The sequence below is a fragment of the Leptolyngbya sp. FACHB-8 genome, from assembly GCF_014695575.1.
Classification (GTDB): Bacteria; Cyanobacteriota; Cyanobacteriia; order Elainellales; family Elainellaceae; genus Vacuolonema.
Genome location: NZ_JACJOO010000006.1, coordinates 115,343 through 230,685, shown reverse-complemented (window position 1 = coordinate 230,685; position 115,343 = coordinate 115,343). Strand labels below are relative to the sequence as shown.

Here is a 115,343-nt window from a genome sequence, read left to right as displayed (position 1 = left end):
AACTCAGCCAGACACCTACTTAACCCAATCAATTCCCTTCTCTATAAATAGACGTTATTCAATGAAGCGGTCTGTCCTGTTCCGTACATAAGAGCGCTCAAGCGATGCGTGAAACCGCCTTTCCGAAAAGCTTTGAGGTAATTCTGAGTGGAGTTAGGGTAGGGGATGTAGAACTGCAGTTCTACATCCCCTACCCTAACTCCACTCAGAAACGGGGCTTTGAAAGTACACCCTAGACTTGAGTAACTTTATGACTTGTGTATGAGACCCTTTTACGTATTATCCGGTAGACTGCGGCCATAGCTTGCAATCCGTGCTATGGCTCCCCAGAATGACTTGCTTAATGCCTTTCCTCCAAACCTGTCTGAAAAGCTCAGGCCAGCCCTGAAACGGATTTCCTTGGAGCGCGGCGAGCGTCTGCACAATCCAGGGGATGAGATTGAAAACCTTTATTTTCCGCTCGATTGTGTTCTGTCAATCACCATTACGATGCGAGATGGCACAACAGCTGAAACAGGGCTAGTGGGTAAACAAGAAGTCATTGGTGTGAATGCCTTTATGGGGGGCAGGGAAACCACCCAAACGACCTACATTGTGCAAATTCCAGGTAGCGCTATGAAGATCGATGCTCAGATCCTGCGGGAAGAGTTCGATCATAATAAGGAACTACGCGCTGTAATGCTGCGCTACACCCAGGCCCTGCTGGCTCAAATTTCACAAACCACGGCCTGCAATAGTCTCCATAAGATAGATCAGCGGTTAGCTCGCTGGCTGTTGGAGGTGCATAGTCGGGTTGAGACAGACGAACTGGAACTGACGCAAGAGTTTATGGCTGACATGCTAGGGGTACGCCGTGCTGGAGTCACTCAAACAGCTCAAAAGCTTCAGGAGAGGAAGTTAATTCACTACAATCGGGGCCACATCCATATTTTGGATCAACCTGGGTTAGAAGCCTTTGCCTGTGAGTGTTTTCATACCGTTAAAGATGAATATAAGCGTTTGCTGGGAGCCCCGGATAAGAAAGTATCCTAAACGTGCTTAAGCTTTAGCTGAAAAGACTGTTTTTCGTGCGTGACACAGGACAAACAATCTTTTTAATGCCCTTTAGAAGAGAATGAAACGGGAAATGATCGAGGATGCGCTAATACAACCCACTATTCTGCTGGTGGAGCCAGATGACAAAGTGCGTCCCTCTCTCATGGATAACCTTCACAGTTGGGGGTACACCTTAATTGTGGCACTGAGTGAAACGGACGCCATGCAACGTGTCCAGGGAAAAGGCGAACCGTTTGATCTTCTGCTCATGAATCAAGTTGGACACTCCGTTGCAGAACTTGTAGCCATAGGACGGGATATCTGTCAGCATGCAGGGTTGCCACCTTCCATCCCGGTTGTCGTGATGGCAGAGTGCTATGGAGACGACTTGGAAGGACAGGATGTTCAGATGGGAGACTACGAGTATGTCGCCTACCTGGAGGATGGGCAACAGCTGAAGGAGCTACTATACCTGCTCTGTCCGGTCCCATAGGGTATTCACCTCAATCTGAAATAAGCCAAAAGGGGCTTTTTCGAGGGGCATGCAATGCATGCCCCTCGAAAAAGCCCCTAACCCGACCTCAGGTGGTGTTACTGTTGAAAGGGAGTTTGTAGTCTTCCACCCAACATCTCTTCATCAAACTTCCCGCATCAATCGTTGTCCGGCAAAGCCGCGCATTGATTCATGCAGAAGAAGTTTGGCAATAGATGCAGCTATATTTTGTGTCCAAGGTACGTAACCGTACCGACCTCAGTCTTAAGACCGACTTATGGTGAAAAGGTCAGAATGGATCGTCTGTCCTTAAATGTGCAGGAACGTAGATCTTTATCTACCTCCATTGTGTTGTCTTCGTATGGAGGGCTTTTCCTGATATGTACAATTCAACCTCATTGAGGAAAGGTCTGCGGGTGCTTGTGGTAGACGGTAACGCTGATTCCAGCGAGTTACTGACAGTTCTGCTTGAAGGGTATGGAGTTGAGGCGATCGCAGCAACTTGCGCCAGCGACTGCCTTGAAATTATGCAAAAAAGCTGCCCTGATCTTCTCATCAGTGAGCTTGTCTTACCCGGCGAAGATGGATATTCCCTCATGAGCAAGGTGAAAGCTCTTGAAACCGAACGTGGTACTCCGATCCCGGCGATCGCCCTGACGGTATGTGCCAACAAGAGCGAGCGTGACCAGGCCCTCGCTGCTGGGTTTTGTCGTCACTTGTCTAAACCCTTCAATATTGACGAATTACTTGAAACAGTCGCTTGCCTGACCAGGCAGACTCAAGAATTGGCGATGAGCCCTTATTAGTAAACGTATTCTTACTTCTTATTAGACTTGGGGCCGTGAGATGTGTTCTACGAAGAGCCTCTCTAGTTATTTTTCTGAGGCTCGTATGACTGCTGAAAATCAAATACTGGCTAGCCTGTCTCCTGCTGTACTCCAGAGACTTGAGCCTCACCTTGTTCATGTCAACCTGGAACAAGGCCTCGTTCTCCACCGACCGGGAGAGCCGTTAGTCTATGTTTATTTTCCGATTAACTGCCTCATCTCGATCACCCTGACCATGCAAGACGGGTCAACCGCGGAAGTTGGCATGGTCGGCAACCGGGAAGTGCTGGGGATCAATGCCATCCTAGGTGGTAGTGCAACGACCCAAACCGAATACGTCGTCCAGGTTGCAGGCAGAGCAATGAAAATTGATGCCCGGATCGTGCGGCAGGAGTTTGAGCGTCATGGTGAATTACATGATGTAATGTTACGATATACGCAGGCATTCTTGGCACAAGTTACTCAAACGGCAGCTTGCAACTCCCTCCACACGCTAGAACAACGTCTGCCACACTGGTTACTAGAAACTCAAGAGCGGGTTCATTCTAATCATTTGGCTCTAACCCAGGAATTTATCGCAACCATGCTGGGGGTGCGGCGGGCAGGCGTCACGCAAGCGGCTCAAAAGCTACAAGAACGAAAACTGATCCAGTATCGTCGGGGAAATGTCCAGATTCTCAACCAGGCTGGGTTAGAAGCGTCAGCCTGTGAATGCTTTAAACGAATCAAAGCAGAATATGACCGCTTACTGGGAAACGACACTTAACTCATTTTGAGATTTGTTCTATGGAGGGCCTCTCTCAAAAACGTGGAAGCTCTTATGATGCCCGGCAATCGAATATTGGCTGCGCTCTCTCAGGAATCGCGCGATCGCCTTGCTCCCCATCTTACTCTGCTTGATTTTAAGCAGGGTGCGATTCTCCATAGCCCTGGTGATGCTCTGGTTTACCTCTATTTCCCAATCGATTGCCTTTTTTCTGTCACCCTGACCATGCAAGATGGTGCCACAGCCGAGGTGGGAATGGTGGGCAACCGGGAACTGCTGGGGATTACAGCTATCCTGGGCAACCATGTCATGGACCAAACAGAGCACTCTGTCCAGGCTGCAGGCAGAGCTATGAGAATTGATGCCCAGATCATGCGGCAGGAGTTCCGGAGCAATGAGGAGCTGCATGATGTGTTGTTACGCTACACGCAAGCGTTTCTGGCGCAAGTCTCTCAAATAGCCGCATGCAACTCGCTTCACACACTAGAGCAACGTCTGCCACGCTGGCTGCTTGAAGCGCAAGACCGACTTCAATCGGATCATCTGCCTCTAACTCAGGAGTTTATGTCCACCATGCTGGGGGTGCGGCGAGCCGGGGTGACACAAACGGCCCAGAAGTTGCAGGAGCGTAAACTGATTCAATATTGTCGGGGAGACATCAAGATTCTCAATCAGGCAGGACTAGAAGCTTCAGCCTGTGAATGCTTTCATCGAATCCGAGCAGAGTATGATCGCTTGCTTGGAAATAACAAAGGGTAACCCATTGTGTCTTACAGTAGTGGTCTAAGCTTGTGGTCGGTTGTTATGAAGGGGGTCTGCGCCCTCTCCATAACAACCGACCGTCGAAGTGAAACGCACCCTGCCTGACAATACACTGCGCTGCTGACCTGAAACTATGAACTCGCCACGTATACCATCATCTCGTATTTTCGTCGTTGAACCGGATGACGACACGCGCCCGCTGCTGAAGGATAACCTGCAACGTTGGGGCTATCAAGTCATCGTTGCTATCGACGAAACGGATGCCATACAACGCCTACGAGGAGGACAAGAACGTTTTAACTTGATTTTGCTGAATCAAACAGAGCAATCGCTTGATGAAGTGATGGCGATCGGTCGAAACATTCGTCAGTACACGGATCTAGACGGCCTCACGCCCATTTTGATCATCGCTGAGCAGTACGGTGCAGATCTTGAAGGACAGGATGTTCACCTGGGTGATCATGCGTATGTGTCTTATCTGGAGGATGGACAACAGTTGAAACTGATGATTCAAAAGCTTTGCCGAGTCTAATACCGTTTTATAGCAATGTGCAAGTGTATTCAGTATGGTGGTGTGGGGCACTTCGTGCCCCACACCACCATACTGAATCAATGTGCAAAGCTCTGTAAGACCTACGCATTCAAGAATCCTTGTAGGGGAGGTTGCATGTGATACATGCAACCTCCCCTACAAAGGTTTGAGCTTACTATTTTTGCATACGCCAAGCGCACAAAAAAATAGGCACTCAGCAATTCTCATTTTGAAATCAGGCCCGAAGACCGCGCGCTTTTGGCGCGCGGTCTTCGGGCATCAAAGCCAAGAGTTCACGCCCGTAGGGCGTGAACTCTTGGCTTTGATGCCCATACTGAAAATTGCTGATAGGCATTTCAGTTTGCAGCAAGCTGAGATTATGGAAATTGGTTTGGCTTAACCAGAGCAACAACCGTCTCAACGAATACTTCCGGGCTAACAGGTTTGGCAAGATGCCGCTGAAACCCTGCCGTGATCGCCTGTTGACGGTTATTCTCCCCCGCATAAGCGGTGAGGGCGATCGCCGGAACCTGTCCTCCCTGTTCGGGCGGGAGCGATCGCACCTGCTGTATCAGCATATAGCCATCCTGATCGGGCATCCCAATATCACTCACCAGCACATTGGGTTGAGTTTGGGCAAATAACTCCAACGCTTCAGTCGCAGACGTCGCTGAGATGACAGTTGCTCCTGCTTGCTCCAGCACAAACGCCGAATACTCCAAGGCATCTAGCTCGTTATCAATCAATAAGATGCGAATGCCTTGTAAATTGAATGGCTCTCCTGAACCCTGGACGTCTTGCTGCCAGCTTTCTTGACCCAGCGTTAGCGGCAACCTGACCGTAAACGTTGCTCCCTGGCCCTCGCCGGGGCTTTCTGCCCATACCGTTCCACCATGAGCTTCCACCAATTGACGTACAATCGCCAACCCTAATCCCAGGCCCCCAAAGCGGCGTGTGGTAGCACTGTCCGATTGCCGGAAGTAATCGAACACATGCGGTAAAAAGTTGGAGGAAATACCAATACCGGTGTCACTCACCGTAATCTGGACCTGGCTAGCCATTTGCTCCAGCCGGATCTCGACTCGTCCTCGTTCCGGCGTAAACTTGATCGCATTGGAGAGGAGATTCCAAACCACTTGCTGTAATCGCGTCGTATCTCCCAAAACCAAGCCGACATGGGCATCGAGCATTGACTCTATCACAATAGATTTGGCCTGAGCCGCCAACTGTACTGTTTCAATTGCGGCATGAACGGTTGCTGCCAAATTCACCTGCTCCACATTCAGCTTGAGTTTGCCTCGTAAAATGCGGGAGATATCGAGCAGATCTTCAATCAGTTGGGCTTGTAGCCTGGCATTGCGCTCAATGGTTGCCCAGGCTTTGGCAGTTTTCTCGGCATTCAGCGTCCCTTTCTGAATCAGCTGAATCCAGCCCAGAATCGGGTTGAGGGGCGATCGCAACTCATGGGAGAGCACCGCCATAAATTCATCCTTCATCCGATTGGCTTCCTGCGCTTGCTGGTACAGCCGAGCGTTATCCAGGGCAAGCGCAGCGCGGTGCCCCAACTCTTCTACCAGATCCAGCTCCGTTGTCGTGTAGTAGCGATTGGAATCTGCGGTTAAGCAAACAGTTAACGCTCCAAGGGTTCGCCCGTGGGCAATGAGCGGCACGGTGATGAGCGATCGCACCTGACACTCCTGGATCAATTGCAGATGCTCGGCATTCAGCGTAACGGTTTGCTTCCATTCCTCAGTAACAAGAGGAACAAGGTTAGCCTTGCCTGTAGCCAGAACATGGGTAATGGGATGGCTCCCCTGGTCTGCGGGAGGGGTATAGCGCTGCAATTCCTCAAACCAGTCCCGCTTTGCCGGATCCCCGTGATGCCAGGCTACTCGTTCAATTTGCTGATAATTGTTGAGGATATCAAAGAAACAAAAGTCGGCCAGAAATGGCACAGCCAGTTGTGCAATGTTAAACAACGTGTTTTTGTAATCCAGGGTTCCAGCTAATACGGCACTTGCCTGAGACAAAAACTGCTCTCGCTCAGCAGCCTGATGGGTCTCGGTTATATCGCGTAGAATCTTCACTAACCCCTGAAGGTTGCCGGCTTCATCGTGCAGTTGCATCATATAACCGCTGGCAAAAAAGCGGCTACCATCTTTGCGCAGGTGCCAGCGGTCATCTTCAGCCCGTCCCTGGGTCAGCGCAATTTCTAACTCTTTCTTGTCCTGGCCATTTTTTCTGTCTTCGGGGGTAAAAATGGTGTAGCCGGGCTGACCGATGATTTCTGCCTCTTTGTAACCCAATAAGCGTTCAGCTCCAGGGTTCCAGCTGGTGATTACGCCGTCGAGATCGAGGGTAAAGATGGCATAATCTTTCGCACTTTCAACAATCAAACGAAAGCGAGATTCGCTCTCGTACAAAGCAGCTTCTACTTGCTGACGCTTGGCTTTGTCGCGTTTGCGCTCTGTGATGTCTCGAAAATAAATGCTGCATCCCACCTTACAGGGATAAGCATGAATCTCTAACCATCGTTTGGAGGGTTGATCAAACCCTTCAAAACGGATCGCTCCTGATTCTGCGGTAATGCGACGATGGGTTTCCTCAATGACGGTGGCGATCGCCCAGGGTCCCATTTCCTGCTGAGTTTTCCCAATCAGTTCCTCGGCTTGCAGGTCGTTCAGTTGAGCAGCTTCATGATTGATGTAGGTAACTCGCCACTCATGATCCACACAGACAAAGGCATCCGTAATACTTTCCAGAATCTCGATGGCCCGTTGTGCCGATTCGTTAAATGCCTGACGGTTGGCCTCCGCTTCCTGACGAGCTGCTTGCTCTCGCTGCAACGCAACCTCAGCTGTTTGACGCAGGTGAATACTTTGCAGAGCCGCTGCGGTAAAATCAGCGAGACTGGTCATGATCCGCACATCTTCTGGATCAAACTGCCGTGTTTCATCGTGGGATACGACCCAAATGGTGCCCAGGGGCTGAGCCGTACCCATCAGCGGAATGACCAGACCTTCAACAATAGCGGGTTTCGCGTTCTGAAGGTAGGTGAAGTACCGCTCAGGGTACGAATAAAGCTGAGGTGCCTGGCGGTCTAAACAGGTACCACAGGGGCTAAAGTTCTTCGGCGTGGACGCTCCCACATGGTCAGCTAAGGCTCCGGCGATCGCATTCCAGCGAAAGATTTCCTTCCCGTCGGGAGTCACTTCTAGCAGGCTAACTCCGGCAGTTCCGGCTTGGCATAGGTCTTTTGCTACAGTCACCAGCGTGTTAAGCAGGGCTTGGGACTGTTCGGCCAGTTGCCGAGCTACTAGATGAAGGGCTTGGGTCTCAGCTTGTAGATTTGGGGTGCGGGGCAACCTTTGATGTAATACCTCCGTAATCAAAACATCGTTTAGGCTTATACGAGACGACTTTTCAGACATCCCGTTCTCCCTCCAGGGAGTCCTGCGTCAACCAGGATTTTTTCGATCCCTCCGTTGATTCCAACAACTCTTCAATTAATTTCATGGCCATGGGTGAGGGTACACTACGCCCGTTCTCCCAGCGATTCACCGTTTTAAAGGAGACACCTAACTTCGCCGCAAATTTTTCCTGAGATAAGTTAAAGTGCTGTCGAAGCTGGTGAATGACATCTGAGATGGGTAAGGTTTTTAGGGAAGACATAGTGATTGCGAACGCTTGAATCACATTAGGACATAAGGGATAACCCCACCTCCCCCCCTAAGGAAGATTTTGTTGCTTGCCAAAGAGAAATCTTGCTTTTTATACAAGCCCCATCTAAGACGAAACGCTGGCCTGCTCGCTTTGCCAGAGCCCAGCATCAGAACCAGGACATTTAGTTTTTGAAAAGCCGCACGGCGCGAGGTTTTTCAAAAACTAAACTGTTCTAAGCAGAGAACGTAAGGCCATAAAGTCGCAGTCACTTAACGACCTCTTTAGAGCCGAAAGGCAGACAATTCATATCGCATTAGTTCGGACAGTTTTTCTGAAACCCTTGATTTTGCGTGCGCGAAGCGCACGCAAAATCAAGGGTTTCAGAAAAACTGTCTAGAGTATTGATATCGAAAAGATCCGCAATTCATACTGAAAAGATAGGAGTCTTTAATGATTGCCTACTACATCCAAAATCCAAGCGAGATGAAGCATTACAAAGGATTGAGGCACTACCAATAATTTTGTACCTCCACTTGATATGCCTCAAAAGTTAGAGGAAAAGATGAGCCTGGACTTTTAGGCTAAGGGCGTGAGTCATCACTGGTAGGGTGGGTCTCCAAAGTTCTTGGCACTTGTGATCGCTGAGAAATAGTGAAACTCGTACCAGGAATGTAAATCTCATCAAGCAGCCTTTTGTGTGTTACCCAACATTGGAGAAGCTATGGAAGAACCTGAACATTTTGAATCATTAGTTGAGGAGCGGGCTAGATTACTACGCCAGATCAAGGTATTGCTACAGAGCATGAAAACACAGATAGCTTCTCTTAAGAACGCATTGCAAAAAGATCAAATGTGCATGAGTTCTAGCTGTTGCCGTAATCTTGACGATACTAGTAATGACTCTTAAAAACCAGTTCTATCCTGAACCTGTAGATGATTGTGGAAAGAGTAGTTTGCACTTTCAGAATAACCATCTACAGGCCTATAGGGCCGTGCGTGCTGATTAAGTAGGGTAGTGTGGGGCATTTCGTACCCCACACTACCGTTGCTGTACTTAACGCACTTGCACATTGCGATAAAACAGGTCTAATGATTCATCTCAAAGCCATAAATAAATTGGTATTTTCGCATCTACTATAATTCTGCTATTTCTCCGCTCTAAAGTGAGAAATATAAGTAAAAGTAATTTTTCTTGTAGGGCATTACTATACAGTTAAATCTAACTTTTTTGTGAATCACACTATCGTTTGTACTCGTAGGGGCGATCGCACTACTCCTTCAACCCGTAATGGATTTCTATTCGTCACGGTAGTGCCGAATTCTGTTTATATCTGTTCAATATGAGTTGCATACAGTGTTTCTTTTGTGCACATTTCCGTGTATGTTTCAGTAAAATTTTTTATAAATCAAGTTCTAAATAACCTGAGTTCGGGTTAAGGGTGTTTTCGAGTGCCGCGCAATGCGCGGCACTCGAAAACACTCATTTTGGCGTGCGCAAAGTGCACGCCAAAATGAGCACCTCAGCTTATCCCGAACTGAAGTTAAATAACGTTAACGATCTCTCCCCTCTCCCATAGGGAGCCTGCAATTAATAAAAGGGTGCCACGCTTTGCACGACACCCTTTCAATCTAAAGGTTGATTGGCACTGACGTAAAAGATTCAGAGCCCCGGTTTTTCTAAAGAACCGGGGCTCTGGGTACTCAGATTTCGCTTATTTCAGTGCCATTCACCTTTAGTTTGCTTTATTGGGATGGGCTGCTGGTGGAAGAACAACTTTTTGAGCTAAACCCAGATTTTTGAGGGCGAGAATTACCCACCAGGTCATATCAATCTCCCACCATTTCCAACCAGCTTGTGCCACATTGGGATAGGCATGATGATTGTTGTGCCATCCCTCGCCATAAGTCAGCAGTGCGGCCCACCAGAGGTTAGCGGAGTTGTCATCCGAATGATGGGTGCGGTAGCCCATGATGTGGGTTGCCGAGTTAATAAGCCAGGTGCTATGCCAGACAAGAACCGCTTTTACAAAGATTCCGTAGACCACAAACGACCATCCCCCCAGTAGATACAGCACAATTCCTAAGGGAATTTGGAGGAGTAGGAAATAGCGGCCTAACCAACGATAGAATGGATCCCGTGCTAAATCCGGTGCAAATTGTCGGTAGTGCTCATATTCAAAGAACTCTGGCCGTTTGTAAAACAGCCAGGCCATGTGGCTCCACCAGAAACCACGCTTTGCTGAGTAGGGATCTTTATCAATATCTTCAGCATATAAGTGGTGCCTGCGATGTCCTGCGACCCAGAAGATCGGGCCACCTTCCAGGGCAAGGGCACCTATAATGGCGATCGCATATTCCAAGCCTTTAGGTACCTGAAAACTGCGATGGGTCAGTAAGCGATGATAGCCCAAACAAATACCAATACTGCCAAGTAACCAGTGAAGGAAGAGGGCTACTCCCAAAGCTGACCAAGAGAAGAACCAGGGCGCTAATAGAGCAAGGACATGAATGGCGGCAAAAAACGTGACGCTCGTCCAATTTAATACGAGCGATTGCCTCTCTTTAAGGTCAGCTTGAAGCATATTAGAAGTCATGAAATTCCTATCGAACACATTTTTAGTTTACCGGAGTATTCTTCAGGAGTGTGTTTTTCCCCTGAAACCGTACTCGATAATGTCTTAGCAGTGCAATCTTTACAAAGGATGAATCAGCTTCTAACATTAGTTAGATGTGACACCAATCCTATTTGAATTTGCACAAGATCGACTTTGTAGAGTGAACATCCTGCCTGCACATGTCTTAGGCAAAACACTCACTCCACGAAAATCAATTCTTTGAACGGATTTTATTACGGATGCTCTTTATTCTGTGCCGTATTACAAAGAACTGGTATAGGTGTGTAAGTAACTCAATTCATTCTTAAATTCAAAATAATTCAAAATATTATGCCGCCCACTGTGTAGGCGGCACAATATTCTATTCTTTAGTAATTTTGCCTACCTACGTAGATAAATTTCAATAACTATCAACTTTTGGGCTGCCTTTTGAAGGAACCTTGCAGATTAGCTTCAGCTAAGTTTGTATCGGTGAGATTAGCATCTGTCAAATTAGCTTTAGCCAAATTTGTCTCATTCAAAATTGCACCTGTCAAAACTGCACCTGTCAAATTTGCGTGGCTCAAATTTGTTCGTGTAAGATTCGCCTTGGTTAAATTAGCACCACTGAAGTTGACACCAACCAGGTTTAAGTTTCTCAGATTGGCTGCCATCAGATTCAGATTCCTAAAGTCCCGTTGCCCAGCTGCATAGCGGCTACAGAGTTCGTTGGTATTCATTGCTATTAAGAGCATTTGGAGAACCGTATAGGTGATAGGACAAACTTCAGAATACAAATAACAGGCAAGCGTTAAATGGCTTAGACAAAAGGCCTCTTTAATGCTGATTCCATGTCTTGCAAGAGGTTCAGAGTGGGAGATGCGATCGCACCTCAACATTTAGCACTCAATAATGAAACTTTCTTCTACTTTTACGTTGCTTATGTTTAGCTAACGCCTTACGCTTCTGCTTTTGAAGCGGTGTTTCGAAGTGGCGATTTTTTCGCATGTCTGGGAAGATGCCTGCGTTGGAAACAACTCGCTTGAATCGACGCAATGCTGACTCAATTCCTTCGTTCTCACCCGGAATGATTTGAGCCATCTAGTCTCCTTGAAATTAGATAATTAGAGTGAGATAAAAAGGGCTACAACTACCGCGCAGCAGCCCTTTAACAACCTTTAGAGGTAGAAATGAAATCATTTACATAGCTAATCTGAAGCTAACAAAATAAACGTTTCAAAAAACCTCAGAATCTCAGGAGTGACAATCTGATTAATGCCAGGATGAAGTTTTCTTGTTCGACCAGTTACCACCGGAAGGACTTCTTTCCTCACGAGGTTTTGCTTTGTTGACCTTAAGGTCACGCCCCATCCACTCAGCACCATCCAGTGCTTCAATGGCGACGGTTTCTTCAGCATCGGTTCCCATTTCAACAAACGCAAAGCCGCGCATCTTTCCGGTTTCGCGATCCATGGGCAGTTGAACACGCTTGACGGTTCCATACTCGGCAAACGCCTGCGTCAAATCATCTTGTGTAACTTGGTAGGATAAGTTCCCAACGTAGACTGACATCCGTTTTCTCCAAAACTAGGTGTAGAGAATTAGATTCGGAGAAACGCTTGTGAGACGAATTACACGGCCGAAAGTAAGACTTGCCTATACCCTAACATAAATTAGATATATTGCAATCTTATATAGGTTATGAAGTTAAGGCAGAAACAGCCAGGCTCAACGCCCACAGCCGATTCCATAAATCATTCATAAATCATTAAGGAACACTATAATCAGATAATTAGAAGAAATAAGCCAGAATAGGCATATGGATATAACTGAATTCCAAATGCTGTTAGCAGCAGGGAAACGTGATTTTTGTAATATCGACCTTTGCTCAGCACACCTTAGTTGCGTTGACCTGAAGGGGGCAAATTTTTTAAGAGCCAATTTACGCCATGCAAACTTACGTTGGGCAGACCTACGTGAGGCAAACTTAGACTGGGCAGATTTAAGGGGAGCGGACTTAAGTTGGGCAAATTTGGAGGGAGTCGATTTAAGCTCTGCTAACTTAAAGGGGGCAAAGATGCCCGATGGAACAATTCACGATTGAGTGGAATAACGATTCAGGTGCTGAATAGGGGGATGAAATGGAGCGCCAACCGCTACTTTGGCATTTCATTTCATCCCCCTATTCAATAAGCTACGATTTGATACCAATTCCCCTGTGTCAGCATTATTTCAAGAGTTCTTGCTTTTTGCTAAAGAAATTTAAAAGGTAAATCTCCTATGGTTTAGTGGGTCATGTTTCCAGCACATGGATGGGGTGTGGTGAAAGAGGCAATTCATGCCTCTTTCACCACACCCCATCCATGTATTTAGAACACTATTGTTAGGTTTTATACACAAAACTCACGGGAAATTAGTTCTCTAAAGTATGAGTACTGCAATCAGATTTTCAGTAACAATATATAGAAAAACTTTGTATAAAAGTTTAGTCTTTAAAAGAGATGTAACTGATCATAAACATCTACATCTAAAACTGTTGCTCTTCTCAAAAAAAGGATAGCTTCCTCAAGGATTGCTTCAAGTTGGACCCAACTACACATCAAACTTCTTGTTAATACCTAAGATAAATATGAGGTCGAGTATTGCTCGTCCACCCATAGGACAAGCACAGGAAAGCAAATGAGTACTATGATCGCTGGCTACACTTTGCTTGAAGTTCTTTATGAAGGGCCTGCCACCTGTATTTACCGAGCTAAGGCATCGAAAGATAGCCTGAAACCAACATCGGTCATTATTAAAACGCTGAAAGCTGAATATCCAACCGTTGAGCAACTGGCTGGTCTTAGACACGAATATGAAATTCTGCAGGGCTTGGCAATCGAAGAAGTTGTTAAACCGATTGCTCTAGAAAGCGATCTGAACGGGTTAGCTCTTATTCTCTCTGGCTTTGATGGAGTATCACTGGCTGAGGCGATCGCAGCACAACAATTTAACCTAAACAATTTTTTACAAATTGCGATCCGCCTATCTTCTGTTCTAGTGCAACTTCATCAGCAAGATATTATTCATAAAGATATTAAAACATATACCATTCTCGTTAATAAAACAGGTGAAATCAGGTTGATTGATTTTGGTATCTCGGCCTATCTATCAAGAGAAGATTCACCTGCTAGTACTATCAATATTTTTGAAGGCACGCTCTCCTATATCTCTCCAGAACAGACTGGGAGAATGAACCGCTCAATTGACTCCCGCACAGACCTCTATTCCCTTGGCGTAGTATTTTATGAGATGTTAACTGGGCAGTTGCCATTCCAAGCAACGGATGCCCTGGAAATTATTCATTGCCACATTGCTAAGACGCCTATCCCACCTGATCTGGTTCGGCCAGACATTCCAGAGGCGGTGTCTGCAATTGTTATGAAATTACTCGCTAAGACAGCTGAAGACCGTTATCAAAGTGCACTAGGGCTGAAGGCTGACTTAGAAATTTGTCTAGAGATGCTGCAATCCTCAAGTACAATTTCACACTTCAGTATTGGAGAGCTTGATTCATTTAGCCAGTTTTCGATTCCGGACAAGTTGTATGGGCGCGATCGACAAGCTCGTTTACTCATGACAACATTCGATCATGTCAGAACTGGTAGACGGGAAGTTCTGATAGTCAAAGGCTACTCTGGTATTGGGAAATCATCTTTAGTTCATGAAATCCGCCAGCCTATTATTGAAGCGAAAGGATACTTCATTTCTGGCAAATTTGACCAATTTCAACGCAATGTTCCTTATTCAGCAATTATCACAGCATTTCAATCATTAATAAAACAATGGTTGACTGAAAGTGAGGTGCAGTTAGCCCAGTGGCGAACCAAACTTCTAACGGTTCTAGGACATAATGCCCAGGTCATCATTGATGTTGTTCCTGATGTGGAAAAAATTATTGGCAAACAGCCCGCCGCTTTAGAACTGGCACCTACAGAAGCACAAAACCGATTTAACCTTGTTTTTCAAAATTTCATTCGCATTTGCTGCTCACCAGAGCATCCTCTAGTTCTTTTTCTAGATGATTTGCAATGGGTTGATTTTGCTACCCTCAAATTGCTCGATGTTATCATGACCGATGTAGAGATAGGACACCTATTTCTAGTTGGAGCCTATCGGGATAATGAGATTAGTTCGAGCCACCCCTTAATGATGGTTCTTGATTCTTTACGTTCTCAAGCTGTTACCATTCACGAAATTACTTTAGCTCCTTTAACTCTTTTAGATATTAGCCATCTAATTGCTGACACGCTGCACAGTGATGAAATATCGGTTCAAGCATTAGCTGAATTGGTTCTTCGTAAGACCTCCGGTAATCCTTTTTTTGTCACGCAGTTTCTTAAAACCTTATATCAGGAACAGTTGTTGAGATTGAATACCTCGTCGGTTATTAGAGGAGCGTTTTGGGAATGGGATATTACGCAAATTAAAGCGATTGGCATTACAGACAATGTTGTTGAGTTGATGATTCAGAAGCTACGAAAGTTACCCAAAGCTACCCAACATGTCATACAGTTGGCAGCCTGTGTAGGTAATATGTTTGATTTGCAAACTCTTTCAACTATTTATAACCACTTCCAGTCTAATGAGATACGAGGGATAGACGTGGAACAAAGTCTCACATCTATCTCTCATACCTCATCGGATTGGATTCTGTATAAGCAATTATTAGCAAATACTTATCGCGATCTTGTGCCAGCCCTTGAAGAAGGCTTAGTATTACCGGCTTCTGAATTAATATGGGATCTACCCAGCTTGCTTGATACAAATCCAGAGGCTATAGAGTTTAGATTTCTCCACGACCGGGTACAACAAGCCGCCTACGCGTTGATTGATGATAGCGCTAAGCAATCTACGCATTTGCAAATTGGCCGGTTGCTTCGTCAGAGTTTGGAACCGGAAGCGCTTACAGAAAGGATTTTTGATATTGTTGACCACTTCAATGTTGGTAGTGAGCTCATCACAAGAGAGATGGAAAGAACTGATATTGCTCACCTTAATTTGATGGCAGGGCAGAAAGCTATAACAGCAACGGCTTATAAAGCTGCAAGTGAGTATTTGCAAGCCGGTTTAAGGCTATTAACCGAAGATAGTTGGAATGGTCAATATGATCTAACGTTAGCACTGTATCAGGCAGCAGCAACAGCAGCATTTCTGGGTGGCAGTTTTGAGAAAATGCAGCAATTTACAGCAATTGTTTTACAGCATGCTCAATCCCTACTTGATCAGGTAAAATCTTATGAAATCCGGATTAAATCCTACGAAGTGCAACACAAGCAACTGGAAGCTGTGAAACTTGGTTTACAAGTCCTCAGCATGCTAGGAGTTGAAATTCCCGAATCACCAACAGCATTAGATATTGAAAAGGCAACGGCAGAAATAACAACGAATTTAGCAGGAACCAAACTAGAAGACTTAATTCATCTGCCATTGATGACTGATGCTACTAAAGTAGCTGCTCTACGGATTATTTCTAGTTTAATTCCTGCTATTTATCAGGCAGCACCTGCTCTATTTGTCTTTACTGTATGCCAGCAAGTTAATCTTTCGATTAAATATGGCAATTCTCGGTTTTCGCCGAGTGGTTTTGCTGACTATGGAATCGTATTAACTGGTATCTTTCAAGATATTGAAACAGGTTACCAGTTTGGACAGTTAGGATTAGACCTCTTTGAGCGGTTAGATGCTCGTGAGGTAAAAAGCCAAACCCTATTTAAAGTTGGAACATTTATCACTGCCTGGAAGTATCATGTCAAAGACACGTTAGCTTTACTACAACGTTCCTACTCCCATGGATTGGAGAATGGGGATACGGCTCATGCAGGTTATGCCGCAGCACTTAGGTGTCAGCACTCTTACTGGTGTGGAGTTGACCTGGAAAGTCTGAAGCAAGAAATGATGAATTATGGCAAATCAATTGTCCAAATTCACCAAGAAACTGTTTTAGGATGGCATCAAGTTTTTCATCAAGCCACTCTAAACCTATTAGGGTTGGCTGAAAATCCCCAATATTTAATTGGTAGCGTTTACAACGAAGAACAATCACTACCACTTCACATCCAATCTAATGAGCGAACAACAACACACTATGCTTTTCTCAATAAGTTAATTCTGTGTTATCTGTTCGGTAGCTTTTCTCAAGCAGCAGAGAATGCCAAACAGGCTGAACACTATTTAGACGGTGTAGGGGGTTGTTTAGCGGCGGCTATGTTTTATTTCTATGACTCGCTAGCTCACCTGGCTATTTATCCATCTATTACAGCTTCCCAGCAAGAATTCTTACTCAATAGGGTCGAGCAAAACCAGGCAAAGATGCAGAATTGGGCAAGCCATGCCCCTATGAACTTCCAGCATAAATATGAACTTGTTGAGGCAGAGTTAGCCCGAATATCAGGAAGCATTGCAAATGCAATGGAATGGTATGACCGGGCGATCGCTGGGGCCAAAGAGCATGGTTACCTTCAAGAAGAAGCATTGGCTAATGAACGAGCAGCAGATTTCTACTTTTCCCTTGGTAGAAGTAAGTTTGCTAAAGAATATTTGAAGGAAGCTTATTACGGTTATGTCCGTTGGGGTGCGATCGCCAAAGTTAGACAGCTTGAAGCCGTGCACCCCAGTATTCTGGGGCAAGGGCAACCATCAGAAAGTACCAATCGTGAGGCGCAACAAATTCATAGTCCCACTCACAGAAATTATGCTCAAACGCTAGATCTTGCGACGGTAATCAAAGCATCACAAGTGCTTTCTAGCGAAATCGTATTGGACAAACTGCTAACTAAACTGATGCAAATTGTGCTCGAAAATGCTGGAGCAGAAACAGGTGCATTAATTTTAGAAAAAGCTAAAAAGCTCTTTATCGAGGCAACTGGACAAGTTAACCAGAATGAAATCCTTGTTCAACAATCCATTCCCCTAGAAGCGAGTAAACACTTACCTCTATCCGTTATTAACTACGTACGGCAAACTCAGGAAAGTGTGGTTTTGAATGATGCAGTTCATGAAGGAATTTTTGTAACAGATCATTATATTCTTGAATGCCAGCCAAAATCTATTTTGTGTACGCCTATTGTTCATCAAGGTAAGCTAATTGGCATTCTTTATCTAGAAAATAACTTAGCAACAGATGCCTTCACTACAGAGCGGGTAGAAATTCTACAGCTTCTATCCTCTCAGGCTGCTATTTCGCTGGAAAATGCACGTCTCTATCAGGATCTAGCTATTGCTAACGCTGGTCTAAAGCAATCCCATGATCAGTTAGAGGATTATAGTAGAACGCTTGAAGCAAAGGTAGAAGAGCGAACTACCCAATTACGGCAGGAGGTGTGCGATCGCCAACGGGCAGAAGAACTGGCTCAGTCCGCCAACCGAGCGAAAAGTGAATTTTTGGCGAATATGAGCCATGAACTTCGCACGCCCCTAAATGGAATCCTGGGATATACTCAGATTTTTCAGAAAGACCCGAATTTATCGGAGCAGCAAAAGAGCCGCATTGCGATTATTCATCATTGCGGGGAACATTTGCTAACGCTCATTAATGACGTTTTGGATCTTTCTAAAATTGAAGCCCGCAAGATGGAGCTATGCCCCAATGAGTTTTCGTTGGCTGAATTCTTACAGAGCATCGTAGAAATCCTCAGAATCAGAGCCGAACAAAAGGGAATATTGTTAACGTATCAAGCGCTATCCCCTCTGCCCAAGATAGTTCATGCCGATGAGAAACGCTTACGCCAAGTCTTGTTGAATCTGCTTGGCAATGCTGTCAAATTTACAGAAACGGGTGCGATCGTCTTTAAGGTAGGCTATCACGAGCAGAAAATCCGTTTCCAAGTAGAAGATTCCGGTGTTGGCATTGCTTCTGACCAGCTTGATGAAATTTTTAAACCGTTTCAGCAGTCGGGAGAGAGTAGTCGTAAGACAGAAGGAACAGGACTAGGGTTAGCCATTAGCGGTCATTTGATTGAACTGATGGGTGGCAAGCTCCAGGTTGAGAGTACGCTGGGGGTCGGCAGCAACTTCTGGTTCGATTTAGACTTACTAGAAATCCCTTCAGCAGCGGTTTGTGCGGATACGCTCAAGCTCAGCGTCATTGGAGTCAAAGGCGAAAAGCGGAAAATTTTAGTCGTGGATGACAAACCAACCAATCGTTCTGTCCTCATCCATCTTCTAGAACCACTTGGGTTTAACGTGTCAGAAGCCGTGGATGGTCAAGACGGACTGAACAGGGCACACGAGCTACAGCCTGACATCATCCTGATTGATCTGGTAATGCCAAACCTGGACGGATTTGAAGCAACCCGCCGTCTCCGGTTAATGCCGTCCTTGAAAGATGTTATCGTGATCGCAATCTCAGCAAGTGTTTTTGAATTTGACCAACAACAAAGTATAGAGGTTGGGTGCAATGATTTTCTATCGAAACCCATCCGAAGAGACGACCTCCTCCAAAAACTACAGGAACACTTGAAACTGGAGTGGCTTTATGAGAGTGAGAAGCTGGAAGAACCCCTTAAGGAAGGGGCTAAGTTAGAAGGTATTTTAATTAGCCCTTCTTCAGGTTTCCCGACCTTTGCGGTTCCCCCCATAGAAGAGATTGCAATTTTCTTAGATTTAGCGATGCGCGGGGATCTGCGAGCGATCGCCAAACGAGCAACACATTTAGAGGAGACAAACCCGCGATGGAGCCCTTTTTCCAACTACTTACGGCAGCTTGCTAAGGAATTTAAGGGACGACAAATTTTAGATTTTTTGAAGCAAGTTTAGGAGATCTTTATGGATGCAGGAACTGTTGAAAAAGGCGTCATTTTAATTGTGGATGACACACCCACTAATTTGGATGTGCTGCTTGACGTCCTGGAGGCTGATAGATTTAAGGTTGTGATTGCTGAAGATGGAGAGAGAGCAATCAGCCTGGCAGAGTACGCTCCACCTGATTTGATTCTATTAGATGTCCTGATGCCTGGAATAGACGGGTTTGAGACGTGCCGTCGCCTGAAATCAAACCCACTGACGCAGGAAATCCCTATCATTTTTCTGACGGCTGTTAGCGACAATGTTGACAAGGTCAAAGGCCTAAACCTTGGGGCAGTCGACTACATTACAAAGCCCTTAAATCATGAAGAAGTTTTAGCGCGAGTCAATACTCACGTACGGTTACAGAGTTTAACAAGGAGATTGACTGAGCAGAATGAGCGTTTAGAACAGGAAATTCAACAACGTAAACAGCTAGAAGAAGAACGTGAGCAGGCATTTAGGGCTTTACAACGTAGTGAAGCCCGGTTTAGACGTTTAATTGAAGCTAACGTAATTGGTGTTATTTTTAGCAAGATTGATGGCAGTATCATAGATACCAATGATGCTTTCCTTCAGATTGTTGGATACGATCGCGCTGATCTACAAGCTGGAAATATCAATTGGCAGGCTATGACACCTGCCGAATATACCCACCTTAATCAAGCAGCTATAGCAGAATTAAACAAAACCGGAGCATTCAGTGCTTTTGAGAAGGAGTACTTCCGGAAAGATGGTTCCCGCATTCCTGTCATGATTGGTGGCGCTTTGTTGGATGAATCTCAACAGGCGCTCGTCGGCTTTGTTCTTGACTTAACACAGCACAAGCAAGCACAAGAAAAGATTCGTGAACAGGCGGCTCTACTGGATATAACGACAGACACGATTCTAGTACAGGATTTAGAGAATAAGATTCAGTACTGGAATAAAGGAGCAGAACATCTTTACGGATGGAAGTTAGAAGAAATAATAGGTCAAGATATAAACCATCTTTTATATCGGGAAGATGCCTTTGAACAGCTTGAAACTGCTCAAAAGAGTTTAGCAAAGAACAGTGTATGGCAAGGCGAGTTACATCAGATCAATAAACAAGGAAAGGAAATCATTGTTGCCAGTCGCTGGACACTGATGCAAGATGCTCAGGGACAGCCTCAATCAGTCCTAATAGTTAACACAGATATCACTGAGAAGAAACAGCTCGAAAGTCAATTCCTGCGAACTCAGCGGCTTGAAAGTTTGGGGACTCTTGCAGGGGGTATCGCTCATGATTTAAACAACATCCTGACTCCGGTGCTCGCTACCGCACAGCTGCTACAGCTAAAGTTTCCTGATGCCGATGTCCAGAGCCAAAATTTGTTCGAAATTTTGGAAACGAACACTAAGCGTGGCGCTGCCCTTGTCAAGCAGGTTCTGCAATTTGCTCGTGGTGTAGAAGGTAAGCGGGCAAATGTGCAAGTAAAACATTTGATCCGTGAAGTTAGACAGGTTGCTGAAAAAACCTTCCCTAAATCTATAAAATTTGTGATTGATGTAGAGTCAGAGCTTTGGTTAGTGTCTGGAGATGCTACTCATCTACATCAAGTACTGATGAACCTCGTTGTTAATGCTCGTGATGCAATGTTGGATGGTGGAACACTCACCATATCTGCAAAGAATCTGGTTATTGATGAACATTACGCCCGCATGAATCTTGAGGCATCTGTTGGTGCTTATATTGAATTAACCGTCAAAGACACGGGAATCGGAATGTCAGCTGAAGTGACAGATAGAATTTTTGAGCCCTTCTTCACAACAAAGGAAATTGGTCAAGGAACGGGATTAGGACTCTCTACTGTTCGGGGTATCGTTAAAAGCCATAAAGGATTCATCCAGGTGTCGAGTAAAGTTCGTGAAGGAAGTGAGTTCAAGGTATTTCTGCCAGCGGTAGAAGTGTCTCTTCCTGCGCAAGCAGAACCTTCTGACTCACTGCATGGGGATGGAGAATGGGTTCTTGTGGTGGATGATGAAACAGAGATTTTAGAGACTACTAGAATGTCTCTAGAAGCCTACAACTATCGCGTATTTACAGCAAATGATGGCATTGAAGCAATTGCACTGTGTGCTCAGCACAAACATAAGGTTGCGGTAGCACTTGTCGATATGATGATGCCATCTATGGATGGATTAACAACAATTCAGACTCTCCAAAAAATTGATCCTCAGATTAAGGCGATCGCAATTAGCGGCTTTGTGCCAAATGACAAGGTAAAAGAGGCTCATGAAATTGCAAGCTTCATTGCTAAACCTTATACGATTCAAGAGCTGCTGCAAGCATTACAGACCGTCTTAAGACAGTCGATGGAAACCTCTATTTCATAGTGCTCAATGACTTAAGTTTGCTCACCTTTATGTTTTTTCGCGCACAACACCACGAAAAAACAACTCCCAAAGCAACCTCTAGTCTAAGGATTAGCCATTATAACCAATTGCCCAACAGTACAAATGCGGCCCAATAATAAGCCCGTTGTCCATAGACTGGATTCTGTAGAATAGCCACTTGAGCACGGCGTAAGGCTTCGGCTTTTGTGACATCACTCTTTGCTAGCTCGTGATAGAAGTGCTCCATCAACTCGGAGGTTGCCTGATCATCTACACTCCAGAGGGAGGCTAGCGTACTACGGGCACCTGCACGGACAGCAATACCTGCTAATCCCAAAACCGCACGCTGATCGCCTGAGGCAGTTTGGCAAGCACTCATCACGAGCAGTTCAATCGGGCTCTGTCGATTCAGCTCCGTTCCTTGCAGCAAGCTTCTCAGCTGATTGATGGTGATGCGATCGCTCCACGACAAAATAAATGTTTCATCAACACTAGAGCTAAATTGACCATGGGTAGCCAAATGAACAACTGGCGCAGAGTTCGTGGCGATCGCCTGCTGTAATGTGTCCCGGGTAAAATCCTGGTTTAGTAGGGTTTGGCTTGGCAATTGCTGGGCAATTCTTGTTAACTCATTTCCCACACCTGGAAGAGGACTAAACCCTTGTCGTGATTCTGTCAGTCCTGCGGCAATGACGCTGATTTGCTGAGTGTTGAGGGGGCGCGGGGTAAGCAATTGCAAACCGGGAGTCAAGGCAACGCTGTACTGCTCGATGAGGAAGCGATCGCCATCATGTAACACTGCCATGGGCAAGTTTCGCAATGGCCCATCCAGCACGAATACCAGGGTTTTCACCTCACTCTCCTGAAGTTCAACCGCACTGGGGCGAATAAGCCAGTCGTATACCTGTTGCACCAAAGGCAACGTCTGGGTAGGATTACCAATTCGATTCACGAGCCGCCGCCGCAGTTCCAACACGGTTTCTGTCACCTGATCGGGAGTAACAGAGACTGTGTGGTGTTGCAAGGGGCGATCGGGCAGGTGCACAATCACTTCCAGGCGATCGGGCAGAATCACAGGATAAAAGACAGCCGCTTGGCTATCGATCTGCTCAATAGCAACGGGTTGAGCATCCAAACATGCCTCCCGGAAGAAGTTTTCTAATTCCGCCTGTTGCAAAGATTCGATGACCTGGCGGGTACTTTCCAACTCTTCAGGACTGGGCTCACCCGAAGGGCCTCCCCGCATCAACAAACTCATCAGTTCCCGATGGATGGGTTCAATGTTTTGCTGAAAGGTAAACTGTACCTCTGGATTCATAGCAACCAAATCGGTACGGATGCTTTGTAATGTAGCGATCGCCCGTTGATAAGCCGCAATCGACTCATCCCGCTGCCCCTGTTCTCGCAATACACGCCCTAACTGCCAATGCCAGCGGTAGGCCAGATCATCAGCATGGGTCGTCTGAGCAAGGTTCAATGCCTGATACGTCACCGTCACAGCATCCGCATATTGGTGTGTTCGTTCATAAAGCCGACCTAAACTCCCCAGAGCGTAAGATTCGGTGCGGCGATCGCCTAGCTCGTGGGCCTGTTGAATTGCGATCGCTAACCCTTCTCCCATCGCACGGGACGAAGCTACCGTTCTAACCTCAGGTGCATGGTTGGCCAAAAGCAACAGAGTTTCGGCATATTTGATGCGGGTATAGATGTGGGTCCGCCCGGATGGTAACGCTCGGATCGGCTCATCTAACTGCAAAGCCAATGCCTGAGCTTCATTCCAGGATTCCTGCTGAACCAGTAGATTCAGTAAATTCAGTTGAGCATTGAGCCTGGCTGCGCTAGGAACAGTTAATTCTTGGTACAGAGCCAGAGCCGCATCGGTTTCCCCTAATGCTTGTAGTGTGTTAGCAAGGCTTAAGGTTAAATCCGCTATCCTGTCTGGCATATCTAGCGTGCGTGCGATCGCTACACCCTGTTCTAGAATCTGGCGCGATCGGGCCAAATCCCCCGCCGTTTGCAAAGCATCCCCCAACTCCTGCAAGCCACCTAACTTCATGGCAGAATCAGGCTCATTCTGCAGGGATTGATTGACTCCTTCCAACAAATCTATCGCCTGCCGATAAAACCCTAACCCCTGCAAAGCGCGGGCTTGATAGATCTGATTCTGCCACTGGCTGGCTCTATCCTCCAGGTCAACGTATAGTTCTGCGGCCTGCTCCCAGTCATGCAGTGCTTGCTCGGCTTGTCCTTGCTCCAGGTGCAGTTGTCCTGCAATGGTAAAGACTTGGGCCTGTATGGAGCGGCGATCGCGCCCGTCTTCTACCTCTTCTAACAACGCCAGGCTCGTAGCGATCGCCCCATTTGCCTCCTCCCAATTCCCTAACTGTTGCTGAGCGAGCGCCAGGTTACCCCACGCCATCGCCTGCCGCAGGAAGTCGTTTTGGGTAGCATAGTGGGCGATCGCTTGCTCGAATAATTCAACAGCATTCTGAAATTGTCCGGCCTCGTAAGCAGCCCGCGCGGATTGCTCGGCTTGAGGGTTAGGGCGTGCTTCAGAATCGGCTGGAATCGTTATTTTTGCGTGTGCTTCGTATACAGGACAATGATGAAAACAGACTTCGGAGGGCGAGAGGGAAAGGGCAGGGGGAATGAGAACGGATGTGCGGATGGGTAGATAGGTGGGTGAGTAGAGGGGGAGAATGAGAGCGATCGCTAGGGAGAGAACTGCCAGCAGGAGGTAACGAAATTTGAAATGGAAGCGCCTCTTGTACATGGGTTAGCCTCCGATGGGACAGCGTCTAGAAGACAGGAGAGGCGAATGATTTTCCTGAAAAGAGGCTACACTCGCACCCTCAGCAGTTAAGACTATTTGTCCATCCGGGCCAGTCACCCAACCTTCCGCCTCAACAATGGATAGGGGTTCGGCACGGATGATGGAGGTTGATGAGGGAACGGGAGTGGAATCAGAATCCAGCGTAATCAGACCAGGAGACAGAATAGGGGTTCTTAACAGACCTTCCGGAGTTGAAGGCAGCCCGCCTCGCCCAGACATAATAAACTCGCCTACTTGTGCTTCTGCTCTCACCGTTCCTCCACAACGGCGAGCCACCTGTTGCGTGGCATCCGTAAAGGCTGTGGGCAATTCACTTAAACCCTGGCTAGGATCAACAATGGGCTGAATAATGATCACAGAACCAGGGATACCCAACTGGGAACTTGCATCAATGTCGTTCGTTCCATTATCAAGCGGAAGAGAACTACGTTCTTCCAGGCCAATAATACTGCGAGCATCAATAGTAATATTGCCACCCCGTCCCCTAAACGCATTCGCAACGATGTCGCTATTTTCGTCAACTCTTCCAACCACAAATCCTTCAGGAGCAACAATAAAAACATTCCCTCCTGCAGCATTGTTGAATGCTTGTGCAGAAATCCGGCTCTGATTTCCCATTAATAAAGCATCTCGAATTTGAAGCTGGATATTAGCGTTTGATGTATCTCCTGCTCGGGTTTCAGCTGCCAGTCTTCCTTCATCGAGCTGAATCGTATTGGCTCGAATCAGCATATTGCCAGCTACCCCCTCCCCTGCTGAACTCACCGAAACCTCAGCTCCATCACGTACCACTAAGCTGGACGTTGTAATGGTCAAGTTTCCGGCATCGCCAAAGGAATTTTCATCTGCAAGTGCCGTCAGTGTACTGGGAATGGTTTCAGAAGCAATAGTTCCTTGTCCAACCAATTCAATGGAGCTAGCATCAACCGTTAAGCTGCCCCCCGGACCAAAACCCAGCGTGCTGGCTCGAATTTCTCCACCCTCTCGAACAACTAAACGATCAATATTGCTCAGAGTGATAGAACCGGCGGCCCCTATCCCCTCATTGCGGGCCGAGATATCAGCCCGGTCTTCAACAAATAACTGATTAGTTGTAATGTTTAAAGCTCCAACCTGACCCGAAGCATTTTCACTCGATGCCGAAACGAAAATCCCACTTCGATAGAAATTCCGTTGTACTGCTGGAGATGCGCCTCTTAGTAAAATGGAGTCTGTAGCATTGATAGTCAGTGGCCCCCCATTTCCCTCAGCAAAGGTGGCTGTAGAAATAAAGCCGCCGTCTAGCACGACGAGCCGATCGGTGGCGATCGCCAAACGCCCTGCACTTCCCGCCCCCTCAGTTTGGGACACAATACCACTGGTAATTTCTTCTGGTTCTATGGTGTTGCCTCTACTATCAATCACAGGCTCATGGCTGTAACCCACCACTTCAACGTAGGAAGCTTGAATTTGAATAGTACCTCCATTCCCAGCGCCGAAAGAGGATGCCTCAATCCGAGAACCATCCTGAATAGAAATATCTCTAGCATTAATAATGACATCACCCGCTCGCGCACCAAATTCCGTATTTCCAGATGCCTGAGAACCCAGTGCTGTAGGGCCAGAACTGCCAGAATCTGAAAGCGTAAGGGACTGAGCTGCCTGGATAATCACGTCACCCGCCTGCCCTTCTTCATCCGCAAGCGTGAACGCAAAGGAACTGTTTGCCAGGGTGACTGAACCAGACGCGAGCAGTTGCAAATCTTCTCCTGTGCCTTGAGCAGTGCGAGAGATAATCCCTGCGCCATTGGTCAGCGAGATATTTCTTCCCTGTAGTCGAACGGCGCCACCATTGCGTCCTCCATCACCACTGGTATCAATAGAACTGAGATTTGTAAGGGAAATATCCCGCAAAACTTGGTTCTCCGAGAGAGCTGGAATATATCCAGTCCCCTCTGTAACGAAAGACACCGTACTAGACGGAGCAACGCTAACAAGGTTGATTTGTCCTCCTCTGGCTGTCAAGTTACCATTCTTTAAGGAAACTCCATTACCCAGCAGCATCAGGCTCTGGTTGGCTTGCACTTGCAAACCCGTTGGTCGCCCATATGTATTGGTACTTCCATTAAGGCTAACCTGAGAACGATTAATGATAGAGGCTGAGTTGGCCCCAAATTGTAAACCAATAGGAATACTAACAGTTAATAATGGAATGGGTTGAGGATTCGTTGCACTAAATTGAAAACCATTAAAATTTATACTCTCCGCAGTTGTAGCCAGAAATGATCCACCGATATCTAGCGCTGCATTGGGACCAAAAATAATTCCATAAGGGTTCAGTAGAAATAGATTAGCGTTTCCATTGGCCCGAAGGGTGCCATTAATATCAGACCTATTCTGCCCTGTCACACGGGCAAAGATATTTTGAATAGTGAGTGCGTTGTTAAAGTAAGCTGTACCCTGATTGGGAATAGAGAACTGCGTAAAGCTATGAAATAAATTCTGGCCTAACTGTGTACCTCCTGTGATTTCACAGTTGATACAATCTTGAGAAACACGTGAGTTCGACGGCAGAGTATTATCAGGGATAATCTGAGAAATAACAGACGTGGGGGTTAGGAAAAGAAGCAGTACACTACTGATACCAACATACAGTAGATGATTGGGCATATCTAAAGCCGTTATTGATCAAACTACAGCATTTCCCGATCTGGTGAGAGATGAATGTGCGGCGGAACCCCGCATTCATCTCTCACCAAATTGAAAAAGGTTACCTTACACAAAGGTAAAGTCCAAAGAAATAATTACATCAGTTGTGTCTTTAAAGACGGCAATCCGATTTGAGGTTGTACCATCAAAGTAATAAAGCTCGGTATCAATAGCCGTAGTACCCAACACATCATTATTCTTCACTAGCTGGTACAGAGTAGCATCGCCTCGGGCTTGAATGCGATCGCCTTCAGAGGGCCTCCAATCCTCAATAACAGCGTATCCATCTCCTGAGTAATAGGAGTAAAAGTTATCCCCCAAGATAAAGGAGTCCGCACCATCACCACCCGTTAGAGAATCGGTAACACCAAAAGAGTTGTAAGAGGATGGACCACCACCCGTTAAAGTATCGTTACCTACCCCCCCAAAGATAATGTCACTCCCTGCTTCACCCTGAAGAAAATCATCACCAGCTCCCCCAAAGAGGCTATCATTCCCCTCATCTCCGCCAAGGGTATCGTTACCCGCTCTCCCAAAAAGACTATCGTTACCATTCCCCCCACTGAGGAAATCATTTCCATTTCCTCCATCAAGGGTGTCATTACCCGCTGCACCGCTCAGGTCATCATTGTCATTCCCAGCATCGAGGAAATCATCCCCACTTCCCCCGTCAAGAGTATCGATAGCATCTCCTCCATAAAGCTGATCGTTTCCCTCTCCCCCACTTAATGCATCAAAGGTCGGCCCAGCTATCAAAATGTCATTACCCGCTCCTCCATCCATGGAGCTACTGTACATAAAGGCATCTTTGTAACCCTGTTCACCAAGAGCATCAATATCATCCCAAGTGACATATTCTTTACCACCTCCATAGGCAAAATAGACATCACCTTTGAGAGAACCATCAGCATTAAATGCTTGCCGCAAAGATAGTAGAGAATCCGGATCTGCGTTATAGGATGCAGGAAGAATAAATCTTACGAACAAAACGTCATAATTAAGGGACACATCAGGCAAGCTAGACGCTTTCAGTAGTTTTGCTCGGTATTCCACCCGGCCGTCAGCATGTCTAATGGAAGTTAAATCACTAGCTAAAGAGGTAAAGGCCATCACTTCAGGCTTTTCAGGAACATTAACAGTGCCCTGAATAGCCCCAACAAAAAGGCCTCTATCTGTGGCCGAATTTGCATCGAGACTTCTCGAAAAATCAATAGTAAATTCGTAAGTGGGTCCGTCAGGATTCCTACTAATTGTTATAGGTGAGGGATCAACAACTGCTTCAGCTGACATTCGAAGCCGATAGTTGCTACTACCTCTGACTCGAAAAACACGAACGAAGTACGTACCAACCGCAAGATCATCTCGTCCTGTTGCGGAAATTGGTCTCAAAAATCTTCTTCGTTCTGCTGCAGTTAATTTCCTGAAGTTTGTTGTTTTAAGGCGATTGTTTAGCGGGCGTGCAAGAGCATAAAGCTCAACACGAACCCCTGCACCTGGCGCAACGCCTAAAAGGGACAATGACAAGCGACTACGGCTGTTTAAGGAGAAGGTGTATAAATCATCCAGGTCTCCTGGGCCAACACGATCCAGTCGGTTCATTGGCAGTTCTACACTTCTAGCACTTCCGAGTTTGTTATCTACATCAGCCATAGACTTCACCTTCCCTTACAGCCATCATTAAAATTTCCTTTGCATATCTAAACTGAAAATTCATCTTTTTAGTTGAAAAAGTCTAGAGAAATTACAGAGTTTTTTCCCAATATGGCAACAAAAGTAATACATATTACACGTTACATTTCTACAATCAATACTGCCGAGATTCAACCTACAAACCTTTACTTAACTTCAGATAACACTGTTGCTAAGTGTGATATTGGATACAAGTATTAGATCCACAATCTTGAGTGTTAGTAATAATAGCGTCGATGGTCTTCGATAAGTTCTCCAACTTCACCATTTTTGATTTTCATGAGATGGCTATTGCTTTACAACTCGGTAGCTTATACCAAATCAATATGAAGCTGCACAGAATAAGAGTGGCGATGCATACGCGCCGCCTTCATTCTGTGCAGCTTCATATAAAAACGATATTAGCCTCATTAAACACAATACCTCAAAGGCTATATCGTCCACTTTGCGGACGGCACAAACCTTGGAGCCTTGTGTTTAATTCTGACCACCTGATAGCTGTGTGTTGTTAGACGCGGTTCTGGTGAAGCGACCTGAAGTGGTTGCTCAAGTTGGACCACACCTGTTTACGAGATTGGATCAGGTTCGTTGGATGAATCCTGATTAGAGTAAAGCGATCGCCGACATTCGCCTCCTGACATAAGCCTACCCAAGGCCAATGGTGAAGTGCCCAATGTAGCCTTCTGCGGCTTGAGCCAATTGAAGTGTGAGTTGATCACCACCATTCCGAAAAATTCCATCCTGGCTATTCAGGGTACGCTGGCTGTCATTACGATAAGGCGGTTGCTCGTAGATTCGATTGGTCAGGGTGTCGTCGAAATAAAGCTGAGACGTGAACTCGTAGCCCTGTTGAGACGCAGAATTTGTACGAATTTTGAAGTGAATGTGCACCGCTCTACCAGAGTACCAACCTGGATAAATAGTCATAAATCGGGCCATTCCACTGGCATCAGTTACTTGGTAACCACGTAAAAACTTCTTGCCAGTTGTATTGAATCGGCCTTCACTGACATCAGAGTAAACGCCTTCAGCATCGCAATGCCAAATATCCACAATGGCGTTACTCAAAGGCGTACAAGTACCAGTACTCACTTGAGAAACCTGAAAAACTAACTGCAAGGGCACGCCGGTTTTTACTGATCCATCGGATGGATCAGAGCGGATGTCAGAGCGGTTCAACCTCTCATCCACAAAATATGGCCCTTCTGTTTGTTCAGGTCTGATTACACAGCTGGGAGTTACACCGACTTGCATTGATGACTTTGTTGATGCGGATGAGGCTGGCTGTTCACGAAAACATCCCATGAGAGAAACGGCTGCCGTTCCTCCCAGGAAGCCTAATACTTCCCGACGCTTAACCATCGAAGCAATGGTGCGATGTTTCCCTAAATATTTTTTCATTGTGTTCCTGCAATAAGGTAATGACGTTTTCGACTTGATGGTTTTGCTGCTTGAATTTCCGGAGCGAGCTACTTATTCAATATTTAAATCTTAGGTGGGGTAGAAGATTTGTTACATGAGTCCATCTTCCTAATCTAATCAGGACTAGAGTCTTGATTGCACCATGACTAAAGTCATGCTTTGTTTTCCTAAGGATCATGCACTTCACAATGTCCATAAGAAGGCTGTATTCTCATCATCGAGCTGAAGCTGAAGAGTATTAATTTGTAATATTTAAAGAACCTCAAAAAGAGACCTGTATGGTATGCCACGTACTATTCACTATAATTTTGCATCAACACTTCAAAAGTTAATATTAATGAAAGAACTGAGCTATTCAATCAGCTCATCCTCTAGATAGACGCATAGCTTTATTCAACCTTAGAAGATAAGAAAATAAAATTCCCAGGATAAACGCGCTACATTAATCAGTGAATATGGACTATATGTAGTTCCATTACGGCATTGCATTTAGAAGATATTCAGGATTTAGATCCAAAGTTTCAGGTTAATTATGAAGATGCGTTTGCCCTAAGGGAAAGTCTCATTATAGGAGGCACAAAAGTGGGCAACCAACGACGCGGCTGGGGAAGTGCTTCGGTTCTCCTGGTCGCTATGATGGCGATCGCAGGCTGTACGTCACCTCAAAGCAACACCAGCAATAACGAGAGCGGTGCTCAAAACCAAAGTAACGCGCAACCTGTAGCTGCGGTGATTAAAGGTTTGGATAATCCCTTCTTCCAAACTATGCAGCAGGGCATTGAAGACCAGGCGAAAACGGGCAGTACAAGTGTTACCGTACAGGCAGCCAACAGCCTGAACGATACAACAGGGCAAGCCGATAAGGTGCAAGCGTTAGCGGGCCAAGATTACGGCTGTTTTATCATTAATCCGATTACGCAAACGAATTTAGTGCAGCCTCTCGTTCAGGTTGCGAATACGGGCAAGCCTATTGTCAATATTGATAGCCCGATTGGAACAGAGGCCGCTCAGGCCGCGAATCTAAAAGTTTCAACTTATATTGGCACGGATAACGTGAGTGCCGGTAGGTTGGCCGCTGAAGAAATGGCTCGGCTGCTACCTAACGGTGGTGATGTTGCGATGATTGGAGGGGTTGCAGGAGATGCCACCAGTCAGGCTCGGCTGGAAGGCTTCCAGCAGGGCATCCCCGATAACATTCGCATTGTGCAAACCGTTTCTGCAGATTGGGAGCGGCAGAAAGCATTGACGACTGCCGGAGATATTCTCCGAGCACGTCCAGATTTGAAGGGGTTCTTTGTTGCCAATGATGACATGGGTTTGGGAGTAGTACGAGCCCTCGCCGATGTTGGCAAACAATCGCAGGTGAAGGTCATTAGTGTAGACGGGCTTCAGGATGCTATTAAGGCGGTGCAGGAGGGAACGCTGTCTGCCACCGTTGCCCAGTATCCCTATGCGATTGGTGCTATGGGTATGGAGGCTTGTCAGGCGGCGATGGCCGGTAAAAACCTGCCAGGTAGTGTGACGGCTCCCGTTGCTGTGGTGAACTCAAGCAACGCAGACAAAGCTCTGGAGAGTTTCCCCAAACCGTTCTCTGACTATGACGATCCCCTGGCCGATCTCCTAGCGCAGTAGAACGTAGAACGGGGAGTGGCGATCGCCCATTAACCCTATTTCCTTACACTGTAGAAGGTACGCTATGACACAGGCCGATACATCTCCAACTCTGGGGCGGCTGCGGGATCCTAGCTTCTGGGCCGATTGGACAGCAGCCGTTGCCCTGGTGCTGCTCATTATCATTTTTGGAATTACTTCCCCCGTATTCCTGACTCTCGGTAATCTACAGGCGCTCCTGCTGGCGGCAGCCATTCTTATGGTGCTGACCATTGGGCAGACCTATGTCATTCTGACCGGGGGTATCGATTTGTCCGTCGCCTCCATTTTGACGTTGGGCAGTGTGGTGCTCGGACAGGCCTACAGTCGGGGATGGGGGATGGCCGCGGCCTGTGTACTGGCGATCGCCACAGGTGCCCTCGTCGGCCTGATCAATGGATGGGTGATCGCCAAAGGCAAAATTACCGATTTCATTGTGACCCTGGGCTCCCTGAGTGCCGCAGCGGGTGCAGCCCTGGTGCTATCCGATGGCAAGCCAGTACAGATTGCCAGCCCTTTCTTGTTGAGGCTTGCCACAGGAAGATTGGGGCCGATTGGTTACTTTGTGATTTTGGCGGCGATCGCGGCCATCATCGCCCACATTGTGCTGTTCTACACTCGCTTTGGCACTCACCTGCTAGCAACAGGAGGAGATGCGGAGGCAGCACGGGCGATGGGCATTGGTACCGATCGGGTCAAAATCACAGCCTATGTCATTTCCGGATGTCTGGCCGGGATTGCCAGCATTTTGCTGACGGCTCGTGTTGGTGCAGCGGAGCCTGCTTCGAACACCAGTTTTCTGCTCAACTCGGTGGCAGCTGTTGTGCTGGGCGGCGTTAGTTTATTTGGCGGACGGGGAACCATTGCTGGTCCTGTGGTCGGTGCATTGCTGCTGACAGCACTCGTCAACGGCTTGACGTTACTGTCTGTCTCACAATTCTACCAACCCCTAGCGGTCGGTATTGTGGTTGTTCTGGCCGCCCTGCTTATGAGGTATCAGCAATGAGTTTAGATGAGCCTACCCATGGATCAGACAACGGTGTGAACCGTTACAATCCCATTCAACAACCTTTCAGCAATAATGATACGTCTTCATCAACAATAGCTAGCTCGACAGTAACAGTACCTGATCGCTCTAATGTACTCCTATACGTTGATCAGGTTAGTAAATGGTTTGGTAATGTTCATGCACTAACCGATATTACCATTTGGGCTTATAGCGGCGAGATTACGGCGATCGTGGGTGACAATGGTGCCGGAAAATCCACATTAATCAAATGTATTTCAGGCGTTCATACACCAACGGCTGGGCAGATTACTCTGGATGGCAAACCGGTTCATTTTGCATCTCCAGAAGATGCACGACGGACGGGTATCGAAACGGTTTATCAAACCCTTGCCCTTTGTAATGATTTGACCATCTGGCAAAATCTGTTTCTCAACCGTGAGTTAGTCAAACAGATTGGGCCTCTAAAGTTTCTTGATCAACGCACAATGCGACGACGTTCGGCTGATATGCTAAGTCGGCTTGAGGTCAACATTCCCAGCATTAACGCCAGAGTACGGCGCTTATCGGGTGGTCAACGACAGGCCGTTGCCATTTCCCGGGCTGCTGGGTGGGGGTCGCGCCTCGTGATTATGGATGAACCCACCGCCGCACTCGGTGTGCGCGAAACCGCTCGGGTTGAAGAACTTATTCTGCGGCTTCGGGATGATGGTTTAGCGGTCTTGCTGATCAGCCATAACTTTGATCAGGTGATGCGCCTCTCAGACCAGGTCTGGGTGATGCGCAGTGGTCGTCTGGTGGGAGGACGGCGCACCCACGATACCAGCGGTAAGGAATTGGTTTCGATGATTACAGGAGCCCAACAGGAGGCATAAACATGAATCAGATTGGTGTCCACGCGCTGGTGTGGGTGGGGGGATGGAGCGAGGAGGAGTGTCGGCAAGCTATCGAAAATAGTAAGACTGCCGGGTTTGATCTGATTGAAATTCCAGTGCTCGACCCTGCCACGATTGATATTGATATGACTCGACAGGTCCTTCAATCGGTTGGGCTAAAAGCGGGTTGTTCTCTGGGTCTGAGCTTTGAAACAGACATATCGAGCGCAGATCCAGCCGTTGTTGCGGGGGGCGATCGCCTCCTCCACGAAGCCCTGGATGTTGCCCGGGGCATTGGTGCCGAGTATCTTGGGGGCGTTATTTACAGTGCCCTGGGTAAGTACTCCCACATGCCTACACCCGAGGGGCGCGCGAACTGCGTTAACGTGTTACGCGACCTGGCCAGAGAAGCGGCTCAGGATGGTATCACCCTGGGTTTAGAAACTGTGAATCGCTACGAAAGTAACCTCCTCAACACTGCCGCACAAACCCTTGAATTGATTGAGGACATCAACGAGGACAACGTAGTGGTACACCTCGACACCTACCACATGAATATCGAAGAGGCGAACTTTCGCATTCCGGTAATGGCCTGCGGCGATCGCCTGGGCTATGTTCACATAGGAGAGAGCCACCGGGGGTACCTCGGCACGGGCACTGTTGACTTTGCAGACTTATTTAACGCATTAGCGACCATTAACTACCAGGGCACGATTACTTTTGAAAGCTTCTCCTCTGCTGTCGTTGCTCCGAACCTCTCCACAACCCTCGCCATCTGGCGTAACCTCTGGAGTGATGGCATGGATCTCGCTCGCCACGCACGCCAGTTCATCGACGAGGGGTTACAAAAATCGTCGCGATCGCTTGCAGAAGCTAACCCATAAGTGAGTGATGCAATCAGACACCCGGTGTTTTTAGAAACACCGGGTGTCTGGCATCCAATTACATCCAATTACTTCAATGGATGCTTAATCACGCCCACATCCAGCCTTCAACCACCCACTCCATTTAGAATTACCATGCTTCTGGGAATTGATTTAGGCACAGGTTCCGTTAAAGCACTGTTATTAAATCCAGATGGGACTGTACTGGCCGAAGCTTCCCACACCTATCCTGTCCAATCTCCCAAACCCGGTTGGGCAGAGACCGATCCAGAAGCCTGGTGGTCAGCAGTGGCGATCGCCATCCACCAAGTTATAGCCAAATCCTCTCATCCTGTTGAAGCGATCGGGCTCTCAGGCCAAATGCATGGGGCCGTTCTAGCGGATAAAGAAGGCTACGCCCTGCGCCCTGCCATCCTCTGGGCCGATATGCGCTCAAGCGAGGTACTGGATGTTTACCGGCAACTTCCCACCGATTTGCTGACTCGCCTTTCCAACCCTATTACAGCAGGCATGGCCGGACCAACCCTTCTGTGGTTGCGGCAAGCAGAACCGGATACCTATGCCGCTACTCGTTGGGTTCTCCAACCCAAGGACTGGCTACGACTCCAGTTGACCGGGGAAGTCACCGCAGAACCCTCTGATGCTTCTGGAACGCTATTGTACGATGTGCAGGCGGATCGGTGGGCCTTGGAGGTCATGGAAGCTCTGCAGTTACGCACAGACTGGCTTCCTCCCCTCATTCCCTCGAACCGCATTGCCGGGCATCTAACCCCTCAAGCCGCCCAGCATTTAGGGTTAAAGGCAGGAATTCCCGTCATTGCAGGAGCCGCCGATACTGCCGCTGCCATTCTAGGAAGTAACTTGCTTGAGCCTGGCTCTGTGCAACTCACGGTTGGGACAGGAGCCCAAATCATTACACCATTAGCGCAACCCGATGCGGATAGCTCCTTAAGAACCCACCTCTACCGCGCCGCGCTACCTCAACAGTGGTATCGCTTAGCCGCAATTCAAAATGCTGGGCTCGCCCTGGAATGGGTACGAGGAATTCTGGGCTTCAGCTGGCCAGAAGTCTATAGTGAAGCGAACTTGGTCCCTCCGGGCTGCGAAGGACTAACATTTCTACCCTATCTAACCGGCGAACGCACTCCTCATCTAGACCCCCATGCAAAAGGAAGTTGGACCGGATTGGGGCTACATCACACGCGATCGCACCTCATGTGGGCAGCTCTAGAAGGGGTTGCCTTTGCTATTAAACAGGGCCTGGAGGCGATCGCACCTGCCGATGCCCCTATCCCACACCTTCGTCTTGCGGGGGGCGGCACCCTCGAACCGGCCTGGAGGCAATTGTTAGCAACAGTACTGCAAATCCCCCTGTATAGCATTACAGTACCGGCCGCGTCAGCACGAGGAGCCGCTATTCTAGCAGGTTTAGGGATTGGAATTTATGGGGATGAACAGGCAATTCCCCCATTAAGCGTGCCGAGCACTTCAACCGTTCCAGAACCGTTTACCCCTGAATTAGAAGCGGCGTGGATACGGTTTCAGACACTTTATCCGGCTCTGCGCGAATGGCGATCGCAGCTTCTCTAAAATAGCCGTGGTCACACTAAGGAGATTTCCAACAATGAAATTACCCCCCGGATGTTGGTGCTTGGCACGCTTCGCGTGCCAAGCACCAACATCCGGGGTAAATTTTTATGCAGGAACCTCCTAAGCTAACTGCGTCTCCAAATTTTGCCCCAGTTGCCGAATCCGAATGAGAAGCTCCTGAACATGGGTAAACTGTGTCAGTGGGTTGAGCAATGTAAACTTCAAATAATTCACGGCACCAATTTTAGTTTGGGCAATTACAGCCTCGCCATTATGAAGAAGAAATAGGCGGATTTGGCTGTTAATTTGATTGGCCCAATCAACCGAATCTGTATTTACTGGAGTATTAGCAGGACAATAACGAAAGACAACAGCGTTAATGGTAGGCTCAGCAGCCAATTCTAAGAAATCATTCATTGCAATTTCTTTAGCGCCGTAGCTAGCCAGATCAATGGTGTAATCAATCATTGCAGCAAATGTTTGTCGTCCCAATACTTGCAAGCACATAAACAACTTCAGGGCATCAAAGCGACGAGTGGTTTGAATTGATTTAGCGACTAAGTCAGGAATACCTAACTCCTCGTTAGTTTCAGGATTGAGATAATCAGCATGAAGTTTAAGTAGATTAAAGTAATGACGATTTTTGAGGAGGAAAGCACCGCAACTAATCGGTTGATAAAATAATTTATGGAAATCAACGGTGATAGAATCCGCGGCTTCAATACCGGCTAGCTTAGAACGATGGCGATCGCTGAGTACAAGCGCACCGCCAAAAGCCGCATCTACATGCAGCCAAATCCCATACGATTGAGCACAGTTCACCAGCTCAGCGATTGGATCAATGCTGCCAAAATCAGTGGTACCAGCGGTGGCGACCAGAGCGATTGGTAAAAGATTCTGTTCCTGTAATTCCTTGAGCTTGCGTCTCACCTCACTCACTTGTATCTGATAGTTCGCATCGGTTGCCACCAGAACGACGGCTTGCTGCCCCAAACCCAATAGAGCTGCCGCCTGACGAATTGTAAAATGTGACACGTCAGAGCAAAGAATTCGAAATCGGCTGGCTTCAGCCGGTAATCCTTGTTGTTGAATTGACCAGTTACAATGCTGCTGAGCATAGGCATCACGGGCAAGCAATAACCCCATGAAATTGGATTGAGTGCCACCACTGGTGAATGTTCCATCCGCCGAAGCACCATAGCCAAACTGCTGGCAAAGCCAGTTCACAACCTGCTGTTCTACCAGAGTTGCAGCGGGACTTTGATCCCAGGAATCCATCGATTGATTTGTGGCACTAATCACCACCTCAGCCGCCAAAGCAGCAATTAAGGGCTGGCAGTGCAAATGTGCAATACAGGTGGGATGAGAAACATCGATCGAATTTTGGAGAACCGTATCACCAACTTGTTGCAAAACCTTAGCTAAATCATCTCCTCTTTCTGGACAGAGATTGATAGCCGCCAGTACCGTATCAATTTGTTCAGGGCGAAGTCCACTATAAGCTTTGTCTTGTCTATGAAGTGTTGCAATGAGCGTAGAAGAAGCATCGGCGATCGCAGCCTGATAAGCCACAATACTCGGCTGCGAATTTGTTAGGAACAAGGTTTCGAATTGAGAAGTATCCATAGGGCGTTTCTTAGAAACATCTAGAAGCCTCCATTCGCCGCTGTGAAGCAGTGACAAACGGGGTAGTACAGGATATGCGCTAACTTAGCTCTCTTTATACTGACTCTAATCTCCGTCTTAAGAGGGATAAGGAGCTGAAATTTAATTCTTTTTTCTCAGCAGTGTGGAAGTAGGAAGCATCGTTACCATTCACTACAGTGAAGACTGAGAGCCTTGTTAACTTTCTTTACTGATCCAAACATGGTTAAGTTTAAGCCTAATTTTGAGCGCCGCTATCCTCGCTTAGAGCGAGTTATTGCGATTATTGCCCTGATTAATTTAATATTCGTTTTTTTCGATCTGACCTACTTAAGTTTGCGCCCAGTTTATCGACAGTATATACCTGAGCTCACTCAGGCTTATGACCCTGTAAAAGGCATCGAACTCTCTCCCGAAACGGAGTATTATCAAGCCCAAGTTGACACTTTAGCGGCACAGCTTAGCCAGGACGAAGTGCGAACCCCTCAGATTGAAAGTTCACTAGAAGAACTGCGAACCCTGAGCCAGAACTTGTTAACCGAACAGATATTTGTTGCACCCCATGGCAACTATGCTCTGGCGACCATTCAACAAACTATCCGGGAAAGAACAAACCAATCGTCGGCTAGCCATGCATTTAACCAATTCTGGAGCGCGGCTTACTTAGAGCAGCAGGGATGGCAGCAGGAAATTACTTTTTGGAATACTCAGGTACGCCCATTCTTCCAGACGAACTACTTTCGTCGAGTCAACCAATGGGGCGCAACGGTTAACTACTTCTGGTTACTGGATCTCCCATTTGTTTTGATTTTCGCTGTAGACATCGTGATGCGAATTCTCGCGATGCATCGACGTGATTTAAATTTAACCTGGTTGGATGTTGCCTTACGCCGATGGTATGACGTATTTTTGCTCCTACCATTTTGGCGCTGGTTGCGGCTTATTCCAGTAGCCTTGCGGCTTTATCAGTCAGACCTGCTCGATCTGGAACCCGTGAGGGCTGAAGCTCAGCGAGACATCATCGTAACGGTAGGTGCAGATTTAGCGGGAATTGTGGGAATCGAAATCATCGATCAGATGGAAGATTCCATCCGTCAGGGTGAGTTACTGGGTTGGTTGTCAACAGTTGCTCCACAATCCGAATCAGATTCCTCTGATGCAGTCGTTGCACAAGACGATGTAGCGGCGATCGCCAATCACCTCTATGACGTCAGTGTGCAGCACATCCTACCCCGTATTCAACCTGACCTGGAAGACCTGATCCAACACAGCGTCACTAAAACACTGGGGCAGATGCCAGGATACCCACAATTACACCATGTTCCAGGATTAGGGCAAGTTTCAGCCCAGATAGTACAGCAACTCTCTACGTCGATAATACAGAGCCTCTATCGTACGGTTACAGGTACGTTGTTTGATGCAGAAGGGAAAGAAATTACCGATCGGTTGCAACGCAATTTACGAGAGGCCATTGTCGAAGAATTTAACCAACACAATACCCCTGGGGAAATCCAATCTAGATTGTTGGACGTACTTGAAAAATTCAAATTCAAGTATATAAAGGCTTTAACTGAAGCAGGTGGAGAAAAGTTGGCAGAACGTGCAGAATTATTGCACAGACAAATTAGTTAAATACCTTTTTCACAAAAGATTTCAGCAGACTGATGGAGCGGTGCAGCACTCTTCCATCAAGTTTATATTCAAATTTAGAAGGAATGACAAATGACCCAAACGGTTTTGATTACAGGTGCCTCTCAGGGTATTGGGAAAGCCACGGCTCTTAAGTTTGCTCAGAAAGGATATAACGTGGTTCTGGCAGCCCGTCAGCCCGACCGACTGGAAGCCGTTGCAAAGGAAATTTGGGCTTTGGGCCAAGAAGCTTTAGCCATTCCAACAGATGTGCAGGATTGGGAACAGGTCAGTTCTCTGGTAGAGAAGGCGATCGCCCATTTTGGGCAGGTGGATGTTCTGATCAATAACGCTGGCATTTACTACATGGGGCCTGTAGATCAAGCGTCTCTAGAGGATTGGCAACACATTATTCAAACCAATCTGTGGGGCTACATTCACACAACCCATGCGCTCCTGCCACACTTTCTGAGCCGGCAGGCAGGCACCATCGTTAACGTGTGTTCGATTGGGGGATTAGACGCGATTCCTTACCAGGTGCCCTATACCACCAGCAAATTTGCAGCCACCGGGCTTACCAAATCCCTCCAGACCGAGTTAAAGCCGAAAGGCATTCATGTCTGTGGCATTTATCCCAGCTTTATTCGTACCCGGTTAATGGAGCGCGGGCGTTTTCGTGGCTATAGTCCAGAAACAGCAGAGGCACGACACGATCTAGTCAATGCAGCCTTCCACAGTGCTTTGCTAGAAGTACCTGAGGATGTGGCCACCGCAATCTGGAACAGCGTCACCTACCAGCAATCGGATGTGATCGTAGGTAGTGCGAAACTCTGGACAACAGCCTACCACCTGCTTCCAGGACTAATGAAACCTATGATCCGACGTATTTTTGGAATGGGGGAACATCGCGATCGCGGCACCTATAGCACCGAGCCATAAATCAGGGGCAGACGCATCTGTCCTTAGTCGTTTTCTCAGGTGCTGCATACTCGAGAAGGTCCTAGGTTTTAATTACAAGTGCTGCTCACCCAATCGAAACCAATAGTGTCCGTAACCCTCCAGTTGCATAGTGTGGGTGGCATCATCGAACACCTCATACTGTAAGCCACCCAGTAAATCAATTAATTTGCCGTCCTCAGCTTTTAGGGTTAGCGTCACCTTGCAAGCCTCCTTTGATAGGTTATGGATGGCAAGCACCGTTCCTCCAAGCCACTCGCAGCGATGGGTTAATACACTGGGATGATGGGTTTCTACCAAACTCCAGGTACCCCAGCCAAACTCTGGGCATTCTTTTCTGATGCGGATGGCTCGTTCCATCCAATTGAGCAACGAACCCGGGTCCCGGCGCTGGTCAATCACATTCACCTGCTGGTAGCCATATGTATCATCCGAAATAACAGGACGAAACAGTTTGTCAGCGGGTGCAGTTGAGAACCCTGCGTTGGCCTCATTCGACCACTGCATGGGTGGACGAATTGAGTTGCGTTCTGGCTGGGAGAGGTCGTCACCTAAGCCAATTTCTTCACCATAAAACAGTACCGGAGTTCCAGGTAGCGTAAACATCAAACTATAAGCCAGCCGGAGTCGTCGCGGATCATTCGCAACTAAGGGCGGAAAACGACGACGAATGCCGCGATCGAAGATCCAGACCTGTTCTTTATCCTGGTTAAATCCAGTTAGAATTTCATCTTGTTCGGCCCTGGTAAGTTTATCGAGAGAAAGTTCATCGTGGTTGCGAATGAAGTGCGCCCATTGAGCGATCGCCGGAATTTCAGGTGGCGCTTTCAAGCCTCGGATAATGGGTTCGGCTTGTTCCTTCGCTAAGGCAAGAATGATATGCTGATTCGCCATGAAATGGAACAGCATTTGCATCTTATCTCCATCACCGAAGTAAGGTGAGATATGCTCCATTGATACATTTGCCTCTGCCAACAGAATGGCATCACCACAGCGCCAGGACAAGAAGTTCCGCATCTCTTCTAGATAGGCATAGGGATCGGCTCCCTTTGCCTCATCCTCAACACCTTTTAACTCAATTAAAAATGGAGCTGCATCAATCCGAAAGCCTGATACTCCTAATTGCAACCAGAAACCCATGACCTTACTAATTTCTTCTCGTACAGCTGGGCTGGTGATATTCAGATCTGCCTGGTGTTCATAGAAGCGATGGAAATAGTATTCACCTGCTTGCTCGTTATACGTCCAGGTTGTTTCCTGGATACCCGGAAAAATAACTCCTTCCGCTGCATCATCTGGCTTTTCTTTTGACCAGACGTAGAAATCACGATATTTAGACTGTTTATCGCTACAGGCAGATTGGAACCAGGGATGCTCAATTGAGGTGTGGTTGACGACCAGATCAATAATGACCCGAATACCGCGTTCGCTCGCCAAACGGGTAAATTCTACAAAATCACCCAGCGTTCCAAGACGTGGGTCAACGTTGTAGAAGTCCATTACATCATAACCATTGTCACGATTAGGGGTGGGATAAAAAGGCATGAGCCAAATGCAGGTAATGCCTAAACCTGAAATGTAGTTCAATCGTTGTCTCAAGCCTTCAAAATCCCCAATTCCATCGCCATTGCCATCCATGTAGGTCTCCACATCCAGGCAGTAGATAATTGCGTTCTTATACCAAAGATCCAGCATGAGGAAGACCTAACTAAAAAAGGAATAAAATAGGCAGGCTTTTCCCATTGAAAGCCATGAATAGAAATACCAGAAAATACCAATCAATTTCATCTCTCTAAAGATTGTTGCCATATCATAATGTGACGAAAATGAAATTGGCAGGAAACAACAACTAAACTTGTTTATACCCTCTCAACTTGCAGCTTCACATTCATTCGGCATTCGTTTAGTTGTGATTGTTGGACAGTCTATTTCTGATTCATCAATAGGTTGTTTCCCATGGGTAATTTAGAACGGGTTTCACGTTTTACCTCCGACCTGGCCACTCGTGGTTTGCTCTACGCGATCGCCCAAGATAGGATTCATTCACCCATTCCTCTTGATCCAAAAGAGAATTGGGCATTCTGGGCACAACCCCAACCCTCTCTAATGAAATGGTTCGCAAGGGCTTACCCACCTTCACCCATTCGTAAAGCTTTTCTCGACTCCATGCTTGAGCAAGACCATGCGAGTGGCATTGAATCACATTATGATGTCTCAAATGATTTTTATGCCCTGTTTTTGGATAACCAGTATCGCTTCTACAGTGCTGCTGACTTTCTCCATGAGCAAGACACATTAGAAGATGCACAGCATAATAAAGCGATGTATTTGCGATCGCTACTTCGTTTACAGGGTAATGAAAAGATTTTAGATTTAGGGTGTGGCTGGGGCGCAATGTTAAAACTATTGCGAGATCAAGGACACAGCGGTGAACTAACCGGCTTTACACTCTCTAAAGAACAACTGGCTTATGTTCAAGAACTGGGATTCAATGTATCCTTGACAAACTTTATTACAACTCCCTTTGAGCATAAACCTTTTGATCGCATTCTATCCATTGGAGCATTAGAACATGTTCGCCCAGATGAGGTTGAGATTATCCATCAGAAAATTTATGCTGCATTAGCACCAGGAGGATTAGCTGTTCATCAGTTCTTTTCACTGGAATATGAACCTTACCCAGCTTCAATGGTCATGATTCAGTTATTTTTTCCGGGCTCTCTTCTGGTGATGCATCCTGTGCACATTGAGGCCGCAAAGCAAGCGGGCTTCCATATTACCCATGATTCAATTCATGACTACAAACCCACGCTACGAGCTTGGTATGACCGATTAGTTGCCCATCGAGAGCAAGCATTAAACCTGGTTGGCCTGGAAACTTACAATCGCTACATGACATTTTTCCCCATCTCCTGGCTATTCTTCGAACAGAATGAAGCAAAGTTACATCGAGTTGTGATGGAAAAATCGGTAGCCTGAACACCCAAGTCCATCTTGCAGCAGCCCCCTTAATAATTTGACGAGAAGCGTTAGGAATTAAGGATGTCGCTGCACTAATAGCCTTAGTAGATCGCCAATATGCTTCAAAACCCAGAGGGAATTCCCTCTGGGTTTTGAAGCATATTGGATTGTACTTTGCACGTCACAATGCTCGTTTGTGATCTACTGAGCCTACCAACTGCCCGATGCACCGCCACCGGATGAAGAACCACCGCCACCCGATGAAGAACCACCACTGGATGAGGAGTTATCAGTCAGACGAGGGATAGAGCGATAGTATGTCCGATCGTAAGAGCAGTGGCGACAATGCTCGTCGATGCGGCTTTCCCCCTGACAGCTGCGGGTAGGCTGGCGGGTAGTTGTGGTTCGCACCTCCAGAGCTTTAGTGGCACAACTGGGGCACCGACTGTATTCGGAGAAGAAATTGGAATAGGGAAGAATCTGGTGATAGCTGCAGCTGGGGCACTGCCAGGCGTCATAGTCTACGGAGCTAAGAGATTCTTCTTTTCGTTGACTCTCATTCAGAAATTGATCATCCGCCTGTTCGTCGAGCCGCACCATTTGAGTTTTGCAACTGGGGCACTGCCGCTTACGATGCCGTCGCCAACTGGCAAATACGGGTACTCCCACAATCAGGCCTGTTAATCCGACGCCGATGGCAATAGTCCCCTCAGAAGCCCCCTCATCAGTAGCTTGAAGTGGGTCTCCACCACCAGGATTTTCCACAGCGGGTAGGGCTGAAGCGGAGGGGTTAAATCTGCTCACAATGGCATTGACCCCAGCCACCGTTCCCTGGCTAATACGCCCTTCTCGGAATTGGGGTACGATGTAGTCGCTGATAATCGCTTGAGCAACTGCGTCGTAATTTGAAGAGTAGCCGCTACCTAGCTCAATGCGCAACTTGCGATCGGCCGCAGCCACCAGTAGCAAAATGCCATCATCACGGTTGCGATCGCCAATTCCCCAGGTATTGAACAGATTAGTCGCGAAGGATTCGATGGTGCGATCGCCCGTCTGATAATCCTGCACAGAATTAACGGTGAGCACTACCACCTGAATTCCGGTCTGCTGCTTGAATTGTTGCAACGTATTGCGAATCGTGGTAGCGTCACTTGCTGTTACCACATGTCCATAATCGTTAAGCTGAGGGTCTAGAAACGGTGGATACCCTGTCTGCGCCTGTGCTTTTGCCCCATAGGGAAGAAGCAGAAAAATTACAGTCGCAAGAGAGATTAACCAGTACCGATAACGACGCAGCCAGTCCATGAGATCAGGACGAAACAGCGAAGCAGCAGCTTGCATGTTGGAGTCTCCAGCAGAGCGTATAGTTCTTGCCATCAAGCTCATCCGTTAGATGAGGTCCACGGTGTTATCGACGGCGATACCTTGATATCAGCTAGAATACCCAGCCAAAGGACTAAATCCTCTTATCTAGCATTTTCACTGTAGCTTCACCAGGTTTAGCTAAAATTCCTGCAATATACCGTTTGCTATTTTGTTAAGACAAAAGGAGTGGGGCGGCACGTTGTGCCGCCCCACTCCTTTTGGCCTGACGCTATGTTGGGTGAGATGTTTTGCATCCTACCCAACATATTCAAATTTGATTTACCAGGGTTCTACCGGAACGGGGTCATCTTCGGGCGTAATAACCACTTCATCCAAGATGACGGTTGGGTAGTAAACAACATCCCATTGGTAGCCGTAGCGATCGCCAAACTCTGCAATATGAGCCGCATTGGTAAACATCGTCTGATTGGCATCATTGCGAGGAATAACACCCGGATTTCCCGTTTCATTCATACGGCAATTTGCGGCAACGGCGTTCCAATCCTGATTTAAGCAGGCAGCCCGAAGACGAGGCCATGAACTGGGGAATCCTGCACCCATAGCCCATGCCATGCTCAAAACCCCAAGTTGGGCATCCGCAGGCCAATAATCGAAGTCCAGAAATGTGCGCTTCAGGTAGGCTTCATTTGCCAGAAGCTTGTCGTTAACAAGAGAGCGAATCGCATCATCGCTCAGGCGCAGGCGAGTCAGCTTTCGAAACGCATTGGCTCCTTTCCTGGCCAAATCGGTTCTGGATTTTACCAGTTGCCATTCTGCGATGATCTCGTCCTGGGTTGCATAACTGCCCGGTTGCTCATCATATTCAAACGGCAGGTTCAATGCGGCTGACATTGGATCAATTAAATTGCCAACCCCGATGGTGACTAGAGATTTGATGTCGAGATACATCCAATGCAAGACACCTTCTAGCGGAGCATTGAAGTCGTAGAAAATATCTAAAACACTCTGATGCATAGCAAATTTCTCCAAAGAATAACGTGTTTTGACATAACGTGACTGTTTAACGAGGATCGGGATCGGAAAGGGGCGGCAGGAATGGCATAATTTGGCAAACCCAACCAATCACCTGGATGCCGCTGCAAGTTAAGGTTTTAGCTGTTTTGTCGATGGTGCGATCGACTAACACAAATGGCCCGAAGGATACAGCTTTCTCAACCGATTCGCTCTCAGAGTTATCCCAACCTGAAATCTGTAAATCTTTAATAGCAATAAAGGCGATTGGTACGGCAGGTAAAATCCCTTCATTGTTGGCTGTACCCGTTGAAAATCCACCCGCTTCAAACCCCGGAACATACCATCCCTTTGCTGATAAGAAGGCATTGGATAACCAGGGACGATCGACGTTCACTAAACAGTACTTAAATGACAAACTCAGCTGCTTCGATTCAACGGATTGGGTTGATGTTGTAGTCAACAAAACTGATAGTGCTGACGATTGTAAACTGACGTTCACGACTTCATGGGTAGGTGCTGGGGCTGGTTCTGCAATTTGCGCGCGAATCTGCTCCAGAATAATGGGTGAAATGGAATTCTTGCTGATGGCACTACCTTCAAGAACATCCGCTTTGATGGCTAAATCTTGCTTAGGTCTGCTTAATGACTGAAATGCTGTCTTAGATAAAACTGCTTTCGATAGCGTAACCTCGGATAGGGCGGCGTTGCGGAGATTAGGGGAGAGCGATCGCGCCATGAAAGATGCCGCTTTATTCGCTTTCAGTTCCAGATTTAGAACTGAAGGTTTTATATGAGATTTGACAGTCTTAAAGGACTGTGGAAGAGTAGTGCGGATATCCTCCTGCTTTAAGATCTGAGACGTTGAAATCCGATCAATAAAGTAGGGCTTTTCAAGGATGGGAGAGAGGTCATCTGGTAAAACCTGCCACTTCCACTTTAGAACAGTAGGATTCAGCTGCAGCTTAGGAGAGGGTTGCTTTCCTGGAATTGAAGAATGTTCTTTCTTCTCTTCCATTTGAGTGCTATAGGCCGTCCAATTTCCTTCAGCGCTGGCATCATACCAATCGCTTGGCATGGCATAGGAAGGGCGATACTGTAGAGGTTTCTGGTAATATCCAACAGTGGGTTCAAATTTCCGCACTGCTTTAGATTTTAGTGTGTTAAACAGTGTGACTTCACCATTGTCCTCAGTTCCAGGTGTGGCCCCTTCTAACAAAATGCCATACATTTCATCAACATCTTTGATAGTGCGTCGAAATACGTTAGCATCAATCTCAGGAATGCTATTGATAAGATCCGAAAGCTGTTCAACTGCAAGCTTGTCGAAGTATGTTGCATCGGTTGACCGAAGCTTGAACATATTAGGCGTGATACGTGTTCCAATGGGCTCGAATGCAAGAAATGTTTCATCAATCGCTGAGCTGTTTATTTGCTGATACAGGCTCAGAAAATAATTAAATACATTTCCCATCAAATTTTCAATGCTTCCATCCATTTCTACGTCAATCCTTACAGGGGTAGTGTGAGCCTTGTTGAAAATCTTCAAAAGAATATTGGTTTTAAGTCAGGCTTCTCGGGCAGACAGGCACGAGAAGCCAATGCTTAAAACCGTTCCGAGGCGGTATTACTTATCCTTCTCAGCGCCCTCACTCTTGAGTCCCGGATCATCTAATGGGGCACAAGCCGGTACAATCTCGCTGAGCCAACCGATAATTTGTGCGCCTTTAATTTCCAAGGTTTCTTTGTGAAAGCGCCAGCCATAGTCGCCCGTGTAGGTGTTGTTGGTATAGCCACTGCCGTCACTTTGGGCATCGCTGCTGGAGTGGGATGCATGGCCTCCGAAGGAGATGAATCCCAGGGAGAAACCGCCACCGCCACTGATGTAGTCACTGCTGCTAGAATCCTCACTGCGGAAATGGCTATGCAGGGTGGAAAGCGTTGATCCATCATTACCCCAGCTTTCAGAACGGATCTTGACATTCCGAATTACCAGGAATTGCCGGGGAATCATAGGAAGCAACGGTTCAGCTTTTTCCACTTGATTGGTAATGCTTCCATCACTAACGGCATTCTTGGGATTGTTCACCAAGTACCAGTTCCGCATGTAGAACAGGTCTCCCAGTAACCAGGGACGATGAATGGTGCACAGACCGTACTCCAACTCAACTTCAAGATCCTTCGCGTCGTTGTGAAATTGGAATCCTGATTCTGAAGAGGACGAGAATGTTGCTTCACTATTGGATGAGGAACTACCACCCGAGCCACCTACGAAGACAAAGCCAATACCCACGGTTCCTCCACCACCTGTGGATGATGAGTGGCTTTCCCAATGGCGTTGAAAGTTGCTGCTGTTGCTACTGTGAGTATGGCTATGAAGCTCAGACATTTTAATGGTGAGTTTTTGCCAACCTTCATCGTCGTTGTCGGGATCGCACCACCCTGATGGTTCGATGTAGGAATAGGGGATCGGGGTTGCAACACCCGCAAGTCCCAGGTTCCAGGCATCATAAATCTTACGAGCTTTGGCAATCATGCGGGCCTGCATGCTGACACCCACCGAGGCGATCGTGTCTAAAGCCCGTTCAATACGCTCGGCTCCCATGGTTTTGAGAGTATCCCAAGCTTCATCCACTTTACGTTGATAATAGACTGAATCTTGAGGCCAGGTTTCTGCTTTTTGAGGATCGGCCAGGGCTTTAGCCTGGGCATCGGAGTAGTCTTTTTTGGCAAGGGCATACTCTTCAGCGTTTTTGATGTAGGTCTTATACAACCTGCTCTTACCAATTAAGATGTAGTATCCATCTTCTCCTCTAACAGGCTTACCATCATCATCTTTTTCTAATTCATACAGAACTTTCTGAGCATCCTCAATCTGCTTTTGCACATTGGCAGGAAGTGCTGGCGCAGGTAGAGGTTGCATTCCATTGATAATGTTTTCGTAAGCAAAGCTAATCTTACGCTCACTGGGGTATTGTAGGTAGACATCATCCTTGGTGACCATGATCATGCTGTCTACCAATTGCGATGTTTTGAAGGCTGCTTCGATCGCCCGTCGAAACTTGGGGTCAGGCCCTGTACTGGCTGTACTTGCAGCAGGAGCCGTAGCAGGTGCACCAACCACAGCACCTGCGGTAACAGGTTGCGTCTGCTTATTAACGGTATCCTGGAGGGTTGCACCTCCCATGGGAGACCAGGGTTTTAGATAATCATTTGGATCGACCATGCGACCTAATACGAGTTGGGAATAGACAAAGCCTGTGGTTAAGGCTTTTCCATCGCTCCGGATTGGACGAATAGATTTCACCCTATCAACCAGACGTTCGAACAAACTTAGAACCAGATCTCCGGGCTCTCCAGACATGGATATTCTCCTAACATAATGATGGATAAAGATTCAATATCTAAAAAAGAATATCGAATCCATGAAAGAATTACGACTCGTTACATTAAAAATCTTTCTCAAACTTATAAATTGAGAAGACTTTAATATGAGTTGAGAACGTAATTAATTAGCTTTATTTAGCTATATGTGTATGGTAGGAAGCAGAATAAGTAATTGAGATTACCCAACAGGGTACTTTATTATAAATATTTTATTTAAGAATAAGAAATGAATTAAGCTATTAAGCTAAATGCCTAAATCTAAAATATTTATGTGATTGCAAAAGACTATTGTGATTAACGTCTAGTGTAAAAAAACAGCAGCTTATTTTGCCGTTACTTAGTAACAGCAAAATAAGCTGCTGTTTTTCCTTTATAGGTGTAAGAGCTGAGCAGCTAATTGACGTTGGTTGGTGGAATACTGCGTTTTGGAAGATTCATTCAACAGCCCTAATATTTTGTCTGGAGGCTCTACTGCTTAGCCAGTTAGAAGCTTCGCGATCGCCCCATCCGCCTAGCCAAAAAGATGAGATTTAGAATGTTGTACAGGTGCTCTGGAGTATCTCTACTACTAGGATTGCAATCGTCAGGATATTTTATATGCACAAAACTGCAATATTTGTGCATGTCCGTTGCTCATTGTGTATGAGGTAGTTTAATTTGTCTCAGAAGCTAAGGGCTATAGCGATCGAGTAACCACTGGTACCCGCTATCGAGGTCATCACCAGCGATCGCGGATACCTGAAAATCTCAATGTCAGGATTCACCTGACGGGCATAATCCAGGCATCGCGCCACATCAAAAGGCACGTAGGACAGGAGATTTGTTTTGGGCAGAATCATCACATTACTAGCTCGGAACATGTGTGAATAGTTGATGGATTTGTCTTCCCCTTCCATAACCGACACGATGGCAACTTTTGCATGCATCGCGAAAGAGTAAGCCTTAGCTTGCTGTTCAGGAGTAGCTTTTTCTAAATACTCCTGCGCAAGGCATTCGAGGGCGATCGCCAATTCTTCGCCCAATTTGCTTGCCAGGTATTCAGGATGGAGGTTGATGGCGATCGCAGCAGGCTGATTGCCCTTCACGAAATAAACAGAAGGTATTTTTCAACCCGCTGCCCATCGCCATTAATGCAGGAGTCTTTTCAAAGCATACTGAAAGCGATCGCCATGCCCCCACTATTTTCGTCCTGACTAAATGCCTTTTCGATTCACAAAAATTCAAGAAGCTGCTAATTTACACAATGCTTTTCTAAAAAGGGGTTTGTGGATTGACAGTTGCTATTTGTTAACAATTTCATTGCGGTTTTAAAGAAACATTGAGCATTATTTTCTCTTGTGTATATTCCTGGAGCAAACAGAATCTGGGCAAGCTTTATAGCTTGCGTTGAACGATACGTAGAACGAGAGATTTATTTTCAAATTAGGGCTGAATCTATGAGGATGGCTTTAATCTTTACATTTGCAATTTGGTGGTATTAAAAATTACTTCGCTAGAAATACTCTTTCTATAGAAAAGCGGCACTCTTGGTAGAAACAGAAAAGCTTGGCTGTCCGCTACAACTATACATATAAGAACACCGCTATAAACAAAGGTTGTGAGGTGACTATGATTGCAACGACTGCAGCATTGCCCCATCTCTATAAGGGCCAGAAGGTGAACTTTCTGGGTGGAAGTGGAACAATTAAAAGCTATCACCCTGAAGCTGGAAGCTGGTCTTACCTGGTAGAAATGGAAATGGGACCAGAACCAGAGATGGGTAGAATTGGCTATGAAACAGCAATTCTATTATCCCAAGCGGATCTAATTTTACAGGAAGATAACAGCTTATCCGCATAGCTAGTGAATGCATCATTTCAGCCCTTGCATCAAAATTCAGAACCCTTGTTTTGCCGACATACAACGACAAAACAAGGGTTTTGAGTTAGGTAACCCCAGGTTGGCATAAGCTGAAGTAGCTATTTTTACATGCTGCCCGTTACGTAGCCTCCGAGCCCAGGCTCGGTACAGTAGGATTTAGACGCCATGTCTATGGCTTCAGTGATATCTTTTTTAGCTAACGCTTTAGGCTGGCTGACAAGCTAGTAGCATGAGGTTATGCTACTTCAACGCTCTGAAAACGTGTTCCGTCGTAAGCTAACCCGCGCGATCGCCCTGCCAATTGTTCTACTACTACTTTTGGCTGGAGTTTCCATCTGGCAAATCACTCGGCTATTGTCTGCTTTACAGTGGGTTGATCATACTAATCAGGTTATCTCCCAGGCAAACTACATTCAGAAGTTACTGTTAGACAGAGAAACTGGATTTCGGGGATATCTACTAACGGGTCGGCAGGAATTTTTAGAACCTTACGAGCAGGCTAATGAGGTGCTCGATCCCAGCCTAGAGAAGCTGGGAAAATTGGTGTCGGATAACCCTGTGCAAACGCAACGGGTCGATCAATTGCTTCGCCAATCGCATCGATGGGAAGCACAGGTTACAACTGCCATTACTCGCAAGCGGCAGAACCAGACCGAATCTCTGATTGATTTTGAACGTCGCAAACAACAGATGGATCGGCTACGGCATCAAATTGCGGTCTTCATAGCCACTGAGGAACAACTGCGGGATCAGCGGAGCAATGTCGCACAACGAACTACCCGCTCTGTCATCTTGACCAGCTTGTTTTTAGCGTCTGGCATAGGAATCATCCTGGCGTATTTCGTCTACCGTCAGATTCTCAAGGTTTCTCGAACCTATGAGAATGCTTTGCATACTGCCCAGCTTAGAACCGAGGAGGCACAACGAGCAGCGATCGCGCTGGAATGGAACGGACAACGCCTGGTCGCTTTACATAATATTGATCGTGCAATTTTAGCCGCAGAAACGGATGAAACCCTCATTCGCAATGCTTTCAGTCAACTACGGCAAATTGTTCCTCACGAGTATGCCTTTGTAGTTGTGTTTGATTTGGCGCTTGGGACAGCAAAGGTGCTGACCGGGAGTGGCCAAACTGAAGAATTAAGCTTGCCTACTGACAGGTCTTTATCCCTAGACAGCTTTGTCTGTGACCAGGATGTATTGTACGAAGTCCGTTATGTCAAGAATCTTGGCACTGTAGAAGTACTGCCTCCTGTAATGAGGCAGTTGTGCTCCTATGGTTTCCGTAGTTGCCTGAGTGTTCCCTTGCTCACCCAGAATGTGTTGATTGGTGAATTGAATCTAGCATCAACGGATGCCGACGCTTTTGATGAGCCCGCTCAGGAAGTTGCTCAGGAGGTCGCGGCACAACTGGCGATCGCCCTACAACAATCGCGTATGCGAACCCAATTGCAAGAATACGCCAGTCAACTAGAACAACGGGTGGCAGAACGTACCCTTCAACTAGAAGAAACCAACCAAGAACTCGAAGCATTCACCTATTCAGTTTCCCATGACCTACGGGCACCCCTACGAACCATCCAAGGTTTTACTAGTGCCTTACTGGAGGATTGTGGTGACAAATTGGATGAGGATTGCCAGGGCTACGTGGCTTCGATCATTGAAGATGCCACTCAAATGAACGGGCTAATCAACGATTTGCTGGCCTATAGCCGATTAACAAGCACCCAGATTAACTTGCAGCCAGTCGCTCTAGATGACATTGTCAACGAAGCCCTTAGACAGCTTGCCGTAGAAATTCAGCAGAAACAGGCGCAAATTCACGTTGCATCTCCCCTGCCCCAGGTCATAGCCCATCGCTCAACTCTAATCCAGGCCATTACCAATTTAATCAGCAACGCAATAAAATTTGTAGAGTCCGACATTAAACCTCAGGTAGATATTTTTAATACCGTTGAGCGGCAAAATAATCAAGACTGGATACGTTTATGGATCGTCGACAACGGCATTGGTATTGCATCCGAACACCAAGAACGAGTATTCCGTGTTTTCGAACGCCTTCATGGGAATGAAAGCTACCCCGGTACGGGCATTGGCTTAGCTATTGCCCATAAAGGGCTAGACCGCATGGGTGGACGAGTTGGCATGGAGTCGCAATTGGGGCAGGGAAGCCGCTTCTGGATATCTCTACCAAGTGCCGTTCTCCCACGGAGCAAGCCAACCTATGACCCAAACTCTCCGAGTTCTGGTAATTGATGATAACAGGAGCGATCGCGCCCTCATTATTCGTCAACTGCAACGGGAGTTTTCGCAGTTAGAAACAGAAGAAATCATTGATGCCCAAGAACTTGAGCAGGCCATTGCCGAGAACAACTTCGACGCAGTCGTTACCGATTACCAACTGGGTTGGAGCAATGGGCTAGAGGTGCTCCGGGCGATTAAAGCCCGTTACCCTCGCTGTCCCGTCATTATGTTCACGAACACGGGAACGGAAGAAATTGCAGTTGAAGCATTGCAATCTGGGCTGGATGATTATGTATTGAAAGCGCCCAACCGCTATATTCGAGTTCCAGTTGCGCTCCGAATGGCCTTAGAGCGAGTCGTAACCCAACAGCGAGTGGCCCTGCTGGAGATTCGGCTACAAGGATTGCTCAATCAGGTCAAAATTGGAATCTTTCGGTCAATAGCGAGCGGCAGAATTATTGAATGTAATCCTGCGTTTCTAGAGCTACTGGCTGTAGAATCCCTGGCGCAAGCCAACACCATGAATCTCCTAGATGCTCGCGGCTGGTATGCTGAGCTATCCGAGTTGTCGCTTCCTCAGAAGCAGGAGCAGGAGATACAGTTGCAGCGGGGAGACGGCACCCAGTTCTGGGCTTTGCTGACCATTATGCTCAATACCGTTGAAGGAATTTCAGTGGTGGACGGCCTACTGGAAGACATCACGGAACGTAAGCAAGCTGAACTGACGCTTCAGCAAATGAATGCCAGCTTAGAAGCACGAGTGCAAGAACGAACGGCTCAATTAGAGGCGGTTAACCAGGATCTTGAAGAGTTCGTTTACTCGGTTTCCCACGACTTGCGTACTCCTTTGCGAACCATTCAAGGCTTTGCTCAAGTCCTATTAGATGAAGTCGGTAATTCCTTGGAGGGGGATAATCTAGAATGCTTGCAACGCATTGCTACAAATGCTGAGCAATTGGATACGTTAATTACTGACCTATTGACTTATAGTCGGCTAAGACAAACCGAGATTGATATAGAACCCGTCAATTTGTCTCGGGCCTTAAGAGATGCATTAGCTCAACTAGAATCCGAAATTCAGCAGAAACGGGCACGCATCCAGATTAGAGAACCGCTGGCGGCGGTACAGGCTAATCGTCTGATTCTCATTCAAGTCTTGACCAATTTGCTGTCTAATGCGCTTAAATTTGTAGCAAACGGTACACAACCCGCAGTGCAAATTTGGGCGGAGCAAAATGGGCGTGAATTACGGCTGTGGATCAAGGATAATGGCATTGGCATTACCCTAAAGAATCAGCAGCAAATTTTCCGTCCGTTCACTCGTTTACATAGCGAGGAGGAATACCCCGGCACAGGCATTGGGCTGGCGATCGCCCGCAAGGGTTTAGAACGCATGGGTGGACAAGTGGGCGTTGAATCTCAACCTGGGCAAGGCAGCCAATTCTGGATTGAGTTACCGAGGGCAGAGGATTCCCAGTGAACATAGACCACATCATTTTACTGGTTGAAGACAATCCGAAAGATGTCTTTCTTGTGCAGCGAGCTCTGCGTAAGGCTGAGGTGGTTACCCCTATGCACGTGGTCACGGATGGTGACGCGGCCGTGAAATATCTTTCTGGAGAGGAACCCTATGGCGATCGCACAACCTATCCATTACCTGTAGTTGTCCTCTTAGATTTGAAACTACCTCGACGCTCAGGGGCTGAGGTCTTGATGTGGATTCGCCAACAAGCTCAGCTAAAACGATTGCCTGTGGTTGTGTTAACCTCGTCAAAAGAGCACGTAGATATTAATCGTGTTTATGATTTAGGTGCAAATGCTTATATGGTCAAACCAAGCAACTTTGATCAGCTTGTTGATATTCTCAAAACCCTAAATCTTCATTGGATTGCTTACAACGAAAAACCTCAGCTTGGCGCGACGTGACCTTGTGTAGGTAGACGAGCCCTCTGTCTTTAGTCAGATACATCAACTCAGGCATCTATCTTAAGCTATACCTTACCCCTTTCCTTCTGTAAGGGGAGAATATCCTATGCTAAGGCTTCTTCTTATTGACGATAATCGAGACGACCGTACCCTTGCAATGCGCCAGCTCAAGCAGGCGTTTAAGGCCTTGCAGGTAACAGAAGTGGGTACAGCGGCTCAGTTTAAACAGGCTTTAGCAGAATCTCCGTTTGATGTTGTCATTACTGACTATCAACTGCGTTGGAGTGATGGGATTACAGTACTGAAAACGATTAAAGCACAAGATCCAAGTTGTCCTGTCATCATGTTTACCAATACGGCAACTCAGGATACTGCCCTGGAGGCCATGAAGTCTGGGCTAGATGATTATGTGATTAAATCTCCCAGTCACTATGTTCGCCTGCCTGCTGCGGTAGAAACAGCCTTAGAGCGGGTCGCAGCTCAACGCCAAACTGCAAGTTTACAAGCACGAATTCAAGCCTTACTGAATCAACTTGATGTTGGGGTTTACCGCCTGACTGAGGATGGATCGCTGTTGGAGGGCAACGCAGCTTTTGTCCGGTTGTTAGGGCTGGATATACTGGATGAGCTTCCTTCTGGCCAATCCCTGGAACCCTACTTTCAACCGCAAGACTATACTGAGCTTTTGTCGCAGTTGAAGCAAAATGGAAATGTACGCGATCGCGAAATTCAACTGCGCTGTGCAGATGGTAAAACGCGCTGGGTGAAAATTAGCACTACCCTGACCAGTGCCTATGGCAGCACCATCATTGATGGCCTCATTGAAGATATTAGCCAACGAAAACAGGCCGAAGCCTATGCAGAACTTGAAAAGCAACGGTCAGACTTTTTAGCGGAAGCCAGTCGTCTCTTAACAACATCTCTCGACTATCGCACAACCCTGGAAAACATTATCCATCTGGCAGTACCAAGCCTGGCGGACATTTGCATCGCTGATGTCATTGAACCCATGACATTGACATTTGGTGAACCCATTGTCGCAACAGCGAAGCCGGAACAGGTCGCTCTGATGCTTGAACTGAGGCGGTGCTTCCCATCTCCCACAAATGCAGGTTATGGTGCGGCTAAAGTATTACGTACAGGCCAAGCAGAGTTAAGGCGTGACATTCCTGCCTCAGTTCTTGAGTACCTTGCGCAGGATGCCAAACACCTTCAGTTATTGCAAAAACTGAGACTTAAAAGCTCTATTACAGTACCTATTCGGGTTGCAAATCGAACGTTTGGAACCATTACCCTGCTTCTGACTCAAACGGATCGCCACTATAACCAAGCGGATTTGCAAATGGCGGAAGAACTGGCACGACGAACGGCGATCGCCCTGGATAATGCCCGTCTCTACCAAGAAGCACAGCAAGCAAATCAGACGAAGGATGAGTTTTTAGCGATTGTTTCTCACGAATTACGCAATCCCCTAAATTCGATGCTCGGATGGGCCCAATTGCTACGAAAACGGCACTTTGATGATCCAATTGTGAGCCGAGCGATTGAAACCATCGAGCGTAATGCTCAACTTCAAAACAAGCTGATTGAAGATTTGCTCGATGTTTCGCGAATTATTCGAAACAAATTGGAGATTATTAAACAGCCTGTTGCATTAGTTCCAACCATTGATGCTGTCATCCAGACATTTCAGCCTGCGGCTAAGTCTAAATCAATTTATATTTCATCAAAACTCGATCCTTTAGCGGATCAAGTTTTGGGAGATGCCCATCGATTAGAACAAATCGTCAGCAACTTACTCTCAAATGCCATTAAATTTACTCCTAGCGGTGGCCAGGTTGACGTTCATTTAGAGCAAGTAGGTTCGTTTGCTCAACTGACTGTTGCAGATACCGGAGAAGGAATTAAAACCGATTTTTTGCCTTTTCTATTTGAGCGATTTCGCCAAGCAGATAGTTCTAAAACTCGGGCACAAAGCGGATTGGGTCTGGGTTTAGCAATTGTGCGACATTTAGTTGAATTGCATGGTGGCAGTGTCCATGCAAGCACTGGAGGAGAAGGGCAAGGAGCAACATTCGTTGTTCAACTTCCTCTTCACAAAGCATCACCTATCGTTTCTATTGAAGGCCGGGAGGCAGGAGAAGGTTTTCCGTTGCTGGCCGGACTCCGAGTTCTAGCGGTTGACGACGATTCAGACAACCGAGAGTTAATTGCCTTCATTCTGGAAGAACAGCAAGCTGAGGTAGTCATAGCGGCATCAGCAGCAGAAGCACTGGATATTATGCAGCGATGGGATGCTGATATATTAATCAGCGATATTGGCATGCCTGAGGAAGATGGATACTCCCTAATTCGTAAAATTAGAGCATTGCCATGCGCTCGGAAGCGCGAGATTCCTGCGATCGCCCTCACGGCATTTGCAAAGGAAGAAGACAATGCCGCATCAGCCGCTGCAGGATTTCAACGGCATCTTTCAAAACCTGTTAATCCCGATGATTTGCTTGCGGTTGTTACGAATCTTGCCACACCAAGTATCGGCATTTAACCTGACATAATATCACTTGGGAGAAAAGCTGATTTGAGCCCCTGAGGGATTTTTGTGGGACGGTTGCGGTCGACATCAAAGTAACACCACTCCGTTCTAGCTCGGCATAGGAGTTGATTGTCAGCAAGGCGAGTGAACTCGGTACGGCGAGAGAAAGTTGTTAATTTGCCGCCAAACTGATTATTCTCGGTGATGTTCACTACAAAATCTGCTGCAAAATAGTTGGGTCCTGAATCTCTTTATCTCGCGCTAGCAGTAGAATTTTCGATACAACTTCAGCCGTTTTAGGATCAGGATCAACAAATGGCAAAAACAGCCTACCACGATGTTGGGAATGGGCCGGCATAATGCAGAGTGCGCCACCGGGTTGCCGATGCACCATGGCACTGCCCAAATGTACGGAATAACTACCCAATTGCCCTTCAATCAGGGCGTGAGAGCTTTGTAGCTGGACATTATTCAACTTCAACAGTCGACAAGTTTCGCGCACCAACGCTGAGCGCATCTCAACCGTTGAAGCGGTGGCTTCTGGATCGACCCCGCCCTGGTGTGCCACACTCACGACCAGATCCAGATCACGCATGACTTCGCTAAATAGACGGGGAGATACCTCGCAGAGCGGCATGGGCTGCCACTTATCGCGTGACCGGAAACGAACTCCAGCGATTGTCAGCCCTTCCACTTCCAGCGGCGTGTAGAACCCATCCGCAAAATCAACCTCAGCAACCAATCCTTCAGTATGGAACGTGCGACGCACCCCTTCTTCGGGAGCCGCGACCCAACCGCGTTGTCCCCATAAAGCCAACGCCTGTTTTGGACTAACCTGATGCCCTTCGTAACGCCGGGAAATCGTTTTTGACTGTTCGGCCCCGGTAAGCACGTACAATTCGCGGAAGATTTGCTTGAAGGGTTGCACGCGATCGCTCACAAAACAATCCTGCTGCCACAGGTGCCATTCCTGCGTCGCCAACAAATCGTGGGGATGAGCAATTCGCAGTTCAGTCGAGGTAATGGGTGTAACGACCTGACTGTGATTTCGTAAAGCTGTGCCCTGTTCCACCAAATAACCGCTTTCAGTATTACCTATCAACACTAACTGACTCAGCATCGGAAATAGGACAGGATGTTTTGCCAGTTGAACAAGTTCGGCGGCGGTGAAGCGATCGCCACGGCACATGGCCTGCTCTAACGAAATCCGAATGCGAGAGGCTTGCTGAGTAATTTCCTGTTTGCGGTTCGTGAGGGCTTGAATTTCAGGTTGTTTTTTCAGCTTGGCAGGAATGGCTTTTAGAGGCTTTCCTTGCTTTGTGATCGTGACTTCTGGCTCGCCCTTAGCCGTAATCGACAGGCTGACACTCACCTGATCGACCGTGACGGTTTGCGCCTGTTCGCTTAAGTCAGCGATCGCCTCTGCTTCCATGGCCCATTGAAGCCGCTGTGGATCAACAAACCCTGCTGTACGAGCCAGGTTTTCCATGCCGATCGAAACAGCTAATTTTTCACTCGCCTGCCGCTGAGAACCAAACTTTTTGCTAGTGCGAAGAAAATCTTGCAGCGTTTGGTAGCGGTTCAGAATTTCACGATCGCGATTTTCTTCGGGCAGGGGCAGTAGTCCCAAGGCTCGCACCGAATCTTGATGACGTTTTTTAGTCATGCGATCGCGCAGGTTTTGTGACTCCAGATTGCCCAACATGGCATCAGCAAATAGTTTGGCGCGTTGGTGTCCAGCTCCACTGGAAGCATATTGTGCGGCCTCGTAGAGTTGATTCCAGCGATCCGCCCCGAGTAGCTTGTAGAGACGATGGAACCATTCCACATCGACAGCCCCATCAACCAGGATCTGAGCGGATAGTGGAGTTCGCTCGCTGATTTGCGCTACCCAGGTTTCGCGTACATCGGGCTCAACAGTCCAGCCGTTATCCTTCGTATGGGCATGGAACCACCAAATCGCCTCGGTAAAACCGGACCAACCCAGGGTGTGCTCGATATAGTTGACCCACTGCGGCGCGTAAAAGGCAAACTGAACGAGTTTTTCTGGCTTGATTTGAGCCGATTGGACACGCTGAGAAAATTCGGCAGGCGTGTCTTCGGCAGCAGGAAAACTGATACGCATCAGATGGCTAAAAATAGCCGCTTTGCTGAGGCTGTTGTAGGTGTAGTGACGCACCAGCTTGTTGCAATCGAAAGCCTGGATGAGTTGAATCACCGTCGTCATACCAACGATCGACCTGAGTGCTCGTGCTGCATGGCTGGCAGCAGTAGGTAGGTCACCCCGTTGTAGCTCAATCATCAAAATGCGTTGGCGGGCACGATCAACCAGTTCCAGTAAGAAGGGATGAGCCGTGTAATATTCGCCTAAATTACGGCGCGTAAGTTGCGATAGATCTGGAAATGATGTTCTGAGATTCGCTTTGGCCTCTGCCGGATTCCCCACAGGCTGAGCAGTTCCAGCCATGCGTTCCTCAGCACCTAACAAGTGAAACACCAGATCCGCCTCCCTTGCACCACCCACTTGGTAGGCCTCGTAGATATCCCAAATGGTGGTCATCGCCTGGTAGCTAGGCAAATGGCGATCGATCCAGCGCACAAGATGCCACCATCGAGTGCACTGCTCAGCATTTGCGGTGGAGCTATAGGTTCGAGCAAAGCGCAACCAATAGCCGATGAAGCTGGCTATCTGCCCTCGCACTCCCCAATACTGGTTGAGCCCCCACTGCGGGTCATCCTTCAGCTCATGAATCGGAATCGTGTTCAGCAGTAGGGTGATGGCATCTAAGCAATACACAAAGGTTTGCTCAGAGGGGTGCAGATACAGCAACCAGCGAATAATACTATTGATTTGGTCTGGATAACGCAGAGAGGAATTGGTCTGTCCAACCTGGGATTGTAGCTCGGATAGAACACGTTCCGGAAGGCTGGCTTGATCGGTTGCGGTCTTCTCTCGGCCATAGGGATCTGGCCTGTAATTAAAGCGAGGGGCGATCGCCCGCACCAATTCCAAACCATCCACATCGCGAGTCGCTTCGTCGCGATCGCGCCACCAGTTCAACCACACATCACTCAGTGGCAAGCGTTCCAGGTTCTGCTCCTGAGATAGTTTTGGATCAATTTGCGGGAACTTCCAGGTGAGATTGCCCAACAACTCTTCCTCTTCCCCGTTCCAGCTAATTTTGACAGGTGTTTGACGATGCTCATGAATGAGTTCATCAAGCGCTGACAAACAACTCGTGGCAGAGTCTGTGACAATTTGCGTTGCCGCGATGGTTGGAAGTGGGGCGATCGGAGTCAAATCTTGAACTTGAACCAGGCCCAATGCATCTGTTAGCGTGGCTTCGGCCTTGGACTCTAAAATGGCCGTCAGCAATTGCGTTTCGGTTACAGTCAGCTTGGGGCGGGCCTGATAAGCGGTTGCCAATTGCTGGGCTTGTCCAAGCAGCCGTTGCTGCTGCACCAGTTCTCGCAGAAGTTCCAAGCCTGCCTGACGTTGGGGGGCTTTTTTAGCCGCAAGCAAGCGTTCTGCCGAGGCAATCGCCGCTTCATCCGGCTGACTCAACAGTAAACCCAAAATACCGCGCCGTAAATCGCTGGCCGTGCGGGTCAATAATTGCTCTAACTCAATGCTTTCTGCTGGAGTAATTTCGCATGGCTGTAGCAGCCGGAGCACTTGTTCCCGCACCCAACTGCTGGCATCGGCTAGCAATTGGAATAACGCCGTGCGAATCTCAGCGTCCCATGGTTTGATGTCGCTCAGCAACTTCGCAACATTACTGCGTCCATAAGGATCAAGCAGCGGTAGATACGGAATTAGGCGTTTGGGCGATCGCTCACCCAGGTTATGCTGCAACACGGATGCAACAAGAGCTTGGCTCGGTTCAAGCTTAATCCATTGCCACACCATCGATCGAGTTTGAGGCTTGGCGGGAAAGTGGGGTAAAACCTGTTCCAATCGCTCAAACAGATCAGAATCTTGCTGAATCGTGGTGTCACCTGTACGAGCGAGAGCCTGTACCGCAGCCGTTGCAACTGACAAGTCGCGATCGCTCACCGCCGACAACAGCATGAATCGGGCTGGCGTAATCTCTAACTGGCCGAGAAAGTGGACCGCGACAAACCGATGTGTCGCCTCTGAATGGTCAAGCAAGAGCACAGCGAGATCAATGGCGGCTACCGCATCGATAAATCCGGCGGCCCACAGTGCCAAATAAACAAGCTGCGGGTCTTCGCTGGCCATTGCCGTCGATTGAGCATCAGGATTCTCCAGCAGTTCCAAGACCTGACCAATGAACTGTTGAGCAGTTTTTTCATCCAGTGATTCCAGCCCAAACCCAAACCAGACATCAATCGCTCGAATGGTGGCACTAAAGCGCGTCAATTTTTGCTCTAGAATGAGTCGGAGCATTCGCTTAAAAGCGATCGGATGGGCTTCGTCAATTGTCTCTAAAATGCTTTGGCGCAACCCTTCCTGCCGTTGCGCAGCCAGCAATAACCGCTCAATAAATTCCCAACCCTCCAGTCGGTCGGCCATTAAGAGCGCACGGGTGACATGCCGTCCCATCGCACCAATCTCATGATTATTGCTGGCTGAAGCCGTCAAAACCGTGAACAGGGCGTGTCCTAACTCATCATTTTGTGCGATCGCCGCCGCAAACAATATGCCCAGCACATCGGTGGCATAGTAATAGGGCAGGTAAGGTGCCCACGCAGCAAACCACTCCAAATCCTGATCGTAGCCCTCTACAGCGTAAACAAACTGTTGAAACCACTGGTATCGCTTGGCTGCACTCAATTCAGGATGGGCTGGAGTCCGAAACGATCGCCGACTATGGCCTGATTGATAGGGTAGTTGCCCCAACAGTTGCCATGCTGCTTCCACCGTCGCGGCAAATTTGGGGAAGAGAATGCAAAAAATTTGTAGCCGATCAGAAGGGGCCAGTTGATCTAACTGTCGATAAAATTGCTCTTGAAGTTGATAAAGCTCAGCAGCATTAAGATTCTGTCCGTCTGCACCGTATCCTAAGATGCCACGGCCGACTATTCGTAAACCTTCGGGAAGGTCGGCCAATCGTTGAACGCGTTGCGACTTCCAATCTGCCAAGTAAAGCTTTTTCAACTGAGCCTGAGCAACTTCGCGATTTAGCATATTACCCGCCCACCAAAGGAACCAGCCGTAAAAACAACAGTTGCGAATTGGGTTGCAACGTCACAACATCATCTAGATTTCCCTGCTGTTGCTCATCCAGAAACACAAAATATAAGCCATCCGTAAATGCTTGTAGCGCGGTGGCGATCGCTTCATCAACGTCAACTTCTTGTGCCAGGTCGCTCCCCCCCAAATCCACCTTGCCCTGCTCAACCCCTAAACTAATTTGGGCAGGGCTGAGAACCTGTATTAAGCGACGTTGTTGTTGGCGATCTTGAAAGCCAGCAACTTCACTGCGCACAATTTGAGTGAGCAGATCTCGTAAGGTAATTGCATTCTCAATCTCCAGCCGTAATTGCCAGTTCGTGAAGATGGGTTGAGTTTTACCCATCACTTTTCCTGAAACGGTAAGCGTGGAAGCCATATCACTGCACATCAATTTATACAAATGTACTATAAGTTGACTGATTAACATCCTCCAAGGTAAAAGTTTTGCAAAGCCTTTAAATTCAACCAACAGTTTTGGCGGAACATGGTTGCATAAGCATCAGATTATGTTTCAATCAACTACACGCCTAGACCCTCGCCATTTTTCTCAAGTTCTCGATTTTACACGCACGTCGCGTACACAAAGGACTTGAGAAAAATGGCGAGCATGTAGAACAGCACCGAAGTAGCATCTGACCTCCTCCAGAAGGCAGGAACTCTAAAAAGGAATATGCCTCAAGAGTTGGATGAAAAGATGGACTGAGGTTTTTAGGCTGGTGGCGTGGGTTATAGGTAGCAGGAGCGATCGCAATCATCCTCACTCCTGAGTCTCTATCGATTTCTCTTTAGAGCCATCGCTTTATGTGAGCTATGCGTGTAACTTCTAGTTGCTACCGCACCTTGATCATGCAATTCTGCATAATCCCCAAAAAATTATCTCTCCAGAAAGCCTAAACAAGAAGTAAATCTGCACTCAAACTGAAAACCAGACATGACCTATACCGCAAGTACCCGTGACATTACCTCACGATTCATACACACGCTGCAAAAAACTGAGGAAACAGGTGATATTGAATCGCTCGTTGCCTTGTTCTCCAGCAATGCAGAGTTAATGAATCTGGCCACGCTAGAGCCTTTGAAGGGGAAGGAGGGCGCTTATCGCTTTTGGCAGAAATATCTGTTCGTGTTTAACCATATCCATTCTGAATTTACCAATATTGTCGAAAGCGAGAACACGTCTGTATTGGAATGGGTTTCAAAGGGCACATTATCAACCTCCGAAGAGATTACGTATCGCGGCATAAGTGTACTGGAGTTTGACGGTGAAAACGTGAAGCGCTTTCGCACTTATTATGACTCAGCAGCCTTTTTACCACAGGGCGCAAAGCACGGATAGAGGCAGTTCGCAATTTTTTAATAGAGCCGTATCAATAGGAGGAGTTAACGTTTATGCCAGATGAGAACCGCTCTCAGGATGAGAATCAGGCTTACCCAGAAGGTAAGTTTGATGGGGATCCAAATATTGGAGAGGCAGGCTTGGATAAAGTACTGCTGCGCGTTGAAGGACAGAACGAGAACATTACAGCGCCTCCTCCAGACGTTGAAGAAGGCATTGCCGAAACGGCTCGTGCCATTGGGGACACAATTATGGGCATTGAAGATGCATCATAAATGCCAAAGGTGCTAAAGGGTGATTATTTCTGTCACGAAGCGACAGAAATAATCACCCTCCTACATTTTGATGGCTGGGCTAAAGCAACCATGTAACCCGTAGAGAATGTGGTGTTTGAGGTGAAGGCGGGCGATCGGTCCCTGCTCAATATGCTGCCCATCAAGGATGACGACATCTGTTCGGTGGTGAGCCGCATCATAAACGAGATCGAGCACCCAACCCTCATCTTCCTGCAAACTGTTCGGCTTTGGCACAAACACGGGTTCCCCGGTAAATCCTTTCGGTGCAGCACTCCATACCTCTTGTTCTCCAGTCTCCACATTCACTTTAAGTAAGGCTTGCTGCGGCGCATTGCCCTCCGCCTCATGAGCTGCCGCTAAAAACACCCAACGGTGGCGCTGCCCAATCAGGGCCGGATGAATAAAGGGAAACTCGCAAGACCGGCTAACGAGCAGATCACGTTTTGCCGTTTTTGACTTCAAGTTCAGATCAAAGCGCCAGAGCTGCCCTGGCTGCATATTGTCGAAGTCTGTTTCCTGATAGTTGAGGTTATGATCCACCTTTGGAAAGTCTTCGTAGCATACAGAATCGACAATAATGCGATCGCCCTGCTCAAACGCATTAGCATGGTGGAAAACAAAACAGGGATCTGCTTCTAATGTGTGTACTGGCTTCGATTCATGACGGGGAATAACCCAGATTTTAGTGGGGCGATCGCCATGAAATGTAATGCACTCTGCAGCTCCCCGTAGACCAAAAACATAAGGAATGGGATTAAACGTAACTGGATTTTGGAAGAATAGGCAGTAGTTGGGTGTAATAGCAAAGTCATGGATAAAAGCAAAGCCTGGAATCCGATGGTCATGCTTTTCGACTACGTTTCCATCCAAATTCAGCTCATATACAGTAATTGTGGTGAGTGGGCCTGGTTTCACCGAAAAGGTTACTAAACGGGGCTCTCGATGCTCATCTCCTGGGTCAATCATGGGATGGGCGGCAAAGGGAGAACCTTTATGTAGCGCACCATTCAGAGTTTCAATCCCTAGGGTTTCGAGGGTATGGGGATCAATGTGATAGGGGTGGGACGCTTCCCAAAGCGCCATTAGCTTCCTACCCCAATAAATCACATTGGTATTTGCAACATTCTTCTTGTGTAAATCAAAGGTATTGGCTAACCAGCCTCCTGGCTTTCGCGTACCAAATACCCCTCGATACAGCATTCGACCTGCTTTTTGCTCTGCACAATATTCTTCAGTGCGTACAAAGCGATTGCGAAAGTGGGCGCGTCCTTGAGAGAAGGCGATCGCACAAATCATGCCATCTCCATCAAAGGGATGGGTGATTCGTCGCCCATTAACATCGAGCAATCCCGGCCCATTCCGGAACAAAGTACCATTCAGCTCGGCTGGAATTTCACCCTCAACATCCTCGATCCAATAATCAAACTCCTCCTTGAGAGAGCAATTACCCCCTTGCCAATCCTTTAAGGAATAGGGCTTTGATTGAGAAACTGTCTGCATGACCAACTCTCCATCTCCCATTGGGGGGTATTGCTTTCATTATCGAGTTACCACTGGGGGAAGCTGTTCCGGTTCAATGGTTAGAGCCACGGTTTGTTCATTGCGCTGCAGTTTTACAGGTAATTTACCGCCAACTCCTGCCCGATCAATTAACTGCTGCACCTTACTAGCTTTAGTGACAGGTTGATCGTCAATCGTTTGAATGACATCACCAGCACGCACACCTGCTTTCGCAGCGGGTGAATTTCGCTGAACCTGAACCACCAAAACTCCCTGTTCTACCTTGACCTGCATTCCACTATCAGGAGATGTATTGATAAACTCCTTCACTTGTGGATTCAGTGCAGTCATTTGCACTCCAATGTAAGGGTGTTGAACCTGTCCCGTTGTGATCAGTTGTTGGGCAACCAGTTGAGCGGTATTGATAGGAATTGCAAAGCCGAGTCCTTGGGTTCCCTGGAGAATGGCCGTGTTAATGCCAATCACATCTCCTGCTGCATTTAGAAGTGGCCCTCCAGAGTTACCTGGATTAATCGCCGCATCTGTTTGGATAAAACCAACTCGCTTATCTGGAATACCGATAGCTGCGCTAGACCGCTCAGTACCGCTAATCACACCCACCGTTACGGTTTCCTGCAACCCAAGGGGATTACCAATCGCGATTGCCCATTGCCCCTGCTGTACCGCATCAGAGTCTCCAATGGTAACAGTAGGCAAGTCTTCAGCTTGTACTTGAATTACCGCTACATCGGTTACGGGGTCCTTCCCCAGTACCTGCCCCTCCAGAATGCGACCATCCTGAAACGATACTGTTACAGTATCGGCTTCGTTCACGACATGGGCATTGGTCAGAATCAGCCCACTCGAATCAATCACAAATCCAGAACCAATGCCTCGCAGCACGGGGGCATTCGACGGGGCAGATTGTCCTCCACCTCCAAAGGGCCTAAAGAAATCGGGTACTGATCGGTTTCCTGCTAAGGAACGAGACACGTTTACCTGAACGACAGCTGCTTCTGCTTTATTCACAGCTGTGATAACAAAGTTATCTCCCACATTTTGAGCCAGCAAGATACCTTCTGTCTGCCTTCCCTCAAATACTGACAACCCCTTCTGTTGGAGTGATAAAGCTTGAGCCGCACTGCCGTTCAGAAGGCCAATACCAAGGCTTATGAAAACAATGAGCAAGCAAATTGCTAGTCTTTGTGCCCAACGCTGAAAAGTTGCTCGCTGCTCAGTTTTGTGAGACGAGTAGGATGAGTAAAGGTCAAGATTGACGAAATTGCGATCGCTGAACATGTTGCTCATTTCGCTTGAGTGGCTAGTTAGGAGTGGATATTGCAAGTAAATAAATCTATCGAATGGAGTAAAGACTGTATTAGATACCCGCAGTGCCCCAATAATGCAAAGCTACTGCAAGGACTTAAAGAAACAGAACATTTACACGTTACAGAGCTAAACCTGGCTTTTCCTCAACCAAAATAGTGAACTAGGGCTTCACAACGAAAACCAACTTATGTTTTGGGAGATTTCCAGAAAAGAACTTCCCCATTTTTTGGAAAGAGGACGCGGTGAAACCACGTCCTCTTTCCAAAAAATGGGGATATTGTTTTTCCAGAAACCTCCTTGGAGTAAGGGTACGTTGCATCCGTACCCCAAAACATAGGTTGGTTTCTGCCTAGGCTTATGGGAGGAGTGCTAAGCATCCCTTCCGCAACAACTATTCGAATCACGATGAGCAGAGCAATGCTCAAGTTCAAAAATATGCTCTAAGGAGGAAATTAAATATAATCAAAAAAGAACGGTCTATTTTCACCAAATTTATCGCGATAATCTTCGAATTGCTGGTTTAAGACAATGGGTTTGCAAAAGATTACTTCTCATAGAAAATTGCAATAAAACCTTCAAGAGTAACCACAAAACTTACGTGCGTAAGCAGGAAAACAATGACCCTGATCCGGCAAAAGCCCATGGCAACTACGGATTTAAAATAGCTTTAGAATTGGGATATAACCCCTAAATTTGTCATGATCATTCTTGAAGCTCGCAATCTGAAGAAGTCCTACAGTGAAAAAGGACGAACAATCGCTGCTGTCCGAGATGTATCCTTAAGCATCTCAGCGGGAGAAGTGCTGGCGTTTCTGGGCCCCAATGGGGCAGGAAAGACCACCAGCATCAAAATGATTGCTGGCCTGATTCAACCTGATGATGGTTGGGTGAGAATTAGCGATCGCGACCCACATCGTAATCCTCAGGCACTGCGATCGCTGGGTGCCGTTCTAGAAGGAAACCGCAATGTGTACTGGCGGCTGACAGCAGAGGAAAATCTGGAATACTTCGGAGTGTTACGTGGACTAGACCAGCGGACAGCCCGTCGCCGGGGACGAGAACTCCTGGAGCGGTTTAGCCTCATGGATAAGCGGCAAACCGTCGTGCAATCCCTCTCGCGGGGTATGCAGCAGAAGTTAGCAATTTCGGTTGCCTTAATGCATCAGCCTCAACTGCTCCTGCTCGATGAACCGACGCTGGGCCTGGATGTAGAAGCAACCGAAGATGTCAAACAGCTAGTGCGAGAAATTGCCACCGAAGGGTGTGCCATTCTGCTAACCACACACCAACTGGCGATCGCAGAAGAACTCTCGGATCGGGTTGCCATCATCAATCGAGGAGAAATTGTGGCGGAAGAGGCAACCGAAGATTTGATTCAACGGTTTTCGGGAAGTACCTATGTGATTGAGCCGGAACGGGCAATTGAGCCAGAGCGTATTCGCAAATTAGAAGCATTGGGGGTGACAATCACTGAAGATGGCGTAGTACATGCGACAGAACCAACTCAGCTCTATGCCGTACTGGAAATCCTGAACCCTCTGCCACTGCTGCGCGTGCAAAAGGATCAAGCCAATCTGACGGACGTATTTCTAAAACTGGTGCGAGAGAACCGCAATGTTTAAACTCTTTCTGGCAGAACTGAAGCGTAATTGGATCACGCTCAGGCGATACTCAGCAGAAGCGATTAGTGGCGTAATTGGTATTACGATCGTCTTCTACGGGCTATTTCTCAGCTTCCAGTACGTGGGAGGCCCAAGTGCGCAATTTGGCGATCGCTTAGATTCTGTTATTGTCGGCTACGTCCTGTGGTCGCTAGTGCTATTTATCATTAGCGATATTGCTCAAGGGCTACAGCGAGAGGCCCAGACCGGGACTTTAGAACAAATTTTTCTCTCTCCCTTTGGTGCCACACGAGTATTCCTGATCCGAGCCTTTGCCAGTCTGACCACTCAACTCACACTTAATGTCAGTATTCTCCTGTTAATCATGCTGCTAACAGGCAGCCGTTTATCGTTCCCTCCAGTCCTACTGCTGCCGCTTGTGAGTGTACTTCTGGGTGCTTATGGATTAGCGCTAGGAATGGGCTCACTGGCACTACTGCTCAAGCAAGTTCAGCAATTGTTGGGAATTTTTCAGTTCATGTTGTTTTTCCTGCTGTTAGTACCAAGTGAAAGTTGGCCCGGCGGCTACAAGTTGGTAGCATTGCTCCTACCAATGACACCCGGAGCGGGGCTCCTACGCGAATTAATGGCACGTGGGCAAGCATTAAACTTCGCTCAGTTCCTTGTGGCGCTCCTCAATGGCGTGGTCTACTTTGGGCTGGGGCTGATTGCCTTCCACTGGGCTGAACGGGAAGCCAAGCGAAGAGGCAAGCTAGCTGGATATTAATATGCATTCCAGCCGTTGCTAGATTGGCATAATTTTCGCATGTGGAAACTACATTCCCCAGTAACTCAACCCAATTAACATAAGATACAAAAGGCTGTGCCGCCCGTTTCGCGGGCGGCACAGCCTTTTGTATCTTATTGTTTTTCTGGAGATCTACGCCTTCTCCTGATTAGCGGCAGTAATCGTCAACGCTTCGTGTGGCCTTAACAGAAATAGGTGACCATTGTCGAATGACAAATTCACTTAATCCGACGTTCTCAGGGTGGTTTGGCTCGACAGTTGCCCAGTCCGATGAGCTTCCCCAATCGTAGGTATATCCCAATTGTGTCCAGGGGTAAGGTAGGGTACCAGATGCCTCTACACTAGTTCGGGTAATAGGTTGCCCATTGGATTGATAGCGCTGATCGTACTGGGCATAAAACCATTGTTGATAGGCAGACGATACGGACAGGAACTCATTGGCAGATCGAAAACCTAATTCAGCTTCATGGTCGGTAATTTCAGGGTCGGGACTGGGGCGAAAGAGAAACTGAGGATCAACCCAAATTTCGACCACTTGACGGCTGGCAAGGCGATCGCTCGTTTCCGGAGGTAAACCAAGAAGCTGATTGAGGCGTGCAGCCAGAGGTATCTCGGCTGTCGGGGTGTAGTTTTCGCAAAAATTCTGGAGATCGGGAACGACTGTAACCCATAGATCTCGGGTGAGAATGAGCCGGTTTCCTATATTCTGTGTATACCCATTCCAGGTGGTCCAGGTCGTGACTAAAACACGGTCCTGGTCATCTCGGACCAGGGTGTTGTTGTAGGGAGTGATGGCCGTCAGGTTGCGGAAGACTTCATTGGGCTCTGGAGTTCTGGCATCTTCAATAGCATCCCAATAGGCTTGTGGAAGGGTAGTTCCCAGAGGGACGACAGAGTTAATTGCTTCACCAGGTCGCCTCTCTTGAGCCCGAACCGGAGTGAGCAATACCCATCCAACTTCAGCCATACTGAGCAAGATGACAGCGGTAGAAAAACGCATCATTTGCTGAGAAAGGAAGCCTTCTTTTTTCACCATAAATTAACTCCTCTGGCCCTGTATGAGAGATCGGGCTGCCCTGCAGGTCTGTTCTGGCAGAACTAGGCTTGCAGTGATCAATCACCCTTGTTGAAGCCGATAATTTGCTGATCGCGGCTCATGATTAATACTTCCCAATCTCTGTAATTGAGTAGCAATGACTATTGAAAACGTGAAAGATCTGTACACGATGAGCCTATCCGGAAATCAATTTTGGAGAGCACGATACGCAGGCATCGCACTCTCCAAAATTGATTTCCAGTTCTCCGATAAATTCTATGCACACAAGTATCGAACCTCAGTTCAGATTATCTTGATCTTATTTCTGCTTTGCTTCCAACATTTTTGCAGCAAAATTCCAGGGAATCGATCTTTCTTGAGATGGCCAGGTCAGTTCGCAGATAGTGCCGTCAGGTGAATGAAGCAAGCACCGATATTGTCCATGTAATTTTCGCGCAAGTTGCTTTGCTTGTTTCGTTCCTATACCTTTGGAATAATGATTGACTTCTGTTATTACCGTATTCTTTTCGATTTCAAGATTGGCTCCATTATCTACAACACGAATAATATTTATACCATTCAACTGGCTGCAATTCACCTGAAGCCGCGTTGGTTTAACAGCATGCTTACCAACGTTACATAATGCTTCTTCCAGAAATCGGCAGAGAGAACGACGTTGCTCAAGGGTGAGATTCTCGTCAACCATCGGTTCAAATCTAACAACTTTGAGCTTAAGAGACTGAAACCCCTCAAAGCCTCGTTCCAGTACAGAGCTATAGACCTCATAAAGTAATTCGTGAAGTGGGGATTGCAGGTCTAATGCACAATTCACACTGAGATAGAGGCGATCGCTCTGCACCAGCGCCTCCTTGCGTACCGACTCATACACAGCTCGCAGCTCTTGATTCAAATGTTGCAAATCTTCATGGATATAACTGGAGGAGGTATCTAATTCTGCTGTTTGTTTCAACAACGTGGCCAGAGTTTGCAGAGGCCCATTATGAATAGCACTAAAGGTATGCTCAATGATAGCCTGTCGCTCAATGAGACGCGATCGCAAATCCTGCTCTTGCCGATAAAACGCTGCAAGTGCCAGCCCAGCCCCATTCAACACCAACCCGATGAGAGCCGGGACAAGGGGCAACCACCAACCCCATAGTAGAGCTCCATAACTCGAACCGAGAAGTGCCAGGGTGGCGATCGCTACCCCTGCTAGAATCCGGAGGGGCGATCGCAACCACCATGCTACCAACAAACCCAAGATACTCCAGGCCGCAATCCAGGTATACTCCCAGGGTTCTGTCCAGGTACGAAGCAGGGGCCGTCCATCCAGCACGGCACCGAGCAACTGGCTGACGGCGTGAGCCTGAGCTTCCACACCGTAAAACAAAGAAGGATTATCAATATCGACAGCTGAGGAAGTGATTGTATCCCTGGCACTCTCTGCCGTAATGCCAATGAGAATAATTTTGCCGCGAAACCATTCTGGTTGAATGCGTCCTGTTTCAATGTCCTCTAAAGAAACGCGACGAAATGGATTTCGTCCCTTACGGAAATTGAGCAGAGTCTGCTCACCGCCAGCATCTGTTCGTACATATCCCCCAGTATTGGGCTGGAAGCGAGGAATTTCCACATTCCCAAACTGCATAGCTTTAGAATCACGCTCTCCATTGCGCAACCCCAAACCTTGAGGGGCCAAGTACTGATCTACCAAGCGAATCGAGAAGGAAAATCGATACTCCTTCTGTTGATTCAGGCTACCCAAAAGACTACGTCTATAGGCCCCATCACTATCTGGCAGAGCATCCGCAAAGCCGACCTGTTCGGGTGGCAAATATGGGGGTGCAGAAACGGTATAACCACTCGCTCCAGGCAAGATTTTTTCAATGGCAATAATGTTAGGTTTGGATTGAAATGCTTGCTTCAAAGCAACATATCCCTGTTCATCTCCGGGGGGAACAGCCAGGTCACGAAACAGGTCTACTCCAATGGCGGTGGGTTGGTAGCCCTGCAACGTCGTTAATAATTGAGCAAGAGTGCGATCAGGAATCGGGTAGGTGCCAAGACGGCCAATATCGGATTCAGTAATGCCAACGATAACAACCCGTTCATCCATAGGTTCTAGAGGGCGCGATCGCAACATTCGGTCAAAGGCTGACCATTCTAACCCCTGCATCGAACCCGTAAGCCGAGCTGCCACTACCACACCCATTACCATCAGACCCGGTAGCACTCCAGAGTAAGCGGTAAAATCTATTTGCTGCATAGATGCCCAGAGATTGCGTTTCATAGGTGGGTGTGAAGGCCACTGAATATCAATAAATATGCCGTAGCAATCAGACAAACTGCTTGCCGATTAGAATCTACTTTCCATGTTTTTTCATGTTCTTGGTGTATGAAAAATCTTTCTAAGAAGCTTTAAAGCACACCTAAAATTATTAATTTTTTATTAATCATCTCTATCCATCCCCTTAAGCACAACAAGTTTTGCTTAATAATAGCGGAACGTTCCATTCACAAGGAACCATCTGGCCGTCGCCCTATTCCGTAGGATCTTCTAAAATGCTCACCTCGCAAATACTAATAGCTTAGTAAAGAAAAATTCCCGAGAAGGGAAATTTCGTTTGGCAGCAAGCTCCTAAGTAGATTGTTGCAATTAAACATAAAGCCCGAAAAATTGTGCCACTTAGCACTTTATTACGACATAAAGTGAGAACCCAGGTCAATCCCCAAGCTCTTGTATGTCGTAATAGAGCAGTGTGCAAGTGCGTTAAGTACAGCAACGGGGTGTGAGACACAAAGTGCCTCACACCACCGTACTTAATCAACGCGCGTAGCGCTTATAAAACTAGAGATGAACGTCAATTAAACAACGACGAAGTCTTCTGCGGATAGAGCAGGGGTGCCTGCTAATATGGCGAATTGCCCACCATTACCAAAAGTTGATTGGCTACCATTCGCATTGTAGAAGAGATTGCCAGTGGATAGGCTATAGACAAGAGATGCTGCGCTCAAGCCAGCATTAAAGTCATTCACAGCCAGATCGAACGTCAGGGATATATCACCGAAAATCGGGATAAAAACATTGCTATCTAACACAATGCTATCAACCCCCGAAACAAAATCGGTAATGAGATCAATGCCAGGTTGGCTACCAAAGTAAAAGCTATTCTGGCCATTACCCCCAGTCAGGGTATCGTTTCCAAAACCTCCATCGAGCCAGTCATTTCCTTGACCTCCAGCTATCCAGTCATCTCCCCCAAAACCCTGTAGGGCGTCGTCACCACGCGCTCCAAACAAGCTATTACTGGCAAAGTTACCATTAATTTCATCATGACCATCCCCTCCAATTGCGGCTTCAATTACTGTTGTGGCGGTAATGGTGAGAAGCCGACCATCGATCACACTGGTGCTGCCCGGATTCAAATTAATAGTGAGATTAGAGGCGATCGCCGCCGCATTTACCGTATCAAAGCCAAAGGCATCATAGAGGTATCCTCGATTCGGGATTGTCAACTCGGAAAAGCTATTAGTGTAGATGTAGGTGTTATCTAGTGTTGGCAAATCGCCATAGGCTCGTAGCGACCAGTCATCTAAAATTCCTTGATCACCTGTGGCGCGATCGCGTACCACCAACGTCCAGGTCCCTGCCGCATCTTCACCCCAGAACTGAGTACTCATGAAAGTGAACTGCAACGTGCCTCCCTCCATACCGAAGGGACTATTAGCTGATGCACCAGGTCGGTCCATCAAGACACTCTCTGTTCCATTAGGGGAAACCAAAATCAGTTGGACATCCCCTAAATTTTGGTGAGAAAGGTTAACGTCGATCTCCACATGGTCAACGGTCAGATTGGTACTTAATGTAATCTGACTATGAGCATCGATTTGATCGAGAATGAAGCTGTCTAAGAACTGCGTTCCCTCAACAAACCATTCATTAGCGGCTGTGTGCTGAGTTTGCCAGGTTTCCGCTAAACGTACGGCTGCATGAGCATCAACCAAACCAAAGCCGTAGTCAGTGCTGGTGCGCAAACCACCACCATTCCAGTTATAGGCACCGTTGGTCTGCCAGGTTGGATTGGACGTATCGGTTTGACGCGCGGAGTAAGCCAGGATTTCTTGGATATCCCGGTAACCCAAATTAGGGTTAGCCTCCAGCATCAGGGCAATAATACCCGTAACCATTGGGGCAGCAGAAGATGTACCGTTAAACGTACCTGTATAATTTCCCGAAGTATAGCCTGGGAAGCCGGGGCGATCGGTCGTGACAATGCCATCTGTCCCACCCCTCTCAGGTTCTCCTCCAAAGGCAGAAACCAGAAGGCTAGCTCCAGGGTTACTGTAGGCTGTATAAACCCCTGTGTGAGTTAAGGCTGCTACCGCAATCGTAAACCGTGAATTGTTAAAGTTACTGTAGTTGGTATTCATACCAATTTCACGTTCATTTCCACCGCTAAATACGATAGCGGTGCCTAAACCATTACGGCCTGCAGTGGCAGCGTACTCCAATGCATATCTGTATAAAGGCTGTATTAAAAAGTCAGCGGTAAAAGGGGCAGAGGTTCCCCAACTATTATTCGCCACATCAAAGTTAGCCATTTGAGCCAGGGCATAGCTCGTGTTCTCATAAAAATAGGGATCATCTCCGTACCGAATTCGTAGCCCTGCGATGTTGGCATCGGGTGCAATGCCGACACCCCCTTCCCCGTTATTGCCACTCGCGGCAATGATGCCTGCTACGGCCGTACCGTGATTGTCACTGGCTCGCGCAGGACTCCCATCGCTCACACGGTACTCTGCATCCAAGTCGGAGAAAAAGTCATAATTGGCAATTAAATCGGGATGATTGTAGTCCACGCCATCATCAATAACGGCTACACGAACCCCGGCTCCTGTGTAATCAGCCCAGACAGGGAGAATGTTCAAATCGATGCCAGGGATACCACCGGATTGACCATCGTTGTGCAGGTACCATTGTTGATTGAAAAGCGGATCATTGGGCAGAAATTCGTGTGTCATGGGGCTTATTCTGGTTGTTCAGTGACGATTGAAGAATGTGTGTCAATGTGGCCGATACTGTGTTTAGCAGAAATCGTAGAGATGTTTCGCTTTACTGATTCCAGAATAGAGAAACGACCATAGCCATTCACTTGGGCTTTCTGCCAAGTAAGCCGCACTTTTTGATCAATCTGAAAGACTAAATGAACAACCAGTATTGCTGAAAACTGCAAAGCTTATAAGCTTGCGTTGCGTGACATCACTATCCTTAGAAAGGGTGTCGCCAAGGAGATAGGGAGGTTTTGTACTCCCTATCTCCTTGACGACAACTATTGTGTGTGTTGGAATAACCATGATGTAAATCGATTTCATACAAATACCGCCTCCATTCACATCATGGTTATTCAATAGAATTCGATATACTCACCTCTTGCACCTTTCTAAAACCAAAATCCAGAACCACCATTTTTCTAGATGCAGCGAAAAAATAATGGTTCTGGGTTTTGGTGCAAGATATGAGTAGGGATTGAGCTGAGGTGCACGCCATCGCTCATTCGGGTACTTACTTTGCGAAAGCATGATGAGTTTGTAGAAAGTACCTGAGGTGGATAGGGCGATCGCCCCATCCTACCTCTCCATAGGAGAGCCGCAAGTTCTTAACGGATCGACTACTTTGAATGAGCAGGCTTCCCACACCACGCCTACAGGTGGGGTAAGATTCATCATGAGTACGTTCTGGAAAACTGTTTTGAGGGTATGTGATGCACACTCTCAAAATCGTTCGCGATGATCTGACATCAAATCCCCATGCAAATGAAAACTGTGTTCGAAAGAAAATTGGCCCAGCCCTGGGTGCAGTGGCTGGCAGTCTTTATATTTATTAGCTTGGGGTTTGTGCTAGTCGAAAATATGGGCTACACCAACGAAGTGGATGTGCTGCCCTTGGCGCGTCAATTCGCCGATCCACATTGGATGCCAAATGATTGGTACTTAAATCAACCCGCCGGGTACCGGTTTCTTTTCTCCAGCCTGGTAGGCCCTCTCATTAAAGTCTGGGGATTCCTGGCAACCTCGATTATAGGGCGATTATTTTGTTATGGCTTAGTTGCAGCAGGACTGGTCGGTATCGGGCGAGCACTACGCCTGAGCCTCCCCTATTTGCTGCTGGCGATCGCCCTTTTCTTCTACAGCTGGGAAGACCAGGGGATGACCGCCGAAGAGTGGATTGTGGGAGGTCTGGAGGCAAAATCAATTGCCTATGGGTTTGTGCTATTAGCGATCGCGGCTATTTTACGACGGCACGAGCGGCAAGCGGCAGCTTTCCTGGGAATTGCAACCTCCTTCCATGTGTTGGTAGGAGGCTGGGCAATGGTAAGCGGCTTGCCCCTCTGGTTCTGGCACAACCGAAAGTCTTTCAGCATTTCACGATTCCTGACTGTAGGCACTTTTTTTAGCATATTCTCTGCGTTTGCCAGCCCAGCGGTCGTCAAGCAACTCTTGACACCAGTTCCGGAATCATCTATTTCGCCGTCGTTTATTTATGTCTTTCTGCGCTTACCCCACCATCTCAATCCCTTTGCTTGGAATACCGTAGGCTGGGTTCGGCTGGGTCTTTTCACCGCTGCGTTTGGCCTTACAGTTTTTTTGATTGTCCGGCAACGAAATCGCTTACCGGAAGCACAATTTCAGGCCTGTTGGGACCTAATACTATTTACAGGACTCAGCATGGTTCCCTTCCTGATAGGGCTTCTTGTGGCTCCTTTGGATGCTCAAGGAAAATTGTTGCAATATTATCCCTTTCGATTAGGAGATGTGCTGTTACCTCTGGCAACGTTTTTATTAATAGCGGTATCGCTGGAACAACAACTTCGCTACTGGAATTACCGAGCCTGGGCAATTTTAGGTATTGTCCTGCTGGTAGTCTTTACGGTGAGCCAAACTGAAAAATTTGTCTACAGCATTGAGGATATTCAAGGCTATCCCGATACTCAACAGGAGTCGGATGAAGAATGGCGTGACCTTTGCGGATGGATTCGTCGCAATACTTCAAAAGAAGCTGTATTTGTGACGTTGCCCTTGAATCGTAATAGTTTTAGCTGGATGACAGAACGGGCGATCGTAGCCAACTATAAGTTCTTACCCCAAACAACTCAAGAGATCGTCGAATGGTACGAGCGGGTAGATGATCTCACAGAAGGAAAACTCTCCAGTCTGGCAACAGATACTGAAAAACTACATTGGACTCGGGGCGTCAGTGTCGATATCCGGAAAGAGCTTAGGAGTGCCTATCTTAATCTGGACACAACTGCTGCCACTGCTCTGATGAATAAATATCAGGCTTCGTACTTTTTGTCGCGATCAGGACACGTCCTTAATTTACCCATTGCCTACCAAACACACTCCTATATTCTTTACCAAAACCCCCAATAGTTCGCCAAGCGAATGTTGAGTAGCGGAAAAGCACACTGCTGAGGAACCTTGAGGAAGTGATGTGACCTGCTTTGCACACCGCATCGCCCCCTCAAAGTTTCTCTTTAAAAGTTATTGTTTCATGCACAGAAGCGCACGAAAAATAATATTTTTGTTTTACGTGGCAGCCGCCCAAGGGTTACTTCTGCGTAAAATAGCTAACGAGTTGACCTCTAGACCGGTATCTATTGAAATCAGTAGGAGGATTAATATAGCTCTATGGACTCAGAAGCAGAACGTTTAGTTTTTGGAAAGCTAGGCTCCGTGGGGCTTCCCAAAAACTAAACGTCACAACTGAATTACGTAGGGCTATGTACTTTTAAGCGCGCACACCTTTGTAAAGAAATGCTAACAAGATTAAAGGGAGAATTAGAATAAGATAAACTTTTAGCATCCTTAAGATTTTCTTTACATCTTGTTCTCATTAGGTATGTGAACGAAGGGGATAAGTAGCATTTTTTTGAATACAAAATCGGTGTTGGTGACATGGGCTTTTTAAGGCCCGTGCATCAACAGACAATTTGTGCTGTATACCGTTCCTAATTTTTAGTTCTTTTGAGGTTTTTATGACTATTGTTCCGGGTACTCCTGTGAAACTTCCTGACGGTCGTGATGGTATCGTTATTCCGCCTCCTATTTCCTCCCGCGATCGGGTGTTGGTAAAAGTGAAAGGAGGGAAAAAAGTATGGTTCGGGGTGGATGAATGCGTCCCCGTATTTTCAGCTCCCTAGTTTCTGTTTGAAAGTTGAATTTCTTCGTGTGCAGGCGGCACGAAAAATAGTTTTTCCAGATAGCTTTAAATCAGACTCTAGCCAATTCGATATAGGTCGGTATAACTCTTTAAATTTGTGTGTTCGTTGGCATGACGGTCATGAGCAACGTGCTAAATCGCTTGAAATGCTTTCATCCTTGTCACGGTAGCGAACAAAGGGTTGATTCTTATGGGACTAGACGGGTTCTCTCAGGAATACGGACTGGAAACAATTCATAAAGATATTGATAGTCCTAATGACCTGCCTGCGCAGAGTCTGCTGCAATGGATTTCAACAACGGAAGCAACAAATTTACTAGGTTCACCGCGATCGCCCCGTTCCCTCAAACAACTCACCTTGCACCAATTGAGAGTGTTCGAAGCAGCGGCTCGTTACCGTAGCTTTACCCGAGCAGCTAAAGAGCTTGATTTAACTCAACCTACCATTTCAATGCAGATTAAGCAATTAGCTGATCTTGTAGGAATGCCTTTATTTGAGCAGGTTGGTAAACAAGTATTTCTGACAGGTGTAGGGCAAGAAATGCTCACAGCGTCTTACAAGATGTTTGAGAAAATTGCCGAATTTGAAATGCGGATTGCTGATTTGAAGGGCCTGAGCCAAGGGCATTTAAAGATTGCGACCATTTCTCCCATTAATACCTTCGTTTCTCGTTTATTGAGCCCCTTCTGTCAGCGTTATCCTGGCATTGAAATCTCCGTTGACTTGATGAACAGTGAACAAATTTTCAACCAACTTGCAGAGAATACTCACGATCTCTACTTGATGTGTGAACCACCAGAGGAGCCAGGAATTTATAGCCAATCCTTTGTTGACAATCCCTTAGTTGTTGTTGCCCCTCCTTATCATCGTCTTGCTACCCAAGCCCATATTCCAATCTCCCAGATGGAGGGCGAACAGTTTGTCATGCGTGAGATCGGTTCGGCGACCCGTCGTGCTGTCAAAGCATTATTAGATCAGCACGGAGTATCCGTCCGGGTTCAGCTCGAAGTGGGCAATAATGAAGCGATCAAACAGATGGTAATGTATGGCCTGGGAATTTCGGTTCTGTCTTACCACATGGTGATGAATGAAGTAGCAAACGGTCAACTTGTGCTTCTGAATGTAGAAGGTTTTCCCATCAATCGCAATTGGTATGCTGTTTACCCCTTGAGTAAGCAACTGTCAGTGGTTGCCAGCACCTTTCTTCAATATCTAAAGAGTGAAGTAAAAAGCTTTCCAGTACTCGCAGCGTAATAGATGTTTGAGAAGATTGTTGTTCCGTATTTAGGTAGAAAATACTGCACGGCGGAAACCAAACATAAGCAGGCTTAGACCGCTCAGTAAGTAGCCCAGCTCAATTAAACATAAGACCAAAGGGGTTATGTCGTCTTCCATACGAGCGGCATAACCCTTTTGGTTAATTCAACTCATCCTGTGTTGACAGCAATTCTCATTTTGGAATCCAACCCGAAAATAGCCCACCTTCGGCGGGCTATTTTCGGGCTTCAAAGCTGAGAGTTCGTGCCCTTCGGGCACGAACTCTCAGCTTTGAAGCCCATACTGAGAATTGCTGCAGTGTTGAGGCTCCTATAGCCAGAAAAGTTAAAATGTGTAAGCGATACATGATGTACCAAACTGCCCATTGAGCACGATAGTCTATGGACATGCTGCAAGCTGTTGTAGGGGAACGACGGACCTATTCCAATGCAGGATGTTCCCATGATCATCCCTTTGCTCAACTCATTCTGCCACTGACGGTCGAGAGAAGGGCGTGGAACGAAGCCCCTTTTCTGGACCCCATGAAAGAACCCAAAATTTGGCGAATTGATGCCTGAGATTTGGCTAATTCAGGCCCAAAGCTATCTCCTATGCTGAGCTATATCAGCATTGAGGGTGATACTTATGATGCGCTCAGCTTCGAACCAACGACAGCCAACAGCAATTGGGTTTACAGCCATTCTGATGTGGGCGACCTTAGCCCTTTTGACGAAATTTAGCGGAACTGTGCCGCCGTTCCAACTCACGGCCATGTCCTTTACAATCGCCTTTCTCATTGGAATAGTGACCTGGATTCATGACGGCAACAATCCAATAAATCATCTCAAATTACCGAAAGCTGTGTGGGAATTAGGTATCACGGGGCTCTTTGGCTACCATTTCTTCTACTTTATGGCGTTGAGAAATGCTCCTGTCGTTGAGGCGAGTTTAATTGCTTATTTGTGGCCATTACTCATCGTCCTGTTTTCAGCGTTATTGCCGGGGGAACAATTGCGGTGGTTTCATGTTTTGGGAGCGATCGCCGGTTTCACAGGTGCTGCGCTACTGATTACGAAGGGGCAATCCCTGACCTTTGATGCTCGTTACACAGTAGGTTATCTAGCGGCATTTATTTGTGCGTTAATTTGGTCACTCTATTCTGTGCTGTCTCGTCGGTTTGGTGCGATTCCAACCCATGCTGTGGGTGGTTTTTGTGGTGCGACAGCTATTCTCGCTTGGCTCTGCCATTTCGGGTTTGAATCCACCGTTTTGCCTTCGGGTTGGGAGTGGGTTGCTATCTTCTGTCTGGGATTGGGGCCTGTTGGACTGGCTTTTTTCACCTGAGACTATGGCGTTAAGCATGGCAACATTAAGGTGTTAGGAGCGCTTTCCTACATCGCTCCTCTGTTGTCAACCATTCTGCTGATTGTTTGTGGGTTGGCTGAGTCCAGTGGGTTGGTGTGGTTAGCGTGTTTACTCATTGTTGGTGGGGCGTTGCTGGCAGTGATAGACTTCTTCAAGCCCAACGTTGAAAGATAATCACTTGATTGGCGGCAACGGATGCCGCGTTACTCTATTTCGAGAAAAACACAGGAACCATGACGTCAGGAACCCTTTATCGTTTGTCAGCATTTACGACGACCCCTGAAGGGGGCAACCCTGCTGGTGTTTGGGTCGGGGACACGCTTCCAGAACCTGAGGTGATGCAACGTATCGCGGCTGAAGTTGGGTTTTCGGAAACTGCTTTTGTTGCGCCTACCACTGGGCCTGAGCGAACCGTTCGTTACTTTAGCCCCGAAGTAGAAGTCCCGTTTTGTGGGCATGCGACCATCGCAACCGGAGTCGTGCTGGGGGAGAATGACGGGGATGGCACCTATCAGTTGGTAACATCTGTTGGCACTGTGCCTGTTGCAGTCCACCAGCGAGACGGCCACTATGAAGCGTCTTTAACCTCTGTTGAGCCTGGCTATGAACCAGCACCAGATGAGCTCGTCAGCGAGGCGTTGGCAACGTTGGGCTGGACGCGGGATGATCTGGACGATTCAATTCCCCCTGCCAGAGCATACGCTGGAGCATGGCACTTAGTGGTGGCAGTCGCCAAAGCTCAACGCTTAGCTCAATTGGATTACGATTTCGAAGCTCTCAAGGCTCTCATGCTACGGGATGGGCTCATCACATTACAGCTTGTATGGCGGGAGAACGATGATACCTTCCACTCACGCAATCCTTTCCCGGTAGGAGGGATTGTGGAAGACCCCGCTACTGGGGCGGCAGCGGCGGCTCTCGGGGGATACCTTCGAGAAGCGAAGCTTGTTATGGTGCCCAAAACTCTCTTGATTCGGCAAGGAGAAGCTATGGGCCGTCCTAGCCAACTTGAAGTCCACATTCCTGCTAGTGGTGGAATTGTCGTGACGGGTAAGGCGATTCGAATTTAAAGACCCACATGAAGCTGCACGAAATGGGAAGGGTGGCACTATACGCCACCCTTCCCATTTTGTGCAGCTTCATCTAGGCAAACAATCAGCAGACCAACTCATGCAGGTTCTGGAGTAGTCTTTCAATTTCTGCCGTCGTATTGTAGTGTGCTAGACCAATTCGTACCAGACCACCGCCAGATTCCAGACCCAACCGCTGGGTTAAATTAAGAGCGTAGAAGTTGCCATTCCAGGTAAAGATGCCCTGTTTGCCTAGCGCTGTTGCCAGTTCTAGGGGCGTATACCCGGCTAGCCGTAAGCCAATGGTGGGAGTACGCCAACCAAACTCACCCGGATCCGTGATGCCATATACCTGCATACCGGGGATTTGCAACAAGTTCGGAATCAATGCCAGGGAAAGCGATCGCTCATACTCTTGAATCGTCCCCATGGCCGCTACCAACGCCTGACGCCGAGTCGAAGCCGCAGGAGATACTCGTTGACCCAACTCTGTCAGATATTGAATCGTTGCACCCAATCCTGCTAGCCCTTCAAAATTTAGGGTTCCTGTCTCCCAGCGATCGGGCACCGTATCGGGAGAAGGTCTGACCTTAAAGGGCTGTAACTGGGCCAGTAGTGCCCGTTTGCCATAAAGAATGCCGACATGAGGACCAAAGAATTTATAGGCGGAGCAGAGCAGAAAATCACAGTCCAGCGATCGCACATCAATCGGCCCGTGGGGTGCGTAATGCACCGCGTCCACAAAGACCCAGGCTCCAACTGTATGAGCCAACTGCACCACTTCGGCAATGGGATTAACGGTGCCAACTGCATTCGAGGCATAGGCAATAGCAACCAGACGGGTACGGTCGGTCAGTTGTTGTTTCAAATTTCCCATATCCAGCGTGCAGTTATGGGGGTGAATATCAACTGTCCGAACAACAACGCCCTGTTCTTTCAATGCCAGCCAGGGAGCAACGTTGGCATCATGATCCAAACACGTGACAACCACTTCATCACCCGGATGCAGCACACGCCCAATAACCCGGCTCATGGCCCAGGTCAGGGTAGTCATGTTGGATCCAAACACTACCTCATCCGGAGCGCAGCCTAACAAGTCAGCGATCGCCTGCCGGGCCGTAGCAACCACAGCTTCAGTGCGTTGGCTGGTAACAAAGGCACCGTGTAGATTGGCATTGGCGTGGGTCAGGTAATCGACCATTGCCTGGGGCACAGCATGAGGAACCTGAGTTCCCCCAGGCCCATCAAAAAACACAGCAGGAAGGCCATTCACCTCCATCGCAAGGGCTGGAAATTGAGCCCGAACCCACTGAAGATCAAAGATAGGCATAGGAATTTCCTTCTCAACCTGTCTGGTATCTGGCACAGTCAGCTTTTCGATAGCTTTACGCTCCTGACTCGGGTGGAAACAAGCCGGGATTTGTCAACACAAATACGTCTCTTACACCCTTATCCCCGGTTGTTTTAATAGGAGAGGTGTAATGGAAATACTGGTCATCTTTAAAGATGAGAAATTCACCCGGATTGAGCACTTTACTGAAGATTGGCTCGTTCTCTTTACTCTGATACAGATGGGTCTCGGCCCCTTCTACCCCTTGCCGATGTACAGAGAAAATTCCAACGAGAGTAACCCCGTCTCGATGAATGCCTTCGGGTGCAGGGTTACCAAGTTTTTGAAGAGACGCCGTTGTACGAATTTGATGGACCGCAATCTCATTGGAGCGTGAACACACCTGGCAGTATTGGTAAAACTCCCAAATAACCGCTTGAAAATCGACTTGCTGAATCAATCCATCTTCCAGCTCTTCATACTCTCGTATGACATCCCCCAATATAGGATTGTAGGTTTTACTTTGAAAGAGCTGACGATGGGGGAGTTGAATCAGGCGATCGCCCAAGATCTTGAAATGAGATAAGCGCCTGAAACGATAATTTCCTTCCAAGTAAGGGTCGGCTGGTAGACGATCAAAGTAGAGTTCAAATGGCTCTACTTTAATTGCATTCATCATTTCCAAAATATAGCTGACTAAACAGTTAGCTCTTGGCTTGATAAATTCTTCCGTCTTAGATGCGTTCAACATTTTCCCACTCCCTAAGGAGAACTATTCTGGTTCTATCACTTGATTAGGCTGTTGTAGCGCCAACTCAACACTGTGAACACTCAAATTTAATTATTTGAAAGAGTACCCACAGCAGAATGAGTAAGAAGTATGAAACGGAATGAGAAGACCGTTTATTTCTTAAGCCTATAACTTCAATTGTAGGTAGAGAATTGTGGAATGTCGATCCTTTGATTCTGATCGGTTGTTATTAAGAAGAATGTGTGGCAGAACCACCTGTCTAGTATTCGATTCATTTTCATAACATCCACCATAGGTGCATATTTGTTTGTGCAATGCTCACCACAAAGCCCACCTGAACGCCCAGGAGTTCGGCACATTACCATTTATGGTTGGGTTTCTAGAAGCCATTTGATAAGCAAGGCAAATTGAGCAGCGGTATTAACCACTGATGACATGAAGAACTGAGGCAAATTTCATGAAGAGTTTCCATGCCTCAATAACAGGAGTTCAGTTAGTAGCCTATAAGATAATGATATTCATCTTTGTGTTCGATTGGCTATGCCTAAAGATCACTCTTAATAGAAGTTTTTCTGTGTGTTGTCGTCTAATACCGTTTCTTTAAGAACTGAATCGATAACCCATTCCAATCCGGTGAAGTACGAGATGGATATGGAACGTCTCCCACATCCATCTCGTACTTCACCGGATTGAAAAATGCTGTATGAAGATTTTCTACATAATATGCAACGAAGTTTGTATGGCATGCCTGAATAATTTTATACAGCCCTTAAAAGGCGGGATGGGGCAAACTGCACCCACCCTATCTCTCAAAAACCGTTTAGGATTCCTATATTCAGGTATTCATTCTTCTGATTTATATCGTTATGCCTCGCAAGCATCCATTCAAGCAAAAGCACCCACGTTTTAATGAGTACCCTTTTGCTCCATGTAACCGAAAGCACCCATTCAATCAGGCTGAACAGTGGCTCCAAACCATTCCAACATGGATTTTTATCGGTGGGACGGTCGTTGTTTTGGCAGGAATTTCTTTGTGGGTTGAACCCGATGTCAATTGGAGGTCTCCCAGAGATATTGTGCGTGTGGTCTTTAACGATGCAGAATCTATTGCGATCGCCTCAGCCGTTCTTCTCTACTTTAAAGAAAGCCCCGATCGTAAAGAACAGAAACATTATGAGGCTTGGCAAGTTGTTGACAATGCGGCAGCGGCAGGGGTTCCCACGAGCTTTGCACGGAACAAGGCACTGGAAAGTTTAAACCGGGACGGTGTCTCCCTTGGAGAGATCGATGTTCCTAAAGCTGACTTGTCAAATATCAACCTCACTGGTGCATACCTTTACCACGCTGACCTTAGCAATACAAATCTTAGCTTTGCTGTCCTTCGAGACACGGACCTTGGGAAAGCGAACTTAAGTGGTGCCATTCTCAACTATGCTCTTTTGAACAGCGCTAATTTTCTGGGTACAAACCTTAGTCATGCTGATCTGAGTAATGGCGTTCTTAATAGTGCCAAGCTGATTGCTAGCAACCTCAAGGGCAGTAACCTGAGTGGAGCCTATCTCGTTGATACCGATTTCAGTAATGCCGTTCTCAACGGTGCCAACCTTAAAGGTGCCTATTTCATTAGAAGTAATCTTCAAAGTGCACAAGGTATTACTCAAGAACAACTCGCTCAAGCAAAACTCTGTCAGGTAGCTTTGCCCGATGGCATTGACCTCGACCCAAATCGTGACTGTGAGGAGCTGAGAGAAAACGACTATGTTGCTTGGATGCTAGAGCATTCAACAGAAGATTTTTAAGAAATATATTGATCTTTACGAATTATTTTAAGGAGATTTCTGCATAAGAATTTACCCGTGATGTGGGTGCTTTGCCCACGAAGCGGGCAAAGCACCCACATCACGGAGGTAATTTTATTACTGGAAATCTCCTAAGTTACTTCTTTATCATTACTCGAGCGTGCTTTCGCCTCATAAAAAGATTAGAGATGTTGCTGAATAGAGCGATGAAATAGCCCTATTCAGCAAGGGGGACTGGAAGCACAGACACTAAACGAATTCAGGCGATGTTGCAAGTTGATAGTTAAGGGGCATCTTAGAGCGATCAATCACCTGATCAATCAGGCCATACTCTACTGCTTCTTGAGCTGACATAAAGAAATCTCGTTCAGTATCCTGCTCAATCTGCTCCAGCGACTTTCCAGTGTAGTTGGCCATACTCTGGTTAATCTGGCGTTTCAAATAGAGAATCTCCTTGGCCTGAATCTCAATGTCCACAGCTTGCCCTTGCGCTCCACCAGAGGGTTGGTGAATCATAATCCGTGAACTAGGCAAACTGCTGCGCTTGCCTTTCGCTCCTGCACCGAGCAGGAATGCCCCCATACTGGCCGCTAAGCCATAACAGATTGTGCAAACATCTGGACGAATCTGATTCATGGTGTCGTAAATACCCAGACCCGCTACCACAGAGCCACCCGGAGAATTGATGTATAAATGGATGTCCTTTTCTGGGTCTTCTGCTTCTAAAAACAGCATTTGTGCGACGATGCGATTAGCCATTTCTGCCTCGACGGGTTCTGCCAGAAAAATAATGCGATCGCGCAACAGACGAGAGTAAATATCAAAAGCCCTTTCTCCGCGACCGGATTGTTCAATAACGGTGGGAATCATAGTGAAATCTTCCTATGAGAATGGTGGGTTGGTAATGAGCGATGTGTAATGTGGGTCCTTCCGTAACTCACTTGTTCAAGCAGTCTCTTGAGAGGAAGTAATTTGGCTTACATGACCTGCGATAATCTGCCAACGGTTTTCACGCTGTAACCAAATGCGGGTGAAGCGGTAAGGTTCTGAGAAAGGCTGCCCATTTAGAATTCCAGCGAGGTCTGCTCTGAGGGTAACAACCACGCAGTCGTTGCTAAAGAGGTGGATTTGGCGATCGCTAATCTCTACTTTTGTGAACTGGAAAACTCCAGAGCGATGGGCTGCGAGATCGTATTGCTTGTTGCCCACAAAACCTGTGTGCATTGTCCAAACCAAATCATCTGCGATCAATTCATCCAGTACAGCAACATCACTGGTCAACATCGCCTGCCGTAATTTTTCCTCCAAAGTTTCGATTGTTTCATGATTCATTGGTAACGGCTCCTATGAAGATAGAGCTACTGAGTTCCCCTTATGGCTTGAAGGAGAATTGATAGGCTTTTACCCAGTAAGGTTGTGTTTGCTTAGATAGGCTGCTACGAGACGAGTCCCTTATTTACCCGCCAAGCTCTAAGCTTTGCTGTGAACATTTCAGGCTTAAATTTCCTACTCCATAGAACATTGCCGGAAATGAGGGCTCTTTTATGAGGGTTCTTCAGGGCATGAATCCTGCTCTAGCAAATCTGGCAGTGTGCGATTGAGAAAATAATTCCACTCAACATTGGCAGGTATTGAGGTGAGGGGGGCGATCGCTATCCCAGGTAAGTTGAACTGAGCTGCCCTAGACAAGTCAGCATTTAAGGAATTCATGACCACCCCTGAGGAGTGGAAAGACTTGCCAGAGTAGGACAGCTCAGACCCTCGATAGGTATGAGCTACAGTATCAGGACGGGCTGAACTCGCAACAGCGGTTGTATAACTGTACTGGTGATGCTTCAAGCGTAATTGCGTTCCACCTGCAACCGTTGTCAGCGTCCAGACCACTAGCGAGGGTTCAGTGGTGGGAGACTCCTGCCAGGTATAAACCAGGCGGGTGGGTTCTTCTAGCTCCACAACTTCGCACTGAATGGTTGTCTTTAAACCGGGTAAAGGTTGGTTGTAGAACCGGAATTTATGCCCCAGCTTTGGTTCAAAGTCATTTTCCATCATCCAGTTAGCGAGGGCGCGGCGATTGGTTAATACCTGCCACACTCGTTCGGGTGGATGCGGATAGAATACTTCCAGATGAACCGCTTGACTCATGAGTTCTCCTCCAAATAAGCACCAAGGGCATCCAGTTTTTGCTGCCAGAACGGTTCATAATAGGCAACCCACTCCAGAACCTCTTGCAAAGGAGCAGGGTTAAGCCGATATAGCCGTTGCCGTCCCGATTTCTGCTGGCTGACTAGCCCCGCGTTACACAGAATTTGTAGATGTTGTGAGATGGCCGGCAATGACATCTCAAAGGGTTCCGCAAGCTGTTTCACAGGCTGCTCTCCGGAGCGTAAGCGATCGAGAATGGCACGGCGAGTCGGGTCAGCGATCGCCTGAAACACGTCGGCACTGGCAACAGGTCTACTCATCAGAGAGAAATTTAAGCGAATGCTTAACTAACTGCAGTATAGATAAGCATTCGCTTAAATGTCAATCCATTGGGGTTGATTAACTTGCATTTTGTAGCAAAACCCAGAATCCCAGCTCTGCCGTTGCTTTGTGGTAGCAGAACTCGGATTCTGGGTTTTGTTGTTTGGGTTTGAAGAGGTGTTTACAAAGTTCAGGTTGCACAAGAGCAACCCACAGCATCTAATCACCCGTAATAAATACCGTCATAAACCAGCCCTGGCCTTCATTCTTAAAGAAGGCTCGGTAGCCTACAGGAGAGAAGGCATAACGGCTAGAAACAAATCCTCGTTTGCCGTCAGGGGTGATCACGGGCCGCCAGCCTTCATTGGTTTCCAGTAGTTGCTGCTGAGTTTGAGAGAGTTGTTCAAAACCTTGAGGGTCCGTCTTCACCACCTCGTTGGATAACACACCCATTACAGCGCTGTCTGGGCTCGGTGCCATGCGAACGTTGATCGCATCCCCAACAATAAACACATCCGTGTAGGGGTCGTAGGACGCTCCATCAATTTGCTGAATTTCACTGGCAGAAGAACAGGTCCATTCTTCGGGATTGCCCATATCATCCGTTTGGCTGTCAACTCTCGGTCCACAAGGGGCATTCACAAGCCGTTCCAGACGCTTCCAGAAAAGGCTGTCAGGATTATCAATATCGAGATCATCCAGGCTCATGGCAGGGCCAAAACTGAGGTGAATATCGGGAGCTGCGATCGCTCGAATGTAGTCAACATGACGTTCATTAACAGCCCGCTGAAGACTTTCTCGAAACTCATAAAAAGAGCTGCCTGGCCGAGCAATATCTGCCAATCCAAAGGGTCTACGAGGATAAGGGTCGGCCGTGGGAGGAGAAGCCTGAGCAACTGAATTAGCAGTTGAGGGAGAGGAATCTGCTTTTGAGTCTGTCGTTGTCGGGGATGCACCTTGAAGTGACGGTGATTTCTCGACTTGAGTTCCTATTGATGTGGAATTTGTGGTAGCGGGTATAGAAACAGGTGTCGTTGATAAAGAAGGATCAGATTGGCAAGCTGGTAAAGCAAGCCCAGCGATCGCGATAATACCTGAGAAAAGGTAACGATAGGAACGGGAATAGCTAGACATACTACTTTCTAACAGGGTCTATAAGAGCCATACAATTCAGCCTCAGACTATTCCGATATCCTATGGAGAAATTTTACTGAGTGACTTGCTGACGATAGATTCCTGGCGTCGTGTTTAGCATTTTACGAAACACCGTTGTCATGTGACTCTGATTACCGAATCCTACTTCGTAGGCGATCGCGACAATCGGCATCTGGGTTGTTCGAAGTAAACGTTGTGCCTGTTCAATTCGACAACGCAACACATATTGGTGGGGAGACAAGCCAGTGGTCGCCTTAAAAGCATGAGCCAGGTAATAGGAGCTAACCCCGACTGAACTCGCCATGTGACCCAGACTTACGTCACTCTGCAAATGAGAATGGACGTATTCCATCATCATCCTCAGTTGTTTAGGAGTTAAACAATCTGGAGCTTTCAATCGCTTAGACACACTTGAGCGATACCAGATAACATGTCCCATAACCAGAGTCGCAAGGGACTCTAGATAGAGCGCACCTCCTACATGTTGAGAATCAACAAAGAAGTGATGCAAGGCTTGCGCAAGCCTGCTACCTTTGGTGCTAGATTGAACCTGCCCTGGTAATAACTCAATCGTGGTTTCATGGGCGTATTCAGCCATTATGCGAGACGTAAGAGATGGCTTGAACGCCAGAATGATGCAGAACCCAGTTGTCTCAATAGAGCGATAGGTCGTACCCCGGGGAACAACATCATATCCTCCGGGTTTCGATTGGTAAGATGTCAACTTGTCAGAATTAAAGGCTGCCAACCCATGACCGGGCTGAAATCGAGTGGAGATGAACTCAAATGGAGCCAAGAGGTTTACTTCTAGCTGCCCTGGAGAAAGCATTGCAGCAATCACATCGGGAGTTTCTATCCAATGTCCCCATTGTGGTAGCTGGCTAAGCGGTGCGCGATCGAGTGGAATTTTACGCTCCGTAGCTGGAAAAATTTTCTCGACTACCCCATTCATCACCATTGCCTGAGCTAACGCTACTTCTGATTTAGCCTCATTAAATATACCCCATTCGATCAGAACATAAGAAATCCAACAATCAATGTAAGCAGATAAGCAAAAAGTTAATTTCTTGAGAATCCTTCGATCTACCCTCAAGAATTGAAAAGACAGTGGAAATGCTTTTCTGTAACGTTATTAGCATTCCTTTCGTAGTGAACTCTATTCTTCAGCTATGACGACCAATCTTGTGCCAGTATCAACCTTGTTTATTGGGTTACATGGTTTGATTGCCTTCATCCTCTCGTACATTGCAGCATCAGAGCGAGTCAAAACAAGGATTTGGCACGGGGAGGCAACAGAGGATGTGATGTCGCAGCCTAATCCTTTAGATAATCCTAATCCCTGGGTGATAACTGTCGAACGGTTAACCCAGCGCAAACTGCAAAGAAGTAAGGTGGATGCAGGTGCATTACAACGTAAAGTTCGTGCACATGGTAACTTTGCTGAATATGTACCGCATGGACTTCTGTTCATTGCTGCCCTTGAACTCATGCAAGCTCAGGGATGGTTAGTCTGGGTGTTGGGAAGTGCACTGACTATAGCGCGCATCGCCCACGCCTATGGAGTCATTACGACATACGGACCATCGCTGAGTCGTGCCACTGGTTTCTTCTTAACCTGGTTTGTTTACATCATTGGTAGTATCGCTTGTCTCTACTACGGTTACCAGGGGCTGATTTAATTGAATAAATTCCATATCATTAGTTCGGACAGTTTTTCTGAAACCGTTGATTTTGCGTGCGCTTCGCGCACGCAAAATCAACGGTTTCAGAAAAACTGTCCAGAGTATTGCCATATAGTGTGCGCATTGATTAAGTAAACCACCATACTTACAGCGCTTTGCGCTTGAGTCAGCCACAGTTATTTTTGTGAGAGCCGCTCTCCGCGCGGCTCTCACAAAAATAACCAGATTTTAAGCGCTTGAAAAGCGCTGTAATCAGCGCGCACAGCTTTATATACTAAAACCCTTATGATGAGGCTGTATGTATACCGCCTCTACCATAAAAGTTTTAGCCTGTTAAGGCATTAACTAGCCCTTGCAACCAAGGGTAAATCAATCAAAAATTCTGCACCCTGACCGGCCTCAGAATTGCAGGTCAGACTACCACCGTGTTTATCCACAATAACCTGATAGCTAATAGACAGGCCCAATCCTGTTCCTTTACCCACAGGCTTCGTTGTGAAGAATGGCTCAAATAGACGCTGTCGAACAAACTCTGGGATGCCAGGGCCATTGTCAGTAATACGAATACGAACATGGCGATCGCCCAAACGTTGAGTTTGAATCGTGATCATACTTGGATTCGCCTCAATATCGTCAGCAGTACGGCGGCTGTTTAACCCATCTAGTGCATCAATTGCATTGACCAGAACATTCATAAATACCTGATTGAGCTGCCCGGCATAGCATTCAACTAGAGGTAACTCTCCGTAATCCTTCACCACATGAATTCCGGGATGCCCTGCCGTTTCCCGCAGACGATTTTGTAGAATCATCAGCGTACTATCAATCCCTTCATGGATGTCGACTGGTTTGATCTCCGCCTCATCCATACGGGAAAAAGTGCGGAGGGCCAGTACAATTTTCTGAATGCGATCGGCTCCTACGCGCATTGAAGCCAGGAGTTTTGGCAGGTCTTCCTTGAGGAATGCGAAATCAATTTCATCGGCTGCATCTTGAATTTCGCGGGCAGGATTGGGATAGTGCCGCTGATACAGTTGGAGCAAATTTAACAAGTCATGGGCATAGTCGCGAGCATGCCTGAGATTGCCATAAATGAAGTTAACAGGGTTGTTAATTTCGTGAGCAACCCCGGCCACCAGTTGCCCTAAACTTGACATCTTTTCCGTTTGTACCAGTTGGGCCTGGGTTTGTTGCAGTTCACGTACCGTTTGTTCTAACTCCTGGGCTTTTTCCCGAAGTTGCGCCTCTGATTGGCGGAGTGCTTCTTCAGCGCGGTTGCGATCGCTCACATCCCAGAAGATGCCCTGCAAACCAACAATTTCACCTTCTGTATTTCGTACTGGAGCTTTGACCACCTGCACATAAATACGTTGGCCTGTACTGGGTAGTTGATGTTCCTCAACAATATCGACAACCTCGCCTGTTTGCATCACATACTCATTATCGGCTGTGTATTTGTCAGCCAGTTCTTTTGGATACAAGTCATAAAGTGTCTTGTGTCGGAGTTCATTGAGCGATAGCCCAACAGAATCTAGAAATGCAGTATTTGCAAAGACAGGCCTTCCTTTGCGATCAACGCGGAAGAGACATTGTGGCAACACATTGGCCAGCGATTCATACAGTTCCAAGCTCTCACGTAAAGCAACTTCTGCCCGTTTCCGATCCGTAATGTCTTCTGTAATAGCGAGCAGATATTCAGGGTTACCACCTGCTCCTAAAATAGCTGTTTTTTTGGTATGTAGAACGCGAGTTTCCCCTTCACCAAGCTGGATTTCCTCTTCGGGAATGTCACTAACCTGGTTTGTTTGTAGAACTTCTCGATCCTTACTCACAAAGCCATCGGCTTGATCGGCCGGGAATAAATCGTAGTCCGTTTTGCCCAACACGTCTGCTGCTTTCAACCCCAATACTGCTTCAGCAGCAGGATTCCACAGCACAAATCGCAAGTCATCGGCTGCTTTTGCTACGACTCCTACAGGCAACGTATTCAATACAGATTCTAGAAATACCTTGGTCTGCTCTAGTTCTGCTTCGGCAGTTTTGCGAGCCGTAATATCATTTCGAATCGCCACATATTGGTATGGCTTCCCCTCAGCATCCAACAGCGGCACAATGGTGCTATCAACCCAATAAAATGAACCATCTTTGGCCCGGTTTTTAATCTCACCCCGCCACACCTGACCTTTTGCGATGGTCTTCCACATTTGAGTAAAGAAAGCACCGGGATGGTAACCCGAGTTGATGATGCGATGAGATTGCCCTAACAACTCCTCACGCTCATATTGAGAAATTTCGCAGAATCGATCATTGACATAATGGATAATGCCACGGCAATCAGTAATTGATACGATTGATGATTGATCCAGCGCAAATTTGATATTCGCTAATTCCCGCAGCGATTGTTGCAATTCAGCCGTGCGTGCCTGTACTTGCTGTTCCAAGCTGTCGTTCAAGGCTTGAATCTGATGTTGCAACTGGTACTGCCCTAGGGCTGGAGCAAAGTGCTTCCCTAACATCTGGGCTAAGTTCAGGTCGCCATCTCCCCACTCGCGAGCCTGTTCTATCTTGTACTCGCGCCATGCTTCAAATGATTGGCGCGGCATTATCTGTCGTTCATCGGAATCAAATTGCCCGGCCCACAACGTTTCTGTTTCAACGGTGTTGCGGAAAATAGTTAGACAACCAATTACCCGCTGTTCCTGACTCAACGGAAGAATCAATACACTTCGAATAGCGGTGGATTGAAAACAACTCACCAGAGTTCGGAATTGAGGATTCTTGTAAAGGTCCGTGATAGCCCATAGCTTACTCGGTTGGCTAGACTGCTGACTCAATGAGGCAGCCGCGGCCGATTGCATAAGGTCTTGCCACAGGTAATGTTCCTCCAGATGCCGTTCTTTGCACCACTTTGCGGTTTGTGGTTGCTCACCCCAAGTATAAGGAGCCTTGGCAGGGTGCCCGTCTAATGGTTGCAGGAAAAGGCGCCCTCCAGAACCCTGTAGAGCCGCAACAGTCGCCTCAAGAGCTTTTTGAAAGCGATCGCCCTGACAGGAATGCAGCATAGTCGCAATTTGATTGACCGTTTGCTCGCATTGGGCTTGTTCTTGCACCTGGATGAGAAGCAGCGATTGGGCGATCGCCACCTCTACCTGATCCACGACTGATTGCAAAAAATCCAACTCTGAATCAGAGACCGCTCGTGGCTCCGAATGGTGGGCCACCAACAGCCCCCAAAGCCGCTCCTGTTGCAGAATGGGAACAACTACGGAGGATTGAACCCCCATTGCCCGTAAATATTCCACATGGCACGGGTCTACAGGACGAAAACGAATATCGCCTTCTGATGTGTCTCCCACTCTGGAGGCATTGGGTAGACTGATACCCAGTACTTGCTGGGACAGGTCAACAATCGATCGCTGCCGTGCCGCTACAAATAATTCGCGGGCATGGGGTGGAATGTCATCAGCGGGAAAGTGCAGACCCAGTAACGACGGCAGGCGCTCGCCATCAATTGATTCGGCAATGACTTCTCCATGCTCATCCGGATAAAAATAGTAAATTTTAACGCGGTCGATGTGAAGAAAATCACGAATTTCGGCAACCGTAGTTTGTAATATATCTTGCAGTTGCAGCGATCGCCGGATGCGACTCACAATCCGGTTTAGCAAGGCTTCCTGCTGTGACTGAGGCTGCAATTTTACTTGATGAAAAGAATTCATAGCAACATTAATAGAACGTTAATGTCCCTGTTAGTATGCACAAAATTTGAGCAGCTTTAACATTTGTTAGAACTACTCAACATTACTATGAACAAGCTGCAATAAAACCCAAAAGCAAAACATTGCGTACTTTTTACTACTTTAACTCTATTTAAAGTAGCCGTAAATACACGTATGCGAAAAGGGAAATGATTTCCCTAAAAGGAGTAAATAGTCGGTTGAAGATACACTCTTCGATCAATTCAGTCTATAGCGCTACACGTTCAGCAGCAGAAAGTTTATTGCTATGGCTTAAAACGGTCTGTTAGAGTGTCACGAAACATCAGCCCCGTCTAAATTCAGTGACAATTTCATGAGCCGTTAGAGGAAAAAGGTTTCTCTTAAGCCATTAAAGGAAACAGTTTTTACGCTACACCAGTAGTGTCTAGTCAATTTATAAGGTTCGGTTCCTGAAACTTATAGATAAGATGAAGAATTTTTTTGTGGAGTCAAAGACCCACCAAAAATTACAAACAGACCTGTACGTGGTGTTAAGGAAAACTTGAGTTGAGATTTTTACCATTAAGTCGTAAACGCTTGGGGCTACTGCTGGCAGCAGCCCTGCTGATCGTTTCATCCTGGTTGGGAATTACAACAGCCCGAGCCGGATTGGAGGTGCGATCGCTCCAGCAGGAGGATGTCCCCCTGCTATACCTGGCTCCTCAACAGGCAAAGGCAGTACCGGGCGTGTTGATTGCCCATGGTTTTGCTGGCTCTAAACAGTTGATGCTGAGCTATGCCCATGTACTGGCCCATGCAGGCTATGCGGTTATGCTGTGGGATTTCGATGGGCATGGAGCCAATGAGGCTCGCTTGCAACGGTATGAACTTCAGCAAAATCTTGATGTTGCCCTACAAGCCCTGCTACAGCAACCGGAAGTTGATCCTACGCGTTTAGCGCTATTGGGGCATTCCATGGGAAGTGGAATCGCAATGATGGCGAGTATTCGGGCTCCCGATCGCTTTGCGGCAACTGTCGCCGTATCTCCCACAGGGGCGAGTGTCACGCCGCAAGCTCCGCGTAATCTTCAGTTGCAGGCGGGGAGCGGAGAAGGTGGTTTTGTGGCGAATGCCCAACGGCTACTGGCCCAAGCCGGTGGGGAAAATCAGAATTTTGCCATGGGGCAAGCACGGGAGTTCGTTATCATTCCTGGCGTAGAACACATCACGATTTTGTTTAGTGATGATAGCCATCAAGCTGCGCTGCGCTGGTTGAATACAACTTTTGGCAAAGCTCAGGATAGCCAGTATCGCGATCGCCGCATGGCCTGGTACGGTTTGCATTTACTGGGATGGTTGATAGGATTAGCGGCCCTTGCGCCCTGGATCAGCAAATCGGACATTGCGGTAGAGGTAGCCCCGCTTCGGCGGTGGGCAGGTTTGGTGGTTGCACCACTGGTAGCTGTGGCAGGACTGTTGCTGCTCAACCCACAATTCAATCTTCAGGATTTGGGTGGTGTGCAAGTGGGTGGAGCGGTGGGAGTTTGGTTCCTCATTGCTGGCTCAGTCTGGTTAGGGCTACTGGCGCGTCTACCCCGTTTTACCTGGGGTACCCTTATCTCTGGGTTGGTACTGTTTTTGCTGCTTTGGATTGCTTTTGGTGGAATGGCACAAGTTGTCTGGCTCCAGTGGTGGCTGATTCCGAGCCGATTGCGATTATGGTTTCCTTTGGCGATCGCCTGCTTGCCCTGGTTCTTGGCCTCCGGAATTGTGCAGCAGAATATCAGCATTGGCAGACGGGTTCTCTGGTGGTTGGGGCAGAGCTGTGTTCTCATTGGAGGTTTTGTGTTGACCCTATACTTCTTGCCTCAACTGGGATTTATGTTCCTACTTCTACCGCTCTTTCCATTGTTGATGGGGATTCTATCTCTGGTTGCAGGGTTACTGAACCAAGCCTGGGTGTATGCGATCGGTTCTAGCCTTTTGTTCGCTTGGCTGCTGGCCGCCGGTTTTCCATTATCGGCTTGATTGGGTTGCCCCCTTTGCTGATAGCGGTTCATTAAGAGGGTGTGGCGCTGTGCGCCACACCCTCTTAGGAGATTTCCAGCAATGAAATTACCCCCCAGGATGTTGGTGTTTTGCCCGCGAAGCGGGCAAAACACCAACATCCTGGGTAAATTCTTATGCAGAAACGTCCTTAGATGGCTGTAGTTAAGCTGTTAACTCAGACAAGCCGCCAAGTCTGTTTCTGGTGTTGTGATGAGTTTGAGATTGTAGGTTTCGGAGAGTAACTTCACCACGTTGGGAGAGAGAAAGGCTGGCAAGGTAGGGCCAATGCGAATGTTTTGAATGCCCAGGGAAAGAAGCGTGAGAAGAACGGCGATCGCCTTCTGCTCATACCAGGACAGCACCATTGATAGCGGCAGTTGATTCACATCAACCTCAAACGCTTTAGCCAGGGCTACTGCAATCTGAATGGCGGAATAGGCATCGTTGCACTGACCGACATCCAATAAGCGGGGAATACCGCCAATGGTTCCCAGGTCATGGTCAAAGAAGCGGAATTTGCCACAGCCCAAAGTCAGCACCACACAATCCTGAGGCATGGAGTCTACCAAGTCGGTGTAGTAGTTACGACCCGACTTCGCACCATCACACCCGCCCACCAGGAAGAAGTGGCGAATTTGGCCTTGCTTCACGGCATCAATGACCGTATCTGCGACTCCCAATACAGCATTGTGGGCAAATCCGGTCGTAACGGTACCGCGCTCACTTGCGGCTTCAAATCCCGGTAATTCCTGAGCTTTTTGAAGAATGAGTGAAATATCGTGCAGATTGATGTGCTGCAAACCGGGGAATCCAACCGGGCCAAGGGTGAAAACCCGATCTTTATAGGAATCACGGGGTGGCATGAGGCAGTTGGTCGTCATCACGATCGCCCCGGGGAAGGCTTCAAACTCCTGAGTTTGGTTTTGCCATGCCGTGCCGTAATGGCCATAGAGATGAGGATAGGTTTGCTTCAGTTTCGGATAACCATGAGCGGGCAACAGTTCTCCGTGGGTATAGACGGTAATTCCAGTACCAGCCGTCTGTTCTAGAATCGCCCGCAGGTGGAGCAGGTCATGACCAGAGACAAGGATTGCTTTACCGGCTAAATTGCCCAGGGGAACAGGGGTAGGAACGGGATGGCCAAAGGTTTCCGTGTTACCTGCATCCAGCAGTTCCATCGCTTTCAGGTTCATTTTTCCAACCTGAAGCGCAAGCTGAACCCACTGCTCCAACGTCATAGTGTTGGTATCAAGATTAGCTAAGACTTCATGGAAGAAGGTATAAAGATCTTCATCCGACTGGTTTAACTCAGCAGCATGGAATGCATAGGCAGCAACACCTTTCAAGCCATACAATACTGTCAAGCGCAGCGAGAAAATATCAACATCCTGGCTGGATTGACTGATAAATTCGATCTCCAGGTCACGTCCTTGTTGAATACGCTGTTGTAGATTGCTGGCGGGCTTAAACTGGGCAATCGGTGTCTCTACCCGCTTATGCCCTGCCGCCTGAATTTGTTGCTGAAGCCCTTCCCGAAGCGCGATCGCCCGGTTGATAAATGCCGAGAAGTCTTCTGGAACAAAATTCACATTAGTCAGTGTTGCAAATAGCATTTCACAGGTAAACTCATTCACTTCCCGGCTGTTAATGTCCAGGAACCGGGCTTGCAACGCCACCTGTGATAGCCCACGCAAACAATGCACGAGCAGGTCTTGTAGTGCATCGACGTCTGGGTTCTTACCACAGGCTCCCCACTGCTGACACACATCACCACGGGTTGTTTGCTCACATTGATTGCAGAACATAAAATCTCAACTCCAATCCTTCATGCTCTTAGCCTATGAGCGATCGCCAGAGGATTCTTTGACCTAAGTCAAAAGCAATGAAAAGGTTTGTAAACATGGCAACCTTCAGATTTGGAAACCCACTTTTGTGAGTGAGGTGGGCTTAGCCCACCTCACTCACAAAAGTGGGATATACCCCAGCAGAACTGCGTCAGTTTGGGAGTTGATAAATTAGGGTAAGTAGGAACGGAAGCACTTATGGCGATTAGTGAGCGTATAGCAGATATTCAACGCTTTCTCAGACAAACACCCATTTTTCAGACCGCTTCAGATGAGCATGTTGCTGCCCTGGCCGTGATTGCCATCCCACAAACCTATCGACGGGGTGAAACTCTATTTCTGGAGGGTGATGAGGGAACAGGCTTCTTTATTGTCAAGTCTGGCAGAGTCAAGGTGTTCAAAGTAGGGAAGGATGGCAAAGAGCAAATCCTGCATATTTTTGGGCCTGAGGAATACTTTGCAGAGGTGCCAGCTTTTGATGGAGGGCAGTTTCCAGCCTCGGCTGCAGCGCTTGAATCTGTAGAAGTCCTATTTATCCCACGGGCAACGTTTTTGATTGTGCTGGAGCAACATCCCACTCTGGCGATCGCCATGCTCAGCACCTTTGCTCGCCATCTACGGCGGTTAGCCCATCTGGTAGACTCCCTTTCTTTTAAGGATGTACCGCAACGATTAGCGAATTATTTGTTGAATTTAAGCGATCGCGACAGCCAATCTGACATTGTTGAATTGGATTTACCGAAAGGGCAACTGGCGGCCCTCCTGGGCACCATCCCCGAGACATTGTCGCGCACCTTTTACAAATTGAGCCAGGAAGGCGTAATTGAAATAACCGGGACAACAATTCGGTTGTGCAATCGCGATCGCCTTCGTGAGTTAGGCCACCGTGATTAGGCCGTGTTTTATCGCGCTACGCACTTAGAACCAGAGTTAGGAGATTTCCAGTAATGAAATTACCCCCAGAATGTTGGTGCTTTGCCCGCTTCGCGGGCAAAGCACCAACATTCTGGGTAAATTCTTATGCAGAAACCTCCTTAATGCTTGAAGAGCTGCGATCCTCGCAGCTCTTCAAGCATTAACCAATAAAAGTTATTTTTTCGTGTGCTTCTCGCACGAAAAAACAACCCTTCCTATGAGCTTTAAAGCACGCTCTAAAGGAATTGTCACGGCAGCCATAGAGACGGCAGCAATCGACTAGACCAGTCTCTCAAGCTACGATTGGCTGTACGTGCAAATTCAATATGAGGTTCATCTGGTTCCACTGGAACAATGGGGGCAGACGTACCTATACCAAACTGTTCAATCACTCGATTAGCAGCTTCCAGTCCAGTTACATACGCTTTTTCCTGTGACCAGGAACCATGACGCGTAATAATCCAATCCCCACTCATAAACAGATTGGATACACTCGTTCTTCCAGACAACATAGATTGATAGCTACCAGGAGAGAAGTGCGTGACAGCTCTAGGTAATCGCACAACGCTACTATCAATCACCTTAGCGTCACAAAATTGCGGTACACAGGTTGTTAGATCTTGATGCACTTTAGCAATAATTTGTTCATCATCTAGCGGTAACAATTGATTAGCATGATAAAAATCTGCTTCAATCACACTCCCCGCTTCATTCTTCCATTCATCATGCAGCGTGTTGAGATCAAAAAATGTCCATCCGGTTGTGGCATCAAACCCAAAGCACGCATTAGACGGCAGGGGCACAGGGACTTTGCGATCAAACCAAAGCCGGGTTGCCAGCACATCAATTGCACCCAAATTCATCAGGTCACAAAATTCAGGGAACTGTCGAAGTGTCGAACTGTTACTGACGATTTTTTGCATTCCCGTTACGCCGACTGCGAAAATCACAGCGTCGGCCTCGAACCTTTCATCACCGCACACCACGCCAGCAACTTGAGTGCCATCACCCCCGTCCTGTGATTTAAGGATTAAATCGGTCACTCGCCGCTGAGTCAGAACCCGTCCACCTGTCCGCTCAATTTGCTCAACCCAGGGACGAAAGATCTGCTCCCCCACAGTGCCACGGCACCATACCACATCAAAGTCAGGCTGGTGAGCCAGGATGAAGTAATACAACATACCTAACGCCGCTGCCGCCGAACATTGTTCTCCCGGAGCAAACAAGCCTACCAACAACATTGGCTCAAACGACTCTTTGTAGAGACGAGCCGACACCCCAAATTGCTTAAAGAGTTCACGAGCTGTAACCGGGTCATACCGTCGCCATGCAGCATCAGAATTGTCAAAATCGATGATGGCATAGAGCAGGGGTAAGGCCGAGAGGCGATCGCTCAACGGCAACCGCTTAAATCGGGTATACAGAAAGGTTCCCAGAGGTGTGGGAAGCCGGGGTTCCTGTTGAAAAATGGGTGACTCGACTTCTAAACCAGCCGGTGAATATTGAGATGAGCGAGTCCAATCGGTAAACGGACTCAAGCCTAATTGTTTCACTAAAGCAAAGATATTGCGGTAAGGATACCAGAAGCCATGGATGCCAGCTTCGACAGCCCGCCCCTGTGCTGTTTTCCACCCAGCGACCAGTCCACCTGGGTATCCCCCTGCTTCCAGGAGAGTAACATCGTATCCCTGGTGTACTAAATGGTAAGCGGCTCCTAAGCCAGCCCACCCGGCTCCAACGATGACGACTTTGGGACGTTCTTGAGTTTGATTCATCAGTTGAGATCTCAGTTTCACCTACTTCAAACATAGCAGTATGAATCGGTCTCCCGTTTTTGTCTGGGTTCCACTAGCCCAATGTTGCAATTCTTGTAATACCGTTTTTATATACAGAATGGGAGGTGTGGCACGTACGCACCACACCTCCCATTCTGTACAACTTCCTATTGATTTGGTACAGTTGGCGATCGCAACACCTTCAACGTAAGGAATCCATAAAAGAATCTCTGAGAAGATACAAGTATCTTTTGTAGCCGAAGATCTGATTGGCTAAAAATTACAGATGAATAAATTGTGGGGTGAGCATCTTGCCCATTCTGGATAGACAGGATGCCCAACCCACAAGAACTGCAATTTGTTTCGTTTGTGTTCCTCAGTACAATATGGCTTACGCTTTCCCTTGTGGGGGTGAGTGCGATCGCCCCTCACCGCAAGGTTACGGATCGCTCCTATGCCACCTTCCAACTTTCCGTATTATTGCTGAGGTAGGTCACCTGGAAAGCTGTTTCCGATCGCACTCACACTTAACATGCTATTCGGGCTTCTACGCCGAATTCGAGTCAAAACTAAACCACAATATCCAACAGCAATTGATTTGCTCAACCTTAAGAACGGTTTGAAAAATCGTTAATCTATGCCTATAAATGGGTATCTTCATTCAAGTGAAGTTTTCCAAGAGTAGGAATTTGTCTTAAGATAGTCCCCTTAACTGAGATAGCAAATATCACAATTTCCACCTATGATCCAGTCTAAAAAAGCAGCGTTGGCTAATTGAATTAGAGGTAGAAAACTTTTTTGATCTCAAAAACTATCTTTGGATAGATTTCTCAAGAGAAGTAAATTTGTTTCTTTTATCTCATTCTAAAAACCACCCAGTTTTATCTATTTAATAGATGTTAATACTAGATAATGGTTGGGAACGCTGGGAGCAGAGGGCTCTGTATGGCCTCTTTTCACCCTAGTTCCCTGGCACGTTCATGTCCAAATTGCAACTTTTGTCGTCACAATATGATTTGCTGCACCGAATAACAACTCGTATCAGGCAATCTCTTCAACTGCAGGAAATTTTACAGGCGACCGTTGCAGAGATTCGAGCATTTTTGAAGACAGACCGAGTTATGGTCTATCGATTCTGGTCGGATGAACATGGGGAAGTCATTGCAGAGGCACTTGAAGACAATCGGCTACCGTCTCTGATGGGATTGCACTTTCCGGCCGATGATATCCCGCCTGAGGCCAGAGCACTTTACTTGCAGACGCGGCAACGTTCCATCGTTGATTTGTCTGCCCGGCAAATCGGTTGGAGCAAGCCAGATACGCTTGAACAGGCAGAAACTATTCAATACCGCCCCGTTGACCCCTGCCATATTGAGTATCTCAAAGCAATGGGCGTGCAATCATCCGTCGTCGTTCCGATTGTGCAGGAGGAAGAGTTGTGGGGGCTGCTGGTAGCCCATCATTCCCAGCCTCAGACTGTTTCCCCAGTCAATTTGCATTTCTTGCAATTAGTTGTGGATCAGGTGGAAGTTGCGATCGCTCAATCCACTCTACTTAGCCAAGTACAGGCACAAGCCCATCGGGAGAGCGTCGCCAATCACATCGCGACCCTATTGCATTGCAGCCCTGACCATCCCTTTCAATCTGCTCTGGAAGCTACCGTTAAATCCCTCAATGGGTCAGGTGGCAGGCTATTTCTACTGCCAAGTCATCTTCAACAATCCCCTGAAGTTTACACATGCGGCATCCAACCTCAGGCTGAGCAGAGAGCAGATACTCAGCCTTTAGAACAGCGTTTGCCATGGCAAGCTTGTACTGTCTCAGATGTTCTAGCTATCACCGATCTCTATCAGGACGAACAATGTCTTCCCCTAGTAGGGCTGTTTCACAACACACCTATTCGGAGTCTACTCATCCTTCCGTTACGACAGGGACAGCAAATCGTCGGCTTTTTGACACTCTTCCGCAATGAAATCGAAACGGAACGTTTGTGGGCAGGAAAGTTTGACCCAGACGAGCGCCAAAGCCTACCGCGTCAGTCCTTCGAGCAGTGGCGAGAACACCGAACGAAGCAGGCACAAGGATGGACAGAGACAGATCTGAACCTGGCTCAGGCCATCGAAATTCATTTTGCATTTGCTGTTGCACAGCACCAACTTCAGGCTCAGGTTCGAGCCCTCAATTCCAACCTTGAGAAACAAGTCAAGAAGCAAACTCGGAATTATATCAATATTCAATTTGCTTTGGATCAGGCGTCAATTGTTGCCATAACCGATGGCCAGGGAATTCTTTCGCTTGTTAATGACAAGTTCTGTGAGATCTCGAAATATAACCGGAATGAATTAATTGGAAAACCTTATCACATTCTAAAATCGGAATACCATTCACAAGATTTTTTCAACCAAATGGAACAAAGCATTATGGATGGAAAAGTTTGGCGGGGAGAGCTTCAGAATATTGATAGAGATGGAACAGCCTATTGGACTGATACAACGATCGTACCGTTGGTGGATGAACATGGAGAGATCTACCAATATGTTTCTATTCAAACTGACATAACCGATCGCAAACAAGCTGAAGATGTATTGCAGGAACAGACAAAGTTATTACAACTCATTCTTCATTCTATAAGCGACGGTATCATTGTTGCAGATAGAGAGGAGCAATTTCTGATTTTCAACCCGGCTGCTGAACAGATATTTGGTAAGGGTGCCACAGCAACTTATAAGGATGATTGGTCACAGCAGTATGGTTTATTTCTACCCGACCAGATTACACCGTTTCCAAGCGATGAACTTCCTCTAGCACGAGCCATTCGAGGCGAAGAAGCCAAAGCCATCGAGATGTTTGTTCGTCACGCTCAAGCACCCGAGGGGGCGTGGATATTAATCAATGGTGAGCCGCTGAAAGACGAAGCTGGACACTTGCAAGGAGGCGTAATTGTTTGTCGCGATATCAGCGATCGCAAACGCTCAGAAATCGCCTTGCAGGAGAAGGAGACCCGTCTGCGGCAGTTTATTGAATATGCACCCATTTCGATTGTCATGTTTGATGAAATGATGCATTACCTAGCCGTCAGCCAGAGATGGCTAGACGAATATGGCTTTGACCATGACATTATTGGGCGATCGCACTACGAAGCCTTCCCAGAAATTTCTGAGGAATGGAAGCAGATTCATCAACGCTGTTTAGCTGGCGCGATCGAGCAGCGTGAGGAAGACCCCTTCATCCGCAGCGATGGTTCTGTAGAGTGGATTCGCTGGTCATTACGCCCGTGGTATACGGCGATCGGAGAAATTGGTGGTGTCATCTTATTTAGCGAAAACATTACAGAGCGCAAGCAAGCCGAACTAGCTTTACGCCAAAGTGAAGAGCGACTACAAGCAATTCTCGACAATTCGCCTGCCGTCATCTACATGAAGGATACGCAGGGACACTTTATTACGGTGAATCGGCAGTTTGAAGCCCTCTTTCACTTGAGTAAGGCTGAAATTGCTGGTAAGCAAAACCGTGATCTATTTGAGTATGATTTAGCCGATGCCTTCGACGCGAATGATAGAGCTGTCTTGGAAACCGGAAAAGCAATGCAGTGGGAGGAAGTTGCACCTCATGATGATGGGCTACACACCTACCTTTCCCTCAAATTTCCCTTACTAACCGAGGAAGGGATGCCCTATGCCCTTTGTGGCATCTCCACTGACATCACTGAGCGGAAGCAAGCCGAGGTTGCCTTGACTCAGGCTAAGGAAGCCGCAGAAGCTGCCAACCGGGCCAAGAGCGAATTCCTGGCGAATATGAGCCATGAATTACGAACTCCCCTCAATGGCGTCATCGGGTATGCCCAGGTTCTCCAGCGCGCCAAGACACTAAATGACGAAGATCGAGCGCGCATTGACGTCATCCATAAATGCGGAAGTCATTTGCTAACACTCATTAATGACATTTTAGACCTGTCAAAAATTGAAGCTCGGAAAGTGGAATTGAGGCCAACAGATTTCCATTTTCCTGCCTTTCTTCAAGGTGTTGCTGAAATGTGCCGCATTCGTGCTGAGCTGAAAGGCATCCAATTTCGCTACGAGTCAGCCTCCGAATTGCCAACTGGCATCCGAGCTGATGAGAAACGCTTGCGTCAGGTTTTGATTAACCTACTAAGCAATGCGATCAAATTTACAGATTCAGGCAGTGTCACCTTCACCGTTAGTTTTGCGTCAGCAGGTAAGATTCGATTTTCTATCCAAGATACAGGCATTGGCATCTCTCCTCAAAATCTCCCAAACATTTTCCAACCGTTTGAGCAAGTGAGTGACATGAGATACCAATCCGAAGGAACCGGATTGGGGTTAGCGATTAGCCGAGAAATTGTCGAGTTAATGGGTAGCACCATTCAAGTTCATAGTGAAGTGGGGGTTGGCAGTATCTTCTGGTTTGATGTGGAGCTACCTCAAGCAGATGAATGGGTAAAAACATCTCAATTGGACCATTATGGTCAAATTATTGGCATCAGAAACTGCCAGCCGAAAATCCTTATTGTTGATGACAAATGGGAAAACCGATCGGTAATTTCCAATCTTTTAAGTCCTATTGGCTTTGAGGTTATCGAGGCCATAGATGGGACTGACGGTTGGCAGAAGGTTGTTGATGCTCGGCCCGATCTCGTCATTACAGATCTGTTGATGCCCGGTCTTGATGGGTTTGAACTGATCACACAGATTCGAGCCTCTACAGCATTTCAAGACTTGATCATCATCGTTTCATCGGCCAGTGTCTTTGAGACGGATCAGTACCGTAGCATTGAGGCCGGAGGTAATGATTTTCTGGCTAAACCTGTATTGGCAACTGAGTTACTCCAGAAATTACAAAAGCATTTGCATCTGCAATGGCTCTACGAAGAGCAGGAACTATTAACAAAACCCGAAACGAGTTCTGAAGAACTTGTTGCTCCCCCGACAACGGAGCTAGAGGCACTACATGAGTTAGCCATGAAGGGTAACTTTATTGGCATCACGAAACGGGCAGCATCACTCGAACAGATGGATTCGAAATACAGTCCCTTTGCCCAAAAACTTCTTCAACTGGCCAAAAAATTTCAGGACCAAGAAATTCTTGCCCTCATTCAGTCCTGCCAGCCGGAAGATTAACCCATTCACGGCTTGGGCTTATTGCCCAGATAAAATTGCTTCCAAGTCCACAAGGTTCACCGAGTCCACCTGTTAGAACTATGAATCCAGCTAAGCAGAATGCAGTCGTGCTCATCGTTGACGATAATCCTGCAAATTTAGGAGTTTTATCCGATACGCTCGACCAAGCAGGAGTAGAAGTGTGGGTCGCACAATCTGGAAAAACGGCTTTAGAACGCGTCAACTATGCGCTACCCGATTTGATTCTGTTAGATGTAATGATGCCGGATGTGGATGGGTTTGAAACGTGTCGCCGACTCAAAGCAAACCCAGCGGCAAGGGGAGTACCTGTCATCTTTATGACGGCCCTTTCAGATATTGATCATAAAGTTGAGGGATTTCAACTTGGAGCTGTTGATTACATTACAAAACCTTTCCAGCAAGAAGAAGTAGTAGCCCGTGTTCAACTACATCTCAAAATTGCAGATCTGTCCAAAAAGTTGGAAGAGAAAAATCTATTACTAGAACAACAAGTTGTAGAAACAAACCAGGCTTATCGCAACTTACAGCAGATGCAACTCCAACTCGTGCAGAGTGAAAAAATGTCTGGATTGGGACAGATGGCGGCTGGAATCGCTCATGAAATTAATAACCCTGTGAATTTCATTTATGGCAATCTGGTTCATGCAAAGGAGTATATGGAGGACATCACAGGATTACTCAGCCTTTACCAAGAGGAGTACCCCAAACCGACCCCTCGTATTCAGGCTGAGCAAGATGCGATCGATTTACCCTTTATTCAGGATGACCTCTTCAAGCTTTTCAATTCAATGACTCTAGGGGCACAGCGGATTCATGAAATTGTCAAATCTATGCGGATCTTTTCCCGCCTGGATGAGGTCGAAGCGAAAGCCGTGGACATTCATGAGGGCATTGATAGCACACTCACAATTTTGCACCACCGCCTGAAAACAAAAACAGACTTCACCACAATCGAAGTCATTCGGGAATATGGTGAACTACCCTCAATCGAATGTTATGCAGGGCAATTGAATCAGGTATTCATGAACATCCTATCCAATGCTATTGATGCATTGGAGGAATGTAGTACACAAGGGAAAGAAGATAGTAGACAACCCGGAAGAATTCATATCAGGACTGAATCTTCAGACGATCGCTGGGTCACCATCCGGATAAAAGACAATGGTCCAGGAATCAGCGAAAATATACAGACAAAATTATTTGACCCGTTCTTTACAACGAAGTCTGTCGGTAAAGGAACGGGGTTAGGGTTATCGATTAGCTATGAAATTGTTGTTGAAAAACATGGTGGTAAGCTCTATTTCCAGTCGGCTCCAGGACAGGGCACAGAGTTTGTCATTGAAATTCCAGTGAAGCAACAAAATTATTTCGCCGCCTAGCTTCTAGCTCAGTAGTAAGCTGTGCCTAATGTTCTATATCCTGCTCAGGAAACGTAGAACACTAGGCACAGCTTCATATTGAAAAGATATAAGATAGGGGCTATTACCACGGGAAAAATCATGCGTCGTAGATGGTCTCACTGGATGCTTCGCTGGCTACTCCTTGGCATGTTTGCCATTCTAGTAACGGTGGGTGGGTGGCAACGGCTCACTCCGGCCACAACAGCCACAACAACTCCGCTATTTGAAGAGGCATGGAAAACCGTACGGGATAATTTCTATGACCCCAACCTCAATGGGGTCGATTGGAATGCGGTGCGATCGCACTACCAACCCATCTTTGGGCAAGCCCAAACCCAGGCTGAAGCGGCCGCTGTCATCAATGACATGTTGGCAGAACTGCACACCTCCCATACACACCTCTACACTCCTGAAGAACCGGCCTACTATCAACTGCTGGGCATCTTTCAGCCCTCAATGCGAGATTTACCTGCCGCCGCTCGACAACTTTTTCCCAATGGACGGTTTGAATATACTGGTATTGGTATCTTTACCCAAACTATCGACGGAAAAGTTTTTATCAGCGGGGTCCTAGACGGAAGACCGGGGGCGATCGCCGGACTCCAGGTAGGCGATGAAATTGTAGCGGTAGAGAATACGTCCTTTCATCCCATCCAGTCCTTTGCAGGCAAAGCAGGACAGGCCGTCAAGATGCAGGTGCGGCGCACTCCCAATACCCTGATAGAGGTGAGTGTTACTCCCCAAGTCCTCGACACTACAACCTTGTTTTTGGAGGCACAGCAAGATAGCATCAGCATCATCGAACAGGATAACAAGCGCATCGGTTATGTCCACATCTGGTCAAATGCTGCCGACCCACACCAACAAACGCTATTGAATGAGCTGATGTCTGGAAAGTTGCACGATGCAGATGCACTGGTGCTGGATCTACGAGATGGCTGGGGTGGGGGAGATCTTGACTACCTCAACTTTTTCACGGGAAAGGGGCTAACCATTCTCAATCGAGGACGCGATCGCGACCCTTTTACCTATGCGACCTACTGGAACAAGCCTGCTGTCATGCTGATTAATGCAGGCAGCCGCAGCAGTAAAGAAATTTTAGCCTATGGGTTTCAGCAGGAACGGGTGGGACCGCTTGTGGGAGCAGCAACCGCTGGGGCCGTTGTTGCAGGGCGTCCCTTCTTGATGCAGGATGGCACCTTGCTTTATGTCGCAGTCGCCGATGTGTTGATTAATCAAAGCGAACGATTGGAAGGGCGAGGAGTTAGGCCGGATGTCGAGGTAATAGCTTCAATACCTTATGCTCAAGGTGCAGACCTACAGAAGGAGCGGGCGATCGCCACTGCTATTCAAGCTATTCAATAAGAAAATTTCCAGTAACGAAATTAATCTGTAATATCAGATCAGCCGATGATATAAAAGTGATGCGGCGCAAAGCGCCGCATCACTTTTATATCATCGGCATTTAACCTTGCTTGTTGTAATGCGGGTGCAGGGCTCAAACATGATGTTCTTGAGGCGAGTTCAGCTTGTAGCCCATTGCTAAAGATTGATACATTGAAACTTGTTCCTTCTGCCAACTGTCATCCCGATTTAACTCATTGGCTAGAATTGCTGCGACTCGGGGCGCAGCCTCTATGCTGGCGGCCGCGTTTAAGAGCAGCGATCGTGTCCTCCTGGATAACACGTCTTCTACCGTACGAGCCATTTCATAGCGAGCAGCCCAGCGGATCTCAGCCTCTGAGTAGGGCAAGTCAGGGTGCAGTAATTGATGAGCTCCGGGCATTTGCTGAATCAGACTGGCATCACTGCCATAAACATCCAATGGAGCAGCAACAGGAGTTTGCGTCCAACCGTGAAGCCTTAAATCGCGCGTTATCGAAGGTTTTTGAGGTAATTTTCGCTCCTTGACTGCAGAGTTCACCACATCCTCCCCCATCTTTCGGTAAGTCGTCCATTTACCTCCTGTAATGGTGACTAGACCGGAGTCAGACACAGAAATTGTATGTTCCCGTGAGAGAGCGGCCGTCGATGTCATGTTATCGGCCTTCACAAGTGGGCGCTGTCCCACAAACACACTGAGCACATCCGACCACCCAGGAGCAGGCGTCAGATATTGGGCGATCGTTCGTAAAATAAAGTCAATCTCATGGTCTAGAGGACGAGGTTCATACTCCGGTTGCTCAACGGGAGTATCCGTTGTACCAATGAGCGTTTTACCGTGCCAGGGCAATGCGAAGAGCACTCGTTCATCTTCTGTACGAGGAATCATCAGCGCACAATGACCCGGGAGAAAGCGTTGGTCTACAACGACATGAATTCCTTGGCTGGGCGAGAGCATCGTTGGCGCAGATGCATTATCCATCCGACGCACATCATCAACAAAAACACCTGTTGCATTGATAACAACCTTTGCTTTTAGCTCAAATGTTTTAAGTGTCTCGCTATCTTGTGCAAACACACCTGCGATTGCCCCCGCAGTTTTCATCAAACCTATCACTGGAGCATAATTCAACGCCGCACCTCCCTGATCAATCAAGGTTCGCATTAGCGTAATTGCCAACCGTGCATCATCAAACTGACCGTCGTGGTACAAAATGCCACCTCGCAGTTTTTTTTGATTCAATGTCGGCAACTGTTCAAGAGTTTTTTGTTTATTAAGAAATTGACTATGACCGAAGCTTAATCGCCCTGAAAGTAAGTCATAGAGCTTCAGCCCTGCACCGTAGTAGAGCTGCGACCAGCCTGCATAACTGGGCACCACCAAGGGTAAGTTGTGTACGAGGTGGGGGGCATTGCGATGTAACAGCCCACGTTCATGTAGAGCTTCTCGTACCAAGGCAAGGTTTCCCTGAGCCAAATATCGCACTCCTCCATGAACCAGTTTGGTTGAGCGACTGGAGGTCCCTTTGGCAAAATCATACTTCTCCAGTAAAAGCGTCTGATAACCTCGGCTGGCTGCTTCAACCGCTGCACCCAGCCCGGTCGCACCCCCGCCGATCACAATCACATCCCACTCATCAACCTGTTGCAATGTAAGGAGAATATTTTCTCGAGTTAGGTGTGTAGTCATAAGGGTATCCTAACGGCGATCGCCTATCTCAAACGTACCATTACTCAGATCTTGCATCTTTCTAAAGCCAAAAGCCAGAAGGGTGATCTTTCTGTCACAACATGGCAGAAAAATCACCCTTCTGGCTTTTAATACAAGAATCAGAAATGAGTCACATCTTACACCCTACGAAGCGGCCTATAAAGTCGATTTGCGATCCCTATAACGTTACGAGATCACCTCAAATGCCACAACATCATGAGTGCCACCTCGCAGAATGGATTCAATCTGCTTTCCTCGTAAACGCTTGCCTAAGCCTTGCTCAAGAGCACCTTGAAGGGCACCCAAAGTGTACGTTAGATTTCGGGGTGAACCAGCAACTTCACCTGAAGAGCAAATGGTTTCACGGCAGTAAACTAGAATTGTATTATTGTCATCGACAATTCTATCTACAATACACAAACGCGTTCCTTCTGAACCTAATGCCTTTTGAAGAATTTGGGACAGTTCCTCCAAACTAACTTGCTTTTCAGCCATCCCTAACTCCTGCACTAATTGCTTACCCCGAACGCGCCCAGCTGCGATCAGTGCAATTGCAGCCGCTTTTTCTCCTAATGCTTCTTCTGTTCCCGTTACTAATGCTTTGAAGCAAACAATACTGCTAAAATCACCGAGTTCAGGCCGAATCGTGTGCGTTGCGGTAGCTGTCGCCATGATTGCAATTTTCCTTAAGATTTAAAGGTCTATTGCTTGTAGTCTGCCCATCCTTATTGAGGTATTACCATCAAGTAATTTATCTTAAACCACAGCTCTTATTGAGCTTTATGTATCCAGAATATATTCATTTATTTTTTGATATTCGATACTTTTACTTAAATAAATGGGCATAATCAAACACAAAATTTAAAATTTTATACTGCTTGTTTCATAGCTGGCATAGAATTCTGGTTTAGTTAAGTTGGGCAACTCGCCATTTGCCTAAAACATATCTATAAAACTGATGCCTAAATCCAGATCAATAAATATCTAACTATACTTAAAGCTCAAATTTTTATTTATTAATCCATAATTCAAAACTTCGACTTCTTTAGTAGTTCATAAGATCGAAGTTGTGCCGCTTGCTTCGCAAGCGGCACAACTTCGATCTTATATTTAATTAGGCTGTACCACTTAGACCATCGACTTCGACAGGATGGATGGGACAAACCCTGCCCATTCCGTCAAAATCGGTACCCTGAAATACTAGAGTCTGCTTTAAGGATTGTTTCTCGTGTGCAAAGCATACTACGAAGAAACAACCCTTAGAGCAAGCTAGAGAAATGATAGTGACAGACCCTGAGCGTGCATCATGACCGCAAGATTTTACAAGACAGAAGGATTAATGCAGCCTATTATGATGAACGTTGCCGCCCTACTGTGCCATGACTGAACAAGCAAAAGTTTGGCGATCGCCAGTGCTTACCAATCTAGAAGTACTTCACGCTACCTACCGAACCCATACATTTCCTCGCCACGTGCATGAAGAATTTTGCATTGGCATTATTATCAGTGGGGTTGAAGCCGTGAAATATCGGGGCGAGACCCATATCGCACCCACAGGTAGCATTGTTGTCCTACAGCCTGACGAGGGCCACAGTAATTGGGCTGCCGTTGATGCCGGTTGGAGTTTTAAGGTTATCTATCCACCCACTTATCTCTTTCAGCCATGGTTCAACAGAAATGACCAGCAACCTCTGTCAGTACCGTTCTTTGCCAATCCTGTCATTCGCGATCGCCCGCTCTTCCAGCAGTTAGCACAATTCCATTGTCGATTAGAACAATCGACAATGAGCGATCGTATGGAGCTAGAAACACGTTTACTGACCATTCTTCAGACTTTGGTTGCGCGCCATGCTATTGATAAAGCAGCAAACAAGCATACCGATAAACCAGATCACCAGCTCGTTCAGAAAATAAAGAGATATTTACACACCTATTACTGCCAAAACCTTACCTTAGAAGACTTGTCAAACTTCTGCGATCGAAGCCCGTTCCACTTAAACCGCATTTTTCGTGAATCTGTTGGCTTACCTCCCCATGCCTATTTGACACACATTCGCATTGCCCATGCAAAGTCTCGCCTCTCGCAAAGCTCTTCACTAGCACAGTTAGCTGTTGAGCTGGGATTTAATGATCAAAGCCACTTTACAAAAACCTTCAAAGCTTGGGTTGGAGTAACACCGGGGCAATACCGAGCACAGCTAAAAGCTGAACTTTAAACACAATATCGTTGGAAAACAATCATGTCAGGCTCTACTCGCGTTGTTGCCCTTGGTTCTGGTTGCCTTGCAGCCCTGGGCTGGGGATTGACAGGAACGTTTATCAAACTAATGCCACAGTTCACGACCCTCGAAATATTGACGGTTCGCTTGGTTATTGCCTTACTGGCGACCCTTCCTATTCTCATCATGCGTCGTTCCCTACAATTAGAGTTACGCAGTTTAGTGCGCAATCCTCAGACCATTCTGTTATCCAGCTTAATGGTGTTTTACTATTTATTTGCAGTACGAGCTTTTCAACTTGCTCCTGTTAGTGACGTCGTTCTCATCGTTGGACTTGCCCCTCTACTGGGACTTACGGTCAAAGTTCTCTCGCAAAAACCTATCCTTGCGATGGAAGGAATTGGAGCGATAACGTCGTTTGGAGGCTTAGTGCTGTTTGTTTTGCCCAAGCTACAAGGACATAGTAGTGATATAACAACTTACTTAACAGGTTTATTCTTCGCTTTTTTGTCTGCAATCGTTACGCTTACTTACGCAACGTTATTCAAATTCCAATCTATCAATCATCCTCTACTCAATCCACTTCTTGTAGCTTTCATCACATTTGCACTTGGTTCAGTTATCACACTACCAATTACCCTGATTGCAACACCTCAGTATCTCAATGCCCTCGTTCAACCTGATATGTTAGCGATCGCCTGGGGCCTCGGTATTCTCTCAACCGTCGTTCCTACCCTCTGCTATAGCTATGCAGCGAAACACCTGTCTCCTGTTCTAACAACAACGTTAAACTTAATGACACCAATTTTTGCTGCTGCGATCGCCGCCCTTTTTCTCCATGAATACTTGCCTTTATTAAGTATCATTGGTGCAATACTAATACTCACTGGAATTTTAATGCTATCAATGCCTCAACGATTTACTGCCTCCTTTAAAAATCGTTGAGAAGCCAATGGATGGGCGTACCGTATGGATAGGGATAAGGTCATTGAAAAGATTATTGTTCGCGATTGAAGCACAAA

77 protein-coding genes and 2 pseudogenes are annotated in these 115,343 nt (G+C 47.3%); 42 read left to right on the top strand and 37 right to left on the bottom strand.

Going from position 1 to position 115,343, the window contains the following annotated elements; translation table 11 throughout:
* Window positions 1-318 precede the first annotated feature (318 nt).
* The 6 genes from H6F91_RS01005 (at window position 319) to H6F91_RS00980 (ending at window position 4,415) form a co-directional block, all read left to right on the top strand.
* Complete coding sequence (locus H6F91_RS01005; RefSeq protein WP_190775301.1) at window positions 319-1,032, top strand: Crp/Fnr family transcriptional regulator; 714 nt, start codon at window positions 319-321, stop codon at window positions 1,030-1,032.
* Between the two features lie 82 nt (window positions 1,033-1,114).
* Complete coding sequence (locus H6F91_RS01000; RefSeq protein ID WP_190775302.1) at window positions 1,115-1,528, top strand: hypothetical protein; 414 nt, start codon at window positions 1,115-1,117, stop codon at window positions 1,526-1,528.
* Between the two features lie 380 nt (window positions 1,529-1,908).
* Window positions 1,909-2,334, top strand: coding sequence for a response regulator (locus tag H6F91_RS00995; protein WP_190775303.1), 426 nt, complete (start codon window positions 1,909-1,911; stop codon window positions 2,332-2,334).
* Window positions 2,335-2,419: 85 nt separating this feature from the next.
* The gene (locus H6F91_RS00990) at window positions 2,420-3,121 is read left to right on the top strand and encodes a Crp/Fnr family transcriptional regulator (RefSeq protein WP_190775304.1); all 702 of its coding nucleotides are present in this window, start codon (window positions 2,420-2,422) and stop codon (window positions 3,119-3,121) included.
* A 54-nt stretch (window positions 3,122-3,175) separates the two neighbouring features.
* Window positions 3,176-3,880, top strand: a complete 705-nt coding sequence (locus H6F91_RS00985; protein ID WP_190775305.1) for a Crp/Fnr family transcriptional regulator — start codon at window positions 3,176-3,178, stop codon at window positions 3,878-3,880.
* A gap of 136 nt (window positions 3,881-4,016) precedes the next feature.
* Entirely contained in the window at window positions 4,017-4,415 is a 399-nt protein-coding gene (locus H6F91_RS00980; protein WP_190775306.1) for a hypothetical protein, read from the top strand.
* A gap of 377 nt (window positions 4,416-4,792) precedes the next feature.
* On the opposite strand, the gene H6F91_RS00975 is transcribed toward H6F91_RS00980, so the two are convergent.
* The 6 genes from H6F91_RS00975 to H6F91_RS00950 form a co-directional block, all read right to left on the bottom strand.
* Complete coding sequence (locus H6F91_RS00975; protein WP_190789185.1) at window positions 4,793-7,846, bottom strand: ATP-binding protein; 3,054 nt, start codon at window positions 7,844-7,846, stop codon at window positions 4,793-4,795.
* On the bottom strand, window positions 7,839-8,087 hold the full coding sequence (locus tag H6F91_RS00970; RefSeq protein WP_190773870.1) for a helix-turn-helix domain-containing protein: 249 nt from the start codon (window positions 8,085-8,087) through the stop codon (window positions 7,839-7,841). The genes H6F91_RS00975 and H6F91_RS00970 overlap by 8 nt, the downstream gene beginning before the upstream one ends.
* 1,724 nt (window positions 8,088-9,811) lie before the next feature.
* Window positions 9,812-10,672, bottom strand: coding sequence for a fatty acid desaturase (locus tag H6F91_RS00965; RefSeq protein ID WP_190774376.1), 861 nt, complete (start codon window positions 10,670-10,672; stop codon window positions 9,812-9,814).
* 431 nt (window positions 10,673-11,103) lie between these two features.
* Window positions 11,104-11,412 carry a pentapeptide repeat-containing protein gene (locus tag H6F91_RS00960; protein WP_190774380.1) on the bottom strand — a complete coding sequence of 103 codons (309 nt, stop codon included), beginning with the start codon at window positions 11,410-11,412 and terminating at the stop codon, window positions 11,104-11,106.
* Window positions 11,413-11,578: 166 nt separating this feature from the next.
* Window positions 11,579-11,773, bottom strand: a complete 195-nt coding sequence (gene rpsU / locus H6F91_RS00955; protein ID WP_190774375.1) for a 30S ribosomal protein S21 — start codon at window positions 11,771-11,773, stop codon at window positions 11,579-11,581.
* Window positions 11,774-11,944: 171 nt separating this feature from the next.
* Window positions 11,945-12,244, bottom strand: coding sequence for an RNA-binding protein (locus tag H6F91_RS00950; RefSeq protein ID WP_190774374.1), 300 nt, complete (start codon window positions 12,242-12,244; stop codon window positions 11,945-11,947).
* A 247-nt stretch (window positions 12,245-12,491) separates the two neighbouring features.
* Between H6F91_RS00950 and H6F91_RS00945 the strand changes: the two genes are divergently transcribed.
* The 3 genes from H6F91_RS00945 (at window position 12,492) to H6F91_RS00935 (ending at window position 21,853) form a co-directional block, all read left to right on the top strand.
* Entirely contained in the window at window positions 12,492-12,776 is a 285-nt protein-coding gene (locus tag H6F91_RS00945) for a pentapeptide repeat-containing protein (protein ID WP_190774373.1), read from the top strand.
* A gap of 575 nt (window positions 12,777-13,351) precedes the next feature.
* Entirely contained in the window at window positions 13,352-19,468 is a 6,117-nt protein-coding gene (locus H6F91_RS00940) for a hybrid sensor histidine kinase/response regulator (RefSeq protein ID WP_190774372.1), read from the top strand.
* 9 nt (window positions 19,469-19,477) lie between these two features.
* Entirely contained in the window at window positions 19,478-21,853 is a 2,376-nt protein-coding gene (locus H6F91_RS00935) for a response regulator (RefSeq protein ID WP_190774371.1), read from the top strand.
* Between the two features lie 97 nt (window positions 21,854-21,950).
* On the opposite strand, the gene H6F91_RS00930 is transcribed toward H6F91_RS00935, so the two are convergent.
* The 4 genes from H6F91_RS00930 to H6F91_RS00915 form a co-directional block, all read right to left on the bottom strand.
* Entirely contained in the window at window positions 21,951-24,626 is a 2,676-nt protein-coding gene (locus H6F91_RS00930) for a CHAT domain-containing protein (RefSeq protein WP_190774370.1), read from the bottom strand.
* A gap of 3 nt (window positions 24,627-24,629) precedes the next feature.
* On the bottom strand, window positions 24,630-27,335 hold the full coding sequence (locus H6F91_RS00925) for an S-layer family protein (RefSeq protein WP_190774369.1): 2,706 nt from the start codon (window positions 27,333-27,335) through the stop codon (window positions 24,630-24,632).
* A gap of 105 nt (window positions 27,336-27,440) precedes the next feature.
* The gene (locus tag H6F91_RS00920; protein ID WP_190789184.1) at window positions 27,441-29,024 is read right to left on the bottom strand and encodes a calcium-binding protein; all 1,584 of its coding nucleotides are present in this window, start codon (window positions 29,022-29,024) and stop codon (window positions 27,441-27,443) included.
* 684 nt (window positions 29,025-29,708) lie between these two features.
* Window positions 29,709-30,464, bottom strand: a complete 756-nt coding sequence (locus H6F91_RS00915; RefSeq protein WP_242035569.1) for an intradiol ring-cleavage dioxygenase — start codon at window positions 30,462-30,464, stop codon at window positions 29,709-29,711.
* A 603-nt stretch (window positions 30,465-31,067) separates the two neighbouring features.
* On the opposite strand from H6F91_RS00915, the gene H6F91_RS00910 reads away from it, so the two are divergent.
* The 5 genes from H6F91_RS00910 (at window position 31,068) to xylB (ending at window position 36,490) form a co-directional block, all read left to right on the top strand.
* Window positions 31,068-32,117: a substrate-binding domain-containing protein gene (locus H6F91_RS00910; RefSeq protein ID WP_199307565.1), complete on the top strand. Its 1,050-nt coding sequence runs from the start codon at window positions 31,068-31,070 to the stop codon at window positions 32,115-32,117.
* Window positions 32,118-32,181: 64 nt separating this feature from the next.
* Window positions 32,182-33,141 (top strand): ABC transporter permease, encoded by a 960-nt coding sequence (locus H6F91_RS00905; protein WP_190789183.1) that lies wholly within the window; start codon window positions 32,182-32,184, stop codon window positions 33,139-33,141.
* Window positions 33,138-34,016 carry an ATP-binding cassette domain-containing protein gene (locus H6F91_RS00900; RefSeq protein WP_190774367.1) on the top strand — a complete coding sequence of 293 codons (879 nt, stop codon included), beginning with the start codon at window positions 33,138-33,140 and terminating at the stop codon, window positions 34,014-34,016. The genes H6F91_RS00905 and H6F91_RS00900 overlap by 4 nt, the downstream gene beginning before the upstream one ends.
* Before the next feature lie 2 nt (window positions 34,017-34,018).
* The gene (locus H6F91_RS00895) at window positions 34,019-34,900 is read left to right on the top strand and encodes a sugar phosphate isomerase/epimerase (RefSeq protein ID WP_190774366.1); all 882 of its coding nucleotides are present in this window, start codon (window positions 34,019-34,021) and stop codon (window positions 34,898-34,900) included.
* Between the two features lie 135 nt (window positions 34,901-35,035).
* A complete protein-coding gene (gene xylB, locus H6F91_RS00890; protein ID WP_190774365.1) occupies window positions 35,036-36,490 on the top strand; it encodes a xylulokinase in 1,455 nt (484 codons plus the stop codon).
* Window positions 36,491-36,610: 120 nt separating this feature from the next.
* Here xylB and H6F91_RS00885 read toward each other — a convergent pair whose 3' ends face one another.
* The gene (locus tag H6F91_RS00885; RefSeq protein WP_190774364.1) at window positions 36,611-38,116 is read right to left on the bottom strand and encodes an aspartate aminotransferase family protein; all 1,506 of its coding nucleotides are present in this window, start codon (window positions 38,114-38,116) and stop codon (window positions 36,611-36,613) included.
* 240 nt (window positions 38,117-38,356) lie between these two features.
* On the opposite strand from H6F91_RS00885, the gene H6F91_RS00880 reads away from it, so the two are divergent.
* Window positions 38,357-39,766: a hypothetical protein gene (locus tag H6F91_RS00880; RefSeq protein WP_190774363.1), complete on the top strand. Its 1,410-nt coding sequence runs from the start codon at window positions 38,357-38,359 to the stop codon at window positions 39,764-39,766.
* Between the two features lie 90 nt (window positions 39,767-39,856).
* The gene (locus tag H6F91_RS00875; RefSeq protein ID WP_190774362.1) at window positions 39,857-40,702 is read left to right on the top strand and encodes an SDR family oxidoreductase; all 846 of its coding nucleotides are present in this window, start codon (window positions 39,857-39,859) and stop codon (window positions 40,700-40,702) included.
* 72 nt (window positions 40,703-40,774) lie between these two features.
* On the opposite strand, the gene H6F91_RS00870 is transcribed toward H6F91_RS00875, so the two are convergent.
* Window positions 40,775-42,415, bottom strand: coding sequence for an alpha-amylase family protein (locus tag H6F91_RS00870; protein ID WP_190774361.1), 1,641 nt, complete (start codon window positions 42,413-42,415; stop codon window positions 40,775-40,777).
* Window positions 42,416-42,676: 261 nt separating this feature from the next.
* Here H6F91_RS00870 and H6F91_RS00865 point away from each other — a divergent pair, with 261 nt between their 5' ends.
* On the top strand, window positions 42,677-43,699 hold the full coding sequence (locus H6F91_RS00865; RefSeq protein ID WP_190774360.1) for a class I SAM-dependent methyltransferase: 1,023 nt from the start codon (window positions 42,677-42,679) through the stop codon (window positions 43,697-43,699).
* Between the two features lie 192 nt (window positions 43,700-43,891).
* On the opposite strand, the gene H6F91_RS00860 is transcribed toward H6F91_RS00865, so the two are convergent.
* From H6F91_RS00860 to H6F91_RS27735, 5 genes and pseudogenes are all read right to left on the bottom strand, one after another.
* A complete protein-coding gene (locus H6F91_RS00860) occupies window positions 43,892-45,022 on the bottom strand; it encodes a TPM domain-containing protein (RefSeq protein WP_190789182.1) in 1,131 nt (376 codons plus the stop codon).
* A 303-nt stretch (window positions 45,023-45,325) separates the two neighbouring features.
* Window positions 45,326-46,021 (bottom strand): hypothetical protein, encoded by a 696-nt coding sequence (locus H6F91_RS00855; protein ID WP_190774358.1) that lies wholly within the window; start codon window positions 46,019-46,021, stop codon window positions 45,326-45,328.
* A gap of 46 nt (window positions 46,022-46,067) precedes the next feature.
* Window positions 46,068-47,516 carry a hypothetical protein gene (locus tag H6F91_RS00850; RefSeq protein ID WP_190774357.1) on the bottom strand — a complete coding sequence of 483 codons (1,449 nt, stop codon included), beginning with the start codon at window positions 47,514-47,516 and terminating at the stop codon, window positions 46,068-46,070.
* Window positions 47,517-47,645: 129 nt separating this feature from the next.
* Complete coding sequence (locus H6F91_RS00845; protein ID WP_190774356.1) at window positions 47,646-49,382, bottom strand: hypothetical protein; 1,737 nt, start codon at window positions 49,380-49,382, stop codon at window positions 47,646-47,648.
* 692 nt (window positions 49,383-50,074) lie between these two features.
* A pseudogene (locus tag H6F91_RS27735) lies at window positions 50,075-50,325 on the bottom strand (hydrogenase accessory protein HypB); the annotation flags it as partial.
* A 688-nt stretch (window positions 50,326-51,013) separates the two neighbouring features.
* Here H6F91_RS27735 and H6F91_RS00835 point away from each other — a divergent pair.
* The 5 genes from H6F91_RS00835 (at window position 51,014) to H6F91_RS00815 (ending at window position 57,980) form a co-directional block, all read left to right on the top strand.
* Window positions 51,014-51,244 (top strand): hypothetical protein, encoded by a 231-nt coding sequence (locus H6F91_RS00835; RefSeq protein ID WP_190774355.1) that lies wholly within the window; start codon window positions 51,014-51,016, stop codon window positions 51,242-51,244.
* A gap of 258 nt (window positions 51,245-51,502) precedes the next feature.
* Window positions 51,503-53,521: a CHASE3 domain-containing protein gene (locus H6F91_RS00830; protein ID WP_190774354.1), complete on the top strand. Its 2,019-nt coding sequence runs from the start codon at window positions 51,503-51,505 to the stop codon at window positions 53,519-53,521.
* Window positions 53,490-54,989 (top strand): ATP-binding protein, encoded by a 1,500-nt coding sequence (locus H6F91_RS00825; protein ID WP_190774353.1) that lies wholly within the window; start codon window positions 53,490-53,492, stop codon window positions 54,987-54,989. Before H6F91_RS00830 ends, H6F91_RS00825 begins: the two co-directional genes overlap by 32 nt.
* Window positions 54,986-55,435: a response regulator gene (locus H6F91_RS00820; protein WP_190774352.1), complete on the top strand. Its 450-nt coding sequence runs from the start codon at window positions 54,986-54,988 to the stop codon at window positions 55,433-55,435. The genes H6F91_RS00825 and H6F91_RS00820 overlap by 4 nt, the downstream gene beginning before the upstream one ends.
* A 106-nt stretch (window positions 55,436-55,541) precedes the next feature.
* Window positions 55,542-57,980 carry a response regulator gene (locus H6F91_RS00815; RefSeq protein ID WP_190774351.1) on the top strand — a complete coding sequence of 813 codons (2,439 nt, stop codon included), beginning with the start codon at window positions 55,542-55,544 and terminating at the stop codon, window positions 57,978-57,980.
* Between the two features lie 199 nt (window positions 57,981-58,179).
* Here H6F91_RS00815 and H6F91_RS00810 read toward each other — a convergent pair whose 3' ends face one another.
* Window positions 58,180-63,120 carry a DUF5724 domain-containing protein gene (locus tag H6F91_RS00810; protein WP_190789181.1) on the bottom strand — a complete coding sequence of 1,647 codons (4,941 nt, stop codon included), beginning with the start codon at window positions 63,118-63,120 and terminating at the stop codon, window positions 58,180-58,182.
* 1 nt (window position 63,121) lies between these two features.
* Complete coding sequence (locus H6F91_RS00805) at window positions 63,122-63,544, bottom strand: hypothetical protein (RefSeq protein WP_190774349.1); 423 nt, start codon at window positions 63,542-63,544, stop codon at window positions 63,122-63,124.
* Window positions 63,545-64,099: 555 nt separating this feature from the next.
* On the opposite strand from H6F91_RS00805, the gene H6F91_RS00800 reads away from it, so the two are divergent.
* Both H6F91_RS00800 and H6F91_RS00795 read left to right on the top strand, forming a co-directional pair.
* Complete coding sequence (locus H6F91_RS00800; protein WP_190774348.1) at window positions 64,100-64,504, top strand: nuclear transport factor 2 family protein; 405 nt, start codon at window positions 64,100-64,102, stop codon at window positions 64,502-64,504.
* A gap of 53 nt (window positions 64,505-64,557) precedes the next feature.
* The gene (locus H6F91_RS00795) at window positions 64,558-64,779 is read left to right on the top strand and encodes a hypothetical protein (RefSeq protein WP_190774347.1); all 222 of its coding nucleotides are present in this window, start codon (window positions 64,558-64,560) and stop codon (window positions 64,777-64,779) included.
* Between the two features lie 60 nt (window positions 64,780-64,839).
* Here the strand turns inward: H6F91_RS00795 and H6F91_RS00790 are convergent, their stop codons facing one another.
* Both H6F91_RS00790 and H6F91_RS00785 read right to left on the bottom strand, forming a co-directional pair.
* Window positions 64,840-66,300 carry a carotenoid oxygenase family protein gene (locus H6F91_RS00790; protein WP_199307563.1) on the bottom strand — a complete coding sequence of 487 codons (1,461 nt, stop codon included), beginning with the start codon at window positions 66,298-66,300 and terminating at the stop codon, window positions 64,840-64,842.
* A gap of 39 nt (window positions 66,301-66,339) precedes the next feature.
* Window positions 66,340-67,608, bottom strand: a complete 1,269-nt coding sequence (locus H6F91_RS00785) for an HhoA/HhoB/HtrA family serine endopeptidase (RefSeq protein WP_190774345.1) — start codon at window positions 67,606-67,608, stop codon at window positions 66,340-66,342.
* Between the two features lie 719 nt (window positions 67,609-68,327).
* Between H6F91_RS00785 and H6F91_RS00780 the strand changes: the two genes are divergently transcribed.
* Complete coding sequence (locus H6F91_RS00780; RefSeq protein WP_190774344.1) at window positions 68,328-69,251, top strand: ABC transporter ATP-binding protein; 924 nt, start codon at window positions 68,328-68,330, stop codon at window positions 69,249-69,251.
* Complete coding sequence (locus H6F91_RS00775; protein WP_190774343.1) at window positions 69,244-70,017, top strand: ABC transporter permease; 774 nt, start codon at window positions 69,244-69,246, stop codon at window positions 70,015-70,017. Before H6F91_RS00780 ends, H6F91_RS00775 begins: the two co-directional genes overlap by 8 nt.
* Before the next feature lie 169 nt (window positions 70,018-70,186).
* Here the strand turns inward: H6F91_RS00775 and H6F91_RS00770 are convergent, their stop codons facing one another.
* From H6F91_RS00770 to H6F91_RS00760, 3 genes are all read right to left on the bottom strand, one after another.
* A complete protein-coding gene (locus tag H6F91_RS00770; protein ID WP_190774342.1) occupies window positions 70,187-71,074 on the bottom strand; it encodes a hypothetical protein in 888 nt (295 codons plus the stop codon).
* 319 nt (window positions 71,075-71,393) lie between these two features.
* Window positions 71,394-73,364, bottom strand: a complete 1,971-nt coding sequence (locus H6F91_RS00765) for a CHASE2 domain-containing protein (protein ID WP_190774341.1) — start codon at window positions 73,362-73,364, stop codon at window positions 71,394-71,396.
* Window positions 73,365-73,939: 575 nt separating this feature from the next.
* Window positions 73,940-76,096 (bottom strand): S8 family serine peptidase, encoded by a 2,157-nt coding sequence (locus H6F91_RS00760; RefSeq protein WP_190774340.1) that lies wholly within the window; start codon window positions 76,094-76,096, stop codon window positions 73,940-73,942.
* Between the two features lie 801 nt (window positions 76,097-76,897).
* Between H6F91_RS00760 and H6F91_RS00755 the strand changes: the two genes are divergently transcribed.
* The 6 genes and pseudogenes from H6F91_RS00755 (at window position 76,898) to H6F91_RS00730 (ending at window position 82,988) form a co-directional block, all read left to right on the top strand.
* Complete coding sequence (locus H6F91_RS00755; protein ID WP_206754882.1) at window positions 76,898-78,505, top strand: DUF6798 domain-containing protein; 1,608 nt, start codon at window positions 76,898-76,900, stop codon at window positions 78,503-78,505.
* A gap of 605 nt (window positions 78,506-79,110) precedes the next feature.
* A complete protein-coding gene (locus tag H6F91_RS00750) occupies window positions 79,111-79,275 on the top strand; it encodes a hypothetical protein (RefSeq protein WP_190774338.1) in 165 nt (54 codons plus the stop codon).
* A 210-nt stretch (window positions 79,276-79,485) separates the two neighbouring features.
* Entirely contained in the window at window positions 79,486-80,550 is a 1,065-nt protein-coding gene (locus H6F91_RS00745; RefSeq protein ID WP_190774337.1) for a LysR family transcriptional regulator, read from the top strand.
* Between the two features lie 404 nt (window positions 80,551-80,954).
* A complete protein-coding gene (locus H6F91_RS00740) occupies window positions 80,955-81,131 on the top strand; it encodes a hypothetical protein (RefSeq protein ID WP_190775410.1) in 177 nt (58 codons plus the stop codon).
* 70 nt (window positions 81,132-81,201) lie between these two features.
* Window positions 81,202-82,092: pseudogene (locus H6F91_RS00735) on the top strand (EamA family transporter).
* A gap of 59 nt (window positions 82,093-82,151) precedes the next feature.
* Window positions 82,152-82,988, top strand: a complete 837-nt coding sequence (locus H6F91_RS00730) for a PhzF family phenazine biosynthesis protein (RefSeq protein WP_190789179.1) — start codon at window positions 82,152-82,154, stop codon at window positions 82,986-82,988.
* Window positions 82,989-83,073: 85 nt separating this feature from the next.
* Here the strand turns inward: H6F91_RS00730 and H6F91_RS00725 are convergent, their stop codons facing one another.
* Together H6F91_RS00725 and H6F91_RS00720 are read right to left on the bottom strand one after the other, a co-directional pair.
* Entirely contained in the window at window positions 83,074-84,318 is a 1,245-nt protein-coding gene (locus H6F91_RS00725) for a cysteine desulfurase-like protein (RefSeq protein WP_190775408.1), read from the bottom strand.
* Window positions 84,319-84,373: 55 nt separating this feature from the next.
* The gene (locus H6F91_RS00720; protein WP_190775407.1) at window positions 84,374-85,069 is read right to left on the bottom strand and encodes a 2OG-Fe dioxygenase family protein; all 696 of its coding nucleotides are present in this window, start codon (window positions 85,067-85,069) and stop codon (window positions 84,374-84,376) included.
* A gap of 866 nt (window positions 85,070-85,935) precedes the next feature.
* Here H6F91_RS00720 and H6F91_RS00715 point away from each other — a divergent pair.
* Window positions 85,936-86,868: a pentapeptide repeat-containing protein gene (locus tag H6F91_RS00715; RefSeq protein WP_190789178.1), complete on the top strand. Its 933-nt coding sequence runs from the start codon at window positions 85,936-85,938 to the stop codon at window positions 86,866-86,868.
* 249 nt (window positions 86,869-87,117) lie between these two features.
* Here H6F91_RS00715 and clpP read toward each other — a convergent pair whose 3' ends face one another.
* The 6 genes from clpP to H6F91_RS00685 all read right to left on the bottom strand — a co-directional run bounded on the left by clpP (window position 87,118) and on the right by H6F91_RS00685 (window position 91,438).
* The gene (gene clpP, locus H6F91_RS00710) at window positions 87,118-87,738 is read right to left on the bottom strand and encodes an ATP-dependent Clp endopeptidase proteolytic subunit ClpP (RefSeq protein WP_190775405.1); all 621 of its coding nucleotides are present in this window, start codon (window positions 87,736-87,738) and stop codon (window positions 87,118-87,120) included.
* Between the two features lie 75 nt (window positions 87,739-87,813).
* Complete coding sequence (locus H6F91_RS00705; protein WP_190775404.1) at window positions 87,814-88,200, bottom strand: nuclear transport factor 2 family protein; 387 nt, start codon at window positions 88,198-88,200, stop codon at window positions 87,814-87,816.
* A gap of 210 nt (window positions 88,201-88,410) precedes the next feature.
* Window positions 88,411-89,010 carry an SRPBCC domain-containing protein gene (locus H6F91_RS00700; RefSeq protein ID WP_190775403.1) on the bottom strand — a complete coding sequence of 200 codons (600 nt, stop codon included), beginning with the start codon at window positions 89,008-89,010 and terminating at the stop codon, window positions 88,411-88,413.
* A complete protein-coding gene (locus H6F91_RS00695; RefSeq protein ID WP_190775402.1) occupies window positions 89,007-89,330 on the bottom strand; it encodes a metalloregulator ArsR/SmtB family transcription factor in 324 nt (107 codons plus the stop codon). Before H6F91_RS00695 ends, H6F91_RS00700 begins: the two co-directional genes overlap by 4 nt.
* A gap of 220 nt (window positions 89,331-89,550) precedes the next feature.
* Complete coding sequence (locus H6F91_RS00690) at window positions 89,551-90,465, bottom strand: SH3 domain-containing protein (protein ID WP_190775401.1); 915 nt, start codon at window positions 90,463-90,465, stop codon at window positions 89,551-89,553.
* 73 nt (window positions 90,466-90,538) lie between these two features.
* Window positions 90,539-91,438 (bottom strand): AraC family transcriptional regulator, encoded by a 900-nt coding sequence (locus H6F91_RS00685; protein WP_190775400.1) that lies wholly within the window; start codon window positions 91,436-91,438, stop codon window positions 90,539-90,541.
* Window positions 91,439-91,655: 217 nt separating this feature from the next.
* Between H6F91_RS00685 and H6F91_RS00680 the strand changes: the two genes are divergently transcribed.
* A complete protein-coding gene (locus H6F91_RS00680; protein WP_190775399.1) occupies window positions 91,656-92,165 on the top strand; it encodes an MAPEG family protein in 510 nt (169 codons plus the stop codon).
* 344 nt (window positions 92,166-92,509) lie between these two features.
* On the opposite strand, the gene H6F91_RS00675 is transcribed toward H6F91_RS00680, so the two are convergent.
* A complete protein-coding gene (locus H6F91_RS00675; RefSeq protein WP_190775840.1) occupies window positions 92,510-95,887 on the bottom strand; it encodes a PAS domain-containing protein in 3,378 nt (1,125 codons plus the stop codon).
* Between the two features lie 546 nt (window positions 95,888-96,433).
* Between H6F91_RS00675 and H6F91_RS00670 the strand changes: the two genes are divergently transcribed.
* Window positions 96,434-97,894, top strand: coding sequence for an alpha/beta fold hydrolase (locus H6F91_RS00670; protein WP_190775839.1), 1,461 nt, complete (start codon window positions 96,434-96,436; stop codon window positions 97,892-97,894).
* 191 nt (window positions 97,895-98,085) lie between these two features.
* On the opposite strand, the gene hcp is transcribed toward H6F91_RS00670, so the two are convergent.
* Window positions 98,086-99,720, bottom strand: a complete 1,635-nt coding sequence (gene hcp, locus H6F91_RS00665; protein WP_190773852.1) for a hydroxylamine reductase — start codon at window positions 99,718-99,720, stop codon at window positions 98,086-98,088.
* A 237-nt stretch (window positions 99,721-99,957) separates the two neighbouring features.
* Here hcp and H6F91_RS00660 point away from each other — a divergent pair, with 237 nt between their 5' ends.
* A complete protein-coding gene (locus H6F91_RS00660; RefSeq protein WP_190789177.1) occupies window positions 99,958-100,653 on the top strand; it encodes a Crp/Fnr family transcriptional regulator in 696 nt (231 codons plus the stop codon).
* Window positions 100,654-100,922: 269 nt separating this feature from the next.
* On the opposite strand, the gene H6F91_RS00655 is transcribed toward H6F91_RS00660, so the two are convergent.
* Window positions 100,923-102,449 carry an FAD-dependent oxidoreductase gene (locus H6F91_RS00655; RefSeq protein WP_190773854.1) on the bottom strand — a complete coding sequence of 509 codons (1,527 nt, stop codon included), beginning with the start codon at window positions 102,447-102,449 and terminating at the stop codon, window positions 100,923-100,925.
* A gap of 333 nt (window positions 102,450-102,782) precedes the next feature.
* Here H6F91_RS00655 and H6F91_RS00650 point away from each other — a divergent pair, with 333 nt between their 5' ends.
* The 4 genes from H6F91_RS00650 to H6F91_RS00635 all read left to right on the top strand — a co-directional run bounded on the left by H6F91_RS00650 (window position 102,783) and on the right by H6F91_RS00635 (window position 110,373).
* Window positions 102,783-102,941, top strand: coding sequence for a hypothetical protein (locus H6F91_RS00650; protein WP_190773855.1), 159 nt, complete (start codon window positions 102,783-102,785; stop codon window positions 102,939-102,941).
* Window positions 102,942-103,429: 488 nt separating this feature from the next.
* Window positions 103,430-107,587 (top strand): PAS domain S-box protein, encoded by a 4,158-nt coding sequence (locus tag H6F91_RS00645; RefSeq protein ID WP_190773856.1) that lies wholly within the window; start codon window positions 103,430-103,432, stop codon window positions 107,585-107,587.
* Window positions 107,588-107,667: 80 nt separating this feature from the next.
* Complete coding sequence (locus H6F91_RS00640; RefSeq protein WP_190773857.1) at window positions 107,668-108,987, top strand: response regulator; 1,320 nt, start codon at window positions 107,668-107,670, stop codon at window positions 108,985-108,987.
* Between the two features lie 120 nt (window positions 108,988-109,107).
* The gene (locus H6F91_RS00635) at window positions 109,108-110,373 is read left to right on the top strand and encodes a S41 family peptidase (protein WP_190773858.1); all 1,266 of its coding nucleotides are present in this window, start codon (window positions 109,108-109,110) and stop codon (window positions 110,371-110,373) included.
* A gap of 133 nt (window positions 110,374-110,506) precedes the next feature.
* Here the strand turns inward: H6F91_RS00635 and H6F91_RS00630 are convergent, their stop codons facing one another.
* Together H6F91_RS00630 and H6F91_RS00625 are read right to left on the bottom strand one after the other, a co-directional pair.
* Window positions 110,507-112,081, bottom strand: coding sequence for a glycerol-3-phosphate dehydrogenase/oxidase (locus tag H6F91_RS00630; protein ID WP_190773859.1), 1,575 nt, complete (start codon window positions 112,079-112,081; stop codon window positions 110,507-110,509).
* Between the two features lie 207 nt (window positions 112,082-112,288).
* Window positions 112,289-112,774, bottom strand: coding sequence for a hypothetical protein (locus tag H6F91_RS00625; protein WP_190773860.1), 486 nt, complete (start codon window positions 112,772-112,774; stop codon window positions 112,289-112,291).
* Window positions 112,775-113,481: 707 nt separating this feature from the next.
* Here H6F91_RS00625 and H6F91_RS00620 point away from each other — a divergent pair.
* Entirely contained in the window at window positions 113,482-114,318 is an 837-nt protein-coding gene (locus tag H6F91_RS00620) for an AraC family transcriptional regulator (protein WP_190773861.1), read from the top strand.
* A 24-nt stretch (window positions 114,319-114,342) separates the two neighbouring features.
* The gene (locus tag H6F91_RS00615) at window positions 114,343-115,266 is read left to right on the top strand and encodes a DMT family transporter (protein WP_190773862.1); all 924 of its coding nucleotides are present in this window, start codon (window positions 114,343-114,345) and stop codon (window positions 115,264-115,266) included.
* Window positions 115,267-115,343: the final 77 nt, after the last annotated feature.

Bases quoted from the DNA above. Each gene is read 5' to 3' on its own strand.
- H6F91_RS00900 (WP_190774367.1), top strand. From the start codon at position 33,138: ATGAGTTTAGATGAGCCTACCCATGGATCAGACAACGGTGTGAACCGT.
- H6F91_RS00875 (WP_190774362.1), top strand. From the start codon at position 39,857: ATGACCCAAACGGTTTTGATTACAGGTGCCTCTCAGGGTATTGGGAAA.
- H6F91_RS00715 (WP_190789178.1), top strand. From the start codon at position 85,936: ATGCCTCGCAAGCATCCATTCAAGCAAAAGCACCCACGTTTTAATGAG.
- H6F91_RS00870 (WP_190774361.1), bottom strand. From the start codon at position 42,415: ATGCTGGATCTTTGGTATAAGAACGCAATTATCTACTGCCTGGATGTG.
- H6F91_RS00635 (WP_190773858.1), top strand. From the start codon at position 109,108: ATGCGTCGTAGATGGTCTCACTGGATGCTTCGCTGGCTACTCCTTGGC.
- H6F91_RS00935 (WP_190774371.1), top strand. From the start codon at position 19,478: ATGGATGCAGGAACTGTTGAAAAAGGCGTCATTTTAATTGTGGATGAC.
- H6F91_RS00945 (WP_190774373.1), top strand. From the start codon at position 12,492: ATGGATATAACTGAATTCCAAATGCTGTTAGCAGCAGGGAAACGTGAT.
- H6F91_RS00785 (WP_190774345.1), bottom strand. From the start codon at position 67,608: ATGAGCAACATGTTCAGCGATCGCAATTTCGTCAATCTTGACCTTTAC.
- H6F91_RS00940 (WP_190774372.1), top strand. From the start codon at position 13,352: ATGAGTACTATGATCGCTGGCTACACTTTGCTTGAAGTTCTTTATGAA.
- H6F91_RS00695 (WP_190775402.1), bottom strand. From the start codon at position 89,330: ATGAGTAGACCTGTTGCCAGTGCCGACGTGTTTCAGGCGATCGCTGAC.
- clpP (WP_190775405.1), bottom strand. From the start codon at position 87,738: ATGATTCCCACCGTTATTGAACAATCCGGTCGCGGAGAAAGGGCTTTT.
- H6F91_RS00685 (WP_190775400.1), bottom strand. From the start codon at position 91,438: ATGAATGGGGTAGTCGAGAAAATTTTTCCAGCTACGGAGCGTAAAATT.
- H6F91_RS00720 (WP_190775407.1), bottom strand. From the start codon at position 85,069: ATGTTGAACGCATCTAAGACGGAAGAATTTATCAAGCCAAGAGCTAAC.
- H6F91_RS00700 (WP_190775403.1), bottom strand. From the start codon at position 89,010: ATGAGTCAAGCGGTTCATCTGGAAGTATTCTATCCGCATCCACCCGAA.
- H6F91_RS00930 (WP_190774370.1), bottom strand. From the start codon at position 24,626: ATGTACAAGAGGCGCTTCCATTTCAAATTTCGTTACCTCCTGCTGGCA.
- H6F91_RS00645 (WP_190773856.1), top strand. From the start codon at position 103,430: ATGTCCAAATTGCAACTTTTGTCGTCACAATATGATTTGCTGCACCGA.
- H6F91_RS00640 (WP_190773857.1), top strand. From the start codon at position 107,668: ATGAATCCAGCTAAGCAGAATGCAGTCGTGCTCATCGTTGACGATAAT.
- H6F91_RS00765 (WP_190774341.1), bottom strand. From the start codon at position 73,364: ATGAAACGCAATCTCTGGGCATCTATGCAGCAAATAGATTTTACCGCT.
- H6F91_RS00880 (WP_190774363.1), top strand. From the start codon at position 38,357: ATGGTTAAGTTTAAGCCTAATTTTGAGCGCCGCTATCCTCGCTTAGAG.
- H6F91_RS00660 (WP_190789177.1), top strand. From the start codon at position 99,958: ATGGCGATTAGTGAGCGTATAGCAGATATTCAACGCTTTCTCAGACAA.
- H6F91_RS00950 (WP_190774374.1), bottom strand. From the start codon at position 12,244: ATGTCAGTCTACGTTGGGAACTTATCCTACCAAGTTACACAAGATGAT.
- rpsU (WP_190774375.1), bottom strand. From the start codon at position 11,773: ATGGCTCAAATCATTCCGGGTGAGAACGAAGGAATTGAGTCAGCATTG.
- hcp (WP_190773852.1), bottom strand. From the start codon at position 99,720: ATGTTCTGCAATCAATGTGAGCAAACAACCCGTGGTGATGTGTGTCAG.
- H6F91_RS00810 (WP_190789181.1), bottom strand. From the start codon at position 63,120: ATGCTAAATCGCGAAGTTGCTCAGGCTCAGTTGAAAAAGCTTTACTTG.
- H6F91_RS00790 (WP_199307563.1), bottom strand. From the start codon at position 66,300: ATGCAGACAGTTTCTCAATCAAAGCCCTATTCCTTAAAGGATTGGCAA.
- H6F91_RS00895 (WP_190774366.1), top strand. From the start codon at position 34,019: ATGAATCAGATTGGTGTCCACGCGCTGGTGTGGGTGGGGGGATGGAGC.
- H6F91_RS00915 (WP_242035569.1), bottom strand. From the start codon at position 30,464: ATGAAAAAATATTTAGGGAAACATCGCACCATTGCTTCGATGGTTAAG.
- H6F91_RS00620 (WP_190773861.1), top strand. From the start codon at position 113,482: ATGACTGAACAAGCAAAAGTTTGGCGATCGCCAGTGCTTACCAATCTA.
- H6F91_RS00845 (WP_190774356.1), bottom strand. From the start codon at position 49,382: ATGTCTGGAGAGCCCGGAGATCTGGTTCTAAGTTTGTTCGAACGTCTG.
- H6F91_RS00745 (WP_190774337.1), top strand. From the start codon at position 79,486: ATGGGACTAGACGGGTTCTCTCAGGAATACGGACTGGAAACAATTCAT.
- H6F91_RS00730 (WP_190789179.1), top strand. From the start codon at position 82,152: ATGACGTCAGGAACCCTTTATCGTTTGTCAGCATTTACGACGACCCCT.
- H6F91_RS00680 (WP_190775399.1), top strand. From the start codon at position 91,656: ATGACGACCAATCTTGTGCCAGTATCAACCTTGTTTATTGGGTTACAT.
- xylB (WP_190774365.1), top strand. From the start codon at position 35,036: ATGCTTCTGGGAATTGATTTAGGCACAGGTTCCGTTAAAGCACTGTTA.
- H6F91_RS00630 (WP_190773859.1), bottom strand. From the start codon at position 112,081: ATGACTACACACCTAACTCGAGAAAATATTCTCCTTACATTGCAACAG.
- H6F91_RS00865 (WP_190774360.1), top strand. From the start codon at position 42,677: ATGGGTAATTTAGAACGGGTTTCACGTTTTACCTCCGACCTGGCCACT.
- H6F91_RS00725 (WP_190775408.1), bottom strand. From the start codon at position 84,318: ATGCCTATCTTTGATCTTCAGTGGGTTCGGGCTCAATTTCCAGCCCTT.
- H6F91_RS01005 (WP_190775301.1), top strand. From the start codon at position 319: ATGGCTCCCCAGAATGACTTGCTTAATGCCTTTCCTCCAAACCTGTCT.
- H6F91_RS00980 (WP_190775306.1), top strand. From the start codon at position 4,017: ATGAACTCGCCACGTATACCATCATCTCGTATTTTCGTCGTTGAACCG.
- H6F91_RS00690 (WP_190775401.1), bottom strand. From the start codon at position 90,465: ATGTCTAGCTATTCCCGTTCCTATCGTTACCTTTTCTCAGGTATTATC.
- H6F91_RS00770 (WP_190774342.1), bottom strand. From the start codon at position 71,074: ATGGTGAAAAAAGAAGGCTTCCTTTCTCAGCAAATGATGCGTTTTTCT.
- H6F91_RS00775 (WP_190774343.1), top strand. From the start codon at position 69,244: ATGTTTAAACTCTTTCTGGCAGAACTGAAGCGTAATTGGATCACGCTC.
- H6F91_RS00655 (WP_190773854.1), bottom strand. From the start codon at position 102,449: ATGAATCAAACTCAAGAACGTCCCAAAGTCGTCATCGTTGGAGCCGGG.
- H6F91_RS00830 (WP_190774354.1), top strand. From the start codon at position 51,503: ATGCTACTTCAACGCTCTGAAAACGTGTTCCGTCGTAAGCTAACCCGC.
- H6F91_RS00780 (WP_190774344.1), top strand. From the start codon at position 68,328: ATGATCATTCTTGAAGCTCGCAATCTGAAGAAGTCCTACAGTGAAAAA.
- H6F91_RS00905 (WP_190789183.1), top strand. From the start codon at position 32,182: ATGACACAGGCCGATACATCTCCAACTCTGGGGCGGCTGCGGGATCCT.
- H6F91_RS00800 (WP_190774348.1), top strand. From the start codon at position 64,100: ATGACCTATACCGCAAGTACCCGTGACATTACCTCACGATTCATACAC.
- H6F91_RS00615 (WP_190773862.1), top strand. From the start codon at position 114,343: ATGTCAGGCTCTACTCGCGTTGTTGCCCTTGGTTCTGGTTGCCTTGCA.
- H6F91_RS00825 (WP_190774353.1), top strand. From the start codon at position 53,490: ATGACCCAAACTCTCCGAGTTCTGGTAATTGATGATAACAGGAGCGAT.
- H6F91_RS00990 (WP_190775304.1), top strand. From the start codon at position 2,420: ATGACTGCTGAAAATCAAATACTGGCTAGCCTGTCTCCTGCTGTACTC.
- H6F91_RS00855 (WP_190774358.1), bottom strand. From the start codon at position 46,021: ATGCATCAGAGTGTTTTAGATATTTTCTACGACTTCAATGCTCCGCTA.
- H6F91_RS00750 (WP_190774338.1), top strand. From the start codon at position 79,111: ATGACTATTGTTCCGGGTACTCCTGTGAAACTTCCTGACGGTCGTGAT.
- H6F91_RS00740 (WP_190775410.1), top strand. From the start codon at position 80,955: ATGGACATGCTGCAAGCTGTTGTAGGGGAACGACGGACCTATTCCAAT.
- H6F91_RS01000 (WP_190775302.1), top strand. From the start codon at position 1,115: ATGAAACGGGAAATGATCGAGGATGCGCTAATACAACCCACTATTCTG.
- H6F91_RS00995 (WP_190775303.1), top strand. From the start codon at position 1,909: ATGTACAATTCAACCTCATTGAGGAAAGGTCTGCGGGTGCTTGTGGTA.
- H6F91_RS00975 (WP_190789185.1), bottom strand. From the start codon at position 7,846: ATGTCTGAAAAGTCGTCTCGTATAAGCCTAAACGATGTTTTGATTACG.
- H6F91_RS00860 (WP_190789182.1), bottom strand. From the start codon at position 45,022: ATGCAAGCTGCTGCTTCGCTGTTTCGTCCTGATCTCATGGACTGGCTG.
- H6F91_RS00920 (WP_190789184.1), bottom strand. From the start codon at position 29,024: ATGGCTGATGTAGATAACAAACTCGGAAGTGCTAGAAGTGTAGAACTG.
- H6F91_RS00965 (WP_190774376.1), bottom strand. From the start codon at position 10,672: ATGACTTCTAATATGCTTCAAGCTGACCTTAAAGAGAGGCAATCGCTC.
- H6F91_RS00885 (WP_190774364.1), bottom strand. From the start codon at position 38,116: ATGGATACTTCTCAATTCGAAACCTTGTTCCTAACAAATTCGCAGCCG.
- H6F91_RS00675 (WP_190775840.1), bottom strand. From the start codon at position 95,887: ATGAATTCTTTTCATCAAGTAAAATTGCAGCCTCAGTCACAGCAGGAA.
- H6F91_RS00985 (WP_190775305.1), top strand. From the start codon at position 3,176: ATGATGCCCGGCAATCGAATATTGGCTGCGCTCTCTCAGGAATCGCGC.
- H6F91_RS00815 (WP_190774351.1), top strand. From the start codon at position 55,542: ATGCTAAGGCTTCTTCTTATTGACGATAATCGAGACGACCGTACCCTT.
- H6F91_RS00805 (WP_190774349.1), bottom strand. From the start codon at position 63,544: ATGGCTTCCACGCTTACCGTTTCAGGAAAAGTGATGGGTAAAACTCAA.
- H6F91_RS00850 (WP_190774357.1), bottom strand. From the start codon at position 47,516: ATGGATGGAAGCATTGAAAATTTGATGGGAAATGTATTTAATTATTTT.
- H6F91_RS00925 (WP_190774369.1), bottom strand. From the start codon at position 27,335: ATGCCCAATCATCTACTGTATGTTGGTATCAGTAGTGTACTGCTTCTT.
- H6F91_RS00835 (WP_190774355.1), top strand. From the start codon at position 51,014: ATGATTGCAACGACTGCAGCATTGCCCCATCTCTATAAGGGCCAGAAG.
- H6F91_RS00970 (WP_190773870.1), bottom strand. From the start codon at position 8,087: ATGTCTTCCCTAAAAACCTTACCCATCTCAGATGTCATTCACCAGCTT.
- H6F91_RS00705 (WP_190775404.1), bottom strand. From the start codon at position 88,200: ATGAATCATGAAACAATCGAAACTTTGGAGGAAAAATTACGGCAGGCG.
- H6F91_RS00795 (WP_190774347.1), top strand. From the start codon at position 64,558: ATGCCAGATGAGAACCGCTCTCAGGATGAGAATCAGGCTTACCCAGAA.
- H6F91_RS00625 (WP_190773860.1), bottom strand. From the start codon at position 112,774: ATGGCGACAGCTACCGCAACGCACACGATTCGGCCTGAACTCGGTGAT.
- H6F91_RS00760 (WP_190774340.1), bottom strand. From the start codon at position 76,096: ATGACACACGAATTTCTGCCCAATGATCCGCTTTTCAATCAACAATGG.
- H6F91_RS00650 (WP_190773855.1), top strand. From the start codon at position 102,783: ATGCCCAACCCACAAGAACTGCAATTTGTTTCGTTTGTGTTCCTCAGT.
- H6F91_RS00960 (WP_190774380.1), bottom strand. From the start codon at position 11,412: ATGAATACCAACGAACTCTGTAGCCGCTATGCAGCTGGGCAACGGGAC.